This window comes from Pseudoalteromonas sp. MB41 (genome assembly GCF_020966275.1).
In the GTDB taxonomy this organism is placed as follows: Bacteria; Pseudomonadota; Gammaproteobacteria; order Enterobacterales; family Alteromonadaceae; genus Pseudoalteromonas; species Pseudoalteromonas lipolytica.
Genome location: NZ_JAJJZF010000002.1, coordinates 1 through 115,343, shown reverse-complemented (window position 1 = coordinate 115,343; position 115,343 = coordinate 1). Strand labels below are relative to the sequence as shown.

General features: G+C 40.6%; 110 protein-coding genes and 1 tRNA gene. 33 read left to right on the top strand and 78 right to left on the bottom strand.

Features of this window, described 5'->3' with window-relative positions; all coding sequences use genetic code 11:
• Positions 1–147: 147 nt before the first annotated feature.
• Both LPA49_RS04165 and LPA49_RS04160 read right to left on the bottom strand, forming a co-directional pair.
• Positions 148–1,041, bottom strand: a complete 894-nt coding sequence (locus tag LPA49_RS04165; protein ID WP_036968391.1) for a MoxR family ATPase — start codon at positions 1,039–1,041, stop codon at positions 148–150.
• A gap of 22 nt (positions 1,042–1,063) precedes the next feature.
• Entirely contained in the window at positions 1,064–1,444 is a 381-nt protein-coding gene (locus LPA49_RS04160) for a response regulator (RefSeq protein ID WP_036968390.1), read from the bottom strand.
• 534 nt (positions 1,445–1,978) lie between these two features.
• On the opposite strand from LPA49_RS04160, the gene LPA49_RS04155 reads away from it, so the two are divergent.
• On the top strand, positions 1,979–2,155 hold the full coding sequence (locus LPA49_RS04155; protein WP_180311599.1) for a hypothetical protein: 177 nt from the start codon (positions 1,979–1,981) through the stop codon (positions 2,153–2,155).
• An 11-nt stretch (positions 2,156–2,166) separates the two neighbouring features.
• On the opposite strand, the gene LPA49_RS04150 is transcribed toward LPA49_RS04155, so the two are convergent.
• The 4 genes from LPA49_RS04150 to LPA49_RS04135 form a co-directional block, all read right to left on the bottom strand.
• Positions 2,167–3,102 carry a hypothetical protein gene (locus LPA49_RS04150; RefSeq protein ID WP_180311600.1) on the bottom strand — a complete coding sequence of 312 codons (936 nt, stop codon included), beginning with the start codon at positions 3,100–3,102 and terminating at the stop codon, positions 2,167–2,169.
• Between the two features lie 45 nt (positions 3,103–3,147).
• A complete protein-coding gene (locus LPA49_RS04145; RefSeq protein ID WP_180311601.1) occupies positions 3,148–3,303 on the bottom strand; it encodes a hypothetical protein in 156 nt (51 codons plus the stop codon).
• Complete coding sequence (locus tag LPA49_RS04140; protein WP_180310834.1) at positions 3,300–3,461, bottom strand: hypothetical protein; 162 nt, start codon at positions 3,459–3,461, stop codon at positions 3,300–3,302. Before LPA49_RS04140 ends, LPA49_RS04145 begins: the two co-directional genes overlap by 4 nt.
• A gap of 64 nt (positions 3,462–3,525) precedes the next feature.
• Positions 3,526–5,097, bottom strand: a complete 1,572-nt coding sequence (locus tag LPA49_RS04135) for an ABC-F family ATP-binding cassette domain-containing protein (protein ID WP_180311602.1) — start codon at positions 5,095–5,097, stop codon at positions 3,526–3,528.
• A 245-nt stretch (positions 5,098–5,342) separates the two neighbouring features.
• On the opposite strand from LPA49_RS04135, the gene LPA49_RS04130 reads away from it, so the two are divergent.
• The gene (locus tag LPA49_RS04130) at positions 5,343–6,062 is read left to right on the top strand and encodes a metallophosphoesterase (RefSeq protein ID WP_230235618.1); all 720 of its coding nucleotides are present in this window, start codon (positions 5,343–5,345) and stop codon (positions 6,060–6,062) included.
• On the opposite strand, the gene LPA49_RS04125 is transcribed toward LPA49_RS04130, so the two are convergent.
• The 4 genes from LPA49_RS04125 to LPA49_RS04110 form a co-directional block, all read right to left on the bottom strand.
• Positions 6,051–6,422: a hypothetical protein gene (locus LPA49_RS04125; protein ID WP_036968379.1), complete on the bottom strand. Its 372-nt coding sequence runs from the start codon at positions 6,420–6,422 to the stop codon at positions 6,051–6,053. The two genes, LPA49_RS04130 and LPA49_RS04125, sit on opposite strands and share 12 nt — an antisense overlap.
• A 168-nt stretch (positions 6,423–6,590) precedes the next feature.
• Positions 6,591–7,163 carry a tRNA-(ms[2]io[6]A)-hydroxylase gene (locus tag LPA49_RS04120; protein ID WP_074988208.1) on the bottom strand — a complete coding sequence of 191 codons (573 nt, stop codon included), beginning with the start codon at positions 7,161–7,163 and terminating at the stop codon, positions 6,591–6,593.
• 49 nt (positions 7,164–7,212) lie between these two features.
• Positions 7,213–7,851, bottom strand: a complete 639-nt coding sequence (locus tag LPA49_RS04115) for a sulfotransferase (RefSeq protein ID WP_180311603.1) — start codon at positions 7,849–7,851, stop codon at positions 7,213–7,215.
• Between the two features lie 112 nt (positions 7,852–7,963).
• A complete protein-coding gene (locus LPA49_RS04110) occupies positions 7,964–8,338 on the bottom strand; it encodes an MAPEG family protein (protein ID WP_036968374.1) in 375 nt (124 codons plus the stop codon).
• Between the two features lie 131 nt (positions 8,339–8,469).
• Between LPA49_RS04110 and LPA49_RS04105 the strand changes: the two genes are divergently transcribed.
• Complete coding sequence (locus LPA49_RS04105; protein WP_180311604.1) at positions 8,470–9,819, top strand: DUF2254 domain-containing protein; 1,350 nt, start codon at positions 8,470–8,472, stop codon at positions 9,817–9,819.
• A gap of 4 nt (positions 9,820–9,823) precedes the next feature.
• Here LPA49_RS04105 and LPA49_RS04100 read toward each other — a convergent pair whose 3' ends face one another.
• From LPA49_RS04100 to ggt, 5 genes are all read right to left on the bottom strand, one after another.
• Positions 9,824–10,540 carry an SIMPL domain-containing protein gene (locus LPA49_RS04100; protein WP_036968370.1) on the bottom strand — a complete coding sequence of 239 codons (717 nt, stop codon included), beginning with the start codon at positions 10,538–10,540 and terminating at the stop codon, positions 9,824–9,826.
• A 147-nt stretch (positions 10,541–10,687) separates the two neighbouring features.
• Complete coding sequence (locus tag LPA49_RS04095) at positions 10,688–11,182, bottom strand: nuclear transport factor 2 family protein (RefSeq protein ID WP_180311605.1); 495 nt, start codon at positions 11,180–11,182, stop codon at positions 10,688–10,690.
• 149 nt (positions 11,183–11,331) lie between these two features.
• Entirely contained in the window at positions 11,332–11,475 is a 144-nt protein-coding gene (locus LPA49_RS04090; RefSeq protein WP_180311606.1) for a hypothetical protein, read from the bottom strand.
• A gap of 959 nt (positions 11,476–12,434) precedes the next feature.
• Positions 12,435–14,129 carry an NAD-dependent malic enzyme gene (locus LPA49_RS04085; protein WP_036968366.1) on the bottom strand — a complete coding sequence of 565 codons (1,695 nt, stop codon included), beginning with the start codon at positions 14,127–14,129 and terminating at the stop codon, positions 12,435–12,437.
• 175 nt (positions 14,130–14,304) lie between these two features.
• Positions 14,305–16,062 carry a gamma-glutamyltransferase gene (gene ggt / locus LPA49_RS04080; RefSeq protein ID WP_180311607.1) on the bottom strand — a complete coding sequence of 586 codons (1,758 nt, stop codon included), beginning with the start codon at positions 16,060–16,062 and terminating at the stop codon, positions 14,305–14,307.
• Between the two features lie 84 nt (positions 16,063–16,146).
• On the opposite strand from ggt, the gene rrtA reads away from it, so the two are divergent.
• Both rrtA and LPA49_RS04070 read left to right on the top strand, forming a co-directional pair.
• Positions 16,147–16,731: a rhombosortase gene (gene rrtA, locus LPA49_RS04075; RefSeq protein ID WP_036969214.1), complete on the top strand. Its 585-nt coding sequence runs from the start codon at positions 16,147–16,149 to the stop codon at positions 16,729–16,731.
• Between the two features lie 78 nt (positions 16,732–16,809).
• Positions 16,810–17,403 carry a hypothetical protein gene (locus LPA49_RS04070; protein WP_118844321.1) on the top strand — a complete coding sequence of 198 codons (594 nt, stop codon included), beginning with the start codon at positions 16,810–16,812 and terminating at the stop codon, positions 17,401–17,403.
• 72 nt (positions 17,404–17,475) lie between these two features.
• On the opposite strand, the gene LPA49_RS04065 is transcribed toward LPA49_RS04070, so the two are convergent.
• The 7 genes from LPA49_RS04065 to LPA49_RS04035 form a co-directional block, all read right to left on the bottom strand.
• Positions 17,476–19,968 carry a prolyl oligopeptidase family serine peptidase gene (locus LPA49_RS04065; RefSeq protein ID WP_180311608.1) on the bottom strand — a complete coding sequence of 831 codons (2,493 nt, stop codon included), beginning with the start codon at positions 19,966–19,968 and terminating at the stop codon, positions 17,476–17,478.
• 105 nt (positions 19,969–20,073) lie between these two features.
• Positions 20,074–21,237, bottom strand: coding sequence for an endonuclease/exonuclease/phosphatase family protein (locus tag LPA49_RS04060; RefSeq protein WP_180311609.1), 1,164 nt, complete (start codon positions 21,235–21,237; stop codon positions 20,074–20,076).
• The gene (locus tag LPA49_RS04055; RefSeq protein WP_036968358.1) at positions 21,234–22,166 is read right to left on the bottom strand and encodes a YeiH family protein; all 933 of its coding nucleotides are present in this window, start codon (positions 22,164–22,166) and stop codon (positions 21,234–21,236) included. Before LPA49_RS04055 ends, LPA49_RS04060 begins: the two co-directional genes overlap by 4 nt.
• Positions 22,163–22,393, bottom strand: a complete 231-nt coding sequence (locus tag LPA49_RS04050) for a DUF2798 domain-containing protein (protein ID WP_036968356.1) — start codon at positions 22,391–22,393, stop codon at positions 22,163–22,165. The genes LPA49_RS04055 and LPA49_RS04050 overlap by 4 nt, the downstream gene beginning before the upstream one ends.
• 137 nt (positions 22,394–22,530) lie before the next feature.
• Positions 22,531–23,679: a 5-(carboxyamino)imidazole ribonucleotide synthase gene (locus LPA49_RS04045; protein ID WP_036968354.1), complete on the bottom strand. Its 1,149-nt coding sequence runs from the start codon at positions 23,677–23,679 to the stop codon at positions 22,531–22,533.
• A 1-nt stretch (position 23,680) separates the two neighbouring features.
• Complete coding sequence (gene purE / locus LPA49_RS04040; RefSeq protein ID WP_065979940.1) at positions 23,681–24,163, bottom strand: 5-(carboxyamino)imidazole ribonucleotide mutase; 483 nt, start codon at positions 24,161–24,163, stop codon at positions 23,681–23,683.
• Positions 24,164–24,358: 195 nt separating this feature from the next.
• Positions 24,359–25,945: an ABC-F family ATPase gene (locus LPA49_RS04035; RefSeq protein WP_074988205.1), complete on the bottom strand. Its 1,587-nt coding sequence runs from the start codon at positions 25,943–25,945 to the stop codon at positions 24,359–24,361.
• A gap of 205 nt (positions 25,946–26,150) precedes the next feature.
• Here LPA49_RS04035 and LPA49_RS04030 point away from each other — a divergent pair, with 205 nt between their 5' ends.
• Together LPA49_RS04030 and LPA49_RS04025 are read left to right on the top strand one after the other, a co-directional pair.
• Positions 26,151–26,672 carry a TetR/AcrR family transcriptional regulator gene (locus LPA49_RS04030; RefSeq protein WP_075593555.1) on the top strand — a complete coding sequence of 174 codons (522 nt, stop codon included), beginning with the start codon at positions 26,151–26,153 and terminating at the stop codon, positions 26,670–26,672.
• 171 nt (positions 26,673–26,843) lie between these two features.
• Entirely contained in the window at positions 26,844–28,052 is a 1,209-nt protein-coding gene (locus tag LPA49_RS04025) for a porin (RefSeq protein WP_180310835.1), read from the top strand.
• Between the two features lie 545 nt (positions 28,053–28,597).
• Here the strand turns inward: LPA49_RS04025 and LPA49_RS04020 are convergent.
• The 4 genes from LPA49_RS04020 to LPA49_RS04005 form a co-directional block, all read right to left on the bottom strand.
• Positions 28,598–28,909: an antibiotic biosynthesis monooxygenase gene (locus LPA49_RS04020; protein ID WP_065979943.1), complete on the bottom strand. Its 312-nt coding sequence runs from the start codon at positions 28,907–28,909 to the stop codon at positions 28,598–28,600.
• Between the two features lie 5 nt (positions 28,910–28,914).
• Positions 28,915–29,325, bottom strand: coding sequence for a GFA family protein (locus LPA49_RS04015; protein ID WP_180310836.1), 411 nt, complete (start codon positions 29,323–29,325; stop codon positions 28,915–28,917).
• Positions 29,326–29,342: 17 nt separating this feature from the next.
• Positions 29,343–29,774, bottom strand: coding sequence for a DUF3859 domain-containing protein (locus LPA49_RS04010; protein WP_036968338.1), 432 nt, complete (start codon positions 29,772–29,774; stop codon positions 29,343–29,345).
• 84 nt (positions 29,775–29,858) lie between these two features.
• Positions 29,859–30,338: a GNAT family N-acetyltransferase gene (locus LPA49_RS04005; RefSeq protein ID WP_180310837.1), complete on the bottom strand. Its 480-nt coding sequence runs from the start codon at positions 30,336–30,338 to the stop codon at positions 29,859–29,861.
• A gap of 80 nt (positions 30,339–30,418) precedes the next feature.
• Here LPA49_RS04005 and LPA49_RS04000 point away from each other — a divergent pair, with 80 nt between their 5' ends.
• Positions 30,419–30,625, top strand: a complete 207-nt coding sequence (locus tag LPA49_RS04000) for a hypothetical protein (protein WP_036968335.1) — start codon at positions 30,419–30,421, stop codon at positions 30,623–30,625.
• 66 nt (positions 30,626–30,691) lie between these two features.
• Here LPA49_RS04000 and htpX read toward each other — a convergent pair whose 3' ends face one another.
• From htpX to bioB, 5 genes are all read right to left on the bottom strand, one after another.
• Complete coding sequence (htpX, locus tag LPA49_RS03995; protein ID WP_036968332.1) at positions 30,692–31,552, bottom strand: protease HtpX; 861 nt, start codon at positions 31,550–31,552, stop codon at positions 30,692–30,694.
• Positions 31,553–31,727: 175 nt separating this feature from the next.
• The gene (gene bioD, locus LPA49_RS03990) at positions 31,728–32,411 is read right to left on the bottom strand and encodes a dethiobiotin synthase (protein WP_180310838.1); all 684 of its coding nucleotides are present in this window, start codon (positions 32,409–32,411) and stop codon (positions 31,728–31,730) included.
• Positions 32,408–33,202, bottom strand: coding sequence for a methyltransferase domain-containing protein (locus LPA49_RS03985; RefSeq protein ID WP_075593551.1), 795 nt, complete (start codon positions 33,200–33,202; stop codon positions 32,408–32,410). The genes bioD and LPA49_RS03985 overlap by 4 nt, the downstream gene beginning before the upstream one ends.
• The gene (locus LPA49_RS03980) at positions 33,199–34,332 is read right to left on the bottom strand and encodes an 8-amino-7-oxononanoate synthase (RefSeq protein WP_180310839.1); all 1,134 of its coding nucleotides are present in this window, start codon (positions 34,330–34,332) and stop codon (positions 33,199–33,201) included. The genes LPA49_RS03985 and LPA49_RS03980 overlap by 4 nt, the downstream gene beginning before the upstream one ends.
• Before the next feature lie 7 nt (positions 34,333–34,339).
• Positions 34,340–35,380, bottom strand: coding sequence for a biotin synthase BioB (gene bioB / locus LPA49_RS03975; protein ID WP_036968319.1), 1,041 nt, complete (start codon positions 35,378–35,380; stop codon positions 34,340–34,342).
• A 97-nt stretch (positions 35,381–35,477) separates the two neighbouring features.
• On the opposite strand from bioB, the gene bioA reads away from it, so the two are divergent.
• A complete protein-coding gene (bioA, locus tag LPA49_RS03970; protein ID WP_180310840.1) occupies positions 35,478–36,770 on the top strand; it encodes an adenosylmethionine--8-amino-7-oxononanoate transaminase in 1,293 nt (430 codons plus the stop codon).
• Positions 36,771–36,799: 29 nt separating this feature from the next.
• Here bioA and LPA49_RS03965 read toward each other — a convergent pair whose 3' ends face one another.
• Complete coding sequence (locus LPA49_RS03965) at positions 36,800–37,234, bottom strand: ATP-binding protein (RefSeq protein ID WP_036968312.1); 435 nt, start codon at positions 37,232–37,234, stop codon at positions 36,800–36,802.
• 272 nt (positions 37,235–37,506) lie between these two features.
• Between LPA49_RS03965 and asnS the strand changes: the two genes are divergently transcribed.
• Both asnS and LPA49_RS03955 read left to right on the top strand, forming a co-directional pair.
• Entirely contained in the window at positions 37,507–38,904 is a 1,398-nt protein-coding gene (gene asnS, locus LPA49_RS03960) for an asparagine--tRNA ligase (RefSeq protein WP_180310841.1), read from the top strand.
• Positions 38,905–39,063: 159 nt separating this feature from the next.
• Entirely contained in the window at positions 39,064–39,993 is a 930-nt protein-coding gene (locus tag LPA49_RS03955) for a PstS family phosphate ABC transporter substrate-binding protein (RefSeq protein WP_180310842.1), read from the top strand.
• 317 nt (positions 39,994–40,310) lie between these two features.
• Here LPA49_RS03955 and LPA49_RS03950 read toward each other — a convergent pair whose 3' ends face one another.
• Both LPA49_RS03950 and LPA49_RS03945 read right to left on the bottom strand, forming a co-directional pair.
• Complete coding sequence (locus LPA49_RS03950; protein ID WP_180310843.1) at positions 40,311–41,237, bottom strand: electron transfer flavoprotein subunit alpha/FixB family protein; 927 nt, start codon at positions 41,235–41,237, stop codon at positions 40,311–40,313.
• Positions 41,238–41,987: an electron transfer flavoprotein subunit beta/FixA family protein gene (locus LPA49_RS03945; protein WP_036968304.1), complete on the bottom strand. Its 750-nt coding sequence runs from the start codon at positions 41,985–41,987 to the stop codon at positions 41,238–41,240.
• Positions 41,988–42,181: 194 nt separating this feature from the next.
• On the opposite strand from LPA49_RS03945, the gene LPA49_RS03940 reads away from it, so the two are divergent.
• The 6 genes from LPA49_RS03940 (at position 42,182) to LPA49_RS03915 (ending at position 49,059) form a co-directional block, all read left to right on the top strand.
• Positions 42,182–43,828: an electron transfer flavoprotein-ubiquinone oxidoreductase gene (locus tag LPA49_RS03940; RefSeq protein ID WP_180310844.1), complete on the top strand. Its 1,647-nt coding sequence runs from the start codon at positions 42,182–42,184 to the stop codon at positions 43,826–43,828.
• 367 nt (positions 43,829–44,195) lie between these two features.
• The gene (locus LPA49_RS03935) at positions 44,196–44,660 is read left to right on the top strand and encodes an acyl-CoA thioesterase (RefSeq protein WP_036968300.1); all 465 of its coding nucleotides are present in this window, start codon (positions 44,196–44,198) and stop codon (positions 44,658–44,660) included.
• Positions 44,661–44,867: 207 nt separating this feature from the next.
• Positions 44,868–45,440: an outer membrane beta-barrel protein gene (locus LPA49_RS03930; protein ID WP_036968298.1), complete on the top strand. Its 573-nt coding sequence runs from the start codon at positions 44,868–44,870 to the stop codon at positions 45,438–45,440.
• 98 nt (positions 45,441–45,538) lie between these two features.
• Positions 45,539–46,243: a tRNA (N6-threonylcarbamoyladenosine(37)-N6)-methyltransferase TrmO gene (gene tsaA, locus LPA49_RS03925; protein ID WP_036968295.1), complete on the top strand. Its 705-nt coding sequence runs from the start codon at positions 45,539–45,541 to the stop codon at positions 46,241–46,243.
• A 113-nt stretch (positions 46,244–46,356) separates the two neighbouring features.
• The gene (locus tag LPA49_RS03920; RefSeq protein WP_180310845.1) at positions 46,357–48,081 is read left to right on the top strand and encodes a proline--tRNA ligase; all 1,725 of its coding nucleotides are present in this window, start codon (positions 46,357–46,359) and stop codon (positions 48,079–48,081) included.
• 144 nt (positions 48,082–48,225) lie between these two features.
• Positions 48,226–49,059, top strand: a complete 834-nt coding sequence (locus LPA49_RS03915) for a UDP-2,3-diacylglucosamine diphosphatase (RefSeq protein ID WP_180310846.1) — start codon at positions 48,226–48,228, stop codon at positions 49,057–49,059.
• A 5-nt stretch (positions 49,060–49,064) separates the two neighbouring features.
• On the opposite strand, the gene LPA49_RS03910 is transcribed toward LPA49_RS03915, so the two are convergent.
• The 4 genes from LPA49_RS03910 to LPA49_RS03895 all read right to left on the bottom strand — a co-directional run bounded on the left by LPA49_RS03910 (position 49,065) and on the right by LPA49_RS03895 (position 55,074).
• The gene (locus LPA49_RS03910) at positions 49,065–52,103 is read right to left on the bottom strand and encodes an ATP-binding protein (protein ID WP_180310847.1); all 3,039 of its coding nucleotides are present in this window, start codon (positions 52,101–52,103) and stop codon (positions 49,065–49,067) included.
• Between the two features lie 172 nt (positions 52,104–52,275).
• On the bottom strand, positions 52,276–53,484 hold the full coding sequence (locus LPA49_RS03905; protein ID WP_065979954.1) for an ABC transporter permease: 1,209 nt from the start codon (positions 53,482–53,484) through the stop codon (positions 52,276–52,278).
• Positions 53,477–54,265 (bottom strand): ABC transporter ATP-binding protein, encoded by a 789-nt coding sequence (locus LPA49_RS03900; RefSeq protein WP_230235616.1) that lies wholly within the window; start codon positions 54,263–54,265, stop codon positions 53,477–53,479. Before LPA49_RS03900 ends, LPA49_RS03905 begins: the two co-directional genes overlap by 8 nt.
• On the bottom strand, positions 54,262–55,074 hold the full coding sequence (locus LPA49_RS03895; protein ID WP_036968279.1) for a DUF3025 domain-containing protein: 813 nt from the start codon (positions 55,072–55,074) through the stop codon (positions 54,262–54,264). Before LPA49_RS03895 ends, LPA49_RS03900 begins: the two co-directional genes overlap by 4 nt.
• 111 nt (positions 55,075–55,185) lie before the next feature.
• Between LPA49_RS03895 and LPA49_RS03890 the strand changes: the two genes are divergently transcribed.
• Both LPA49_RS03890 and LPA49_RS03885 read left to right on the top strand, forming a co-directional pair.
• Positions 55,186–56,811 (top strand): M28 family metallopeptidase, encoded by a 1,626-nt coding sequence (locus tag LPA49_RS03890; RefSeq protein WP_065979956.1) that lies wholly within the window; start codon positions 55,186–55,188, stop codon positions 56,809–56,811.
• 71 nt (positions 56,812–56,882) lie between these two features.
• On the top strand, positions 56,883–58,055 hold the full coding sequence (locus LPA49_RS03885; protein ID WP_180310849.1) for a putative manganese transporter: 1,173 nt from the start codon (positions 56,883–56,885) through the stop codon (positions 58,053–58,055).
• 54 nt (positions 58,056–58,109) lie between these two features.
• Here the strand turns inward: LPA49_RS03885 and LPA49_RS03880 are convergent, their stop codons facing one another.
• The 7 genes from LPA49_RS03880 to seqA all read right to left on the bottom strand — a co-directional run bounded on the left by LPA49_RS03880 (position 58,110) and on the right by seqA (position 65,971).
• Positions 58,110–58,448 (bottom strand): DUF805 domain-containing protein, encoded by a 339-nt coding sequence (locus LPA49_RS03880; protein ID WP_065979958.1) that lies wholly within the window; start codon positions 58,446–58,448, stop codon positions 58,110–58,112.
• A gap of 94 nt (positions 58,449–58,542) precedes the next feature.
• Positions 58,543–60,114, bottom strand: coding sequence for a dihydrolipoyllysine-residue acetyltransferase (locus LPA49_RS03875; RefSeq protein WP_230235614.1), 1,572 nt, complete (start codon positions 60,112–60,114; stop codon positions 58,543–58,545).
• A gap of 8 nt (positions 60,115–60,122) precedes the next feature.
• A complete protein-coding gene (locus LPA49_RS03870; protein WP_036968262.1) occupies positions 60,123–61,100 on the bottom strand; it encodes an alpha-ketoacid dehydrogenase subunit beta in 978 nt (325 codons plus the stop codon).
• A complete protein-coding gene (locus LPA49_RS03865; protein ID WP_036968259.1) occupies positions 61,100–62,314 on the bottom strand; it encodes a thiamine pyrophosphate-dependent dehydrogenase E1 component subunit alpha in 1,215 nt (404 codons plus the stop codon). Before LPA49_RS03865 ends, LPA49_RS03870 begins: the two co-directional genes overlap by 1 nt.
• 269 nt (positions 62,315–62,583) lie before the next feature.
• A complete protein-coding gene (gene astE, locus LPA49_RS03860; RefSeq protein ID WP_180310851.1) occupies positions 62,584–63,639 on the bottom strand; it encodes a succinylglutamate desuccinylase in 1,056 nt (351 codons plus the stop codon).
• Between the two features lie 81 nt (positions 63,640–63,720).
• Complete coding sequence (gene pgm, locus LPA49_RS03855) at positions 63,721–65,358, bottom strand: phosphoglucomutase (alpha-D-glucose-1,6-bisphosphate-dependent) (protein ID WP_075593545.1); 1,638 nt, start codon at positions 65,356–65,358, stop codon at positions 63,721–63,723.
• A gap of 16 nt (positions 65,359–65,374) precedes the next feature.
• Entirely contained in the window at positions 65,375–65,971 is a 597-nt protein-coding gene (seqA, locus tag LPA49_RS03850; protein ID WP_036968250.1) for a replication initiation negative regulator SeqA, read from the bottom strand.
• Between the two features lie 131 nt (positions 65,972–66,102).
• Between seqA and LPA49_RS03845 the strand changes: the two genes are divergently transcribed.
• The 5 genes from LPA49_RS03845 to fur all read left to right on the top strand — a co-directional run bounded on the left by LPA49_RS03845 (position 66,103) and on the right by fur (position 68,645).
• A complete protein-coding gene (locus LPA49_RS03845; RefSeq protein ID WP_036968246.1) occupies positions 66,103–66,870 on the top strand; it encodes an alpha/beta fold hydrolase in 768 nt (255 codons plus the stop codon).
• Between the two features lie 96 nt (positions 66,871–66,966).
• The gene (locus LPA49_RS03840; protein ID WP_036968243.1) at positions 66,967–67,188 is read left to right on the top strand and encodes a DUF2788 domain-containing protein; all 222 of its coding nucleotides are present in this window, start codon (positions 66,967–66,969) and stop codon (positions 67,186–67,188) included.
• Positions 67,189–67,190: 2 nt separating this feature from the next.
• Positions 67,191–67,469 (top strand): LexA regulated protein, encoded by a 279-nt coding sequence (ybfE, locus tag LPA49_RS03835; RefSeq protein ID WP_004586673.1) that lies wholly within the window; start codon positions 67,191–67,193, stop codon positions 67,467–67,469.
• Positions 67,470–67,483: 14 nt separating this feature from the next.
• On the top strand, positions 67,484–68,011 hold the full coding sequence (fldA, locus tag LPA49_RS03830) for a flavodoxin FldA (RefSeq protein WP_036968238.1): 528 nt from the start codon (positions 67,484–67,486) through the stop codon (positions 68,009–68,011).
• A 190-nt stretch (positions 68,012–68,201) separates the two neighbouring features.
• Positions 68,202–68,645: a ferric iron uptake transcriptional regulator gene (gene fur, locus LPA49_RS03825; protein WP_036968236.1), complete on the top strand. Its 444-nt coding sequence runs from the start codon at positions 68,202–68,204 to the stop codon at positions 68,643–68,645.
• Between the two features lie 62 nt (positions 68,646–68,707).
• Here the strand turns inward: fur and LPA49_RS03820 are convergent, their stop codons facing one another.
• The 7 genes from LPA49_RS03820 to LPA49_RS03790 form a co-directional block, all read right to left on the bottom strand.
• Positions 68,708–69,325, bottom strand: coding sequence for an FKBP-type peptidyl-prolyl cis-trans isomerase (locus LPA49_RS03820; protein WP_180310852.1), 618 nt, complete (start codon positions 69,323–69,325; stop codon positions 68,708–68,710).
• Between the two features lie 71 nt (positions 69,326–69,396).
• The gene (locus LPA49_RS03815) at positions 69,397–69,798 is read right to left on the bottom strand and encodes a hypothetical protein (protein ID WP_051501762.1); all 402 of its coding nucleotides are present in this window, start codon (positions 69,796–69,798) and stop codon (positions 69,397–69,399) included.
• 53 nt (positions 69,799–69,851) lie between these two features.
• Positions 69,852–69,942, bottom strand: a tRNA-Ser gene (locus LPA49_RS03810).
• A gap of 73 nt (positions 69,943–70,015) precedes the next feature.
• On the bottom strand, positions 70,016–70,393 hold the full coding sequence (locus LPA49_RS03805) for a hypothetical protein (protein WP_036968230.1): 378 nt from the start codon (positions 70,391–70,393) through the stop codon (positions 70,016–70,018).
• Between the two features lie 200 nt (positions 70,394–70,593).
• Entirely contained in the window at positions 70,594–71,142 is a 549-nt protein-coding gene (locus tag LPA49_RS03800; RefSeq protein WP_074989591.1) for an NAD(P)H nitroreductase, read from the bottom strand.
• A gap of 61 nt (positions 71,143–71,203) precedes the next feature.
• Entirely contained in the window at positions 71,204–71,905 is a 702-nt protein-coding gene (locus LPA49_RS03795) for a DoxX family protein (protein ID WP_180310853.1), read from the bottom strand.
• 62 nt (positions 71,906–71,967) lie between these two features.
• Entirely contained in the window at positions 71,968–73,929 is a 1,962-nt protein-coding gene (locus tag LPA49_RS03790; RefSeq protein WP_036968222.1) for an FAD-dependent oxidoreductase, read from the bottom strand.
• A gap of 198 nt (positions 73,930–74,127) precedes the next feature.
• Between LPA49_RS03790 and sppA the strand changes: the two genes are divergently transcribed.
• Together sppA and ansA are read left to right on the top strand one after the other, a co-directional pair.
• Positions 74,128–75,993: a signal peptide peptidase SppA gene (gene sppA / locus LPA49_RS03785; RefSeq protein WP_180310854.1), complete on the top strand. Its 1,866-nt coding sequence runs from the start codon at positions 74,128–74,130 to the stop codon at positions 75,991–75,993.
• 58 nt (positions 75,994–76,051) lie between these two features.
• On the top strand, positions 76,052–77,062 hold the full coding sequence (gene ansA, locus LPA49_RS03780; RefSeq protein ID WP_036968216.1) for an asparaginase: 1,011 nt from the start codon (positions 76,052–76,054) through the stop codon (positions 77,060–77,062).
• Between the two features lie 70 nt (positions 77,063–77,132).
• On the opposite strand, the gene gndA is transcribed toward ansA, so the two are convergent.
• Positions 77,133–78,506: an NADP-dependent phosphogluconate dehydrogenase gene (gene gndA, locus LPA49_RS03775; protein WP_065979966.1), complete on the bottom strand. Its 1,374-nt coding sequence runs from the start codon at positions 78,504–78,506 to the stop codon at positions 77,133–77,135.
• 422 nt (positions 78,507–78,928) lie between these two features.
• Between gndA and pyk the strand changes: the two genes are divergently transcribed.
• Complete coding sequence (gene pyk / locus LPA49_RS03770; protein WP_036968210.1) at positions 78,929–80,362, top strand: pyruvate kinase; 1,434 nt, start codon at positions 78,929–78,931, stop codon at positions 80,360–80,362.
• Between the two features lie 63 nt (positions 80,363–80,425).
• On the opposite strand, the gene LPA49_RS03765 is transcribed toward pyk, so the two are convergent.
• From LPA49_RS03765 to thrS, 10 genes are all read right to left on the bottom strand, one after another.
• Positions 80,426–81,250, bottom strand: coding sequence for a LytTR family DNA-binding domain-containing protein (locus LPA49_RS03765; protein ID WP_036968204.1), 825 nt, complete (start codon positions 81,248–81,250; stop codon positions 80,426–80,428).
• Positions 81,247–82,320, bottom strand: a complete 1,074-nt coding sequence (locus tag LPA49_RS03760) for a sensor histidine kinase (RefSeq protein ID WP_036968201.1) — start codon at positions 82,318–82,320, stop codon at positions 81,247–81,249. The genes LPA49_RS03765 and LPA49_RS03760 overlap by 4 nt, the downstream gene beginning before the upstream one ends.
• 155 nt (positions 82,321–82,475) lie before the next feature.
• Positions 82,476–84,032, bottom strand: coding sequence for a SulP family inorganic anion transporter (locus LPA49_RS03755; protein ID WP_180310855.1), 1,557 nt, complete (start codon positions 84,030–84,032; stop codon positions 82,476–82,478).
• A gap of 164 nt (positions 84,033–84,196) precedes the next feature.
• Positions 84,197–84,655, bottom strand: a complete 459-nt coding sequence (locus LPA49_RS03750; protein ID WP_036968198.1) for an Lrp/AsnC family transcriptional regulator — start codon at positions 84,653–84,655, stop codon at positions 84,197–84,199.
• A gap of 97 nt (positions 84,656–84,752) precedes the next feature.
• Complete coding sequence (locus LPA49_RS03745; protein ID WP_036968195.1) at positions 84,753–85,394, bottom strand: MBL fold metallo-hydrolase; 642 nt, start codon at positions 85,392–85,394, stop codon at positions 84,753–84,755.
• A 5-nt stretch (positions 85,395–85,399) separates the two neighbouring features.
• Positions 85,400–87,190, bottom strand: a complete 1,791-nt coding sequence (locus tag LPA49_RS03740) for a M14 family metallopeptidase (protein WP_118844334.1) — start codon at positions 87,188–87,190, stop codon at positions 85,400–85,402.
• A gap of 199 nt (positions 87,191–87,389) precedes the next feature.
• Positions 87,390–87,749 carry a 50S ribosomal protein L20 gene (gene rplT / locus LPA49_RS03735; protein ID WP_036968189.1) on the bottom strand — a complete coding sequence of 120 codons (360 nt, stop codon included), beginning with the start codon at positions 87,747–87,749 and terminating at the stop codon, positions 87,390–87,392.
• A 15-nt stretch (positions 87,750–87,764) separates the two neighbouring features.
• Complete coding sequence (gene rpmI, locus LPA49_RS03730; protein ID WP_004587840.1) at positions 87,765–87,965, bottom strand: 50S ribosomal protein L35; 201 nt, start codon at positions 87,963–87,965, stop codon at positions 87,765–87,767.
• A gap of 206 nt (positions 87,966–88,171) precedes the next feature.
• On the bottom strand, positions 88,172–88,735 hold the full coding sequence (gene infC, locus LPA49_RS03725; protein ID WP_074989585.1) for a translation initiation factor IF-3: 564 nt from the start codon (positions 88,733–88,735) through the stop codon (positions 88,172–88,174).
• Between the two features lie 57 nt (positions 88,736–88,792).
• The gene (gene thrS, locus LPA49_RS03720; RefSeq protein ID WP_036968184.1) at positions 88,793–90,703 is read right to left on the bottom strand and encodes a threonine--tRNA ligase; all 1,911 of its coding nucleotides are present in this window, start codon (positions 90,701–90,703) and stop codon (positions 88,793–88,795) included.
• A gap of 257 nt (positions 90,704–90,960) precedes the next feature.
• Here thrS and LPA49_RS03715 point away from each other — a divergent pair, with 257 nt between their 5' ends.
• The 3 genes from LPA49_RS03715 to LPA49_RS03705 all read left to right on the top strand — a co-directional run bounded on the left by LPA49_RS03715 (position 90,961) and on the right by LPA49_RS03705 (position 94,434).
• Positions 90,961–91,971, top strand: a complete 1,011-nt coding sequence (locus LPA49_RS03715; RefSeq protein WP_118844335.1) for an endonuclease/exonuclease/phosphatase family protein — start codon at positions 90,961–90,963, stop codon at positions 91,969–91,971.
• A 64-nt stretch (positions 91,972–92,035) separates the two neighbouring features.
• Complete coding sequence (locus LPA49_RS03710; RefSeq protein ID WP_036968178.1) at positions 92,036–92,482, top strand: DUF3010 family protein; 447 nt, start codon at positions 92,036–92,038, stop codon at positions 92,480–92,482.
• A gap of 236 nt (positions 92,483–92,718) precedes the next feature.
• On the top strand, positions 92,719–94,434 hold the full coding sequence (locus tag LPA49_RS03705; protein ID WP_118844336.1) for an AMP-binding protein: 1,716 nt from the start codon (positions 92,719–92,721) through the stop codon (positions 94,432–94,434).
• Between the two features lie 97 nt (positions 94,435–94,531).
• Here the strand turns inward: LPA49_RS03705 and LPA49_RS03700 are convergent, their stop codons facing one another.
• From LPA49_RS03700 to LPA49_RS03675, 6 genes are all read right to left on the bottom strand, one after another.
• Positions 94,532–94,885, bottom strand: coding sequence for a DUF1428 domain-containing protein (locus tag LPA49_RS03700; protein ID WP_118844337.1), 354 nt, complete (start codon positions 94,883–94,885; stop codon positions 94,532–94,534).
• Between the two features lie 106 nt (positions 94,886–94,991).
• Positions 94,992–96,344 (bottom strand): NADP-specific glutamate dehydrogenase, encoded by a 1,353-nt coding sequence (gene gdhA, locus LPA49_RS03695; RefSeq protein ID WP_180310856.1) that lies wholly within the window; start codon positions 96,342–96,344, stop codon positions 94,992–94,994.
• Between the two features lie 97 nt (positions 96,345–96,441).
• Positions 96,442–97,836 (bottom strand): M28 family metallopeptidase, encoded by a 1,395-nt coding sequence (locus tag LPA49_RS03690; protein WP_180310857.1) that lies wholly within the window; start codon positions 97,834–97,836, stop codon positions 96,442–96,444.
• Between the two features lie 208 nt (positions 97,837–98,044).
• Positions 98,045–98,956 carry a diguanylate cyclase gene (locus LPA49_RS03685; RefSeq protein WP_180310858.1) on the bottom strand — a complete coding sequence of 304 codons (912 nt, stop codon included), beginning with the start codon at positions 98,954–98,956 and terminating at the stop codon, positions 98,045–98,047.
• A 68-nt stretch (positions 98,957–99,024) separates the two neighbouring features.
• Positions 99,025–99,420: a VanZ family protein gene (locus LPA49_RS03680; protein ID WP_180310859.1), complete on the bottom strand. Its 396-nt coding sequence runs from the start codon at positions 99,418–99,420 to the stop codon at positions 99,025–99,027.
• A 4-nt stretch (positions 99,421–99,424) separates the two neighbouring features.
• The gene (locus LPA49_RS03675; protein WP_180310860.1) at positions 99,425–100,252 is read right to left on the bottom strand and encodes an alpha/beta hydrolase family protein; all 828 of its coding nucleotides are present in this window, start codon (positions 100,250–100,252) and stop codon (positions 99,425–99,427) included.
• Between the two features lie 158 nt (positions 100,253–100,410).
• Here LPA49_RS03675 and LPA49_RS03670 point away from each other — a divergent pair, with 158 nt between their 5' ends.
• Complete coding sequence (locus LPA49_RS03670; protein ID WP_074989601.1) at positions 100,411–102,258, top strand: ABC transporter ATP-binding protein; 1,848 nt, start codon at positions 100,411–100,413, stop codon at positions 102,256–102,258.
• A gap of 116 nt (positions 102,259–102,374) precedes the next feature.
• Here the strand turns inward: LPA49_RS03670 and LPA49_RS03665 are convergent, their stop codons facing one another.
• Positions 102,375–102,791, bottom strand: coding sequence for an MAPEG family protein (locus tag LPA49_RS03665; protein ID WP_036968147.1), 417 nt, complete (start codon positions 102,789–102,791; stop codon positions 102,375–102,377).
• Positions 102,792–103,910: 1,119 nt separating this feature from the next.
• On the opposite strand from LPA49_RS03665, the gene LPA49_RS03660 reads away from it, so the two are divergent.
• Positions 103,911–105,110: an Nramp family divalent metal transporter gene (locus tag LPA49_RS03660; RefSeq protein WP_036968144.1), complete on the top strand. Its 1,200-nt coding sequence runs from the start codon at positions 103,911–103,913 to the stop codon at positions 105,108–105,110.
• A 139-nt stretch (positions 105,111–105,249) separates the two neighbouring features.
• Here the strand turns inward: LPA49_RS03660 and LPA49_RS03655 are convergent, their stop codons facing one another.
• The 7 genes from LPA49_RS03655 to lrp form a co-directional block, all read right to left on the bottom strand.
• Positions 105,250–106,794: an arylsulfatase gene (locus LPA49_RS03655; RefSeq protein WP_230235612.1), complete on the bottom strand. Its 1,545-nt coding sequence runs from the start codon at positions 106,792–106,794 to the stop codon at positions 105,250–105,252.
• A gap of 202 nt (positions 106,795–106,996) precedes the next feature.
• Positions 106,997–108,301, bottom strand: coding sequence for a serine--tRNA ligase (gene serS / locus LPA49_RS03650; RefSeq protein WP_036968138.1), 1,305 nt, complete (start codon positions 108,299–108,301; stop codon positions 106,997–106,999).
• A gap of 8 nt (positions 108,302–108,309) precedes the next feature.
• The gene (crcB, locus tag LPA49_RS03645; RefSeq protein ID WP_074989576.1) at positions 108,310–108,696 is read right to left on the bottom strand and encodes a fluoride efflux transporter CrcB; all 387 of its coding nucleotides are present in this window, start codon (positions 108,694–108,696) and stop codon (positions 108,310–108,312) included.
• Positions 108,689–110,026, bottom strand: coding sequence for a replication-associated recombination protein A (locus LPA49_RS03640; protein WP_036968135.1), 1,338 nt, complete (start codon positions 110,024–110,026; stop codon positions 108,689–108,691). Before LPA49_RS03640 ends, crcB begins: the two co-directional genes overlap by 8 nt.
• 3 nt (positions 110,027–110,029) lie before the next feature.
• Positions 110,030–110,656, bottom strand: coding sequence for an outer membrane lipoprotein chaperone LolA (gene lolA / locus LPA49_RS03635; RefSeq protein ID WP_065979979.1), 627 nt, complete (start codon positions 110,654–110,656; stop codon positions 110,030–110,032).
• Positions 110,656–113,148: a DNA translocase FtsK gene (locus LPA49_RS03630; RefSeq protein WP_036968127.1), complete on the bottom strand. Its 2,493-nt coding sequence runs from the start codon at positions 113,146–113,148 to the stop codon at positions 110,656–110,658. The genes lolA and LPA49_RS03630 overlap by 1 nt, the downstream gene beginning before the upstream one ends.
• A 141-nt stretch (positions 113,149–113,289) precedes the next feature.
• A complete protein-coding gene (gene lrp / locus LPA49_RS03625; RefSeq protein ID WP_036968123.1) occupies positions 113,290–113,769 on the bottom strand; it encodes a leucine-responsive transcriptional regulator Lrp in 480 nt (159 codons plus the stop codon).
• A 142-nt stretch (positions 113,770–113,911) separates the two neighbouring features.
• Here lrp and ald point away from each other — a divergent pair, with 142 nt between their 5' ends.
• A complete protein-coding gene (gene ald / locus LPA49_RS03620; protein ID WP_036968120.1) occupies positions 113,912–115,033 on the top strand; it encodes an alanine dehydrogenase in 1,122 nt (373 codons plus the stop codon).
• Between the two features lie 74 nt (positions 115,034–115,107).
• Here ald and tnpA read toward each other — a convergent pair.
• On the bottom strand, positions 115,108–115,343 hold a 236-nt coding region (gene tnpA / locus LPA49_RS03615), incomplete at its 5' end, for an IS200/IS605 family transposase (RefSeq protein WP_230235610.1).

Here is a 115,343-nt window from a genome sequence, read left to right as displayed (position 1 = left end):
TAAAAATTTAGCTCCTAAGCGCGATGGCAAAACGTAAATTGTATTATGACGTAGTGTAATCTCGTTTTTTTTATGCTTATTTTTTAATAACTTATTTATAAAAAAGTGCGTAAAACGAGTTGCAAAAGTAGGGCGCTTAAGCATCTTTTACAAGCTAACAGGAACATGTTTTAGTGCATAAGCACTGTCATCTTTATTCAACCCAAGACGATGATCGGTCACACTTGCAAACACCGCTTGAACGTCTTCAGGTAAAACAAAATTACGTCCTTCAATGTAGGCCCATGCTTTAGCTGCACGAGAAAGCGCAATAGATGCTCTTGGCGATAAAGGATTAACAAAGTGCTTGTCTTGGCGAGTAAATGCAACTAATTCTAAAATATAATCAACAACGGCATTGCTGAGTGTGACCTGAGTAATTTCTGTTTGAATAATAGAGAGTTGCTCAGTTGTTATACGCACGGGTAAATCGTCGTAGTTACGATTATTTAAACCCAAAATTAAATTTTTCTCAGCCTGTTTATCAGGAAACCCTAAACTAATTCGCATAAAAAAGCGGTCTAACTGTGACTCAGGTAAAGGATATGTACCAGACTGATTTACTGGGTTTTGTGTAGCAATCACAAAAAAAGGCGATGGCAGGGCGTGTTTAACAGAGTCGACCGTGACTTGCTTTTCTTCCATTGCTTCTAACAGAGCGCTTTGTGTTTTAGGACCCGCGCGATTTATTTCATCTGCAAGGACAACTTGGCTAAAAACAGGCCCTTGATGAAATGAAAAAGTGTGTTCTTTGGCATCAAATATATTTGTTCCTAATATATCTGACGGAAGTAAGTCACTGGTAAATTGAATGCGTTGATACGATAAACCTAAAACCGCCGCAAGTGCATGCGATAAAGTGGTTTTACCCATACCTGGTAAGTCTTCAATTAACAAATGACCTTGGCTGAATAAACAGGCTAATGCCAACTTAATTTGTTGTTGTTTACCAAATATTACTGTCGATAGGTCATCTATAACGCGTTCAATAGTCGAATTCATAAACTTCTTAATTTGTTATGTTTTACATCAATTCTAGACGTTTCATAACAGTATCGACTTTTTTTGCGTTAAATGGTTTAGCAATAAAACCTTTCGCGCCAAGTTCCCACGTGTTTTGTACATTTTCGAGACTGTTGTGGCCAGAGCACATAACAACATGTGTGTGTGGGTAGTTGTCGTTTAAGTATTCTAAAATCTCTGTGCCGTCTGTGTTGGGGAGCTCTATATCGAGAAAGATGACGTTAGGCGATTTTTCTTCAATAACTGTTTTAGCTGATTCAAAATCTCGGCTTTCTAAAATATCTTCAAAGCCAAGGCCTGTTAATATCTGATTGAGATAGTCTCTGATATCTTGCATATCATCAATTATCAAAATGGGTTCTAACGGTTTCACAAATTCCATATTGTTTACATCTTATCGTTACATCTTAGTTTGATAGTTTTAATATATGCCATGCAATACCTAAGCTCAAGAAACAGTCGATAATTAAATGGATTATATAGCAAAACACTCACCTAATGTCCGATACCGTCTAGTATTGGACTTAGCATCACTGAAGACAGCGCTCAGATAGATATAAACCATTACTTCCTATAATTTATATTATGTTAAATAGCATAAATATTTATATAATTAAGTTCGTTGCCTTGTAGATTTAACGTGTTTTCACCTGCTTTTGTACAAAGATGCTCTTTTACATTGTGAGTTAAAAGCAATTTGTATTTGTCATTTTTACCACGTTTAATTTAAACGATCTGATTTACACTCACTCTCATTTAAGTGGCAATCTGTCATTACATTGTTCGTCTGTTTAAATACACATTGCTTTACTAGCGTTACGGTTTGCACGGTCTGGTTATTTATTAATTTTTAGAGATGGTTATTTTTAGATACCACGCGGTGAATTTCAGGTAACTTCTAATTTCATCAACAAGATTGAGCTTTTACAACGCTGAGTTCGTTATAACGAACTGCGTTGATGCCCTGCAAGCTCATGACTTAGTTGAAGACATTGAAACACTGAAAATCATTGGTAATGACTTAATCAAAATGAGTGATCAGCTTGCTCTAAAAGATATTGTTTTGAAGTATGGAGATAAAAAAACAGCATAAATATAACCCGCTTAATGCGGGTTATATTCTGGTAATTTATATGTCTTCAATGTTCTTTCAATTGTTCGATATGAAACTTTATCTATATCAGAGATTGGAAATTCATATATGCTGTTGTTGTATTCATCCATACAAATTAATACTTCCTTTGTTTTTATTAATAAGTAACATACTTCTTTTTCGGTTTTAAAATTATTACTGACTTGATGAAGCTCAATTCTTACACCTCCCCCATAACCTGCTTTTCTTAGAATTGAAGCGTATATTTCAGCGTTAAAAAGAGCCCAAAGGCTTGAAATGTAAAATATTGAAGAGAGCAATACAAATAATACCCAAACGTGCTTTTTATTACGTTCAGTTAGTTCCATTGAAATAAATATAAGTAAGTAACATATTAAAAAGAATATATAACCTTCTTTACTAATCTTGCTTTCATCAAACGACGTATAATAAATTATCACACTAGCTATAACGACAAGTATGTTCGAAGTTACTATGTGAAATAAAAATAGCTTTTTTGAAAAGTTTTTTGAACTGTACGTACGGTTTTTCATGCTTCCATATACACGCTGAGCAAAACTTTTTAAATCACTGGTTTCATCTGAGAAATGAGCTATTAATTGATAAAATATAGTTACAGGTATCATTGATACATTGTAAAAAATAACGTACAGGAGTTTTGTTATATATTTTACAAATATAAATATTAACAATACACAAATAGCACCAAAAAGGCTTGCAGTTGTTATTGCTGTTTGGAGGTAAGGAACCCCTTCTAGAGGTGGTCTGAATCCATAATTTATTGCATAACTGTATGTAGCATACTCGCTGAAAAAACCTATAAAACCTGGTCCTGCGATACTCCCCAAAAAAGAACCAATTAAAATTTTCATAGGTAAAGAAAGATCTAGGTATTTATTCCATAAACTTTTAATACTACTGTCCATAAGATTTTTATCTTGATTTTCATTTTTATAACAACTATTAACAGATTACTTCAAAGCAGCTTCCAGTGCACTTACTAATTCATCATCAAGCTTGTTTTCTGACTTACTTGCCAAATGCTTAGCTGTAGCTAAACACACTCGTTTTATAAATGCTTCGGTTAGCAATTTAACGACTAAATATTTACCTAATGTCGCTATCATAATTTATCCTGTAGTTTCGTAATATCTTCACCGTGTTTTTCAATTACACGCTTAATCCATGTAATGTCTGTTTTCACTGCGGCAACGGTGGCGAACGCACCACCTATTTGCACAATCACAATGAAAAGCAAGTTTATTGAGTTTGCATCCACTGTCATGCCCTACCCCTTAGCCGCTATCGTTATGGTTTCAGCGTTTATAATGCAAGGTTATCCATCTGTTTTATAATGCAATTTTCTTATGACAACCAATTCCCTCTATAAAGTACTGGTCATGGCTGACTATGATAAACCCGCCATTAAATGCGTGTAATGCATCGGCTAAAAGCTGTTTTGATTCAAGGTCTAGGTGATTATCGGGCTCGTCGAGTAACAAAAAAACATGCTTTTCAATATGGCTTACGATACACATTGCGAGTTTCATTTTTTCGCCACCACTTAACTGTGCGGCTTGTTTATAAACGTCGTCTTTTCTGAAGTTTAAACTAGCAAGCAGTGTTCGGGCTGTATTGTGGGTTAATTCGCGGCAATAGAACATTAGGTTATCAAGCAGGGTTAAGTCATTATTTATTAATGAAAAATGTTGGTCTAAATAATAGAGTGGTTGATTAACATGTATCTGCCCTGCTCTAACTGGCAATATAGCCATCATCGTTTTTAAAAGTGTTGATTTGCCGGTGCCATTGGCGCCCGATAAATGTATTTTTTCATCATTATAAAGCGATAAATTTAAGGGGGTGTTCGTTCCATACTGCAATACAATGCTCTCGAGTGTTACTGCTTTTTGGCGTTTGAATTCTGTTTGATTTAAAAAGAACTGTTGGGGTTTTATTTGCTCAAGTTGAGATATAAGCACTTGTTTATTTTTAGTGATTTGCGCCTCTCTTTTTGCTGCGTTTTTACTTTGCGATGATTGATTTGCTGAGGCTCTGTCTTTTTTAGCATCTTGAAGCACTTTGGGCTGGCTGCCTGATTTTTGAAGCTTTGTGCCTTTATTCGCGCGTTTTTCTGCTTTTTGTTTATTAACTTGCTGTTGAGCTTCAAGCTTACTTTGTTGTTTTGTCGCTGCATTAAGCTTGTTTTCTAATGCTGTAACATGTAGCTGTTTTTGGCGGGTGTAATCTGTAAAGTTGCCACCATAAACAACTAACCCCAGTGAAGATAGTTCCCATATTTCATCAACAATTTCTAGTAACTCTCGGTCATGGCTGATCAGTAGTATTTGCCCTGGATATGATTCAATTTGATTTTTTAACCATGCTTTACCGTGATTATCTAAGTGATTTGAAGGCTCATCGAGAATCAAAATATCGTGGTTTAAGGTAAACAAAGCCCATAATTTTAATTGACTGAGTTGCCCGCCACTTAAGGTATTCGCACGCGCAGTGGCAGTTATGTTTTTAAGGCCTAATTTATTTAATACAGAATTAAAGCGTTGTTCTAAATCCCAATAACCATCCACAAATGCTAAGTCGTGCTCTGTGAATTGGCCTTCATTAATGGCCCATAGGGCGTTGAAGTAATGATCAAGCCCTATTGATTCAGCAACTGTGAGGGTATTTAACCGTTTAATGTCGTCGACTTGTTTATATATACCCATTACGCCGCTGCTGTTTACTGTTCCTGACGTTGGCGAGCGCTCTTTACAAAGTAACGATGCTAAAATTGATTTACCACTGCCATTGCGACCAACAAGTGCGGTTGTTTTTGCTGTTAATGACAGTGTTATATTGTTAAACAGACGTTTGCCATTGGCATGCTGAAAGCAAAGGTTAAAAGCGTGAAGTTGTGGCATAGTGCCTCCTGTAATACAGGGGCAGAAAGCGTTGGTAACGCAAAGATAATTTACGCGTGTAAAGTGATAGTGAGCAACGCCTACTAACCCTGTTGGTCCAAAGAAAAAATGAAATTGGATAACAGGTTTAGTTGTTCATGTTGGCGCGTGCTCCTAAATAATGAGACTAGATAATATCCAGCCCTTGCCAAAAAGGCAACGAGTTATGTTAGGCTAATACTCATAGAACGTGAAAGGAATGCATTTTGAATTTAGTTAATTGCCAAGCCATTCTCAATAATACTGTGCAAGTAAAACTGACACTTGATGCTAAAAAACGTGTTTTTGTTATTGGTGATTTAGATGCCGACCTACCCAAGTTTGAACGTGCGTTAGCATCGGTAAATTTTAATGCAGCGAACGATGTATTATTTGCGCTTGGCGATGTTATTGATAGAGGTGCACACAGCGTTGCTCTATTACAGAGGTTTAAAGAGCTGGGTGTTTATATGACTCTGGGTAATCATGAACATATGATGCTTGAATCAGTTCTTGCCCAAGATAGTGGTTATCACGCGTTATGGGTTGAAAATGGCGGGCGTTGGCATTACGAATTAAGCGAGGCTGAATGTGTGGATGTTTGCCTGCAACTCCTTAATTGCCCTCTTTCTTACCTTATTGAATATGCAGGCATGACGATTGGTTTGTCGCACACGGTGCCACAAAATTGGCATTGGCAAAATATCCCTCGCAATCATTCTCAAGCCGTTACCGGCTTACTTTGGGATAGAGCTATTACAAAACAAGGTAAGGTTTTGCACAACCAAGGCGTCGACTTTTCTATTCATGGCCATAACTCGACCCCTCGGCCCTATTGGATTGGGAACACCTATCACATCGATACAAATTATTTAGGCGGTGAGCCAACACTTGTCGAGCTGAGCTCTTTAATAAGCGACTTTAAACAAGCCCAGTCAATGGATTGAAGCAAGTTCAGAGGGAATGTTTTCTTCGAGATACTGCTTGTACTTATACCTTGCGTGCCAAAGCTGTTCATCAGATTCTTGCAGGTAAATAAGTGGACCGGTATTTTTCTTTGCTAAACTGGTTAGTTTAGAATATTCACGGGTATCGATTTTGCCATCGCTAAAGTAACTATTTGAAATTGTTAGAAACTCATCGTCTTTATACACTTCACTGTGCCAAATAAGAGAACGATACATACTGGCGGTTATTTCGGTTGGCTTATCGTTGCTTTGAAATATTTTCACTTCAGAGTAAATTGAGTTACCCGTAATTACGATACCAATTAACGATAGCGTTGTGAGAGTCATCATCCATTTCATGCTTTTATCCTCACTATTGATTACTTTAACTATAGGAGGAAAGCGAGATGTTTGATGTTTATTTAATCAATCACAGTTCGAAAAAGTATTTTCAAAATGCTTAATTACTGTTTTGTAAGTACCTATTTTGTGCATAGGACTCACTGAGCCCTATGCGCGTGATACCATTTAGTGAAGTGCGGCTGTAAACGGAATGCTTTTACAGATTTTGGCTTCAGCTATAAGAATTTCTTCTAGTCGTGTATCTACTTCATGCTTGTCGAAATACTCGTAGGCAAGTTCGACAAATAAGTTTTTATGCTTTTCTTCAGATTTTGCGATGGCCACATAAAACTCTTTTTCTTTGCCAGCAGGTAGCGCTTCGGCAACTAATGAAAAGCGTTCATGCCCTCTTGCTTCAATAACACCCGCAACGAGTAGACGATCCATTAAAAACTCGTCGCGGCCATTTCTGAATAAGCCACGAATTTGCTTAATGTAAGGGTCTTTTTGATCGTTACCCAATGAAATATCGCGTTCCATTAATAGCTTGAGAACTTGCTTAAAATGAATCATTTCTTCAAGCGCTAAGTCGGTCATAGCTTTAACAAGTTTACGACGATCTGGGTAATGCGACAGCATTGACATAGCCATACCCGATGCTTTCTTTTCAGCGGCAGCATGGTCTTGCAAAAAGGTGTTGAAGTCCGCTAAGACACCTTCTGTCCATTCAAAGGGAGTGTGATATTTTAATTCAAACATGATAAGGAACAACTTAACTTATAATGGCGGCGATTTTAACGCATTTTGGTTATAAAATCTTGTGATTGTAACCAAGGGATTTATCTATTTTTCCATTGCGGGTTGAGGCTATTTTGTCGGGGTGTTTTATGTCATTCCAAGCCGTTACTTTACCGGCCATATTCAGTTGTTTAAAAACAATTGGTTGCTCGGTTTGTAAAAATGCTTTGAGTGCGTCAGGGCTATGTTCGTCTGCAACATCAAGTGTTAATAGTTGCTGTTTTTTATCACTAAAATAGTTTTGCACTTGCTGTTGATGCCGCTTGTAACATGCAATAAGGTACTCATCTGATTCTATATCTGCCAGTGTGTAGTGGCCAAACACCTCTAAATAACAGCGTTTTAAATGACTATTAAAGCCGCCATCTTCGCGCATTAAATTAGTATGCATGCGCGCAAGCAGTTGTCTTATTGAGGGGATCCATTTTGATAAATCACGCTGCAAATTAATAAAAATACTGTTTGGGTAATGCTTATCAAGTAACGGAAACTCACTAAAGACGGGAGTGTCAGCTATAACCTCTGCACTTTCAATTGCCGCTTGTGTATACGCTGTGTGGGCCGTTTTATAGCCTAATTGTAAAAAGCTATGGCAAATACTGGTAGTGCCTGTGCGCGGCAGACCTATTATAAAAATTTTATTCTTCATCTTAATTCGTATTAATTATGTTGGCATGAGAACTGGGGTTGCTTAATGAGTAGCGTTTTAACCCAGTCATTTTAGTGTCATTGCTAACGTTAGCAATGACACCCGCTTTTACCTACATAACTTGTGTAACTAATAACATGAAAGCACTGATAACCAGTGTTAAAAAGGTAAGTATCATACCAAAAGCACGTAATTTCATTACGTTATCAGCAAGCCCGTAGCTGTGACAGAATCGACCTAGTAGCAACATGCTTCCTAAAATATAACAATAATGACTTGATAGACCTTGGTACTCAACCAAGAACAATAAGATCAAAGTAAATGGCACATACTCTATAAAGTTTCCATGCGCACGAATTGCTGCTTGCAAAGATGCATCACCGCCATCGCCAAGTGAAATTTGCTTGGCTTTACGAATTTTAATAACACGAAAACTTAACTGAATGTATAAAATCGCCAATATGGCGGCAAAGGTTGAAACGATCACTGTATTTCCAATTCTTATTTAAAGTTAGACGCTTAGCACTATTTGTTGCTAGGCTATAAAATAGGTATTTAAGTTAGCACACTATTATGACTCGATAATGATTAATGTCTAACTGTTCTTAAAGGATATGCATGTTTACGCCAAGAAAAATTGCAGACAATTACCGCGAGATGATCAGCAGTATTGGGTTTTACCCATCGATGCTATCCGTTTTATTTCTTTTGTTTGCTTTACTCACAACTGCAATTGAATACGCAGCTATCACAATGGAAGTTAAGCAATTTTTTGCTGTGCTATTAGTCGATAGTGAAGAAAACGCACGAACCATATTGAGTACCCTTGCCGGCAGTATCATTTCGCTAACCGTGTTTAGCTTTTCAATGGTAATGGTGGTACTTAATAGTGCCAGTGCGAGCCTGTCACCGCGAGTTTTACCCGGTTTGATCACTCGTAAATCGCATCAACTTGTTTTGGGTTTTTACTTAGGCAGTATCATTTACACCATCATTATGTTGATAAACATACGCGCGATGGAAAACGGTGAAATGGGGATCCCCTCTTTGGGTATTTTCTTTTCTTTGCTGTTTGGCTTAGTGTCGTTGGGGTTTTTTGTTTACTTTATTCATTCAATCTCAAAGGCTATCCAAGTTGATAATGTACTTAACGATTTATTTAAAAATACCAAAAATGAGCTCACCTGCATTGTCGCAATGCAAAAAGATACCGATGTTAATGAGTTTCCTAATTTTGATGAATGGCACAACATTAAGAGTGAAACAGAAGGTTATTTTAAAGGGGCTCACAGTGATAAATTATGTGCGCTGTGTAAAGAGCACGATATAAAGATTTATATTGCGGTTAAACAAGGTTTTTTCACTGTTAAAGGCTACCCATTCTTAAAGTGTGATAAAGATTTATCAGACATGCCTGAACTTGTTGATGCCCTGCTCAACTGTTTTATTTTTTATATTGAAGAGTACATAAGTGACCATTATCGCTATGGTATGACGCAAATTTCTGAAATTGCCGTAAAAGCAATGAGCCCAGGTATTAATGATCCGGGCACTGCGGTTAAGGCCATTGATATGTTAAGCATTTTACTGATAGAACGCCTTAAAATAAGCGATGTGAATTATTCGCTAAAGCATTCAACGAATAATCAACCTTATTTATACCTGCACGAGACATCGTTTGATGAATTACTGCATGATAACTTCACACCCATTCGGAATTATGCAAAAAGTGACGCTTATGTGATGGTCAATGTACTTGAAGCATTTAAAAATATTTTGTTTAGATCGGCTGATAGCAGTAAAGCGACAGAAAGCTTATTTGTTTATTTAGAGGCCATTGTTGAAGACATTAATAAGCATATAACGAATGAATACGACCGTCAGCAAGTAACCAATATGCTCAAGGCTATTGCGCGTATTTCAGAACACAAAGGAAAGGCGTTGGTGGCAAAGTTTACCACCAACTAACTGTTTAATTTTCGATATAATAAACCGCATAGCTACTTGCGGTGATGGTTATTTCACCCCCATTGTATGCATCGGGTACATAGTTACTCGGTGCTGCATCAGCCATAACCATTTTTTCAGCTCTCATGTAGGGTTGCACTCCCGTGTCTAGTGGGCTGTTTGAAGCCGTATAAAGGCCTTTTAACTCAACACCATAATCATTGGCAAACTCTTTTGCTGCGGCACGGGCATCTTTAATTGCCAGTTTTTGTGCCTGCTTTTGTAGCTCTTCATACCGGCTCGATACAAACTGTGTTTGATTTATTTCATTAATACCTGAGTTTACGAGTTGTTGAAGTAAAACAGGGTACTGTTTTGTATCAGTGAGCGTGAGTGATAAATTACGAGTTACACGGTATCCAACGAAGTTTTGTTTGCCTGTTTCACGGTTATATTCCGTTTCGCGTTGAATAGAAATATTAGACGCATAAATGCCCTTTTCTTCTACCCCTTTTGACTTTGCAAGCTTTATAGCTTTTGCCATTGTATTGTCGGCTTTATTTTTAGCGGCGATTAAGTCTTTATCAATTTCTACAATTGCGACCGTTAGTTTTACGTTGTCGGGGATTGTGGTGATAGACGCATTACCTTGAATATAAATATGCGGAGCGTCTGGCGTTGCCAAGGCAAAAACATTAAAACTCATAAATGCGGCAATAGATGAAAAAACAAATTTATTCATAACCTTGTTCCTTTTGTATAAACGTGAACTATTAAATACCTTATAAGGTTAATTAGCAATGAACAAGCTTAAACTAGAAGCTTAACGCTCGAAACAACACGGCTTTGAACAACATTATTTTATGCGCTTTTTATTTACACATCAGGATTAAAACATTGTATTAATGTTTTTAGATTTCTTTGGAACAGACTGCCCAACCCCCCAATGCTCAACAATTTTACCTTCTTCCATCCGAAATATTTGGATTGCTGCACCGCCAAGTGATTCAGGTGTATGTTTTACATGAAGGTGAAGCCAAACAAGATCACCGTCAGAAGCAGTTCGCTTAATGGACATTGACAGTTTAGGGTACTTTTTATAACGGCTCTCAAATAAACTCAACAGCGCATCACGGCCATCAGGTATGTTTGGTGAATGCTCAATAAAATGTTCGCTGTAACATTCATTACGCAAAATATCTATTCGATGCTTAGGCTCAAGATCTGGTCTATTTTCGAGGATTTCCATGCAATACAGCGCCTTCTTTAAGTTAGATTCCTCTAAAGCAGTTTCTGCGCTATCTTTTGCATTTAATTCACACCCTGCAAGGAGTATGGAAATTGCAAACAACACAACTCTAATCGCTATTTTCCCTGTACTCATATATTTCTCCTATACACGCTGTTGTCAGAATGTTCATGTATTTCTTGCCCTTAATATGGGCAAAAAATGTGGCCAAAATGGAGCTGAGAGAAACAGAGCACTCTGTTAGCCGCAGCGCTTTAAATTCGTGCAAGCTTTAGAGTTTATATTCACGTCGCACTTTGTTGGAAAAAATGCCAGACAAGGTCCCACTTAAGATCTTTGTCTTTCGCCGAAGCCGAAATTGGTTTATCTACTGCACCTGCACTGAATGCTAATATCGCTATCAGTCCAATGACTGCAGTTTGGATCATTTCCTTCTTCATTTTACTCTCGTAAGTTAAAAAATCGGTTAGTTGCTTAATGCATGGCTCTGCGGCAAAAAAGCGCCCAGTGTTTTGGGTTGGCAGCAGCCACTTGATAGGATTCTTGTTAGGTATCATTTAAAAATAAATTACAGTCTGGCTAATTTATAATTCAGTAAATTGACCATAAAATTAAAGACTTAAAAATACTTTATGTATTACTGTTACCCGTAAAATAACTATGTATGTCACCTAATCGTGATGTAGCAAACTAGAAACCATGCACACGTTGTTATTTGGCTACGGATGCATGTTGTAGATAAGTAAGATGAAAGTTCGAATTAAACATGGGGTTACCCAAACGACGTTACTTTAATAAGAACGAGCAATAATTAACCACCTTACATCGATACCTGAAGAAAAGACATTAATTCCAATCAATCTTTTTGTAATAAACAAAACAGGTCAGATCTTTACTCGATAAATTTAAAAAACTAATAATATAGTAAATAGAATATGGGTCATTCTAATAAAAATATTAGGTTTTGTGAGGCCGATTGTTTAGTTGGTACGGCTTACTAACTTATACATTTCACAATGGAAGAATTGTTCTACAAGAGCGCACTTTATCCCTTTGAATCCTTGATTACTCTCTTAACGAAGCTGTTTAGCAGAAAATAAAAGCCAATGAAATTGCGTTACTTAATAGCAATTCATCTAGTATCGACTCATCTTAGCTCGACAATTGTGTTACTGGTATTGGTGTTACTGGTGTGAGTGTTGAGTGCATGTATTTTTATGCAAAAAAAGGGGACCTACTATTTTAGGTCCCCTTTGTCATTTAGCCAAAGCGCGAAGGCTTTGTTTCTATTAATATTTTAAGTTTAAATACTTAAGTTTAAATGCTTTAGTTTAAATGCTTTAGTTTAAATGCTTTAGTTTAAATGCTTTAGTTTAAATGCTTTAGTTTAAATACTACGTCGCTTGTAATTGCGGTATTCAGGTAACCAATAATTCTTTTCGATAGCAGCCCACAGCGCGTCGTCTGTTAGTTCCAGTGCCACACCTTCTTCCATCGCTTTTTTAGCAACGGCAAACGCAATACGTTTACTCAATGCTTGTATTTCAGTTAGTGCTGGCAATAAGCTACCTTGACCTGTGTTTGCACGTGGTGAAGACTCTGCTAACGTTTCACTTGATACAATAAGCATTGCATCTGTGATACGGGTTGCTTTTGCAGCAATTACACCTAAACCAATACCAGGGAAAATGTAACTGTTATTACATTGTGGGATTGGGAATAACTGGCCGTTGTATTCAACCGGTTCAAATGGGCTTCCTGAGGCGACAATGGCTTGTCCGTCGGTCCATTCTATAACATCTGCTGGCAGTGCTTCTACCTGCTTAGACGGGTTGCTAAGTGGGAAAATAATTGGCTGCGCACACGAGGCATGCATTGCACGAATAACTTGCTCAGTGAATAAGCCAGGTTGACCCGATACACCAATAAGGATATCTGGTTGAGCGCAGTGCATTACATCAAGAAGCGAGGCAAATTCGCCACTGTAAGTCCAGTCTTTTAAGTTTTCTTTTGATTGCGATAAAGCATCTTGGAAATCACGAAGACCTTCCATTCCTTCTGTTAGTAGACCAAAGCGATCGACCATGTATATTTGTGAACGCGCTTGCTCGTCAGAAATGCCTTCAGCAACCATCGTACTGATGATTTGCTCTGCAATACCGCACCCTGCTGAACCTGCGCCAACAAACACAACTTTTTGTTCTGATAACTTAGCACCTTTAACACGACACGCCGCAAGTAATGAACCAACTGTAACAGCTGCAGTACCTTGAATGTCGTCGTTAAAACTACAAATTTCGTCACGGTAACGTTTAAGCAGTGGCATTGCATTCGGTTGTGCGAAATCTTCAAATTGAAGTAGCACACTTGGCCAGCGACGTTTTACTGCTTTAATGAATAGCTCAAGGAACTCGTCGTATTCTTCTTGCGAAATACGTTTATGGCGAGCACCCATGTACATAGGATCGTTAAGTAGTTTTTCGTTGTTGGTACCCACATCAAGCATAACAGGTAATGTGTATGCTGGGCTTATACCACCACATGCGGTGTAAAGCGACAGCTTACCAATTGGAATACCCATGCCCCCAATACCTTGGTCACCAAGGCCTAGAATACGCTCACCATCAGTTACAACGATAACCTTTACTTTGCCTTTCGTCGCATTGCGCAAGATATCGTCGATTTGGAAACGATCTTCGTACGAAATGAATAAGCCACGTGCACTGCGATAAATATCAGAGAACTTTTCGCAAGCGTCTCCCACTGTCGGGGTATAAATAATCGGCATCATTTCTTCAAGATGGTCACGCACTAAACGGTAGTAAAGTGTTTCGTTGTTATCTTGAATAGCACGTAAGTAAATATGTTTGTTTAAGTTGTCGCTAAAACTTGAATATTGTTGGTAACAACGCTCAACTTGCTCTTCAATTGTTTCATAACGCGGTGGCAGTAAACCGGCTAGGTTGAAACTTTCCCTTTCTTTTTGTGAAAATGCACTGCCTTTATTTAATAGTGGCGTTTCGATCAGACCTGGGCCTGAATAAGGAATATAAAGATAATTCGGATCGGTATTTGTAGTCATATTTCCAAGCTTTGATGGCGTCATAATTATGATCTGACATTATTACTGTTGAAGGTTAAATTGCAATGACAATCCACCTTGTCAGACCATTGAAGAAAATGAATTTTATGCTCTAAAAGGCATAAGGCTAAGTATACATGAAAACTCAGCAGCTTTAAGGCTGCTGAGCCTATTTTTAGTGGCTTTTATCACTTAAAGCGATGCCCTCACGGCGTGGATCTGCAGCACCATAAAGTTTACCGTCTTTTAGTTCAACAGCATGTAAACCAGAGTTTAAATCTAAGATGCGAACTTGGTGGCCTCGGTTAACAAAATCGGCTTCGTGGTTGGCAAGTTCGGTGCCTTTTTCAAGACTGGTGTAATTATTACGATTTGTGATACGTGGCAAATTAATTGCTTCTTGTGCATCTAAATCCCAATCAAGAACAGCCACAACAACCTGCGCTACATAATCAATAATTCGGCTTCCACCCGGTGAACCCACGACTAATCGTAAGCTACCGTCTTTGTTAAATACCATTACTGGCGACATAGAACTACGCGGACGTTTACCTGCCTCAACACGGTTAGCGAGTGGTTTACCATCTTTCGTTGGCGATAAAGCAAAGTCAGTAAGCTGGTTGTTTAAAATATACCCGTTCACCATAACGGTTGAACCAAAAGCCATTTCAATTGAACTGGTCATTGACACGGCATTGCCTTCGCTGTCTACAATTGATACATGCGACGTTGACGGTAATTCATAAGCGTCATCCTGCGCATAGGCCAATGAGTTAGGAGGCGTTCCAGCCTCTGCGTGGGCATCTTTTTCGGTAATCAACTTAGCACGGCTTGCTAGGTAATTTTTATCTAATAAACCGTCCGTTGGAATAGCCATAAAATCTGGATCGCCCATGTATACATTACGGTCTGCAAACGCTAAACGTGATGCCTGGGTAAAGTAATGCAATGCTTGTACTGAGTTAGGTGCAAGCTTGGCCATGTCTTTGTGTTCTAGCAACGCTAAAATTTGTAATACCGCAACACCCCCACTACTCGGAGGGGCCATTGAGCATACTTCGTATTGACGATAATCAACACACACAGGGGCGCGCTCTTTACTCTGGTAGTTAGCAAGGTCTGCTTCTGTTAACGTGCCTGGTGCAACCACTGAGTTTTGTACTGCATGCACTAATTGTTTGGCATTCTCACCTTTATAAAAGGCATCAATACCCTGCGATGCTATGTCTTTATAAAGAGCCGCTAATTCAGGGTTCTTTTTTACAGACCCGACAGCCAGTGGCTTACCATCAGGGAAAAAGTAATCACGAATGACGGGTAACGTTGTAACGCCAGGGTTTAGCTCTTTTGCCAGCAACTTATGCAAACGAGGGGATACAACAAACCCCTGCTCTGCCAGCTCAATTGCCGGTTGAAACAGCGTGTGCCATGGCAATTTACCATAATGTTTATGCGCGCTTGCAAAGGCATGTAAAATCCCAGGTACACCTACTGAGCGACCACCCACAACTGCTTCAATCCATTTTACTGCTTTACCATGTTTGTCTAAAAAAAGAGTTTCATCAGCATGGCTTGGCGCTGTTTCACGACCATCGAAAGTGGTTAGGCTTTTGTTTTTGTTGTCGAAATACATCAAAAACGACCCACCACCTATGCCCGATGATTGCGGCTCAACCAGTGTAAGTATCAGTTGAGTTGCAATGGCAGCGTCTACCGCTGAGCCGCCCAGTTCTAACATTTTTTGACCGGCTTTTACTGCATACGGATTTGCAGCAGCAACCATGTATTTAGTGCCTTCAACGACCTGCTTATGCGCAAAGCCTGTTGCGGCTTCAGGCTCACGCGTTTCAACCTTAGTTGGAGCTGCAAAAATTGACGTTGTATAAATTAATGACGAAGAGAGCACAATAAGTGCTTTTGTTTTGAATAACATAAATAAACTTAATCCCGGTGTTTAATTGGCATCTTAAAATTAAACGTGCACAATATGCAAAATTTAAGATACAACAAAAATAACATGATCAACCTTCCTCTGAAACCACAATATGTACTGCCGCCACTGTGTTTAATGCTGATTAGTACCCTTTTTGCTGCGTTTAACTTAAATGATTATTTAGAATTTAACCGTAATTTAGTTGCAGATGGTGAATTTTGGCGTATTTTCACGAGTCAATTTGTACATGCAAACTGGCCGCATTTAGCCTTAAATTGCGCCGGAATTTTATTAATATGGGCATTGCATGCAGAACATACCTCCCCTGCTCGGTATGCTTTTAATACCGCTGTTTTGGCTTTATGGTGTGGTTTAGGCGTATGGTTATTTTGCCCTGATATAAAAATATACACTGGACTGAGTGCACTCTTGCACGGTGTTATTATTTGGGGCGCTGTCAAAGATGTGCAAGCAGGTATGCTAAGTGGCTGGTTGTTATTTATAGGCACCTGGGCAAAAGTAGTGTGGGAGCAAGTTGCAGGCCCTAGTGAATCAGTAAGCCAATTGATTGCGTCAAATGTTGCCATTGATGCTCACTTTATCGGTGCAGTTGGCGGCACTGTGCTGGCTTTGCCTGTACTGATTAAAGTTATTAAACATCGCGAGTAACTTCATAACTTTGCTCGCTTTTTTTAGCTGTGTTCTTTTTTAACACGAAAAATTGTTAATACGAAAAAGGAATTTTAAATGATAAAGAATAATGGCTATTTTTATCTTGGTCTCATCGCACTTTGCCTTTACGGCCCTTTACTGCTTAGCTTTCTAAGCTCATTTATTAATTTACAGTTTATATCGCCAAGGTATATGAGGGATGTCTCTCAGGTAAAAAATATTATTGTATTTGCCTCAGCTATTTTGGGCTTCACCTTATTACTCATGAAATACCAGGAAGTAAGTGCGCTTTTTAAAAATAGAATAATCGCAAACATCACACTTATATTGAGTTTTTTGTATGCTTGCTTGATGATTACTGGGGCAGGCTTAGTTATGTTTCTGGATGCGACCTTCGGCTCACATAAAGACTACATTTATCAAGAACACACACTTAATGACCGTACTTTCTATGTCTATACAGCGGACCCCGGTGCTTTTGGCAAAGCGCATCATTATGTGTATTTAAAGTGCCCTGCATCCTTTAATCGCTATGAATTAGAGTTTATAGCCAAGCTATCGTGGATAAAGAACTTTAAGATGAGCTTAGTGAGCGATGATTTAATTTTTAAAGGCGAATCAGAGCAGTATACAAAAGTGCTCAATGTAAGCACATTTCACTGCAAATAGACCCATTGAAATAATCATAATGTAAATAAAAACAGCCACTTAAAGTGGCTGTTTTTAAATTACTTAATAGTATTAAAGCGTTTCTTTAAATAGCTTATAAATACGACGGTATTCATCTAACCAGCTTGATGGCTGTACAAAACCATGGGGTTCAACTGGGAAGATGGCTGTTTCAAAGTTTTCTTTTTCAAGCTCAATTAAACGTTGTACTAAACGCACTGAATCTTGGAAGAATACGTTATCATCAACCATAGGCGCATTAATTAATAAATGACTTTTCAGGCCTTCAGCAAAGTAAATTGGTGAACTCTTTTCGTAGGCGATCGGGTCAACATCTGGATGATTTAAGATGTTAGACGTATAAGGTCCGTTGTAATGAGCCCAATCGGTCACTGGACGAAGTGCAGCACCCGCTTTAAATAAATCAGGTTGGGTAAATAGTGCCATAAACGTCATGAAGCCACCGTAAGAACCGCCATACGTGCCAACAGCTTGTGTATCAACATTCGCGTTTTCAGCCATCCAGCTTACGCCATCGGCTAAATCTTGAATCTCTGGTGTGCCCATTTGACGATAAATTGCAGTACGCCAATCACGGCCATACCCTTTCGACGCACGATAATCCATATCCATGACTACATAGCCTTCAGATGCTAATAGTGAATGGAACATAAACTCGCGGAAGTAACCAGACCACCCCATGTGGGAGTTTTGTAAGTAACCTGCACCGTGGTTGAAGATAACTGCTTTACGATTTTTACCGGTTTCGCCTTCTTTATAGTCAGCGGGGTAATACACTTTTGCGTAAATAGGTTGATCAGTGTGGCTTGAAGGCACAGCAACAATTTTAGGCGCAATTAACTTCTTAGCCAAAAACTCGTCAGACACCGTATGCGTTAACTGAGTTACTTGTGTATTTGCTTTTGCATCAGCAACATATAGCTCTGGTGGCGACATAATTTTTGAGTGAGTTAGCAGTAATTTGCTTTCATCTGGACTTAACTGGTAATCAGTCATACCGTCTAGGTTAGTCACTTGCTCAGACTCACCGTTAGCAGGATTTACACGGTAAATTTCGTATAGACCTGGGTGCTCAACATTTGCTTTGTAGTAAATCGCTGAGTTATCCGCGGTTAATGTTAGGTTTGAAACAACAAACTGACCTTTAGTAAGTTGTGTTGCTTTACCATTTAGCGGCTTTTTATAGATATGGCTGTAACCAGACTCTTCTGATAAGTAGTAAAGCGTATCTGAGTTATTTAACCAACCAAAGTCATTGTATGCATAGTTAACCCACGCATCATCGTGTAAGCGGTGTTGAGAAACAAGTGTGTTATTCTTTGTATCAACAGTTGCTAACCAACGGTCTTTGTTGTCCCATGCTTCAAGCATAAGCGCAACCTTTGAGCCATCGGTGTTCCATTGGATTGCACTTTGATCCCAACCCCAGTCCATCATTAGATTAATTGCACGTGGTGCTTTTTCAGACTTGTAAGTTTTGCCATCACGGGCGTAGTTTTCTTTTTTTACCGCGGCAAGCACATCTTCATCAAAGCCTGGTAATGTGTCGAACGCCAGTGTTGTTTGCTCACCCGATTTAAGGTCAATGTAAATAACATCTGAGCTGATTGGTTTTTCATCTGCAACACGGCGACGTACTTTTTCTGCTTTAACTCGCGCATCATCAGCGATGTAATTAGGCATAATATCGCCTTCATCGCGCCATGGACGGCTTTCGGTGGTTACTGCAACTAATGCTTGGCCATTTGGTGAAAGCTGCACATCGGCTAAACGCTTACCTTTACCTAAATAAAACTGTGAATTTGCAATGCTGTCGTTTTGCTCTTTGATTTGTTCTTCACGCGCTTCACGATCTTTTTTATTTTTGTGCGTAAGTGCAATGTAATCAATTAATTTATGCTGTTCTTTTGCAATATACGTGTCAGGCTCTTGAACACCTTTTGGTGCATCGTCTAAGTGCAGATTTACAAGCTCTACTTGACGACCTGTCGCTAAATCAACTTTATAAAATGCATTACCTTGGCGGTAAGCAAGATTGCCGTCGGTTAAAAACTGCGGTTTTGATTGCTGTGCACTGTCGTGTGTGATCTGCGTTATTTGACCTGAGCTCAAGTTTTTAACAAAAATATTGCCTTCAAATGCATAGGCCTGTTGCTTTTTATCTGTTGAATAAACAGCATTTTTTGCACCAACAGTGTGTAGTTTATTTAACGCAACTTGAGATGCAGACTGGCTATTAACCGCTTGAACATATAAGTCACGTAATTCGTTACCTTGTTGCTTTTGAGCATAAACGATGCTTTTAGAGTCACCATTCCAAAAAGCGCGCTCAGGCTGACGACCAAGCCAATCAGGGTGAGCCATAGCTTGCTCTAATGTAATTTCAGATGAACCAGTGTCTACGGGTGTAGCAACCATTGGAGCAACTTGAGTAGGACTTACTTCTGTTGCAGTTGAGGCGGTTGTTTGACAACCAGCTAGCATGAAGCTAGATGCGACTGCGAGAGCCACTAACGTTTTGTTAGCAGTGGTTTTGAATTTCATAGTGCTTCTTACAGGTAATTATAATTCGCCTTATTTAAGCAGAAGCACTGATGAAATAGCAATTTTAATAGGATAAACAGCCAAACTTTTCCGTTTAATAACAGCTTATTTTAACGAAATATCGAGCCACACCATGCGATGATCAGAAGACGCATTACGATCTTTAATTAAACGGTACAATTCGCTGTCTTTGGTTGGCCAAAATACCCCCCCATTTTTAATTTCAATACCGTAATTTGATGGCAGTACATAATCAGCACGTGCTTGCCAATACGCGGTGTAATTTTTAGCGTAACTGTCTTTATAAGACTCTTTTGCACCTTTACTCGATGGTGTAAACGACGCATTAACATGTGGATTTTTTAATATTTGATCCGTTGTCGTTGGGCGTGCTTTATCCCCTTCTGGTGCAGCATTTAAATCACCAACAATTACAAACCGACTATTCGGTTTTAAGCCACCTTGTTGGCCTTTATCATCATAGAGGTAGTTTTCGTTGTTAATGTAATCAGCAATCAGTCTAACTTCATCATGGTTGCGCTTGCCGTTACGGTCTTCATCACCATCAAATACAGGTGGCGTAGGATGCGAAGCTAATAAATGGAATGTCTTTCCTTTTACTTTTATGGGTAAATCCCAAAACGATTTTGAGCTTAAATGAATAGCTTGCCACGCTTCTTTTGAATACCAATCTTTACCTGTTTTGGGGTCTATAGGCATTTGCGCGTTTGGCATATCTTTGTATTTGAATGTTTGCAGTGTACGGGCTTTTTCTAAATCAATAGGATAACGCGAGAGTACAGCCATCGCATAATGCCCCTCAAAGAAGCCAAAACCGTGCGCATCACCTTTGTAATGCCCCTTTACACCATCTTTATCTAGGTCAAAATTAGTGGGTAAACCTGTATTAACCGGCGCAATGAAAGCATACGGGTAATCTATAGCAACCTGCTTATTTTGTGAGACTTGTAGATAATTTTTACGAAAAACATTAATGCCTTTATCTGCATCGATGTAATCAAATTCATTGAGTAAAATAACATCAGGTCTGACGCGTTGAATAATTTCTGCGATATTACGAATTTGCTGGTGGTTACTTGCAAGCGCTTTACTGAGCGCGTCTTTATCGATTGTTTCGCCTTTGCTTGCATAGTTTGTTGCGTCCATACTGACGTTAAAAGTCGCAACGCGTAAGTCGGCAGCAACAAGGTTAGTTGCAAATAAACCAGTTGCAAGTGCAATTGAAGACGTTAATAAGGCGTTTTTCATGAAATAAATCCATCTACTATTAAAAGTAAAATAATACTACTGACGATGATCCATAAGATCATTGCCATGATAAAAGGTTTAATACCAGCTTGCTTAAGCACTGTAACAGATAAGCCACTGCCAATTAAAAATAGCGTCATAACTAATATTTGTTTCGCGCCAATATTCAATGCATGCCAAAGAGGTTGATACTCTGGTAAGCTTGAATTTATCAGTGCTGCTGCTAAAAATCCAATTATAAACAAAGGGATACTTGCTTTTTCATCGGATTTCCAAAAAACTCCCGCAATACTTGTATAAGGAATAATCCACATTGCTCGGGTTAACTTTATGGTGGTTGCAATCGCTAATGCTGATGCGCCATAAGCAGCTGATGCACCAACAACGCTACTGGTATCGTGTATTGCAAGTGCGGCCCATACACCAAATTGCTGTTCTGTTAGACCAAGATAGTGACCAATCATTGGAAATAGCACCAGACCTAGCGCGTTTAATAAAAAAACAACCGCGAGTGAAATGGCGACTTCATGATCTTTTGCTTTTATTACGGGGGCCATAGCTGCTATCGCACTCCCACCACAAATTGCCGTACCAAACGATATCAATACCCCAGTATTTTTATTCAGTTTAAATAACTGAGATAAAATTTCACCAAGTCCAATTATGGCTGTAATGCTAACAATGGTGAGTACGATAGAGCTGCGCCCTACTTCAATAACTTGATTAAAATCAACAGCAAACCCTAAACCTATGACAGCAATTTTGAGCATTATCTTACTCAATTTTTGAGAGAGAGCTGCAAAGGGGTTACCCAAAATAATAGCAAATAAAGCCCCTACAATGAGCGATGTAGCAGAACCTACAAAAGGAATAGCCGAGATTAAGAATAACGCAATAAAAAGAAGTTGTTTGGGACGTTCAGCAATCACAACGGGGCTCTTATCAGTCTGTTTGTTAATTTATGCACCAAAGGCGCGATTAAAATCACAGTAGGAAATGCAACACAAAAAGCAAAAGCCCATGCTTTTAACCAAAGAATCACAATATTATCGACAAAACCAACGTTAAAAATGCTGATCACCAATGACATAAAACCAGACATAAATAACGCCATAAAAAACGCAAATACGACTGTTTGTAATCGTGGATGGAACATAGCACGCTAATATTAGTATAAAAATAGGAGTCTATCGGAAGAATTTATAGACGCAAGCTCTTTGAGACAAGAGACGTAAATACATGTAATGGCATTAAAAAGCCGAGAAGACCTCGGCTTTTAGCAATTTAAACTGATTAGTTTAAAATCAACTGTGTACTGGTGTTTGCGACACCTGGGTAATCTTCTTCTGGTAGAATTTCGGCAAGGGCCGCTAAACGCTCACCCAGTTGATGAAGATTATCGGCAGAGACATTAATGTGCCCCATTTTGCGACCCGGCTTTGCTGTTTTGCCATACCAGTGACTCGTAACGTCGTGTGTAGCCAGCACTGATTGAGGGATAGATGGTTGGCCTAACACGTTAATCATCGCTGTTGGGCGAAGTAACTCCGTGCTACCCAGAGGTAAACCCGCCACTGCGCGCATATGGTTTTCAAATTGCGAACAGTGAGTGCCCTGCTGCGTCCAGTGACCCGAGTTATGCACACGTGGCGCAATTTCATTAACGAGCAATGTACCTTGCACATCAAAGAATTCAATCGCTAACACACCTACATAATCAAGCTCTTGCGCTAATTTATTAAACGCGCGCTCAGCTTGCTCTTGAATGGCCGCTTTTTCTTTGCCAGCAACAGATAGCGTTAATACACCGTTGGTATGCTGATTTTCGGTTAATGGGTAAATAACCGTGTTCCCTGCTTTGTCGCGTGCACCAATGATTGATACTTCACGGTCAAATGGGATCATCTTTTCAGCAATGATTGAATGTGGCGCAGAGTCAGTACCTGAAGCAATGAAGTCTGCCATTTCAGACCAGATTTGTTCAATTTCGTCATCTGATTTTAAACGCCACTGGCCTTTTCCGTCGTAACCAGCTTGGCAAGTTTTAATTACCAGCGGTTTACCTAAACGTTCAACTGCGGCAATTAAATGTGCTTTTTCGGTGATTAATTGATAAGGCGCACACTCTACGTGTGTTTTATCGAGTAACGCTTTTTCTAATGCACGGTCGCCGCCAGTTTTTATGGCTGCTTTGCCCGGGTAAAACTTATTGCTTTGACAACACAGTGTTAAGACATCATCGGGAATGTGCTCAAACTCTGCGGTAATAGCATCTGCATTATCGATTGCTTGTTGTAATGTGCTGCTGTGAACTTCACCTGTTAAAGGGTGAATAATTTTTTCACTGCCTACATCGTAAGCAACCACGTTTAAATCAAGCGGTGCGCCTGCTAAACTCATCATACGAGCTAGCTGACCTGCACCTAAAATCAAAATATTCATATTACTCTGCAGGATTTGGGTTAGCTAAAATAGTCTCTGTTTGTTCTTTGCGGAATGCTTCTACTTTTGCGAAGATTTCAGGCTGTTGGCAACCTAAAATTTGTGCAGCGAGTAGACCCGCGTTTGCCGCACCAGCTTCACCAATAGCAAGCGTACCGACAGCAACACCTTTAGGCATTTGGCAGATAGATAATAATGAATCAACACCGTTTAGCGTTTTAGATTTAACAGGCACACCTAATACAGGTAGCGAGGTAAACGCCGCAGCCATACCAGGTAAGTGCGCAGCACCACCGGCACCCGCTATAATAATTTTTATACCACGCTCAGCAGCTGAGCTTGCATAATCGGCAAGTAATTGAGGAGTACGGTGTGCAGAAACAACTTTGGTTTCGTATTCAATGCCGAATTTTTCAAGCATTAACGCCGCATGTTCCATCGTTGGCCAATCTGATTTGGAACCCATAATAATGCCAACAGTCATATTTACACCTCAATCAATTTATTTTATAAAAAAGCGATTAATACCAACTGATAATTTAATCATGCAAATTGGTATAAAAGCGGACTTTTGTCCTTATTTTGTGGCGTGTATTATATACCTAAGTCACATAAAGATGCGACTCTAGAAGCACAAAAAAGCCATGACTTGCATGGCTTTTAAGCAGTAACTTAACGATTACGCTTCTTTACTTGCTAGGTACTCAGTATATGTTCCCTTAAAGTCGATAATTTTACCGTCTTTAATCTCCCAAATACGATTTGCAAGTGATGATACAAACTGTCTATCGTGTGAAACGAACAATAATGTACCTTCGTACGCTTCAAGGGCTAAGTTTAGCGCTTCGATAGATTCCATATCCATGTGGTTGGTTGGCTCATCCATTAACAAAATGTTTGGTTTATGCATCATAATCTTACCAAACAACATACGGCCTTGCTCACCACCTGAAATGACTTTTACCGATTTTTTGATGTCGTTTTGTGAAAACAGCATACGACCAAGGAAACTACGAACAACTTGCTCATCATCTCCTGCTTGTTGCCATTGTTCCATCCATTCAAACAAGTTCATGTCTTTTTCGAACTCATCTGCATGGTCTTGTGCATAATAACCAATGTTCGCGTTATCAGACCATTTATACTCACCTTGCTTTGGTGCTAAACGCCCAGCAAGAGTATTTAAAAGTGTTGTTTTACCAACACCGTTTTCACCGATAATCGCAATGCGCTCGCCCACTTCCACTAAGCCCTCAAGGCCGCTGAAAAGCATCTCGTCAAAGCCTTGTGCAAGGTTAGTTAACTCAAGTGCATTACGGAATAATTGCTTTTCTTGTTCAAAGCGAATAAACGGGCTCTGACGTGATGACGCTTTTACTTCTTCAAGCTGAATTTTATCAATTTGTTTAGCGCGTGATGTAGCTTGCTTTGCTTTAGAAGCATTTGCAGAGAAACGCGATACAAATTGTTGAAGTTCAGCAATTTGGCTTTTCTTCTTGGCGTTTTCGCTTAGTAAACGTTCGCGAGCCTGTGTTGCAGCAAACATATATTCATCGTAATTACCTGGGTAAATACGTAATTCACCGTAATCGATATCAGCCATGTGTGTACACACTGAGTTTAAGAAATGACGGTCGTGCGAAATGATAATCATGGTGCAGTCGCGTTGGTTTAACACGTCTTCTAACCATTTAATAGTGTAAATATCCAAGTTATTGGTAGGCTCATCCAGTAACATGATATCTGGGTCAGAGAACAGTACTTGCGCAAGTAACACACGCAGTTTAAAGCCAGGGGCAATTTCAGACATTGGACCGTAATGCTGTTCAGTGCCAATACCTACGCCAATAAGTAACTCACCTGCTTTAGCTTCAGCAGAGTAACCGTCCATTTCAGCAAATTCGGTCTCAAGATCGGCTACTTTCATACCGTCTTCTTCGCTCATTTCGGGTAAGCTATAAATACGATCACGCTCTTTTTTTACTTCCCACAGCTCTTTATGACCCATGATAACCGTGTCGATAACAGAAAACTCTTCGTAAGCAAACTGGTCTTGGTTTAGTTTTGCGATACGTTCGTTTGGATCTGTGCTGACATTTCCTGCTGATGGCTCAAGCTCACCACTGAGGATTTTCATGAACGTTGATTTACCACAGCCATTTGCACCGATTAGACCATAGCGGTTGCCATCGCCAAATTTAGCTGAGATATTTTCGAATAAAGGTTTAGCACCAAATTGCATGGTGATATTAGCTGTACTAATGATAGCGGTACCCTCCAGCGGGTAAAAGTAAAAATAAAACTGCGTGCAATTTTAAACTAAAGCCGCTTTGCACGCCATGAAAGTTTCTTTAAATACGCGCAGTGATTTTACAATTTCAAATGGGCAGTCTACCTTTAATGAGCATGCTCACTTTTATTTATGAGCGCGCTCATTAAAAAATTTAGCAATATAAATCAATGGGCTAAACATGACAAAGCACGATCAAACGCACTCACGGATACTGAACGAAGCGTGGAGTCTCTTTACTGAAAGTGGCTTTAACGACACGTCAACCAGGCAAATATCTACAGCAAGCGGTATTGCTGTAGGCACTTTGTTTAATCATTTTTCTGATAAGGTGGCAATTTTAGAGGCGTGTTTAGACATGCGTTTTAAAGATGTGTTAGAGCGTGCAAAAGAGACCGATATACATCGCCCTCCCCGACTTAAGCTTAATCACTATGCACAATATTTTTATCAATTTTATTGTTTGCACCATTGTTTTTATAAAGTGCTTTTTAGCCAACGATTGTTTTCGCAAACATTTCAACAGCAGCATATGGATCTAATGCATTCATTAGTTTTTGCTGACCAACCACAATTTAACAAAGTAAAAGCCGCAATCTTGCTTGATTGTTATTTTATGACTTTATTGTATGGATTAGGTGCAGACACACCCAATACTAAATTAATGCTAAGAACACTTAGTCAAAAAGTGTCTATTTTTTAGTCTGACTAACACGTTGATTATTCAATGAAGTGAACTGAAAATGAATAAATATTCCACAAAGGCTGTACCTTTCATGATATTTTTTCACTTTTTACCTTATTTTAGCTTTGATAGTCTTCATCTTTTAGTTAATTTATACCTCTTAGGGACAATAATAAAACAAGGTACTCTATGAAAAGAACACTCGCTGCCACACTGATTGCTGGTTTATTTACAAGTTACACTGTAGATGCAATCGAAATTTACAAAGATGAAACGAACAGTGTCACAGTAGGCGGCTTTATCGATGCGCGTATTATTAACACGCAAGGTCAGACAGAAGTTGTTAATGGTGCGTCACGCATTAATTTTGATTTTAAGCGCCAATTAGAAAATGGATGGCATGCATTTGCATTACTAGAATGGGGCGTAAACCCGGTAGGCAGTAGTGACATTATTTATAATAATCGCTTTGAATCAATTCAGGATGAGTTTTTATATAATCGATTAGGTTATGTCGGTATTAAGCACGATGACTATGGTCAAATTACGCTGGGTAAACAATGGGGTGCTTGGTATGACGTTGTTTATAACACTAATTTTAGTTTAGTGTGGGATGGTAACGCAGCTGGCGTGTATACGTATAATAAAGACGATGGTGCAGTAAACGGCACCGGTCGAGGTGATAAAGTACTGCAATACCGTAATACATGGGGTAAGTTTCATGTTGCACTGCAAGCCCAGTTAAAATCTGATGATTTTTATACATGTGATATTGCCGATATATCACGAAGTTCATGTGAAGTGCTTTGGAACCAAGGCAATAACGCTGCGCAAAAAGTAGAGTTTAATTCAACCTATGGTGCTGCCCTCACCTATTTTGCTACTGATAATTTAAAATTAACAGCGGGTGTAAACCGTGGACAATTTGATGTTTTATACGCGGGTGGGCGCAATCAATCGGTCACTGATCTAATTTATGGTGCGGGCATTACCTATGGTGACTTTTATAAACCGGGCTGGTATGCATCGGCCAACATAAACAAAAACGAAAACCACGACACCGATAACATTGGCCGCTTAATAAAAGACGCTGTCGGGTTAGAATCAATTTTAAGTTATCGATTCGACAATAATTTACGTACTTTTGTTGCCTATAACGTGTTTGATGCCGGTGACGATTACGTGATCCAGCCAAACTTTAATGCAGATCCTGAGGATGTGTTCAAACGTCAGTTTGCAGTATTAGGCGCACACTATTTCATGGGCAAAGACACGATTTTGTATATCGAAGCGCGTAAAGACTTTAGTGACTTTTCAAGCAATGATGCAGAGCAAGAAGCTCAAATGTCGCAAACCGAAGATGATGGTATTGCCATCGGCTTCAATTACACATTGTAATTAAGTTTTAATTTAGAGCCCACAATCGTGGGCTTTATTTTTTAGATAAATAACTCTCTTCTCTCTGCCAACGTACCCTGTACGATACTGCAATAACGATAATTACATTCAAATCAATAAAAGCTGATTGAGTATTAAATACATACACATAAAAGATGTTATCGATAATACCATTGTGAAAACTCTTATTTTTTCCTTACTCCTCTATTTTGCGAACTTTTACATACCTAGCGTATTGTCGATGTCATGGGGAGAAATTAAGTCACTGTTTTGATATTACGTATGCAGTTTGCTGGTAACTGGGTGCAAAATGCAACTGGGGTTTATGCACAAAATTAAGACATGTTATTGGTAATAAAGAAGCGACAAAAATGCAAAAGATAAACAAAATTAACTCAGCTCTGCAAAGTTAATTCGACTAAATTAGATGTTACATAGGGCTTGAACCATCGTTCTTGCGATTAACTATTATACTTTCCCACTCAATTGCTGAGAGTGTGATTAATAAACATAGAGTATGATGTGTTCTTATTGTTACTGCTATTCTACAGCGAGTATTCACGTTCTACTTTTGCGATACGTGTTGTAAATGCGTTATACCATTTATCGCGACCAAGTTGTTGAGCGTTGAGGTGCTCAACATGTTGTTTCCACGACTTAATAGCATCTAGGCTTTGCCAGTAAGAAACGGTAATCCCTACACCATCACGCACTGATTCCATGCCTAAAAAACCAGGTTGTTGCTCGGCAAGCTCAACCATACGGTTAGCCATTTCTTCATAGCCTGCGGTGTTCTCAGATAAGGTGTTCGTAAATATAACTGCGTAATACGGGGGTTTGGGCGTCGTGGCTATCATAATGGTTACTTACGTCTGCTTGGTTCAAAACCATCATAGCATGGAATATCACTGTCGAAGGTATCCCAATTGGCTTTCGAACTGACAAAGTTATGACTAATCGGACGCTCTGTAATATCGCTGTCCAATAGACCTAAGCGTATACGCAAACGACTCATATCCTCTTTATTTTCACTGTAAATAGGCGAGCCACAACAGCGACAAAAATAACGTATTCTACCGGCTTTAAATTCAAACGCACTCAGATACTGCTTACCTTGTGTAATTGCAAACCCATCACGGCGAATAAACCCATTCGTCGCATAAGCGGTACCCGAATTTTTACGGCATAGTGAGCAATGGCAATGAATAATTGAATCTATGCCACCAGCAATTGTTACCGTTACTTTGCTACACAAACAGCTTCCTTGGTACATATTCCCTCTTGTGGTTTTTAATAGCCGCGATGCTTCCAAAAATCGTTGGCTGAGCCTTCGCTTGGTTTCAGTAAGTTAAACGATTTATCAGCAATTATATGGCCATTTAGCTCAATAGTCATGCGCCAAATACCCACTTTATTATCAACAGGCGCCCAGATAGTATCGCCTAAGTAAAACTGCCAGTCGTTTGTTTTTACATACTCTTCACCTTCAAATGGCGGCATTATTTCACCGTCATCATCGGGAATATTTGGATGATACACACAGAACTTAATTTTTTGGCCTTTTGCTTTTTTAATATTAACAATAAAGCCAAATTCGATATCTAACTCGGCTGGCACATCCGTGGTAAATTCAGTGATTTGTGGTAGGTCTTTTTCTTTTGCATCCCAATGACTGTAGATGCCATAACTTTCAATAGTCGAAACAGGTTTAGCTTTGGCCATACCGACTTAATGTCCTCTCATTAAACAGGCGCTCATTTTATAGTAGCCATTTTGCCATAACAAGCTTGTACTATAATAACATCTTTAAGTGATGTGTTTTGTCCATAACTCATTGTTAAGTTCAAAACCACATTTTGCAAGCAGCTTTATGCAAGCTGTATTCTCGGGTTGAACGATTGCATGCACTTTATCGACAGGGGTTGTTATAAACGCATTTAGTTTTTGAAAAAACTCTAACAGCACTTTTTGCATTATCCCCTTACCAAAGTAGTGAGATGCGAGTTCAAAGCCTAACACACCCTGCCCATCTATTATGTTAAATAGCCCAATACTGCCAATTACTAAGCCATTGCTTCGTAAAACAATCACTAAACGTATACCTTGCTGGTTATAAAAACCTTCGATATCACCTTGAATAAAATCGTATACGTCACCTTTTGTTAAATCACTTTTATAGTCATTAAATGACTGCACTTGAGGATCTTTTAAAATCTCCCATATTGCTTGGCAATCTTTATGGCGTATGGGCCTTAAATCGTAGGCATAGTTGTCATCACAAGACACGTCTATTTCTTCTTTTTACTTTATGAGCAGGCATTATTGTCTTACTATAAGCGCAATTACAAGCAATTAGGTTTAGTACGATGAGTGAAGAATTTAAAGTAATTCAACCAACCACCACTGTTTATTGCAAAGAACGAGGCGAAGGCTGGACCTTAACAGGCATCACGAGTATTGATGAGCACACATCGGTCATGTTTGACGGTGTGAGATACACACTGCCAGCCAGAGAAATCGTTGAAGTATTACTACCACAGCAACTCGAAAGAGAAAAAAGTCAAAGTGAATAAAAACAAAAAGCCAGTAATAAGCTGGCTTTTTAATGTGTTAATTAGCAACTCACGTTATCAGTTTATTTAACGTAAGGCGTTAATACGCTCATCAAGTGGCGGGTGAGATGAGAATAACTCAGCGACACCTTTACCGCTTGCAATACCAAATGCCATCATTGAACCTTCTAGTTGCGATGGGTGGTTTTGCTTTAAACGCTCAAGTGCGCTGCGCATTTTATCTGCGCCAACAAGTTTTGCAGCGCCTGCATCCGCCGAAAACTCACGTTTACGGCTATAGTAGGCCACAATCACACTCGCTAATACACCAAATAACATTTGGAAAATCATATCAAACAAGAAGTAAGTCCAGCTACTGCCACCTTCTTCTTCATCGCTATTGATAAAGTTATCAACAATACCAGCCAATACTTTTGCCATAAAGATAACAAAGGTATTCACCACGCCTTGAATAAGCGTAAGCGTGACCATGTCACCATTAGCAATATGCGATACTTCATGCGCCAAAACAGCTTCCGCTTGGTCTTGATTCATGTTGTGTAATAAACCTGTACTCACAGCAACTAACGAGTTGTTTTTACTAGGCCCGGTTGCAAATGCGTTCATTTCAGGGCTGTCGTAAATGGCCACTTCAGGCATTGCAATGCCTGCTTTTTTAGCCTGTGCAGCCACAGTTGAAACAAGCCATTGTTCAGTTTCTGAACGAGGCTGTTCAATAACATGAGCGCCCGTTGACTTTTTAGCCATCCATTTCGACATAAATAACGAAATAAATGAGCCACCAAAACCAAATACGGTCGAAATGACTAGAATGCCGCCTAAACTGCGATGACTAATACCCAGTACACTCATCACAATAGACAACACAATACCTAACACTAGCATGACCGCTAAGTTAGTCAGTAGAAACAAGAATACACGCTTCATAAAAACCTCAGAATAAACATACCAATTGTATTAACTAACGGCATGATTAAAAACCGTTAGTTAATAAAATTAACTGAGCTTGTTACTACCTTTAGTTTAGTTTTAAAGCAATTGGTTACAAGGAACTAATTGCAACCAATTGTGACAGAGTATGTCAAAAGTAACAACTCAATTATTATGGGTGAATGGATAAAATTTCAAGTAAGGTTTTATAAATATTTAATTTAGGTTTTTTTTCTGTGTAGGGGGTAATACCTAATAGCGGAAACGGTAAAGTGTTTTTAAGGGTCTGTAAATTAGCCTCTTGTTCTTGCATGGTGGGGTCAACATGATTTGCTATCCACCCTACACAGTTTACGCCCGACGCTTTAAAATGAGCGGCAGTCAATAAAGCATGATTTAAACAACCCAGTTTCATGCCTACAACCAAAATAACATTGAGGTTTTGCTGTTTAACCCAATCAGATAACAAGTCAGTTTCGTTAATGGGTAAGCACCAACCACCGGCCCCTTCTGTCAGAATATAATCAGTATTGAGTGCTTTCACATTCTCATACGCGCTATCTAGTTTCTCAAAGGTGAGCCTATCGCCAACTTTCGCTGCGGCAATGTGCGGAGCAATTGGTGGCTCATAAGTAAACGGATTCACAATTGTGTACTTAGCACCAACAGACGAGCTTTCCATTAAGGTTAGCGCATCTTCATTTACCAATTCACCAAAAGCCATCTCAGCCCCTGCTGCAATGGGTTTGTAACCAACCGCTCGTTGTTTATGTTGTGCTAGCAGCTTTAATAATAAACTGGTGACATGGGTTTTACCGGCATCGGTGTCCGTGCCAGTGATAAAAAATTCTTTCATTGTTTTTCTAATTCTAAAAGTACGACGTGATAACTCACTCTAGCATGCCCATCAACCAGAGGATATGCCTTGCACACGTTATTCAATGCTTGCTTTGTTAAAAGACCCTGACGCTTTTTATTACTGTGTAATGACGTAGCGCCAATGGCCTTAATTGAACGTATTGCCTCAAGCGGGCTTTTATAAGCGTCGGTATAACAGGTATCTACTGCAAAATTCACCTTAAATCCAGCAGCCTTCGCATACTGTGTGACATTGTCGGATGAGTGAAATTGATTAATACGAGATTGGTCATCTAAACAGGCAAAAGCCTGTTTAATTTCGTGTAATGAGCCTGCAATAACACAACTTAAATACACCCGACCATTATCTTTAAGCACGGCAAACAGCTGTTTAAAAAGCAAGGGTAAATCTGCCGACCATTGCACGGCAAAATTACTGAATACGCAATCAACACTGTTTTTTTGCAGTGGCAAATTATCCATATCGGCACACAGCTTTAAATATTCACGGCTTTTATCGGTGTTTAACATGGCGTGGCTTAAGTCCATCGCCACTACCGTTGCAAAATATTGTTGCAATAGGGCTGTATTAACCAGCGGTCCTGCACCTAAATCGAGGCAAACGCCCTGTTGGTTTTTATTCGCAAGCAGTTTGATTAAATGCGCTGCTGCTTGCTTTTGAACGTTAGCATGGCTGTTGTAATGCGCAGCCGCTTTCGAAAACTGACTCGCTGTGGACAGCTTGTGATCTTTAACGCCGTTAGCAGTACTGTGTGCTAATTGGCTCATAAGCACTCCACTAACGTATCTACCAACGTGTTTATATCATCGAGCTGATGGGCACTGCTAAGCGTGACTCTTAATCGCGATGTATTAAAAGGTACGGTTGGTGGACGAATGGCTGTTAACCAAATTCCACGCTGTTTTAGCTTATTCGCCACATCAACCGTTTGTGCGGCATCGCCAAGTACCAAAGGTTGTATTGCTGTATCTGAATCCATAAGCGCTAAGTTTTTCGCTTTTGCTAATGTTTTAAAATACGCAATATTCTTAAAAAGCTGCATACGTTTATTATCAGCAGCCAGTATTTTTTCTAGTTGTACACGCGTACTACTTGCCATAACAGGCGACATGGCTGTTGAATAGATATAATCACGGTTAAATTGCAGCATGTAATCAATAACCGATTTACTCGCCAGCAAGCATGCACCACTGCTAGCGAGGGCTTTACCAAATGTAATGATCAATAAATCGGGTTTGTGCACTTCACAGCTACCAAGCCCGTGCTTACCTAACACACCAAACCCGTGGGCGTCATCAATCAGTAGCCAGGCATTATAGTTATGTGCAAGTTCGCACAGCTGTGCAACAGGTGCTTTATCACCATCCATCGAAAACACGCCTTCACTCACAATGAGTTTATGTTTAGCTTTCGATTTTTGTAAGCGTGACTCTAAGTGCTTTAAATCATTATGATTAAACCGCACCATCGCCGCTTGAGAATGGAGACCGCCATCAATCAAACTAGCATGATTGAGTTTATCTTGAAAAATTGCAGCAGATTGCGCCACAGCTTTATCGTGAAACAAGGCTTTTAACACACTGCTATTTGCACTAAAGCCACTGTTGAAAAGCATGGCACTTTCATAACCCAGTAACTCACATAGGCGCTGCTCAAGAGCCTGTTGCGGTTTATTATAGCCATTTACTAATGCTGAACTGTGACTGCCTAGTGGCAGCTCACTCACTGTAACGAGTTCATCAGCGAAGCCTAAATAATCATTGCTGGCAAAATTTAAGTACTGTTTTCCTGCAATACGAATAAAGCGTCCGTTTGACTCTTCGACCAGTTGGCGCTGCCTAAGTAAAGCATCTTCTTTACGCGCTTGAAGATGCTGTGCAATAAATTCAAAAGGCATAACGTGTTTAAGCTTCGTAAAATAGTTCTGATGTTGCTTTGTCAGCCACTTTTGAAGAAAGTGACGCCGCGACGGCTTCATCTGAATAATCTTCACGTTTTTCAGGGTTCATACCCAGCTTTTTAATCAGCATCATATCGGCATCCGCTTCTGGGTTTTCTGTTGTGAGTAGCTTATCACCATAGAAAATAGAATTAGCGCCCGCAAAGAAACACATCGATTGCATTTGCTCGTTCATCGCAGTACGCCCTGCCGATAAACGTACATAACTTTTTGGCATCATAATACGTGCCACAGCGATGGTGCGAATAAATTCAAAATGATCGAGGTCATCGACATCTTCCAGTGGCGTGCCTTTTACTTTTACCAGCATATTGATAGGCACACTCTCTGGTTGCTGATCTAAGTTTGCAAGTTGCATCAATAAACCATAACGGTCTGCGGCTTGTTCACCCATGCCAACAATACCGCCAGAGCATACTTTCATGCCAGCATCGCGTACGTTGTCTATTGTATTTAAACGGTCTTGATAAGTACGGGTGGTAATAATCTGTTGGTAATATTCTGGTGAGGTGTCTAGGTTATGATTGTAATAATCAAGTCCTGCTTCTTTTAAGGCGTGCGCTTTTTGATTATCGAGCATGCCTAAAGTCATACATGTCTCAAGGCCTAATTCTTTAACTTCTTGCACCATTTTTTCGATGTAAGGCATGTCGCGATCTTTAGGATCTGACCACGCAGCGCCCATACAAAAACGCGTAGCCCCTTTTTCTTTTGCGGCACGCGCTTGCTCAACAACTTTTTCTACTTCCATAAGGCGCTCACGCTCAAGATCTGTTTTATAATGTCCTGATTGTGGGCAGTATTTACAGTCTTCTGGGCATGCACCCGTTTTAATAGAAAGTAGCGTTGAAATTTGAACTTCATTAGGATTGAAATTTTCGCGGTGAACACTGGCCGCTTTAAACAGTAAATCGTTAAATGGCATATCAAATAATGCTTTTACTTGTTGGTGGGTCCAATCGTGACGGACAATTGCGTGCTCCATAATCTTCTCTTTTTAAATTTATTAGGACGGTCTGATTGGCTTAGTCTACGTCTTGACGTAACATTGTCAACGAATCCAAGTAGAGTAAAGTTTACATATGCACAATAAACAAACAATTGATTTAGATTTTGATCGTGAACATATTTGGCACCCTTATACGTCCATGACCACCCCGCTTCCCGTTTACCCTGTAAGCCATGCAAAAGCGAACCGCATTTTTTTAGAAACAGGCGAAGCACTCATTGACGGTATGGCATCGTGGTGGAGTGCGATTCACGGTTATTGTCATCCTGTACTAAACGAAGCCATTACCAAACAGTTAGGTAAAATGAGCCATGTTATGTTTGGTGGTTTAACCCATAAACCTGCGGTTGAACTTGCCAAAAAGCTCGTTGAGATCACACCATCAACATTAGATAAAGTGTTTTTAGCAGACAGCGGCTCTGTAAGTGTCGAAGTAGCTATCAAAATGGCATTGCAGTATTGGTTAAGCCAAGGTATTAAAACCAAACAAAAATTAATGACCCCGCTTAAGGGATATCATGGTGATACCTTCGCAGCAATGAGCGTATGCGATCCGGTTAACTCTATGCACAGTATGTACTCTGGGTTTCTCCCTGAGCATGTGTTTGTACCGGCCCCCGTCTCCCGCTTTAATGAAACCTTTGATATACATGAAGCAGAAACACTCGAGGTTTACTTTAAAGAGCATCATCAAGACGTCGCCGCTTTTATAATTGAACCTATAGTACAAAACGCAGGGGGGATGAACTTTTACCACCCTGAGTATCTTCGCCATATAAGAGCACTTTGCGATAAGTACAATGTACTGCTTATATGTGATGAAATTGCCACTGGGTTTGGCCGTACTGGCAAACTTTTTGCCGTTGAACATGCCGACATTGAGCCCGATATCATGTGTATTGGTAAAGCACTCACCGGAGGGATGATGACGTTATCAGCCACATTAACGACATCAAAGGTGGCCGTTGGCATAAGTGAAGGCGAAGCCGGTGTACTTATGCATGGCCCCACATTCATGGGGAATCCGCTGGCCTGTGAGACAGCCTGTGCAAGTATTGATTTATTACTAGAGCAGCCTTGGCAAGAGCAAATTGTGCATATTAATGAGGTGCTTACTGAGCAGCTAAGCAAATGTAAGCAACATGCCAATGTGGTGGATGTACGGACACTTGGTGCAATTGGTGTGGTAGAGCTAAACCGCCGTGTTGATGTGGCTAAAATACAACAGTTTTTTGTAGAAAAAGGGGTTTGGATCCGCCCATTTGGAAAACTTATTTACTTAATGCCACCGTACATTAGCAGCGAAACTTGCTTAGAAAAATTGTGTGGCGCAATTGATGACGCCATTAGCCAAAATATGTTCTAGACATAAAAAAAGGAAGCGTATGCTTCCTTTTACCATTCAAACATATAAGCCATTTTGCTTATCATTCTTAGCGGCACTTTGTGCTCACAGCGTTTAGCATATAAATGCTGAAGTGACTTGTCTTTGATTTCACCTACAATCACTTCTTTAACCTGATAACCTAACGCCGTAGCAGCTTGTGCATAGGCAATAAATTCCCATTTTTTTATATTGGTGTTATCTACAATCACCAAGGGGATTTCTTCAGCTAAGGCATTAATAAATCGCGCTAAGTTTAAATTATGATATTCAGGGAGCTTAAATTTATCGAATTGATAGACACCTTCGCTGTTATAAAAATAATCATCGGTTGCGCACACAACATAATCACTTTCATTACCAGCCACCAATTCATCGGCAAGGCTTTGCGCATAATATGATTTACCTGAGCCGGGTAAGCCGCGAAGAATAAAAACTTGTTTCATAGCACCTGTAATACAAATAAGTTAAAAACAATAAGAAACGATTTCTTGTTTAGGATTGATAATAATGCCACAAAATAACCAATTAGCGCAGCGAGAATTTAAATAATCGTCATTTTAACGCAAAATATTGATGCTATTTTATCCAATTGAAGAAAAACTGCTAAAGAGTGTGCCGGAATAGTTTTTTTATTTGATTTACGAAGGTAAGATAGTCGATTCAAGTGCAATGCACAGCATTATAATATTAGGCAACTTATATCATTGGAGTGAAGATGAGCCACTTAGCGATTTCAGAGCTATTAAAAGGCAAGGTTGCGGTAGACAGCCAAGTAACAGTAAAAGGCTGGATCCGTACACGCCGCGATTCAAAAGCAGGAATTTCATTTTTAGCCGTTCATGACGGTTCGTGTTTTGATCCTATTCAAGCGGTAGTACCTAATTCACTTAATAATTATGATGAAGTTACACGTTTAACGGCGGGTTGTTCTGTTTCTGTAACAGGTGTGCTTGTGCAATCTGCTGGCCAAGGTCAGTCGTTTGAAATTCAAGCAAACACGGTTGAAGTATTAGGCTGGGTAGAAAACCCAGACACCTACCCTATGTCAGCTAAACGTCATAGTATTGAATACCTTCGCGAGCATGCGCACCTACGCCCACGCACTAACATTATAGGTGCAGTAACACGTGTTCGTAACTGTTTAGCACAAGCTATTCACCGTTTTTATCATGAGCAAGGTTTTTACTGGATCAGTACGCCTATCATTACAGCAAGTGACTGTGAAGGTGCCGGTGAAATGTTCCGTGTATCAACACTTGATATGCAAAATCTACCACGCACAGATAAAGGCGATATCGATTACAGTGAAGACTTCTTTGGTAAAGAAGCATTCTTAACTGTATCTGGTCAGTTGAACGGTGAGACGTATGCGTCTGCTATGTCTAAAATCTATACCTTTGGCCCGACTTTCCGTGCTGAGAACTCAAACACATCGCGTCACTTAGCCGAATTTTGGATGGTAGAACCTGAAGTTGCGTTTGCTGATTTAGAAGACATCGCAAAACTTGCTGAAAATATGCTTAAGTATGTCTTTAATGCCGTATTAACTGAGCGCCGTGACGACATGGAGTTTTTCGCACAACGTGTTGAGAAAACGGCCATTTCACGTTTAGAAGAGTTTGTAACCAAAGACTTTGCACAAGTTGACTACACTGACGCTATCGAAATTTTAAAAGCCTGTGGTAAACAGTTTGAATTCCCTGTTGAATGGGGTGTAGATTTACAATCAGAGCACGAGCGTTACTTAGCAGAAGAACATTTTAATGCGCCTGTTGTTATTAAAAACTACCCACGCGATATTAAAGCCTTCTACATGCGTCAAAACGAAGATGGCAAAACAGTAGCAGCAATGGATGTTGTTGCGCCTGGTATCGGCGAAATCATTGGTGGTTCACAGCGTGAAGAACGTTTAGACGTACTTGACCAACGCTTAGAAGAAATGGGCTTAGATAAAGAAGACTACAGCTGGTATCGTGACCTACGTAAATACGGCACAGTACCACATTCTGGTTTTGGCCTAGGCTTTGAGCGTTTAGTCGCTTATGTAACGGGTATGGGTAACGTACGTGACGTTATTGCATTCCCACGTACTAAAGGCAGCGCGACTTACTAAGCAAGCTTAAATGTTAGTGTTAAAAACCAGCCATTGGCTGGTTTTTTTATACCTGTAAATACGCAGCCTTCTCAATTAAATCACCAGCATTATAATTACAAAAGCCAATCTATACTCTATAGTCAACGTTAGTGATTTATAAAGGAGCTATTATCAGACATGCTCATACACTCTCTTAAGATATTAACCCTCACCGCTATTTTTACCTTATCGCCCCGCTTGGTTGCCCTTGAAGAACCCATTAATGCGAAACCGATTTTAATCGCAGGATCAACGACCGTTACAGAGCTGCTTGTAGAAATTAAGGACGAGTTACACAATGGCTTTGGCAACTCAATACAAATTAGACCCATGGGCAGTGATAAAGGCATAAAAGCCATTGCCGACAATGTGATTGATATTGGCAGCAGTTCACGATACCTGACAAAGATTGAACAAGAGAAGTGGCATTATTTAAAGCAAATTGTGATTGCACAAGATGCGCTTGCTTTTTTCATCAATAGTTCATTGAATATCGACAACCTGACCAGTAATGAGCTTAGAAGCATCTACCAAGGTAAAATAAACACGTGGTCTAGCCTGTCATCAAAAACACCAAAATTAAGTAACAAAAATGATGAGATCCTACTTTTTAGTAAAGGGACTCATCACGGCAGTTTTGATGTGTTTTTAGAGTTTCTCGAACTTGATTACATTAAAGACCCCGATACAAACTACATAAGACTAAAAAATGCAGGCAACAGAGGCTTGTTTTCTAACCAGCGAGTGAGCCTATATGACCATTTCAACCAAGCGCTGGGCATTGTTCAACGGATTCCAAACGCGATTGCCTACGACTCTTACGGTGCGATAAGTAAACTCGAAGACGATAGACGCATTAATAAAGTAACACTGTTATCAATTAATAACGTTAAACCTTCCAAAGAAACGATAGAAAATGGTGATTATGAATTTGTAAGACCGTTAATTCTGATAGTTAATACCCAATCGCCCCGCTCTAAGCTGATTGGCGAAAAACTAGTAATGCTATTAAAGTCTCCACAAGTGCAAGCCAAAATGAGCAACCAAGGGTATTTAGCAGTGAATTAATAGAGGTGTAACCAATAGAAGACCTCTTATGTCTAAAAAACAACTTGAAGGCGCATAAACTTGTAGGCGAATAAAACAGTCTATTGAGCTCAGTAAAAGTTCGTCTAAACCGTACTAAGGAACAGTTAAAGCCGGTAAAGCTAATCAGAGAAAATAAAGCCCCAAAGCAAGTTTATGTAACATGCCGATTTTCGATAAAGAAAAGTCGCGCGTTAGTTTCATGAATAACGCCTTGCTCGTATTCAGATAGAAACGAGTATAAAAAAAGCTGCGCACCTAGAAGGTGAACAGCTTTTAACAACCAGAATCGTTATGTATTACAGTGCGTTTTCAAGCGCGGGTAATACATCAAATAAGTCAGCAACTAAACCATAATCAGCCACTTGGAAAATAGGTGCGTCAGGGTCTTTATTTATTGCAACAATGACTTTTGAGTCTTTCATACCCGCCAAATGCTGAATGGCCCCACTGATACCTACTGCAATGTATAAATCAGGGGCAACAATTTTACCCGTTTGACCTACTTGCATATCATTTGGCACAAAGCCCGCGTCAACTGCAGCACGAGACGCGCCAATTGCCGCACCTAGTTTGTCAGCGATACCGTTTAATAACGCAAAATTTTCACCATTTTGCATACCTCGGCCACCCGAAATAACCACCGGTGCTGCCGTGAGCTCAGGACGCTCTGATTCAGTTTGTTCTTGTGATACAAACTCGCTTAAGCCCGCAGACCCTTTACTATCAATCGCTGAGACAGAAACAGGGGCTTGTTCAGCGGCCACATCAAAGCTGCTTGCACGTACAGTGATTACTTTTTTAGTATCGAGTGATTTAACGGTTGCAATTGCATTACCTGCATAAATTGGACGCTTGAACGTGTCAGCATCAATCACATCAATAATTTCTGAGATTTGCGCAACATCTAATAAGGCCGCAACACGTGGCATAAAGTTTTTGCCCGTTGTCGTAGCACTTGCCACAATGTGTGAATAATTGTCACTAAGAGATAAAACAAGATCAGCCACATTCTCAGCTAATTGGTGAGCGTAAGCGGTATCGTCAGCGACTAGTACATTGCTAACACCGGCGATCGACGCTGCCTTTTCGCTCATAGCCGCTAGATTTTCACCAGCTAATAATAAATCAACGTCAAAACCTAATTTAACAGCAGCGGTCATTGTTTTATGTGTTTCAGGCTTTAGAACACCGTTGTCGTGTTCAGCTATCACTAATGTTTTCATTTAGATCACCTTCGCTTCTGTTTTTAACTTTTCAACCAACGTCGCCACATCTTCAACGATAATACCGGCTGAACGTTTTTCAGGTTCATTAACTTCAACAAGCTGAATGCGCGGAGCAAGGTCAACACCTAAGCTATCTGCAGCAATGACCTCTAACGGTTTGCGCTTTGCTTTCATAATATTTGGCAACGATGCATAACGCGGCTCGTTTAGGCGTAAATCTGTCGTTACAATGGCAGGTAATTTAAGCGCGACAGTTTGTAAACCACCATCTACTTCACGCGTAACATTCACAGTACCTGATTGCACATCAACTTTAGAGGCAAAAGTACCTTGGCCACGTCCTGTTAAAGCAGCGAGCATTTGACCTGTTTGATTATTGTCTGAATCAATCGATTGTTTGCCTAAAATAACCAGCTCGGGTGACTCTTGCTCAACAATCTTACTTAATAGCTTCGCTACGTGTAGCGACTCTAGTTTTTCTTCAGTTTCGATATGAATCGCTTTATCTGCACCCAGTGCTAATGCTGTACGTAATTGCTCTTGAGATGATTTATTACCAATAGTTACAGCCACAACTTCTGTTGCCGTGCCTGCTTCTTTCAAACGAATAGCTTCTTCAATTGCAATTTCACAAAACGGGTTCATCGCCATTTTTACATTAGCTAAATCAACATCCGATTTATCTGCTTTAACGCGTGCTTTGACGTTATAGTCAATTACTCTTTTAATTGGAACGAGGATTTTCATCGTGACTCCATCAATTGTGTGTTCTTAAAGCTGACGTCTACGTCAACTTATTTATTTTATGATTTCAGACTACTTCCTGTTGACGTAAACGTCAACCTAAAATAACCTTAAAGTATTCACAGCCTGTAACGTTTCATTTGCAAGTATGAAATACGGTTCTTTTAATGCAGGTCCGTCACTGATAAGAGGTTTATATGGTCGAACGCGAAACCATGGAATTTGATGTTGTTATCGTAGGCGCAGGCCCAGCGGGTTTATCAACAGCTATTCGATTGGCACAACAAGCACAAGAAAAACAACAAGAATTAATGATCTGTGTGGTAGAGAAAGGCTCTGAGGTGGGCGCGCATATTTTATCGGGTGCAGTATTCGAGACACGCGCACTTGATGAGCTACTCCCAGATTGGCAATCATTAGGAGCGCCTGTTTCAACAAAAGTGACTCAGGATGACATTTATTGGTTTAATAACAGTGAAAAAGCCACCAGCATCCCCCACTTTGCGAGCCCCAAAACGTTCCACAATGATGGCAACTATATTGTTTCGATGGGCAATGTATGTCGATTTTTAGCTGAACAAGCAGAAAATCTAGGGGTAGAAATTTTCCCCGGATTTAGTGCGCACTCTTTAATTATCGAAGACGACACCGTGAAAGGGATTATTACCGGCGATATGGGTCTTGATAAAGACGGTAATGAAAAAGACGGCTATATGCCGGGCATGGAATTAAGAGCAAAATACACAGTATTTGCTGAAGGTTGCCGTGGTCATTTAGGCAAAGAGCTTATTAATCATTTTGCGCTTGATAAAGATGCATCACCCCAGCACTACGGCTTAGGCTTTAAAGAAATTTGGCACGTTGACGAAAGCAAACATAAACAAGGTACTGTGGTTCATGGTACTGGTTGGCCACTAACGGGTGATACAAGCGGTGGTGCGTTTATGTATCACAGCGAGAACAACCAAGTTGTGGTTGGTTTAATTGTCGACCTTAATTACTCAAACCCGCACCTGAGTCCGTTTGATGAATTTCAACGCATGAAACATCACCCAATCTTTAAAGACGTATTAGAAGGCGGTGAACGTATTGCGTATGGCGCTCGTGCGATAGCAAAAGGCGGCCTGCACTCTTTACCAAAAATGCATTTTCCTGGTGGCTTAATTGTCGGGTGTGATGCCGGCACACTGAATTTTGCTAAAATTAAAGGTAATCACACGGCTATGAAATCAGGCATGGTCGCTGCCGATGTGATTGTTGAGGCGCTTGCTCAAGGCAAAGAAAATAGCGATTTAGCTGAATATGCAACCGCATTTGAGCAAAGCTGGGCCTATAAAGAGCTGTATCAATCACGCAACTTTGGCCCTGTTATGCACAAGTTAGGTAAATTTTTGGGTGGCGCATACAACACACTTGACCAAAATATCTTTGCAGGGAAACTTCCCTTCAAGTTTGAAGACAATACACCTGACTATGCAACACTTGATGATGCAAGCAGAGCCGAAAAGATTAGTTATCCCAAACCCGATGGCAAACTGAGCTTTGATAAATTATCGTCGGTGTTTTTATCAAATACGAACCATGAAGAATCTCAGCCTTGTCACTTAAAGCTCAAAGACAACAGCATTCCAATTAACGTAAATTTAGTGAAGTTTGACGAACCAGCACAACGTTATTGTCCTGCAGGGGTTTATGAAGTTCAAGAAATCGAAGGCCAAAAAGAGTTTGTGATCAATTCACAAAACTGCGTGCATTGTAAAACCTGCGATATTAAGGATCCAAGTCAAAACATTTGCTGGGTCACGCCTGAAGGTGCGGGTGGACCAAACTACCCTAATATGTAACGCACGTTACTCATTTAATTACTATTTATCCTAAATTGCAGGGGCTTCGGCCCCTTTTTTAGTCTATGCTTAAGATCTGTTTACCTTTGCAGATTAAGATTTGTTCAAACTTGGGACGCTTAAATCACGGCGCGTGGTTAGTAAGCTAGTGAGCTAAGTAAAAACCGAGCAACAAAGAGTAAAGCGCCCCTAAGCATAACTCAAAGGGGAGCGCCTGTTTGGTTTTGATGCTGCGTTATCGGCTATTCATGGGGATAACCACACGCTATAGCCGCTGCCTTGACTGAATCGCACACAGACTGCTGCAAATTTAACCTTGAAAGGTAAGCAACCCCTTAGTCGTGTTTAAATTTATAGTGAGTGATATATGCCGTCATCAAGTGTAACTTTTCGTTTTTTAGCTGAGCCTACTGATGTGAACTTTGGAGGTAAAGTACACGGAGGTGTTGTAATGAAATGGATAGACCAAGCAGGCTATGCCTGTGCAGCGGGTTGGAGCGGTCACTACTGTGTCACCGTGTCTGTTGCTGGCGTTAAATTCCAGCGCCCAATTCTTGTCGGACAAATTGTTGAAGTTAAAGCCAGTATTGCGCATACCGGTAAAACAAGTATGCAAATTTTTATTCAAGTGCGTTGCGGCGACCCTAAAACACAAAACTTAGTCGAAACAAATCACTGTGTTATTAGTTTCATAGCAATGGATGAAGCGGGTTACCCTATCGCGGTACCGACCTACACAGCTGAAACTGATGAAGAAAAGAAAATCGAAAACTACGCAATTAAAATGAAAGAGATTGCCATTGAAACAGAAACATTACTGCAAAAAGCGTAGTTAAGTAACTTCTACATAGCTGATTGAAATTGTTGCGCATATGAAACTGAACAGCTGATCACTGATTAATCATACTGCGCAAAAAAAGCCTAAAACAGTGTTAAAACCAATACTTTAAGCGTATAAAATATGTTGGCATATTCAGTGCAGTAGTTCCTACGAGCGATATGAATACATCGTTTATTTATTTTTTAAAGGAGCTATTAAATGATTAAAGTAATTTCAATTTCTGCACTTTCTTTAGCACTACTTGGTTTTAATAATGCTGCCCATGCAGATACTTCCGAAATGGATTCTCCTCGTATTTATACTGGTATTGGTTATGGTCAATACTCTTTCCAATTTGAAGACAGTGAAAACGACACCGATTTCGATGATGATTCACAAATGCTTAAAGGCTACATAGGGACACAGTTCAATAAGTACTTAAGCCTAGAGCTTGCCTATCAAAACTTTGATGAAGCAAGTGACATTGATTCAAAAGTAGAGCTTGATGGTATTTCCCTCGCAGCGAGGCTTGCTGCCCCCATTACTGAGAGCTTTTCAGTGTATGCGAAAGGCGGGTGGCTTGAATGGGATGCCGAAGTGGAACAAGATTTAGGTGATCTTGGCAGCATTAGTGCAGATACAGATGGCGGCGATGTATTTTATGGCGCAGGTATTGAGTATGCTTTTACTACCAATATGCAAGTACGTTTTGAGTATGAGCGTTATGAGCTTGAAGATGATATTGACCCTGATATGGATGTCGCATCGGTCTCTTTTCAGTACATGTTTTAATTTAGACCACTTAGTTTAAATGTTTAAAGGCAGCCCAGACTGCCTTTTTTTGTGTTTGCATGTAAAATGATGGCAGTTTTTCCTAATTACAACGCATTATGAGCGAATATCAATTAACGGCTGTCGGGCATATCCATTCTCCTTATAAACAAAAGTTTGCCATACCACGGCAACCACGTTTAGTACCCGAAGCAAAAGCAAAACTCGTTTTTACAGCTGATTTCAATCGTGAAGAATTTGTGCGTGGCCTCGATGAGTTTAGTCATATTTGGCTGCTATTTAGATTTCATGAAACAGCAGACAAAGGCTATTCAGCTATGGTACGCCCTCCTCGCTTAGGGGGTAACGAGCGTAAAGGTGTATTTGCAACGCGTGCCACGTTTAGACCCAACGCAATCGGTATGAGTGCCGTAAAACTTGAAGGCATTGAATACAAAAATGGCCAGTTGAGCTTATTGTTATCGGGTATTGATTTACTTGATGGCACGCCTATTTTAGACATCAAACCCTATTTACCTTACTCAGATGCAATGCATGAGGCCAGTGCTGGCTTTGCCGACACCCGCCCAGAAACAGATATGAGTGTAGAATTTAGCGAAGAATCGCTTGCTTTTATCGCTAAACAAACCGATTATCCCGAATTAAAAGCCTTTATCAGCAATGTGTTAAAGCAAGACCCACGCCCTGCTTACAAAAAGCAACGTGAATCAACACAAAGCTACGGCATGACATTATATGATTTTAATATTCGTTGGTTTGTTACTGGCGACCATAATACTGTAACCAGCATCGAAAAATGCTAGTTTTTAACACTTAGCGCTTTAGTGTCACCGCTTCCGCTGGTAAACTGAGCGCCTTGTTACTACTCAAATGATTTGAGTAAACGATAATAATTTTAACACTACTTGGAATAGAGATGCGTACCAGTCAATATATACTCGCAACACTTAAAGAAACTCCGTCTGATGCTGAGATTGTTTCTCATCAATTAATGCTACGAGCTGGCATGATCCGCCGCGTTGCGTCGGGTTTATACACGTGGTTGCCCTCTGGTTTACGCGTACTGAAAAAAGTAGAAAACATTGTACGTGAAGAAATGGATAAAGCCGGCGCAATCGAAATGCTAATGCCGATTATCCAGCCAGCTGACTTATGGGAAGAATCGGGCCGTTGGGAGCAATTTGGTCCTGAATTACTGCGTATTAATGACCGCCACAATCGCCCATTCGCACTTGGTCCGACGCACGAAGAAGTTATCACTGATTTCGTTCGTAAAGAAGTAAGCTCATATAAACAACTTCCACTGACTCTTTATCAAGTACAAACAAAAGTACGTGATGAAGTGCGTCCTCGTTTTGGTGTGATGCGTGCACGCGAATTCACCATGAAAGATGCGTATTCTTTCCATTTAAGTGACGAGTGTTTAGAAAAAACATACCAAGTAATGCACACAGCATACTGCAATATCTTTGAGCGTCTGGGTCTTGATTACCGTCCAGTTATTGCTGATACCGGCTCTATTGGTGGTAGCGTGTCGCATGAGTTTCATGTACTGGCTGAATCTGGTGAAGATGCCATTGCATTCAGTGATGCAAGTGATTACGCAGCAAATATCGAAAAAGCTGAAGCGCTTGCACCAACAGATGCACGTCCAGCAGCGACAAAAGAGCTTAAGGTATTCCCTACGCCAGATGCAAAAACAATTGCTGAGCTAAAAGAGCATTACGGGGTTAAACCTCATCGTGGCGTTAAAACACTGATTGTGTATGGCGCACCTGATGAAAACGAACAACGTGGTTTAGTGGCTCTTATCGTACGTGGTGATCATGAATTAAATGAACTAAAAGCAGAGAAACACCCGCTTGTTGATTCACCTCTTGAAATGGCTAAAGAAGAAGACATCGTTGCGGCCATTGGCGCGAAACCAGGCTCACTAGGCCCTGTTGGTCTAAACATGCCTATTATTGTAGACCGCACTGCCAATGTAATGGCTGACTTTGTTGCCGGTGCAAACAAAGATGGCGAGCACTTTAGCGGCATTAATTGGGACCGCGATGTTGAAAACTATGAAGTTGCCGATATTCGTAATATTGTTGAAGGCGATCCTAGCCCATGTGGCCAAGGTACGTTACAAATTAAGCGCGGTATTGAGGTTGGTCATATCTTCCAACTGGGTACTAAATACTCTGAAGCAATGAAAGCAGGTGTATTAAGCGAGTCAGGTAAAAATCAGATCATGACAATGGGTTGTTATGGTATTGGTGTATCGCGTATCGTTGCCGCAGCCATTGAACAAAATAATGATGAATACGGTATTAAATGGCCACAACCTATTGCACCGTTTGATTTAGCCATCGTTCCTATGAACATGCATAAATCTCATCGTATTCCTGATATTGCAAACAACTTATATGACGGTCTAAAAGCGCAAGGTATCGATGTGTTATTTGATGACCGTAAAGAGCGTCCAGGTGTTATGTTCAACGACATGGAATTACTCGGTGTGCCTTACACACTGGTCATTGGTGAACGAAACCTAGATGAGAATAAAGTTGAGCTTAAAAACCGTCGTACGGGTGAAAAGCTCATGCTTGATTTAGACACTGCAATCGCTGAAATTGCGGCATTAGTAAAAGGCTAAACCTTTTACGCTATCTCAGTTAAAAAAACCGCTTCGGCGGTTTTTTTGATCATGAGCACTTTGTCATAGATGTTTCGCTAAACCGTCTTTTTAATGTCACCTTCTATCCCTAGCATTTAGCTTATTACACCATGAGTAAATGCCATGAATAACACGACTAGCAGTAATAAAACTCACTATCCTGCCGTTTGGATTTCCGACGTTCACTTAGGTTACAAAGACTGCCAAGCTCAGTATTTATTAAACTTTTTAAATTCTATCGAATGTGATGTACTTTACCTTGTTGGCGATATAGTTGATTTATGGTCAATGAAACGGCAGTTTTTCTGGCACCCAAGTCACTATGATGTACTTGCGCTTATTCAAAAAAAAGCCAAAGACGGTACGCGTGTTATTTACATACCAGGAAACCATGATGAAACTTTTCGTCATTACGCCAACGAGTCATTATTTGGTATAGAAGTTCATAAAAAATATATACACACCACGAAGGCGAATAAACGTTTTTTACTTTTGCACGGTGATGACTTTGATTCAGCAACCCGTTACAACAAGCTAATTAGCATAGCGGGTGATGCTGGATATGATTTTTTACTCTTTTTAAACCGCTGGACAAACCGAATTAGACGTTTATTTGGAGGGAATTACTGGTCACTTGCTTCGTGGGTCAAAGCACGCGTACACAAAGCGCGTGCAGCAATTGAAGCCTTTGAAAATGCAGCAATTCATGAAGCAAAAAAACAAGGCGTTGATGGCATTATATGTGGTCATATTCATCACCCTGCGGTGAAAATTGTCGATCATATTGTGTATTGCAATGACGGAGATTGGATAGAAAACTGCACAGCGCTTGTTGAAAACAGTTGCGGGAAAATCGAGCTACTACATTGGAGCGAAACACAAAAAGTCATTCACTCTGCAGATATCAGCAAACTAAACCCAACCCCCGCCTTCGACAAAAGCCAAGATGCGGCATAAGCTGTTTAACCTTTGAGCCACATCGACAATTTATTGCGTAATGTGGCTTGCTTAATGGGTTTTGTAATGTAATCGTTCATGCCAACACTTAAACACTTTTCTCTGTCGCCAGCCATGGCACTGGCTGTCATAGCAATGATGATCACATCTTGATAAGCATCGCCTGCTTTACCTTGTCTGATTTCCTTTGTGCAGTCATAACCATTTAAGTTGGGCATTTGACAGTCCATTAAAATCAAATCGAATATTGTCTTACTATTTTTCAAAAGTTCTAATGCTTCAAAGCCATCATTGGCTGATTCAATAGTTACATTGCTGTCGCGAAGGATGGCTTTACTCACTTCAATATTAATTAAATTATCATCAACGATAAGAATATGTTTATCGCTCAAATCAATTCTAACTTGCTCTTTATCTGTGCTTTTAACATGCTCAACAAACTGCTGACTATTATTCAATAATAGCGCTAATCGATAGCTTAATTCATCAGGCGTAATGGGTTTTGCAATCACCATTACATTAGCTGGTAAGTCATATTTTTTGGCAAGTGATGACATAACCCCTAAGATGAGTGCATGTTTTTGCAGATGATTTCTCGCCCAATTCAACACTAGCTCGAATAAGGGATGTTTGTGCTCAACAATCACTAAATCAAGTAACTTAAGTTCTGCCTCTGTCACGTTATTTAACCTAAGTAGCTGTTTGGGTGCAGGCTCTGATAGCATAGTAAGTTGTTTTTCAAGGTTGGTTGCCAATTTATCGTACTGCACCGCGATACCCATCCGTTTTTCAGGTAATGCTGCAATAACACTGTGTTGTATGGATATGTCTGAAGGTGCGACACAAACACTTGCGATAAAACAGCTGCCCTTCCCTTTTTCGCTTTCTACTATGATATCACCGCCCATAAGTTGCGATAACTTGCGACTGATTGACAAACCAAGGCCGCTTCCACCGTAATGACGCGTTGTACTCGAGTCTTCTTGGGTAAACACCTCAAAAAGCTTATCTTGATTCTCTTTTGAAATTCCAATCCCAGTATCACACACCGAAAAATTCAACATTAGCTTATTTTTCTCAACAGACAGCTGTGTAACTGTTAGGCTAACATGCCCTTGGTGGGTAAATTTAAAGGCGTTACTTAACAGGTTATTTAAGATTTGTTTTAGTCGATGACTGTCACCCATAACCGTTCTTCGTGTAATGCCACTGCAATCAAAAAGTACTTCAATGCCTTTTTTCTGTCCTTGCACTGCCATCGATGTCACTAAATCACTGCACACAGATACCAGATCAAATTCGTGACAGTCTAAATCGAGTTTGCCTGCCTCGATTTTCGAAAAATCAAGAATATCGTTTATCAGCGTCATTAAAGAATTAGCGCTACTATTCGCGTAATGTAAATATTTTTTTTGCTGTGGGGTAAGCAGTTCTTCTTCAAGCATTTCTAGCATACCGAGTACACCATTCATCGGGGTCCGAATTTCATGGGAAATATTGGCAACAAACTGACTTTTAGCTTTACTTGCCGCTAATGCTTTTTCGGTTGCTTCTTCAAGCTCGGCTGTGCGCATCTTTACTTTTTCTTCCAGTGAACCATTGAGCTTTTCAAGCTGATGTTGAGCACATTTCAGCGAATCAATATTGCGTAATATTGCCGCTATTTGAAATTCTTGATTAGCCGCATCAAAAATAGGAGCCATGGTAATCGAAAAGTAGTGGGTATTTTCATCGGCAATATGTACCGCTTCGAATGAGCACCGTTTTCCTTCTTTAAGTGCCTGAGCAATGCCCTGAAAATCTTCGTCATTGTAGTTAAATAATTCATCAAATTGGGTGTGTTGCTCTTCAATTCCAAAAAACTCTTTCGCTGTTTTATTCGCATTATCGATAACACCGTTTGCTTTTATCATAATAATGGCATCGGATGAGCTTTCGATTATTTTGCTATTCTTCTCCTTAAGAAAGCTTAGCTCGAGTTTACGATTAATATCTCGCTGGTAAATAATGAACAAGATAACGACTGCTACAATGATTAAACAGAGCATGGCTATAAATCTGTAGCGCTTTTGCTTTATTTCATACAGTAAGTTTTCAGTATCAATTGCCACTGCTATCGTTAACGGCTCCATTTGAATACCATTTTGAAACGCTATCTCCTCTTTCAAAAAAAGCCTGTCAGGTAAGTTCACCACGTCAAAGAGATCAACGTGCGCCATATCATGATTACTATTAAATTCTTCGTACCAAAAATGCGCATCGCCTTTTTCAAAACTAAAACGGTATGCTTCATTTGGATGATAGATAAATTGTTGTTTTGCATTTAAAAGAAAAACATTAAATTTTCGCGGGGTTCCTTCTATTAAGCCTTGAATTAAATCGTCTGCATAATAGTTAATGATTAACACCGCGAAAGGGTCACCATTGGCATCTTTAATCAGCTTAGAGACTCGGTACGTGCTTACATAAGGAACTTGAAGTGCACCGTTTTCACGATTGTAATTAATAGGTGACACATAAATATGGCCATTAGTTAATTGACGGGTGATTTGCATGTAATCACGCTGACCTTTGTGCTGTAAATTTTGCTCAGCAATACGGCTGACTTTGCCGTTTATGTTGTCTACACGTACAACCTCTTTGCCGTTATCAGCGACATATATGTAGCGTGCTTGCGCTAAATCTTTGTCGGTTGCCATAAACCCGCTAAATATTTTAGCTAAGCGGTCTTTCCAGGCTGAAATGGGCGTGCCTAACACAGGGTCGATATTATTTTCATTTGTGGCCCGCATAATCGCCATGATCGGCGGGGTTGCATCAAGGAAGTTTAAAGCTGAAATATTCTCTCTTAACGTCGTAGTAAAGGTCGACTTTTTTGCTGAAAGCTCTCGCTGCATTTGCTCATAAGTTCGTTTGTAGACATCTTCACGCGTATCAATTTCATATTTTACGGTTGCTAAGCACGCCATTATGACAAGGACAATAAATGCAAATATAGGTAACTTGTGTAGCACTATTAAACGCGATAATTTTTCAGAATCCATTGAACAAAAAGCCTTATTTACCACCTTGTAAATAGTATAGGAGAATTTCATGATAAAGATGGGGGAAAGATAAAAAATTATAATTAATTATGACTACCTACAGCAGCGTTCGCTAGAAACGAAAAAAGCACCAAAACGGTGCTTTTAATCGTATAAATAACTGACTTATTGACTATCTAAATAGCACATCTTCTTTATTAAACCACTTAACGCAGAAAGCCAATAACGCCCCCGCCACAATAACGGTGGCTAAGAAAATGAGCCCAACGAGGGTGTAATCAACAGTGCCTTTAATAATCTCTTTAATCGCTAAGGCAACATTCGTTACCGGAATAAACGCCGTTTTGCTGGTGAGCTCTACGTTAGGCATTAGCGCAATCATAATCGGGAAAATAACCCCAATACTCAGCGGTGCCATGTAGTTTTGTGCTTCTTTAAAGGTACGTGCGTAAATAGAAATCGCGAGCGCAAGCGATGAAAAAATGGCCGCAATTGGAACGAGTAATATAAAAATCAATCCCAAATCAAACACAGTTAATGAGCTAAATGCTGTTTTAACAACGGCTAAATCAACAAATGCGATAGCAACAGACACCCAAATTCCCATACTGAGTACCGTAATCGTCGTTGTTGCGATAGATGAAGCGAGTAATGTAATAAATTTACCAAGAACCAGCTGCGTACGTGTGATTGGCGTAAGTAAAAGAGTTTCCAGCGTACCGCGCTCTTTTTCTCCCGCACCTAAATCAATCGCTGGGTAGGTTGCGCCCATTAAAACCAGTGGGATCAATAAATAAGGAATAAACCCGCCAATTTTTTCACCCAGATTTTCACGTTTATCAGCCGTATCCACTTTCACGACTTTTATAGGCTCGATAATCGCAGCCTGTTGCTGCTCTGATACACCAAAACTTAACAGCTTGGTAGTACGCAGTTTATCGCCATACTCTTTGGCAAGTTCTTTTACACGGTCAAACAAAAAGTTAATCGCTTTTGCATCGTTATACACGACTTGCCATTCACTCTGTTTGGCATTATCTAACGTTTGTTTGGCATCTGAGGGTAAGTATATCCCCATGTCAATCGTGCCAGCTTTAACTGCATTTGTTAAATCTTCAACTGAATTGAACGTTTCTTCGCCTTTATACTGTGAAAAGCTTTTATGATAAAAAACTTTGTCTGTAAACTCTTGTGCGTATTGACCATTAATAATGGCGTAGGTATGCACTTCTTGCTCAGCCTCTAACGCAGCCTGCGAGCTAATAAAGGCCATAATTGCAAATAACAATGGAAAAATAGCAACAGGTAGCGCAACCACAAATATGAGTGTTTTACGGTCGCGTAATAGCTCTTTTAATTCCTTTTTAAATACTTCAAACATCACGACTCTCCGTTAAAATATTCATAAACGCTTGGTTCAGCACGTGACTTTGTCCTGTTTGTTTAAATTCATCTAACGTGCCATCAAAGCAGCTAAGCCCTTGATTAATAACTGCGACACGGTCACATAACAAGGCGACTTCATCTAAATGATGCGTTGAAAAAATAACCGGTGTGCCCTGCTCTTTCAGGCCTTTAATAAAGTTAATAACGGTTTGTGTGGTCATAATATCAAGGCCAGTGGTTGGCTCGTCAAGTATGACGACGTCTGGCTGGTGGATCACTGCACGCGCTATATTGGCTTTTTGTTTCATACCTGTAGAAAGGTTTTCGGCGCGTTTATCAATAAAACTGTGCATATCAAGTAAAGTAAACAATTCGTCACAACGTGATGCAATCAGTTTCTTATGCATACCATGCAGGCGTGCAAAGTATTCTACATTTTCTTTGACGGTTAATCGCCCATACAACCCAGTGCTGCCTGATAAAAAGCCAATTGATTTTCGTCCAATCAATGGCTTTTTAACAATATCGTGACCAGAGATAGTAATGCTGCCCTCATCTGGTTTCAATGCGGTAGAAATCATTCTAAGTGTCGTTGTTTTACCCGCACCATTTGGACCAAGTAAACCCAATACTTCACCTTTATCGCAGTGAAAACTGACATCTCTTACAGAGTGAAAAAATTGCTTATCTTCACGGGGATCGATTTTATCCGTGTTGTTTTTTTTATGATCTTTCGTCAGCTTAAATTTCTTTTTAAGCCCTGCTACTTCAATCATGTTCGTTTCCTTCGTTTCGGTCTAAAGTAATCTGTATTACTGTAAAATTCTGGATTTTCATTGTCGGTCCACCACCCTGGCACACCTAACAAAGGGAGTGGCGATAAGTTTTTATTATCACGCAAACAATCATCAAACTTAATCATCTCATAAAGGCGTTGATCTAGATATGCATATTGACTGCTTAAATCTTTACAAAATATGTCATCAGGAACAACGATAAACAACGCCTTGCCTGTCAAACCTATATAAGGTTGAGTGAGCATTTCATAATTTGCATGACCAAACATATAAGGACGAATAGTGCGCCCCCATTCTTCGCGCTTATCAACAAATGCATGTTCCCATTGATGATCACGCAATTGTTGTTGCCATTGCGTGTGTGTAATTGCAAGCACAACACCACATTCATCAAACAATGTTAGGGCGTTTCGGTGTTTACTTCGCTCTTTTAGACCATGTAGTTTAATTTCTTCAATATGTTGATGGTTTATCAGTGACTTTGTTTTTGGAAACAAACACCAAATAAACCCACCAAAGAGATCGTGCCAATTCTGTTGCCGCGTCGGCACGTGGCCCGTTTCGAATATAATTTGTTCATAGTAACGGCTTTCATCAGCAAACTGCTCGTCTTCAACAAAGCGAATAGCTTGGCCTTGCGACGTTGTGGCATTTAAAAATTGTGAAAACCATTGGCAACTCGGCCAATCAGTCAATTCATGAATTTTGAATAAATCGGCTAAGTCGGCAAATGCGCCGGTGGTTAAATACTGTGTTGACCACTGCTCTGGCGGTGTAAATCGTTTCATGGGCTATTACATTTAACTTCTTGAAGCTTTACGCTAGTTTACCGTAAAAACTGGTTCTCATTAATAGAACCTCATATACTATTGCCATCTTAAAACAAAAAAAGAGCTATTATGAAACGCTATTTTCCAATGACAGTACTCGCAAGCGCTATTCTTGCAGGCTGTGCTTCAACAAGTATTACTTCTGATGATGTAGAAAAAGCCTATCAAAGCATTAATTCAGCACAATTAGCTGAGCATATTAAAGTGCTTGCTTCAGATGAGTTTGGTGGTCGTGCACCTTCATCAAAAGGTGAAGAATTAACCCTTGCTTACCTAACAGAGCAATTCAAAGCGCTTGGTTACCAACCAGGTAATGGTGATAGCTTCTTACAAGAAGTGCCTCTGGTATCCCTTGAAGCCGACCCTAACATGGTCCTTACTATCGGTGGTAAAGATTATGAGTATAAAAAAGACATGGTCATGGGCAGTAGCCGTATCAGCGCACAACAAAGCATCAAAGATTCTGAACTCGTGTTTGTTGGTTACGGTGTTAACGCCCCTGAATATAACTGGAACGACTACGAAGGCTTAGACGTTGAAGGTAAAACAGTGGTTATGCTGGTCAACGACCCTGGTTTTGCTACAAAAGATCCGGCGCTATTTACCGGCGATGCGATGACCTATTATGGTCGTTGGACGTATAAATATGAAGAAGCGAGCCGCCAAGGTGCCGCAGGTGCAATTATTATTCACGAAACCGCACCGGCCTCTTATCCTTGGTCTGTGGTTGAAAACTCATGGAGTGGCGAACAGTTTGGTTTTCAAAAAGAAAACAACAATATGGACCGTGTTGCGGTTGAAGGTTGGGTAACGACAGATGTCGCTAAAGAGCTTTTCACAAAAGCAGGCTTAGACTTCGATACCATGAAAGCCAACGCAGCAAAAGGTGCATACCATGTTGATATGGGCGATTTAACCGCGAGCGTAACTGTAAATAATACGATTAAAAAGTCAATTTCATATAACTTCATTGCGACTTTGCCTGGTAGCGAAAAACCAGACGAGCATGTTATATACTCAGCTCACTGGGATCACTTAGGCACTGATAAAACCCGTAAAGGTGATCAGATTTATAACGGTGCACACGATAATGCGACAGGCACTGCGGGTTTAATTGAGGTTGCTGAAGCATTTACAAGTTTACCGAAGCACCCTAGCCGCTCAATGACCTTTTTAGCTGTTACCGCTGAAGAGCAAGGCTTACTTGGCTCTAAGTATTACGCTGCTAACCCCGTTATTCCTGCTAAAAATACTGTTGCCAACATTAATATGGATAGCTTGAACTTGCTCGGTAAAGTAAAAGATATCAGTGTTGTTGGTATTGGTAAGTCAGAAATGGACACGTTATTAGAAACGGCAGCTAAGGCACAAGATAGAACTGTTTCGGGCGATCCTAAACCTTCATCAGGTGGCTACTACCGCTCAGATCATTTTGCATTTGCAAACATGGGCGTGCCTGCAATGTATGCAGGCGGTGGAAGTGTTGCTTTTGATGAAGAAACGGCCTCTTACCGCAAGCGCATGAGTTTAGTGCTTCGTGGTTGTTATCATCAACCTTGCGATCGTTACCGTGATGAATGGGATCTTTCGGGCGCAGTTCAAGACCTTCAGTTATTCTATCAAGTTGGTTTTGATATCTCTGAGCGTGAAGAATGGCCTAAATGGAATGAGAGCTCAGAATTCCAACGCAAATAGATGCAAATGATATTGATTTTCATTTAAAGTAATAATACAGTGTAATCTGATTAATTTTTAGGTTGCACTGTATGATTTTATTAACACAATCGAGATTCTTTTCTCAAAAAGCGAGGTGTTATATTACGGACAATAAGCGCTTATTCTTGCCCCTTTTAATTCTTATTGCCCTTGTTGTACCAGCAACTCGCGGGTTTACCTTACAAGCATTAAGCGATGCTTTTTTTCAGGTTTCTGTTTTCGTAGCCGCAACCCTATTAATCTATTACTATTTAATTGATCGCCTTCCCCAACTGCAATTAAGCTATTTACGCGCAAGATCTGGTTTTTTAGAGGTGAGCTTTGCCTCTATATTGGGCGCATTACCCGGTTGTGGCGGAGCAATCATTGTTGTCACTCAATTTACTAAACGACAAGCAAGCTTTGGTTCTGTGGTTGCGGTATTAACAGCCACAATGGGTGATGCTGCATTTTTACTACTCGCAACCCGCCCACTTGATGGCCTTATTATGATGCTTTTAGGCGTGTGTGTGGGCATCATCAGCGGACAAATCGTTAACCTTTTTCATAGTCGGCACCGCTTTCAGCCTTCACAGCCAAGCGACTATATTGAAGAGCCACAATGTCAGCCAAAAGCAATCCAATTTAGCCGACCTATTTGGAAGTTTTCACTGATCCCAAGTGTGATCATCGCTTTTTTAATTGCTATGAATGTTGAGCAAACACTTTTTAGCCAACCTATTATCGATATCATCAGTGTGTTTGGATCGATAATGGCCTTGTTTGTGGTTGTTATCTGGGCGTTGTCGTCAAAAGGTCAAAATTACAAACAAATTACCAGCGAAGAAGCGCCCTGCACCCCACCTTCAAAGTTAACGAAAGTCTTGATGGATACACACTTCGTGACTGCCTGGGTTGTCGCTTCGTTTATGGTATTTGAGATTTTTGTTAATGTGGTGGGTGTTGACCTGACTGGTTGGTTTTCTGACTATGCCTATTTAGCCCCCTTGATAGCTGTTGCCATAGGACTGCTTCCGGGTTGCGGACCACAAATTGTCGTTATGACTCTTTATATTCAAGGCATTATTCCGTTTAGCGCGATGGCTGCAAACGCAATCTCTAATGATGGTGATGCCCTGTTCCCTGCAATAGCGCTGGCTCCACGAGCCGCAGTGGTCGCCACTGTTTATTCGTCAATCCCAGCCTTGATTGTTGGTTACGGTTTATATTTTTACGGTCTTTAGTGTAGAGATTAAACGCACAATGCCCTATGAAAACAGGGCATTGTGTGACGAGTGCTATTTAGGACATGGGCCGTACTGATTGTGTTCTTTTTCTGAGTCTAAAACACAGAACACAATAACGATAAGCACACCAACAACAGGTAATAAATACAAGAGTTGCCACCAACCTGACCGGCCAGTATCATGAAGACGTCTGGTGGTTGCACTTAATGATGGTATAAAAAGCGCTAATGCATAAATACTGCTAATAATCTCTTCGCCTAGTAAGCTATCAATTAAGCCGCAAAGCATCGCAAATAGCAGGTAAAAGAGGATAAACATCCAATATGACTGACGACGTATGCGCCCGGTAAAGTCGGCATATCTATTCAACGCTTCTTTAAAGTGCTCCATTTAATTCCTTGTAAAATATCGTTATTTATACACATTCACTTAAACATCATACATAAAAAAACCAGCCGAAGCTGGTTTTTTAATAACGAATAAATTAGCTCATTGCCATCATCATTTTTGCGGGATCTTCTAAGTAAGATTTCCACAAATTATTGAATCGAGCAATAGTACCGCCATCGATAACACGGTGGTCACCAGACCAGCTCACTTGCATAATAGCTGCCGATACCACATGACCATTTTCATCAAAGCGCGGTAGATGCTGTAATTTACCTAATGCGACAATTGCCACCTCAGGCTTATTGATGATCGGGGTTGCAATTGTGCCTCCAATCGCACCAATATTAGAAATACTGATTGTTCCACCCTTTAAGTCATCAGGTGATACACGACCATCACGAGCGGCTTCTGTTAAACGAGTAACTTCATTTGCAACATCAACAATGCTCTTCGACTGGCATGATTTAATATTAGGCACTAATAAACCAATCTTCGAATCTACTGCCATACCAATATTATGATCATCAAAGTACGTCAACTCCGTACACTCATCGTTTACTTGCGAGTTAAGCACTGGGAACTGCTTAATTGCAAGCGACAACGCTTTGATAAAAAATGGCATCATAGTGAGCTTAACGCCCTGCTGTTTATACTGCTCTTTTAAATCAGTACGCAGTGCAATAAGTTTTGTTAAATCGATTTCGTCACAGAATGTAAAATGAGGAATTGTCGATACTGACGCAACCATTTGCTTAGCCATCGCTGCTTTAATGCCTTTAATTGGCTCAACACGGCTTCCGCCTGTCGCTACCACAGGTGTTGATTGTGATGTTGCTGACGAAACAGTTTCAGTGCGTGCTTGGCTTTGACCCTCATTTAAGAAGTCTTCAATATCCTGCTTATAAATACGGCCATTTTTACCCGAACCTGGCACTTGCGTTAAATCAACATCTAGCTCACGGGCTTTACGACGCACTGCCGGTGATGCAACTGCTTTTTTGTTAAGCTGTTTATTTGCAGCAGGCGTTGCTGGTTTTTCTGAAGGTTTATTGGCCGCGTTAGTTTGTGCTTTAACAACCGCTGAGCTGACATCAGGCTCGGCAGTATGACCTTCGATACTCATTTGGAATAACGGGCTGTGTACCGCAGCAATATCGCCTTTTTGATAGTAAAGCTTTTCGACTTTACCCGTGTATTTAGCCGGAATTTGAACCAAAGCTTTGTCTGTCATCACATCACAAACGGCTTGATCTTCTACTATTTCATCACCTTCGCTGACTAACCACTCAACGATTTCGCATTCAACAATACCTTCACCAATGTCTGGCAAGATAAAGTCTTCTAAATACGAGCCTGAGGTTGCAGTTTGCGGTGTTGGCTGTGCAGCGGTATCGTCTGCTGCTTCAACTGTTTGGCTTGGCGTTTCACCATCAACATCCATTGCAAATAAAGGAGCATGCACTTTTGCAATATCGCCTTTTGCGTAATATAACTTGCTGATCACACCATCGTGCACTGCTGGAATTTGTACAAGTGCTTTGTCGGTCATTACGTCACAAATAGGCTGATCCTCTTTTACCGTATCACCCTCTGCAACTAACCACTCAACGATTTCACACTCTACGATGCCTTCGCCGATATCTGGTAAGATAAAATCTTTAGACATACTGACTCCTAAAACTCAACTGATTGCTTAATCGCAGCAAGCACTTTGTGCGCATCTGGCACATATTCTTTTTCAAGGGCGAGTGGGTACGGCGTATCTAAACCACACACACGCGCAATTGGCGACTCTAAGTGTAAGAAACACTCTTGTTGAATAGTCGCAACAATCTCGGCCCCAAAACCATTGGTAATTGGCGCTTCGTGGCTAACAATTAGGCGTCCTGTTTTAGTAACAGATTTAGCAATTGTTTCAACGTCCCAAGGTAAAATTGTACGTAAGTCAATAACTTCACAACTTATACCCTGTTCAGCTGCTTTTTTCGCTGCGTCTTCAATGATTTCCATCTGCGCACCCCAAGCAAGTAAGGTAACGTCAGTACCTTCTTGAACAACTTCGGCTTTACCAAGCTCAATGCTGTAATCTTCTTCAGGCACTTCACCGGTTGATGCACGGTATAAACGCTTAGGCTCAAAGAAAAGAACCGGGTTGTTGTCCTTGATTGATGCACGTAATAAACCTTTAGCTTGATAAGGGTTACGTGGCACAACCAATTTTAAACCTGGGGTATGTGCAAAATAAGCTTCAGGCGATTGTGAATGATATAAACCACCTGCAATCCCGCCACCATACGGCGTGCGAATTGTTAAATTACCCACGTTAAATTCATTACCACTGCGGTAACGGAATTTAGCTGATTCATTCACAATTTGGTCAAATGCAGGGAAAATATAATCAGCAAATTGAATTTCTGCTAATGCAGGCGCACCGAATGCAGCAAGGCCATTGGCAAAACCTAAAATACCTTGCTCAGTCAAAGGTGTATTGAATACACGATGCTTACCGTATTTCTCTTGTAAGCCTGAGGTTGCACGGAATACACCACCAAAATAGCCAACATCTTCACCAAAAATACAGGCATTTGGGTGCTCTGCCATGGTAATATCAAGGGCAGAATTAATTGCATGAAGCATGTTCATTTTAGCCATTACTTTAATCTCCCTGCAGTCGTTGGATAAGCATCAGGATGCTGCAAAATGTGTTGTTTTAATTCTTCGTATTGTTTTTGCAGTGATGGAATTGGCGTATCGTATACATCAGAGATAAGTTCTTCTAACGCTGGTTTCGCCACTTTTTCTGCACGTTTAAGTGCCGCTAAAATTTCTTCACGAATGGTTTCTTTATCTTTCGCATCTTGGGCTTCATCTAACCACCCCTGCTTAAGTAACCACTTGCGAAAACGCTCAATTGGGCAACCTTGATGTTTGGCTTCTTCGTCTTTACTGCGGTAACCACTTGGATCATCACTCGTAGAGTGTGCACCTAGTCGATAAGCAATCGACTCAATCAGTACCGGCTCACCATGGGTTGTAACGATTTCACGTGCTTTCTTAGTCGCAGCATAGACAGCAAGTGCATCTGCACCGTCAACTCGAATAGTTTTAATGCCATAACCAACACCGCGTGATGCAATACCGTCACCTTTAAATTGCTCATCTGCAGGCGTTGAAATCGCATAGCCATTGTTACGTGCAAAAAAGATAACAGGCGCTTTATGAACCGCAGCCATATTCAAACCAGCATGGAAATCACCTTCTGAGGCAGCACCTTCACCAAAATAACAAATAGTGATGTTATCAATCGTGCTGTTTAAATCACCCGTTTCTGCATCAATGTGACGTACTTTTTGACCGTATGCGTAACCCGTAGCCTGCGGGATTTGTGTCCCTAGCGGCGACGATATAGTCATATAGTTAAGTTCGCGAGAGCCATAGTGTATTGGCATTTGGCGACCTTTACCTAAGTCTTTCTCATTCGAGAACATCTGATTCATAAATTGGTCTAGGCTAAAACCACGATAACGTAATGCCGCTTGTTCGCGGTACTGCGCCATAATCATGTCATTTTGATCAAGCGCTGCAGCCGAGGCAGTCACCGCCGCTTCTTCGCCTAAACATTGCATATAAAAACTAACACGACCTTGACGCTGTGCCGCTTGCATACGCTCATCAAGCGCACGAATAAATCGCATTGTCTCATAAAGACGAATTGCGGTGTCTTTGTCGATATCAGGTGCTGTTGCACCTTCATAGATGTCGCCTTCCTCATTAAGAATGCTTAATGTAGGGATTTTTAATGCGTGACCATCAATAAATGACAGTTCATGATTAATATTCAGCGATACGTTATTTGGATTACTCATAACCTACCTTCTTTCGTTGTCAGATACATACGCTACTGCCCTTATTTGAATTTTTATCAGCAAAAGCTGTAAGGATAAAGTTTGCGTAATTTTCAATCTATTTAAATTAAACTGCCGACACTTTACGTTAACGTAAGTTGTTATTCAACTAATCATAGACGAATAGTCGATAAATCGCTAAACATGCATGGAAAGTTAACTATACAACAATAAATTTTATTTAATATCATATAGTTAACTGTATTTTGGTGGGTGTAAATGCAACTATTTTAAATAAAGTTGCTATCAACTTGCATTGGAATAACCGTCAATAATGCACGCTGACCTAAGGCTACATCAGCATTTGGGAAGATTATAGCTTCACCCTCAACCTCAGCCACATACCTGGTCTGACCATCAGTTGCTAATAATTCACCTTTCGCAAAGCCCGTAAAATTTTCTACGTCATCTGCGAATGGAAAACTAAAGTCTTCGCACGTTCGGTTTATTGTTCTATAAACTGAAAAAAGCTCAAAATCAGATGCATTAAAACAACCATATTCAACACTTTCTTGACTAATTAATGCAATTAAAGTTTCTTTGGTTTTCGCAAAGCGTGACATATCATTCTCACCAAACGCTTTAACTTGACCGAGCTCAACGGTAAATGAGTCAGCGCCATGGACAAATGACGAGTAGTAGCTAAAGGTTGTCGCTGCCGACTTCATCATTAATACGGTGTTTACGCCACAGCTTAATAAAAACTGCAATTGTGATTTTTTCCACGGTTTGCCATGTAAGTACGGATACACAGCAAATTTTTCATTTTTTGAACCACGAATAGCAGTATGCAAATCATAATGACAACGCGCGCTACCTTCGCTGCCACGACTGAAAAAGTCACTGACAACATCTTCTAATTGTTTTGCGCGCACACGCTCAGGGTTTGAAGCAATGCCCTCTTGGGTATGATGACCATTGAATAAACGATTTAAGTTTTCTTCAACAAATCGCTTACCGATATTTATTGATTTTGGGTTACCAAAAATAAACAGCACGCGTTGTTTTAAGGTCATCTCTTCTTTAATTATTGCACTAATTAACTGATCGCAAATTTCAATCGGCGCTGTTTCATTACCGTGTATCGCACTTGATAACACAATATCTTTATTGCTTGCTGTTGCAGGCTGAAACTCGATAATCCCTGTGTCATGGACAGTCACATTTGTCCCATTCGTTAACGTGAATGATGAATAAGGTAATGAAAATTCGTTTTCACGAGTTAAGCTTAGAAAATCACCCGACGCTTTAAGCGCATCCAGGTAAGTAGCTGATGAGTAGCTCATGGTCTGATCCTAATATTACGTGAGAGTAGAATACAAAAACGGCTGATTAAATCAGCCGTTATAATAAAAAAGAAAGATAAATTAGCGGATAACAGAATCAACTAATTTTTTGGCTTCTTTTTCTAGTAATGCGAGGTGTTCTTCACCTTTGAATGATTCAAGGTAAATTTTATAAATATCTTCCGTACCTGAAGGCCGCGCAGCAAACCAACCATTTTCAGTTACGACTTTTAAACCACCTATCGCCGCGTTGTTACCCGGTGCATGGGTCAGCTTTTGAATGATTTCATCACCTGCAAGTGTATTGGCTTTCACATCGTCAGCTGATAACGCTTTTAGGCGCGATTTTTGTTCAGCATTCGCAGGCGCATCGATACGCTTATAAATCGGCGCACCAAACTCTTGTTCAAGCTCTTTGTAAAGCGCTGAAGGTGTTTTGCCTGTTACCGCTAAGATCTCAGCGGCTAGTAAGCCAAGAATGAAACCGTCTTTGTCTGTATTCCACACGGTACCATCAAAGCGCAAGAATGAGGCACCTGCACTTTCTTCGCCACCAAAGGCTAAAGCGCCACTACTTAACCCTTCAACAAACCATTTAAAGCCAACCGGCACTTCTTTTACTTTACGGTTGTTGCGCGCAACGACCTTATCAATCATGCCGCTTGAAACAAGCGTTTTGCCAATTGCCACATCTGCAGACCAATCGCGGTGATTTAATAAATAATCAATCGCAACAGCAAGGAAATGGTTCGGATTCATTAAACCATCCGGTGTCACAATACCGTGACGGTCGTAATCTGGGTCATTACCAATACTGATATCGTAATCGTCTTTCAGGGCAATTAAATTCGCCATGGCGTAAGGTGACGAGCAATCCATACGAATTTTACCGTCTTTATCAAGCGGCATAAATGCAAAACGTGGATCGATTGACTTATTTACGACCGTTAGGTCTAAATTGTATTTTTCGGCAATCACTGGCCAAAAGTTAATACCTGACCCCCCTAGTGGGTCGATACCAATTTTAATTTTAGCGTCACTGATGGCTTTCAAGTTAATGATATTCTCTAAATCATTAACGTACGGCGTGATCAAGTCTTGATATTTAATAAAGCCTGAGCGAGACGCTTTTGCAAAAGGAAATAACTCCACCTCAACAAGGTCTTCTAATAAGAGTTGATTTGCTCTGTCTTCAATCCATTTGGTAACGTCTGTATCTGCTGGGCCACCATTTGGCGGGTTATACTTAAAACCGCCATCTTCGGGTGGATTATGAGAAGGTGTAACAACAATCCCGTCAGCTAACTCATTTTGGTTCACTTTATTATGTGACACTACCGCGTGGCTAATTACCGGCGTTGGTGTGTATTCATCATTCTCTTGCGTAATCACTTGTACTTCATTAGCAACAAGGACTTCGATTGCAGAGTTAAATGCCGCTTCACTTAATGCGTGTGTATCTTTACCTAAGAAAAGTGGTCCAAAAATATCGTTTTCTTTACGAAAATCACAAATAGCCTGGGTGATCGCTAAAATATGCGACTCATTAAACTTTACATCGTACGAGCAACCACGATGGCCAGACGTACCAAAGGCAACGCAATGCTCTGGATTTTGTTCTAGGTCTGGTTCATTTAAATAGTAGGCTGAAACCAGCTTTGGTACATTGACTAAGCTTTCTTGAGGTGCAGTTTTACCTGCATCTGGATGAATCGCCATAATATTTCCTTATTGATTATAAGTAATCACGAATCTTTTCTGCTTCATCAGCCGTGTAACCAAGGCACAAGGCGACTTCATGAAGCATCATTTTTTTACGCGTAGTATTAGAGTTTGTCATCACCCAGTATTCTGTATCAGTGATGTTTTTCGGGTTCATACTGCTGCCACTTTCAAGTAACGCTTCTTTACTTGTGGCAAAATAAACGCGGTCACGTCCTTTAATTTCAAGCACGTTAACAAAATCGTCTTTATGTGTTCTGTACAAAGCAGCCAAAATAAATAAGAAACGGCCGACAACGCCTTTTTGCATCGCTAGCTCTTCTTTATTAAGCACATTGAATACATTACCTTTAGCGTATGTCGTTGCTGTGACAGCTGGTTGGCTTTTTGATTCAGGCGCTGCTGATTCTGTGTGTTGTTCCGTGTCTTCTTCTGATTCAACAACGCTGATTTCTTGTTCAGTGTTTGTCGTCGTTGAATGACTGGTCGTTAAAGTGCCATCAGAAAGGTTTAATAAACGACGCAAAATGGTTGATGCACTTTCACCAATACTTTGCGTATTACTCGCGATGTATTGATATAACTCGTCGTCTATGTCGATTTTTTTCATGTTATTCCTGTCTTTACGGGTCACATTTTAAAAGTTCGCAATGATTATACCTAAGCTCGCAGCAATTCTCTATGTTTTGCAATTTGTTATTTCACTAGGCAAAATAGCGCCACTTAAAATAGGAGCTAAAAATGCTATTAAATTACCAGCAAAGCGGCCAAGGTTCGCATGTTGTTTTGATCCACGGATTATTTGGTTCGCTAGAAAACTTAAATGTCATCGCGAAAGCACTGTCAGAAAATTACACAGTGACCAATATCGATTTACGTAATCATGGTAAATCATTCCACAGTGATAGCATGAACTATACGGTAATGGCTGCCGATGTTTTAGAGTTACTGAACCATTTAAATATCAATAAAGCACATATTGTTGGCCATTCAATGGGCGGTAAAGTGGCTATGCAATTAGCACTTAGCTACCCAGAACGCGTTGAAAAACTAGTGGTTATGGATATTTCGCCAGTGGCTAACAAACCTCGCCATAGCGCTATTTTCAAAGGTTTGAACGATGTTGCTAATTCTGCCGTTACAGATAGAAAAGCAGCCGACGAAATACTTGCCAAACAGATTCCCGAGCTTGGCGTACGCCAATTCTTATTAAAAAGTTTTGCCAAAAATGAACAAGGCCAGTATCAGTGGCGGTTTAACTTAGCTGTTTTAGACCAACAATATGAAAATATTTTAGCACAACTTGATGAAAATGATTCTTGTTTATGTGATACTTTATTCATTAAAGGGAATGATTCAGACTATATTTTAGCTGAACATCGCCCTGTTATTATGGCGTTATTTCCAAATTCAAAGGCAAAAATAATTCATGGTGCGGGTCATTGGCTTCATGCTCAAAAACCGCTTGCTGTAAATAAAGCAATCAGTGATTTTTTAGCCTCGAATTAACGTCGATAAAATTCACTGTTTTTGATCGTACGCACTAAATTAATACGATTTTGTGTGGTATAGTACGCGCCGTTTAATTTGAAGGTTTATACGTTGATGGTCAGTCAGTTAATTAACGAATTTGATACCTTAGGGTTGTATTTTGGCTTAGCCGGCATTTTCTTTTTTATTGGTATGGCAATTCAAGACGTACTAAAGAAAGGTGACGTGCCCCGATTTGGCCGATACATCGTTTGGTTAGTGCTATTTTTAGGCTGCTCTGGTTTTATAGCAAAAGGACTTATTCAAGTCTTCTGGCAAGGCGCAGGTGTAGGCTAGGCATGGCAAAGTCAGAAACAGATAGAACAACACCCGATTTATTTGAATACGAAAAGCGTCCTGGTAGACCAAAAACAAATCCCCTACCACGTGACATGCAGTTGAAAGTCAACAAACGTAATCAAATAAAACGAGACAAAGCACGTGGTTTAAAGCGTGTAGAATTTAAGGTTTCATCACAGTTATATCAAGCACTAAGCGATATGGCCGATGCGCAGAATATTAGCCGTAGCGCGTTGATTGAAACAATTTTACAAGAAAGATTGGCTATTGATAGATAGAAGGTTTTAAATCCATGTCAAGCGTAGGTATTTTTTTCGGAAGCGATACAGGCAATACTGAACACGTAGCAAAAATGATTCAGAAAGAATTAGGTAAAAAGCTCGTTGCTGTTCACGATATTGCAAAAAGTTCTAAAGAAGAGATTGCTGAATTCGATTTATTGTTATTCGGTATCCCCACTTGGTACTATGGCGAAGCGCAATGTGACTGGGATGATTTTTTCCCTGAGTTAGAAGAAGTAGACTTCGATGGTAAACTTGTTGCTATTTTTGGTTGCGGTGACCAAGAAGACTATGCTGAGTATTTCTTAGATGCGATGGGCATGATCAACGATATCGTTACTGAACGTGGTGCTATAGTTGTGGGTCACTGGCCTACTGAAGGTTACGACTTCGAAGCCTCAAAAGCGGTCATTGATGATAATCACTTTGTAGGCCTAGGCATTGATGAAGACCGTCAGCCAGAACTTACTGAAAAGCGTGTTAAAGAGTGGTGTGCTCAAGTTTATGAAGAAATGTGTTTAGCAGAACTTGCTGATTAATAACAAGTACTACTCGCATTTACTAGCTGATGTAAAGATGCACAACCAGTTCATTTTTGTCTAAAAAATCGGCAATTAAACGAATTGTTCTTTGCACTTAGTAACTAGGCACGTTATTCTAATATTTGCTAATGTGTCGTGTGCATCTTTATGATGCCTAGTATAAATAAATAAAATTGAGACAGATTTAATGACTGATCACAACTTGGAATTAAAAAAAGCAGGGTTAAAAGTAACACTGCCGCGTATTAAAATTTTAGAGATTCTACAATCTCCAGACAACCAACACATCAGCGCTGAAGATGTCTATAAAATTCTGTTAGACATTGGCGAAGAGATTGGTCTTGCAACTGTCTATCGTGTTTTAAACCAATTCGACGATGCAGGTATTGTATCTCGTCATCATTTTGAAGGTGGCAAGTCAGTTTTTGAATTATCGGGTAGTACTCACCACGATCACTTAGTGTGTTTAAAATGTGGTAAAGTTGTTGAGTTCGAAGATGATACGATTGAACGTCGCCAAGAAGAAATCGCAAAAGAGAACGGTATTAAACTAACAAACCACTCTCTTTACCTTTATGGTGAATGCGAAGACACTGCTAAGTGCAAAGAGTTCGCTGAATCAAATAGTTAAAATTTGATTTAGACATAAAAAAACCTGCATTAAGCAGGTTTTTTTATGTCTGTAGAAATTAATTAGATAATTTCTAGTAACTCAACATCAAAGATTAATGTTGAGAAAGGTGTGATTGCAGCACCTGCGCCACGCTCACCATAGGCAAGTTCGTGTGGTACGTATAAACGCCATTTTGAACCAGTACCCATCATTTGTACCGCTTCAGTCCAACCTTTGATAACACCGCTTACTGGGAATTCAGCAGGTTGACCACGCTCATAAGAGCTGTCAAAAACAGTACCGTTAATTAATGTACCGTGGTAATGAGCACGAATTGTAGACTCAGCAGTTGGCTTTTCACCCTCACCCGCTGTTAATACTTCGTACTGTAAGCCTGATTCAGTTACCGTAATTTCTGGACGTTTTGCATTTTCTTCTAAGAACGCAACACCTTCAGCAGCAAGTACTTTAGCTTCTTCTTCACGACGAGCTTGGATTTCTGCATTGATTTTTTCGAAAGCAGCTTGAATTGCAGGGATCTCAACTTGGAAATCACTTCCTGCGTATGCGTCTTTCATACCTTCAAAAACTGAGTTTAGGTTTAAACCTTCAAAAGGGTTAGCTTTAAGTTGCTCACCCATTTGTAAACCAATACCGTAGCTTGCTTTTTCAGCGTCTGTTGTAAAAATATCTGACATGTTTAAATTCACGTTTATTAGTTAAAAGATGCATTTATACTAACATAAAAAAACAACGAATAATGCTTAGTTTACTGCGTTTGCTCAGTGTTTAAACTAATTCGCTGCTTTATTTTTTCAATGACAAAGGTTGACGTTGGTAAACTTAAGATCATTGCGACAATAAAATAAACATCCATCAATCCTGCTTTACCGAGTATAACAAGTGGCACAATTAACAAGCCAACTGATGCGATATACAGTGCAGCTATAACAGGCCAATGCTTATCATATTTTCCAATTAAGTGACCAACCAGCACATTAAAACCGATGCCATAAGCAATCGATGTGAGTAAACCATGCTCTGGCTTTGCATCATGTGCCATAGCAACTAGAACATTCACGCCGCTATGATAAAAATAAGAAAAAACACTCCAAAGCAGAATATGTTTTATAAGGTGTTTAAAAGTAGACGAAGACTCGCTTGTTGACATGACTTATCTCCAGATAGCAAAAAACCGCCCTGTAGGCGGTTTTTTAAAAATAATGGTGGAGAGATAGGGATTTGAACCCTAGAGGGGCTACAAACCCCTGCCGGTTTTCAAGACCGGTGCATTCGACCACTCTGCCATCTCTCCGTACGGCGCGAATAATAGTGCTTACAGCTTTCATTGTAAAGACTTAACTGTAAAAAAGCCTAAAAAATTTAAATCAATAATATTGCTTTGGTCTGCGGGCAATCCATGAACAAATTAAACAGACGAATAAACTGATTAGTGCAAAGCCGAGTGTTTGAACAATAATGTCTATTTTATTCATATTGTGATTTGGCACAATCACGAGTAAAAAGGCCGGTAGACTGCTAAACGTTAAAACATAACAACAGACTTTAAACGCACGCCCAAAATCAAAACGTTTTGTACTGTGCATCCACCAGGTAAGTAGAAACAAAACACCGACCGCTGATAAACCTAAAAACTGAGGTGCTTTTGTCGAGAGTGCAACAAACAAAGTGATCACTGCACCAACAATGCCCCAAAGAGACCAAGCGAACCAATTTTCTTTTTCACGTAAAAATAAGTTTCCCATTTTTCTCGTCTTCTTTATCGTTATTTTTCTAAGACTATCCATACGTTAACAAAAAACAACCGATTAAAAAACATACTGAAGAAGAATAATTAAGTTTTTGCATCCAAGCGCTTCTTACAGCAAAGCCACAACTTGAAAAAAAGTAACATAAGCAAGCTTAATCAGGTATGACTCTTGTGATGCTAAAAAGTTCCCTTAACTTACAGTTTCTCAAAAAAAGTGTCTGGTTTATGACGAATGGGCTTTTTAATATCTACCTCAGGTGTGCCTATATACAAGTAGCCGACAATTTCATCCTCTGCTTTGCAACCAAGCGCGTGTTTAACAGCTGGACTTTGCGCAAAGTAGCCTGTGCGCCAAATGCCACCTAATCCCTGAGCGAATGCAGCTTGTTGCATTGCTAACACAGCGCACCCAGCACTTTGCACCTGCTCTATGCGCGGTACTTTTGGGTTTTCTTTTACATCGGCAATTGCGATTATCACCATAGGTGCTCTGAGGGGGAGCTCTTTTGCCCGTTCAATTACGCGGTCATCTTGCTGCTCTTCGATAGCGGCTTGGTGATAGATCTCACCTAATTTATGGCGTGCTTCGCCTTCCACCACGATAAAACGCCACGGCGCAATACAACCATGATCGGGGACTTTAATCGCAGCGCGCTGAATAATTGAAAGCTGTTCTTCTGTTGGACCCGGTGAAATTAAACGTGGATCTGACTGTCGTGTTTGTAAAAGCGTTAAAGCGTCCATTATTATTCCGTAAATTCTTAAATACGATGCCCGTTAATACAGGCAATAAAATGTAAGCTTATCATTTAACTTCATTATCAATAAAGCGATTACAGTACTTTCTGCTAAACCAGTAATCGAGACTGACATAGCGTCCCCCGCCTGTAAAAAATAGGCTTAACAGCATCGCAAAATAAATAACAGAAAACTCCATTCCGTTATTTAAAATCACAGGGCGCCCTGTTTCATATAAATAATCAGTAAAACCGTGGGTTTCTAATAAGTCGCGCATTTTTGTTAAGCGCTCAGCTGCCGCAGAGGAGTTGTCTAAGCTTGCTTGTGCACCTGGTATTTGTAGCCAGCTTAATACTCTTGCAGGACTGGTACTGGCATCTGTAGGCGTGACAGCAAACCAGCCATTATCACCGTGTACGCTAGTCGCAGCCACACACATCGTGATCATTAATGGAATAGCTGTAAGACGTGTAAACAGCCCCAAAAATAGCAGTATACCGCCAAGAAACTCTGCCCATGCGGCCAAAAATGCCAGTAGTGCAGGCATCGGTAAACCTAAGCCCCATTCTTTGTTACCAAACCATGTAACGATGTCATCAGATGCGAGAAAATATTGGTAAAAATGCGAAACATCTCCGCTCAACGCTAACTTGTTAAATCCAGCGATTATCATCACCGGCGCTAAGATTAAGCGAAAAATTAAAGCGGGTATCCCCTCTAAACACTGCAGACGTTTGAAGATTGTTTGGTAGGTATGTGTAATGTGCATAGCGGTCTCATGACTAAAATAGATTAATCAATAAGACCGCTAACAATGTGGTTATCTTTCAGTTAGATTTTGCGTGCGACTTGCAATGCTTCAAAAATAGCGCGTTTTGCATCAATGGCCGCGGCCAGTTTTGCACCACCTATCACATGCACTTTTGCGTTTTCAGCCTCCGCTGCAAATGGTTCACTGTTAGACACCTGACCAATACAGGCAATCACTGTATCAACATCAAGTATCTGTTCTTCACCCTTTACGGTAATCTTTAACCCTTGGTTATCAAAACTGATGTACTGGCAGTCAGCAATTTGTTTAACACCATGCTGTTTTGCTACTTGGCGGTGGATCCAACCCGTCGTTTTACCCAGCTCACTGCCAAAGCGACCTGAGCTTCGTTTTAGCATATAAATTTGGCGATTATCTTTGTGAGGTTGTGGCTCACACTCTATTCCCCATTGAGTTTTAAACTCTTCAATGGTTTGATCTTTATGCTCACTTAAAAAGGCCACCATATCGAAACCGATACCTCCAGCGCCTAATATCGCAATTTTTTCACCCAGTTCAACCTCACCTCTAATCACTTCATCGTAGGCAAAAACACGCTTACCATCAGCACATTCAATTTTAGCTTCACGAGGTCTAACACCGGTCGCAAAGACAACATCATCGTATTGATTTAGCATGTTATCTGAAAACTCAGTGCCCAATTTTAATTCAACATTTAAACGCTTAAGTTCATTAGTGAAATAATTTAGCGTGTGATTAAAATCTTCTTTTCCGGGTATTTGCATGGCTAAATTAAACTGGCCGCCCATTTGCTCTTTACGCTCAATGAGCGTTACTTTGTGCCCTTTTTGCGCTAAATAGCAACTCGCAGCAAGGCCAGCTGGTCCTGCACCTACCACTAACACTAAACGTGATGACGCGGCTTTTTCTAGGCTATATTCAAGCTCAAATGCAGCTTGAGGGTTCACTAAACAGGTCGCACGTTTATTTTTAAATACGTGGTCTAAACAACCCTGATTACAACCAATACAAATATTTATCTGCTCAGTTTTATTATTTACGTATTTATTAAAAAACTCAGGATCAGCTAAAAGTGGTCTTGCCATCGAAATAAGGTCTGACTCTCCTGCCGCTAAAATACTATTAGCAATCTGTGGGGTGTTAATACGGTTTACCGCAACCACAGGAACTGAGACCGTGTCTTTTAAACGTTTTGACGCCTCTTTAAATGCGCCAGGAGGAACCATACTGGCAATCGTTGGAACGCGAGCCTCATGCCAACCTATACCTGTATTAAAGATATCAACGCCGGCTTCTTCAAGCGCCAAAGCTTGTTGCTTTACTTCATCAGGAGTAGAACCGTCAGGAACTAAATCCATCACTGATAAACGAAAAATAATAATAAATTTTTCACTGACTTTTGCGCGTACTGCTTTCACTATTTCAACAGCTAGGCGCATTCGGTTTTCTAAGCTACCACCATAAGCATCATTTCGCTTATTAGTATGATTCGCCATAAACTCATTAATTAAGTAGCCTTCTGAGCCCATGATCTCAACACCATCGTAGCCCGCCTTTTCGGCTAAGCGCGCTGAGCTTGCAAAATCTTTTATGGTTTTTTTAATGGCACCAAGCGACATCGCCTTTGGTTTGTATGGGTTTATTGGCGCTTTAATCGCACTAGGAGCATGATTAAATGGATGGTAGGCATAACGCCCTGCATGCAAAAGCTGTAAACAAATTTTCCCACCATGCTGGTGTACTGCTTCAGTGTAAGCACGGTGTTTAACAACGTCATAATATGAGCTAAACGTTGATGCAAAAGGAGTAAGTTTACCGCGTAAATTCGGACTATACCCGCCGGTAATAATTAAGCCTGTGCCTCCTTTAGCACGTGCTTCATAAAATGCGCGTAACCGTTTACGATTATGCCAGCCCTCTTCAAGACCGGTGTGCATTGAGCCCATAACCAAACGATTACGAAGTTCGGTATGCGGTAATTGTAATTTTTGTTCTAACATTGTCTGCCCCGTTAACTGGTCGAACCTCTATGATGTTTAGATTCTGCGGTAATAACCCAGAATAATCAACTTTTAGCGAGTAATTAACTGTCGCAATTTCTCGTTTTAAACACTCTGTTACTATTTAACAGTTAAATTTCAGATTATTCTAAGCTAAGATGGGATTACTACTAAGCTGTACTGAATTAAGGAATTATTTTGCTAGCAAAGATATTTAAAGGCATATGGACTGGGATAAACTTTTCCCGCCGTTTGGTTCTAAACCTATTATTTTTAATACTAGTAATACTCTTTATTGTCGCTATTACTAGCGAAGAAGACAAAGTTAAAGTCGCGGATGGAACCGTACTGCGCCTAAACTTAAATGGCCCTATCGTTGAAGAGAAAACCTATGTTGACCCTGTAGAAGCAGCCATTAATGATGCGACTATGGGCAAAGAAGCACCTTCTGAGATTTTGCTTGATGATATTATTGAAGTTATCAACCAAGCTGCAAAAGATGACCGTATCTCTGTTATGTTGCTAGATCTTCAAAAAATGCCAAGCGCGCATATCAATAAGCTTAAACAAATAACAAAAGCGATTGATGAGTTCAAAAACGCTGGTAAACAAGTTATTGCTACAGGCTATTACTACACTCAAGCACAGTACTATATTGCAGCGCATGCCAATGAAGTGTCTATGCACCCTTATGGTGGTGTAAGCATTGAAGGTTACGGCATGTTCCCGCTTTACTTTAAAGACGCCCTTGAAAAGCTAAAAGTAACACAGCATATTTTCCGTGTAGGTACGTACAAGTCAGCAGTTGAACCATTTATTCGTAATGATATGTCAGATGCAGCAAAAGAAGCCAACCAAGTATGGTTAACTGCACTTTGGAACGAATATAAGTCAGATGTTGCCGCTTCTCGCCCATTTGATGAAAGTAACTTTGACGAAGATATGGATGTTTACCTTGCAAAAATGCAAGCAGTGGATGGAAATTCAGGTGACTATGCCTTAAACAATCAATGGGTTGATTCACTAAAAACATCTCAACAAATTCGCCAGCAACTTATTGACCTAGTCGGTACAGAAGAAACCGGTAAAACATTTAAGCAAGTGAGCTTCCGTGAATATTTATCGCTGGTTAAACCTCCTATCGAATTTGATAACCCTATTACCGAAAAAGTAGCGGTAGTTGTTGCAAAAGGCACGATTGTTGATGGTGAACGTAAAGCCGGTGAAATTGGCGGTGATTCTACCGCAGCCCTACTTCGCAAAGCGCGCTTAGATGATAAAGTAAAAGCTGTGGTTCTGCGTATTGACTCAGGTGGTGGTAGCATGTTTGCCTCTGAGGTTATTCGTGCTGAAGTTCTGGCACTTAAAGCCGCAGGAAAACCGGTTATTGCGTCAATGAGTTCTGTTGCGGCCTCGGGGGGGTATTGGATTGCCTCTGCTGCAAATGAGATTTGGGCAGCGCCAAGTACGATTACAGGTTCAATCGGTGTTTTTGGTACTTTCATGACATTTGAAAACACCATGGCTGAGTTAGGTATCTATTCAGATGGTGTTGCAACCACTGATTTAGCAGGCTTCTCTATTGCTCGCCCACTGGATGAAAAAATGGCCGACATCATTCAACTCAGTGTAGAAAATGCCTACAAACGCTTCTTAAACGTTGTAGCCGAAGCGCGAAATATGACTCCTGAGCAAGTTGATAAAATTGCCCAAGGGCGTGTGTGGATTGCCACTCAGGCGAAAGAGCTTGGCTTAGTTGATAAACTAGGTGACAAACAAGATGCGATTGAAGCTGCAGCAGAACTTGCAAAATTAAAGCATTACGATGTTAAAACCATCAAACAATCTTTAACACCCCAAGAGCAAATGCTACAGGATATTTTTGGTACCGCTGCTGTACAAGCATTCTTAGCTAAGTCGCAGTCTTCTGACTCTGTGCTTGCAACACAAGCTAACTTACAAAGCCTTGTTAAGCAGTTGAGTAGTGAAATTGATAATTTAAAAGATTACAACGACCCACAAGGTGTCTATGCACGCTGTTTAGTGTGTAATGTAATTCAATAAGTTACTAACTAACGCGATTTTAGGTATACTAAGCCCAGTTAATTTACTGGGCTTTTTTATGAAACGTAAACGTATATATATCGCCTATACAGGCGGCACAATCGGGATGAAAAAATCGAGCCGGGGCTATGTTCCTGCTGAAGGCTTTTTAACCGAAACAGTGGTCAACAATGCTGAGTTTAATCGTGATGAAATGCCTTTATTTGATATTCACGAATACTGCCCTTTGATTGATTCATCCGATATGTCACCGGCACATTGGCAACTTATTGCTGACGATATCAAAAGTAAATACCAAGACTATGATGGCTTTGTCGTATTACATGGCACTGACACAATGGCCTACACGGCATCGGCTTTATCGTTTATGTTTGAAAATTTGACCAAACCCGTGATTGTCACAGGCTCACAAATTCCTTTGTCACAGCTTCGCTCTGATGGTCAAGTTAATTTACTAAACGCTATGTACTTAGCAGCGAATTACCCTATTGCTGAAGTCAGCCTGTTTTTCAATAACCAACTGTTCCGTGGTAATAGAGCAACAAAAGCACACGCAGATGGTTTTGACGCGTTTGCTTCACCTAACCTTGAACCGTTAGCGTTATCAGGTATCAATATACAATTAATCAAGGGGCAATTGAGCCCGTATGTCGATAACGAACTGCAAGTATCTAACATTACTCCACAACCAATTGGCGTGCTGTATTTATATCCGGGGATCAGTCCTGAGGTTGTAAAAAGCTTGGTTAACGATAACATTAAAGCGCTTGTATTATTAAGCTTTGGCGTTGGCAATGCACCACAAGACCCTGCCTTTCTAGACATCCTCAATGAGGCTAGTAAGCGTGGCATGGTGATTGTTAATCTTACCCAGTGTTTAAAAGGACATGTCAACATGGGCGGGTATGCCACCGGTAATGCATTACTCAACTGTGGTGTTATCAGTGGCTATGACATGACTTTAGAAGCCTGTTTAACAAAGTTACATTACTTATTTAGCCAAAAGCTTGAAGTTGAAACAGTGCGCCATCTTATGCAAGACAACCTACGTGGTGAGTTGAGTCGATAAAATTAACGTTTTAGATATTAAAAAGGCACCGTACGGTGCCTTTTTTCATGATGGTGAGTAATTCAACTCATTAACGGACTTTTTCGTCAATATCGACTAAATCAGTTAAATGGCAAACTTCTCCACTGTGTGTTTTGATACCGTGCTCACCGAAGTAATCACGCTGTGCCTGAACCAAATGTCCATTGCTTGGTGTTGTAAGTGTTGCAATATACGTTTGTGTTGCAGTTAACACAGGGAATGCAAGACCAGAAGCAACTGCCGCCCCTGTCACTTTACGAAGTGCAGCTGATTCACGCTGCATAGAATCAATAAACTCTACGCCTTCAGCAACATTATCTAAGTAATCGGCACGAATAATACAACCCGCTCGCCACGTTTGTAACGTTTTAGCAAGATCAACTTTCCATTGGTGCGCACGTGATGCACCTTTGATAAGCGCAAGACCTTGACGGTAAGCCAGTAAACTTGCCAACGTAAACGCGTCTTTTAATTCTTCTAGGTCTAACTCAACAGTGTTAGTTGCTTTGGCTGCATAGGTCATTTCTTTTGCAGCATGCGTATCACATGTATTTGTTAAATGGCGAGCTTGTACCGCAGCAACCAGTGAAGGCACTGCAATGCCTAACTCAAGCGCATTTTGTGCTGTCCATAATCCAGTGCCTTTGGCCCCAACTTTATTGTCAATTAAGTCAACTAAAGGCTCACCTTCAGTTGTTTGAAGGCTAAGAATATGACTAGAGATTGATAGTAGGTAGCTATTTAATGTTCCTTCAGACCAATCATTAAAAATGTCGGCAACTTCTTTTGGCGTGCGATTAGTGCCCAAACGAAGCAGTTGATACATTTCTGCAATAAGCTGCATCAACGCATATTCGATACCGTTGTGCACCATTTTTACAAAGTGACCGCTTGCAGATTGCCCTACACGCGCAAAACACGACTCACCCTTGTAACTTGCTGCAACTTTTTCAAACCACGGCTCAACACGCTCCCAGCCGCCTTCTGATCCACTGGCCATCATTGCAGGACCATGGCGTGCGCCTTCGGCACCCCCTGAGATCCCCATTGTGGCGAATTCAAATTTATTTTGGAACTTAAGTTTACGGCTAATACCGTCTTTATAGTTACTATTGCCGCAATCGACGATGATGTCATCACACTCGACGCCTGCTTCCGCAAGCTCAGTACATACTTTATCAACCAATTCACCAGCAGGAACTAAAAGTAAAATTGAACGAGGCGGCTCTAAACGTCTAACCATATCATTTAAATCAGACACAATATGTAAACGGTCTGCCAATCCGAGTGCTTTCGCACAGCTTAGTAACTCAGCACCCGCATCAGGGTTCTTATCGTACGCTACTAATGTCAGCCCTTTTTCAATCAGGTTGAGGGCAAGATTTTTACCCATAACGCCTAACCCTACTAATGCAACTTGCATTTAGTGTCCTCCTCGGTAACAACTATTGGTTAGTTAATCAAAATAAATACGCGCGCATTATACCCAAGCAGCCCAAAAATGCGAGCATCCAAGCCAACTTGGTAAAAATCAGTGTGTTTAAAAGCGACGTTGTTCAAATTATATCAAAATAACGCAGGCATCGGACCAGATTTTTATAATACCCATTTAAAAGTTAAGTGTATTGACGCTACCTGACACCGGTGTCATAATATCGTCATTCAATTTTTGTATTATGATTCAATAATACATGGATTCAGATACTCATAGTTAAAAAACACATTTTTTACCTATGAGTTCTACACCGTGCCGTTGTATAAGCCCATTAGCAAGGCTTTTAGCACGACTTTTTAATAGTAAACCATCAATTCGCTTAACATCGATTAAGCGCACAGGAGAATTTGATGCTAAGACGCACAAAAATTGTTGCGACACTTGGACCGGCAACCGATCGCGATAACAACCTAGAAAAAATTATTCGTGCAGGTGCAAATGTTGTTCGTTTGAACTTCTCACATGGCGTTGCTCAAGATCACAAAGACCGTGCTCAAGCTGTACGCGATATAGCAAAGCGTTTAGGCAAGCACGTTGCAATACTTGCTGATTTACAAGGTCCTAAGATTCGCGTTTCTACATTTAAAGATGGAAAAGTAAACTTAGAAGTAGGTGCTAAATTTACGCTAGACGCAAAAATGGAAAAAGGCCAAGGCGACGTAAACGCTGTGGGTATTGACTACAAAGAATTACCAAACGATGTAAAATCAGGTGATTTGCTACTGTTAAATGATGGCTTAATTCAACTTACTGTCGACTCTGTTGAAGGTGAATTAGTGCATACCACAGTCACTGTGGGTGGCGTGCTTTCGAACAATAAAGGCATCAACCGTTTAGGCGGTGGTCTAACGGCCCCGGCTTTCACCGAGAAAGACAAAGAAGATTTAATCACAGCAACCGAAATTGGTGTTGACTATATTGCAGTTTCTTTCCCACGCAGTGGTGATGACATGCGCTATGTACGTTCACTAGCCGAAGCGGCAGGTTCGAACGCGCAGTTACTCGCTAAAATTGAGCGTGCAGAAGCGGTTGAAACCGTTGAAGCAATTGATGATATCGTCCTAGCTTCTGATGCTGTAATGGTGGCGCGTGGTGATTTAGGTGTTGAAATTGGTGATGCTGCCCTTGTGGGTAAGCAAAAGCTTATTATTAGACGCGCTCGCTCATTAAACCGTACAGTAGTAACGGCAACGCAAATGATGGAATCAATGATCGATAACCCAATGCCAACACGTGCAGAAGTTATGGACGTTGCCAACGCAGTGCTTGATGGGACTGACGCGGTTATGTTATCAGCAGAAACAGCGGCAGGTGACTACCCAGAAGAGACAGTCGCAACCATGGCGCGTGTATGTTTAGGTGCCGAGTCACAAAAAGAAACGCACGTCTCTAAACACCGTTTAGATAGCCGTTTTTCTTCTAACGCTGAATCTATTGCACTTTCAGCCATGTATGCTGCTAACCACCTTGACTCAGTGAAAGCGATTATCACACTGACTGAATCTGGTAGCACGGCTAAACTTATGTCGCGTATCAGCTCTGGTTTACCTATTTATTCGCTGTCTCGTCATGCAAGTACATTAGGTCAAACAGCACTTTATCGTGGCGTTTACCCTGTATACTTTGACTCAACTAAATGTGAAAAAGACAACATGGTTCGTGATGCGTTAAACACGCTTGTTGAGCAAGGCTCTTTAGCCACAGGTGACACTGTAATATTAACTCACGGTGACGCTATGGAAACCATTGGTGCAACTAACACGATGAAAATTGTGACTGTATAAAAACCAATATAACGAAAAAAGGCGCAAAATTAATTTTGCGCCTTTTTTGTTTAAAATAGCGTATCAGCTTGCCAGTGCTGCTTTTACTTTATCACGATAACTGCGGCTTACTTTTAACTCTTGGCCATTATCGAGCACTAATAAGTACTCACCGCTGACTTGAGTAACAAGTTTGCTGATTTGTTTTGTATTAACAATCGCACTGCGATGTACTCGCACAAATAACTGGGGATCAAGCTCTTGTTCAAGCTCTTTCATTGTTTTGCGTAAGATATGTGTTTGCCCGTCTTGGCAATGTAAACACATGTAATCACCAGCAGCGTCAACCCATTGAATAGTAACAACAGGCACACGGACTATTTCACCCTGCTCTTTTACAGCCAGTGACTCCGGATAACGACGGTCGGCTAAGCTATCACCTGTGGCCAGTTTTTTTAAAATCTCTTCGCAATTATTGCCTGTTATACCCGCGACAAAACTCGCTAGTTTTTTCTTATGGGCGTTATCTTGTTGCGTCTTTAAATAGGTATGCACTTTCTCTACCGCCTGTTTTAGTCTGTTGTCATCGACTGGTTTAAGAATATAATCCAATGCATGAATCTCGAATGCTTTTACAGCAAACTGATCAAACGCCGTTACAAATACAATTGCAGGTAAAGGGTTCACACTTTCGCTTAACGCACGTGCTACTTCAAAACCATTCATATTTGGCATTTGAATATCTAAAAAAACTAATTGGATGTTACCACTAAGGCATTCATCTATTGCCTCTTGACCATTGCTACATAAACGAATGACTTCTATGTCGTCAAACTCAGAGAGTCGAACCGCTAAGCCTTTCCTAGCTAATGGTTCATCATCAACGATCAAAGTTCTAATTTTGCTCATTTCTTAACAGCCTTTTCAAACGGAACACGCAGATTAACTTTTAATCCACTTGGCGAATTGTCAGAGAGTACAAACGAATAGTTGTTCTCATAAAGTGTTTTTAATCGGTCCTTTGTATTTGCTATGCCAACGCCTTGAGAATTAACCAGTTGACCATCTATTAACTCAGTACCAGGACCATTATCGCCTACTTCCAATAATAGTTCATTTGCAAAAACTTGTGCTTTAATATCAATCACTCCCCCCTCATTAAGCTGCGCTATCGCATACTTGATTGAGTTTTCAATAATGGGCTGGAGGATCAAACTCGGTACTAATGCCTCTTTCGCTTGCTCGCTAACATCAACATTGACCTGAAGACGCTCATCAAAACGTACTTTTTCAATCTCTAAATACAGCATGAGTGCGTGTATTTCTTGCTCTAGAGGCACCTTTTTAATGGGATCAGTATTGAGTGTGTAGCGTAAGAAGTCACTTAATTTAGAGACCATTAAATTCGCATCTTTATTCTCTTTCACCAAAATTAAGGTTGATATTGCATTCAGTGTATTAAATAAAAAGTGCGGATTAAGTTGGTAGCGCAGCATTTTTAACTGTGCTTCGTGCGCCATTGTTGTTGCTTTTAGGGCTTTTTGACGCTCACTTTGCAGTAGTTGGTAATACTTTATACCAAAATACAAACCACTCCAGCACAGAATAATATAGACAGAGTCTAATCCTTGCTGAAAATAATAAAACCATTCATTCGGCCGGTAACCGTGTCGATAAATTTCCCATAAGTTGAATTTTTGAACGACCGCCCATAACGTGCCCGTGATATAGGATGCCCCAAACACAACCAGCATAAGAACCCATGGCGATGCATTCCAAACTTTACGATACATATAACGCAGCGGTACTGTCATTAAACACCCAGCATAGGCGTTTAATACAATAACAAATACGTAAATATCACGCATTTCAAATACTTTTGAGCCGATATAATTCACCAACGCGTAGCCTATCCAGCCTGCTATTTGCAAAACCCAGAAGAAGCGTTGTCGATTATCAACTAATGATTGCCAATTCAAAATATCAAGTTACCTTTCGTCGTTATTTTTATTATACCGATAGTCACTCATGCAAAGCACTGCCACCTATCTTAATTTTTAATAGCCTTACCGCATTCTACAGGCATTAAAAAAGCGAAGACTTTGACGGCCTTCGCTTTTTAATCGGCAATTTATTACGCCAATTTATCAGAGGCTACTTTGTATTTAGGATCCTCAATCACGTTAACCTCGACAAGATCGCGTGCTTTATGAAGCAACTGAATACAATCTGGGCTTAAATGACGTAAATGTAATTTTTTACCCGCTTTAGCATACTTATCGGCTAAACTATCAATGGCTTCAATCGCACTGTGATCTGCCACTCGGCTATGTTTAAACTCAATAATGACGTCTTGGGGATCACTTTTTACATCGAATAATTCGGCAAAGTTTTTCACCGAGCCAAAAAACAGTGGGCCATGCAATTCATAGACTTTTGAGCCCTCTTGGTCGATATAGTTGCTTGTATAAATGTGTTTAGCATGCTGCCAAGCAAATACCAGTGCAGACACAATCACACCTACGCACACAGCAATTGCAAGGTCAGTGGCAACAGTCACACCAGACACTAATACAATCACAAATGCATCAGACTTTGGCACGCGCTTCATCATTTTAAAGCTTGCCCATTCAAATGTGCCCAGTACCACCATGAACATTACACCAACCAGTGCCGCCAGTGGGATCATTTCGATTAAGCCTGCTGCAAAAATAATGAATACCAATAGGAGTAAGGCCGCGCTAATACCTGATAAACGTGAGCGACCACCCGAGTTAATGTTAATCATTGATTGGCCAATCATTGCACACCCGCCCATTGCACCAAAGAAACCACAGGTTACATTAGCAGCACCTTGACCAATACACTCTTTATTACTGTGGCCACGCGTTTCTGTAATTTCATCTATAAGCGTGAGTGTTAACAATGATTCAATTAAGCCAATTGCCGCTAGAATTAATGCATACGGAAAAATTATTTTTAACGTTTCAAGGGTAAATGGCACCATTGGAATATGGAATTGCGGCAGACCGCCTGCGATAGTTGCTTGCTCGTTACCCGTCATCCCTTTTAAGAAATCAAGCACAGTGCGTGCTTCAAGGTCAAATCCAATCACAATGCCCGTCACTGTCACAATAGCAACTAATGATGAAGGTACCGCGGTAGTTAGCTTAGGTAAAAAGTGAATAATCGCCATTGTTAACGCGACTAAACCAAGCATTATGTAGAGCGCTTGACCTTCCATCCACTGTTGGCCGCCCATACCATCTGGCACTTTAAATTGACCTAGTTGGGCTAAGAAAATAACGATAGCAAGACCATTCACAAAGCCTAACATGACGGGGTGAGGTACCATGCGAATAAACTTACCAAGCTTAAATATACCTGCGAGGATCTGTAATATCCCCATCAATAAAACCGTCGCAAATAGATATTCAACGCCATGGTCTAATACTAAACTTACCATTACGACGGCTAATGCGCCGGTTGCACCTGATATCATTCCAGGGCGACCACCAAAAATAGCCGTAATCAAACCAACAATAAATGCGGCATATAGGCCTACTAAAGGCTCTACATTAGCAACGAAAGCAAAAGCAACGGCTTCTGGCACCAATGCCAGTGCGACTGTCAGGCCTGATAATATATCGTTTTTAGCAGAGCTTGGCGCTTTGCTGAGTAAGTTAAACATTAAGATCCTCTTTCAAGTGTATGCATTTTGGCAAGGCGCAGAATTCTAGCAAAAACTGCCTACGTTAACAATCAGCAACAACCGTAAACACGCAGACAACAAAACGGTTAGCACGCAAAAGCACTAACCGTTTGTCAATAAAAAGCTAAATGAAGAAGGTATAATTAAAGAGGTAAAGATGTACTTCGCTTCACACAAGTCATCGTCACATTTGAGTGTACTTCTTGCACAAACTCAAGATTTAGAAGGTTATCGCGAACAAACTGCTCATACCCTTCAATTCCTTTAGAAATAATGCGCAGCATAAAGTCCATAGTACCCGCCATGCTATAGCACTCGGTCACTTCGTCGTAGCTCATGATTAAACGTTCAAATTCAGCTAAGTTTGTTCTGCCATGATTTGATAAGCGAACATGTGCATAAACCAACATATCAAAGCCAAGCTTTTTCTCATCAAGTAAAGCAACTTTACCTTTGATATAACCATCTTGTTCAAGTTTAGCGATACGACGCCAACAAGGAGATTGAGATAAACCAACTTTATCGGCAATTTCTGCCGTTGATAAGCTAGCATCCTGCTGTAATAATGCCAAAATTTGGCGATCTACTTGGTTTAGAGACATTTTATTTCTTTTTCTTTAAAAATACTGAGTAAATTATATAACTGATTTGAATGTCAGTCTGCCTATTTTCTATTATTTATGCGAAAAAAATGCAATTTTAGCCAAAGCGTCCACTAATAAATGGATTCGTTTTTCGCTCATGCCCTACGGTAGTGTTTGGACCATGACCAGGTAAAATGGCAACTTCATCTGCAAACGATAAAATTTCTGATTTAATTGATGCAAGCAGCTGCGCACTATCGCCTTTTGGAAAGTCTGTGCGCCCTACTGAACCTTGAAAAATAACATCTCCGACGATGACCTGCTGTGTCTCATCATCATAAAAGACCACGTGCCCTGGCGTATGGCCTGGACAATGGCGCACCGATAACTGGCTATTACCCACGCTAATCACATCGCCATGGTTTAACCACTGTGTTGGATAAAAAGGTGAAATGGGTGCAAATCCGAACATTTGAGCTTGCATTGGTAGTGAATCAAACCAAAACTTATCGTCAATGTGTGGACCAATAATGTCAACATTAAACTTATCGGCAAGCTGTTTAGCCGCACCAACATGATCTAAATGACCATGCGTTAGATAAATTGCAATTAATTCACAACCAAGTGAGGCAAGCTGAGCGCATAATTTTTCAGCATCACCGCCAGGGTCAACTAATGCTGCTTTATTCGTCTGCTGGCAAATAATTATGCGGCAGTTTTGTGCAAACCCCGTCACAGGGACTGTAATGACTTTCATCGTTTTTATCCTTGTTCAGGTGTCTCAAACGTCATTAAAATTGGGTATTTTAAATACGCTTGATCATAAAATGGGGTACGCTCATAAAGCCAATTCAGACGCGCTTCTGGATCATTCGCAAATTGTTTATCTTCACGAATTTTCTGATCAAACTCTAATGCAAGGGCCGGTTTTTCTTTTAGCATCTGACGAGCATATGGCATAAGCGCGTAATTTTCCATGTACTCAGTACGTTGAAAAATGGTGTTAAACTCACCCCATGAAAAAAATGAATCAGGGGCTTCAGGGTGCAGCAAATGTGTTGCCAATTCTGAGTAGGGTTGCGCCGTTGAGACTTTATACCAGCCCTGTACATCTACTTGCACAGGGGCATAGTCAAATTTGGCATCTACACGAAAACGCCCTTCAAAGGGAGCTTTAGCAAATGTATAGTCGACTACGCTTGCCTGTGTCATCACTGCCGTTGGCGTGTTATCAACCTGAGTAACGTCGATACCGTGTAACTTAAGTTTTTTGATTATATTGCTATACGCAGGTGGAATGTAAAACGCACGAGGAACATGAACCGTTTTCTTAACGTCTTTTTGCCAAAAAATCGGCAATGACTCATAGTTTTTAGCTTCACCGAGGTATTTAACTTCAGCTTGCCCTGTAAGCGCGCTTTCACTGCGTGAATAGGCAATGCCTTTAAATGCGATTGTGTCGGGTTGCTTTGCGTAACTACGCTCAACAACGAGTTGTCTCGGTTTAAAATCGAGCTCTTTTTTTACAGCGGCATTTAATGCTTTATCGTTAGCTGCAAGCGCATCAATAGCGCCGTCGATAAACACATAAGTGCCTAACACACGCTGCTTGTAAGGTTTTAAAGAGTGATTTTCAACTAAAATACTAGGCAATGAACGTAAGTCACCCCACCCATTCGAATAACGAGGTGTCGCAACCCATCCTGCTAAGCCTTTTTTGAAATCGCGCTTGTCCATAACAAACACCAATGGCCCAGGTATGTGCCCTGCTTTTTCTAATTTGGCATCAATGACAGGTTTAAACAGGGTGTCTAGCGCTTCTGACACACTTGGTGACTCACTTGAGAACACAGGATTGTACCCATACGTGACATCGTATTGGTAATCAGCGCCATCTGTTACATGTACATCAATATAAAGGTCGGGTTTGAATTGATTTATAACCTGCATAACCCCTTGTATTTCGGGGGTATCAAGCTTGGTATAATCACGATTTAAGTTTAAATTTAGACCGTTAGTTCTAAATCCCATTTCTGCTGGGCCGCGTTGATTTATACGGTTAAATTGGCTGCTACGTTCGTGACCATCTACATTCAGAATTGGAATGAACAGTATGTTTACTTTACTTAAAATATCACGACGCTTTCCGGTCGCAATATCACGTAATAGCATAAACATGGCATCTTTACCGTCAATTTCCCCGCTGTGAATACCCGCTTGAACAAAGATAGTTGGTTTGGTATCTGCAACAAGTTGTGTTGGCTCAAACAACCCTTGCTCATTAGCAACAAGCATTTTTATTGCGCGGCCACTGCTACTTGTGGCAATCGTTTTTACTTTAAATTGAGTAGGATTAGCCGCAACGAGTCGATCTACAAAAGCCATTGTGTCTGCATAATTTGGCGATAAGGTGCCATCACTTAATTCAAAATCAGTCGTTAATGGCCCTTTTTCTTGCATTAATGACACACTGTTACCTTGCCACGGTAACAAAGGAGGTAGGTGGCTGTCTAAAGTCACTACAGTAGATAAAAACACTAAACTGGCAAACATATCACTCTCAAGTGCGGTACTTATTCTATTAACGGGAATTATAACAACTAATTAGAATAGATTGCGTAAACTGCGGTGATTCAACAAAAAAATGGAGCAAATGACAGGACGTGATTATTTAAAGATTCACGGTTCAAGGAGTTCTAAGATCAAAAAAAGGAGCACTAGGCTCCTTTTTAAACTGTATCAAAAGCGAAAATTAAGCCGCTAGGCCTTCTTTAGCTTTTGCAACAAGCGCTGCGAATGCAACTTGGTCGTAAACAGCGATATCTGCAAGGATCTTACGATCGATTTCTACAGATGTCTTTTTAAGACCATTGATAAAACGGCTGTATGAAAGACCGTTTTGACGAGCTGCTGCATTGATACGTGCAATCCAAAGTTGACGGAAAGTACGTTTCTTAGCACGACGGTCACGGTAAGCGTATTGACCCGCTTTAGTAACTGCCTGGAAAGCTACGCGGTAAACACGTGAACGTGCTCCGTAGTAACCTTTAGCTTGTTTTAAAACTTTTTTGTGACGTGCACGTGCGATAACACCGCGTTTAACTCTTGCCATTTCTGAAGACTCCTATTAAGCGAATGGTAACATACGTGAAACTAGACCATGGTCATTCTTATGAACCATCATCTTAGGACGTAAGTGTAATTTACGCTTAGAAGTTTTCTTAGTCAGAATGTGACGAAGATGCGCTTGTTTACGCTTGAAACCGCCAGAAGCAGTTTTCTTGAAACGCTTAGCTGCGCCTCTGTGTGATTTTAGCTTGTAAGCCATTGCAATAACTCCAAATGTATTGCTCAACAATATGGCAAGCAGGCGAGAGATATAAATAGCTCTTCTTTCAAGGCCTAACTTACCGCCATTATCCGGTGAAAGCCCAGTACTAATGCACTGCAACTTTACTTAAACCGGTTATTTCAGGTGAACAGCAAGCTGTTACTTGATGACCTGAGATAAATTCGGTGCGTATTATCGCTTGTTTATTGCTTTTTAGCAATAGGTGCCATCATCATAACCATTTGGCGACCTTCAACACGATTTGGGAAAGATTCAACTTGTGAAACATCTTCCAAATCAGCTTTAACACGATTTAATAATTCAATACCAATTTCTTGGTGAGCCATTTCACGACCACGGAAACGAATAGTAATTTTAGCTTTATCACCCGCTTCTAAGAACTTACGCAAATTGCGAAGCTTAACCTGGTAATCACCTTCATCCGTGCCTGGACGGAATTTGATTTCTTTCACCTGGATTTGCTTTTGCTTTTTCTTTTGTTCTTTTAGTTCTTTGCTTTTCTCAAAGATGAACTTACCGTAGTCCATAACCTTACAAACAGGTGGCTCAGCATTAGGACTGATTTCTACAAGATCTACACCCGCATCATCAGCCATAGCTTGCGCCTCTTTTAATGACACGATGCCAGCTTGCTCGCCGTCAATGTCAATTAAACGAACTTCTTTAGCTGTAATATCTTCGTTGATACGATTTTTTTGAGCTGTTTGTTGCCCTTTCTTGCCGCCTCTAATGGTACGATCCTCCAAGAATATAAAATAAAAAGCGTGTAGTTGGCTGTTTGTTATGCCCTACACGCTCATGATTTATTGTCGATTTTTTATTTCGTCGCTAATTTTTGCAATGAAATCATCAACATTAAATTTGCCTAGGTCTTCACCTGTGCGAGTGCGTACTGCCACTTCTTGTTGTTCAACTTCTTTGTCGCCTACAACAAGTAAGTAAGGAATACGTTTTAACGTATGTTCACGGATTTTAAAGCCAATCTTCTCATTTCTCAAGTCAGCAGCGGCTCTAATTCCAAGTTTATTTAATTTTTGTACAATTTCTTGCACATAGTCAGCTTGTTTATCCGTGATATTCATGATCACCACTTGCTTAGGTGCAAGCCATGTCGGGAACAATCCGGCGTATTCTTCGGTTAAAATACCAATGAAACGCTCAATCGAACCTAATATAGCACGGTGTATCATAACAGGTGTACGACGTTCGTTATTTTCTGCAACGTATGTCGCACCTAAACGACCTGGTAATGCAAAATCTAATTGCACTGTACCACATTGCCATGCACGGTCTAAACAATCATATAATGTAAATTCAATTTTCGGACCGTAAAACGCCCCTTCACCCGGTAAGTAATCAAACTCAATGTCGTTTACTTTTAGAGCTTCTGCTAATGCAAGCTCTGCTTTGTCCCACATTTCGTCTTCACCGATACGTTTTTCTGGGCGAGTAGACAGTTTTACAACGATCTTTTCAAAACCGAACGTTTCATACGTGTCGTAAACCATTTTGATACACGCTGATACTTCATCCATAATTTGGTCTTCAGTACAGAATATATGTGCATCATCTTGTGTAAAACCACGAACACGCATTAAGCCATGTAATGCACCTGATGGCTCATTACGATGACAACAACCAAACTCAGCCATACGCAATGGTAAGTCACGGTATGATTTTAGACCTTGGTTGAAAATTTGCACATGACCAGGACAGTTCATTGGTTTAATAGCATATTCACGCTTTTCAGATTCTGTGGTGAACATGGCATCTGCGTATTTATCCCAGTGCCCTGATTTTTCCCACAAAACTCGGTCCATCATTAATGGGCCTTTCACTTCTTCGTAATCGTACTCACGTAGTTTTTCACGAACGAAGTCTTCAAGCTCACGGTAAATGCTCCAGCCGTCATTATGCCAAAACACCATACCCGGCGCTTCTTCTTGCCAATGCCATAAATCAAGTGCTTTACCAATGCGACGGTGGTCACGTTTTTCAGCTTCTTCTAAACGTTTTAGATACGCTTTAAGTTGCTTTTTATCTGCCCATGCTGTGCCGTAAATACGTTGCAGCATTTTGTTTTCAGAATCACCGCGCCAATAAGCACCCGCCACTTTCATTATTTTAAAATGTTGGCAGAATTTCATATTTGGTACGTGTGGGCCACGACACATGTCAATGTATTCTTCGTGGTGGTATAAACCTGGGCGGTCATCTTTTGCGATATTCTCGTCTAAGATTTCCATTTTGTATGTTTCACCACGTGCTTCGAATGTATCACGCGCTTCTTGCCAGCTTACGGTCTTTTTAACCACATCGTAGTTTGTTTTTGCAAGTTCAAGCATACGCTTTTCGATGGCGTCTAAATCGTCTTGACTTAATGAGTGATCCATATCGATATCGTAGTAAAAACCATTGTCGATCGTTGGACCAATTGCCATTTTCGCGTCAGGGAAAAGTTGCTTAACTGCATGACCAATTAGGTGCGCACAAGAGTGACGGATGATTTCTAAACCGTCGTCATCCTTGGCAGTAATAATTTCTAAGCGCGCATCGTCGGTAATTAAGTCACATGCATCAACACGATTACCATTTACACGACCGGCTATGGTTGCTTTCGCTAAACCTGGGCCAATATCGCTGGCAACATCATATGTACTTACTGGGTTTTCAAAACTACGCTGACTGCCGTCAGGAAGGGTAATAACTGGCATTATAAATCCTTATACAGTGGTGATGCCTACAATGCATCACATGTAATTTTTTAAATAAATTTTGAGTAACTCTGCAACGCTTTTACGAATAAGCATTGCCATTTGGTGCCTAAAAGACGTGTATTTACTGAGTCTTCGCAAATACAAGCGCCCATTGTCGCCGCTAGAGTCCTCAAATACAAGTATTTAGGTGAGTAAATTGACAATTACTTAAGTCATTTCATACTTAACAGGTCAGTACTTTAACGGTGATCACGATGCCACACACGCATACGCTCAAGTTTGCTAGTTTGAATTTACTTAACTACACTGCTCCCCCTTATTCGTTTTACCAACAGCATGAACGCTATAACAACACGCAGTGGCAGCAAAAGCAGCAGTTTGTGCGTGATTTTCTGTTTGATTCGAAAGCCGATGTGGTCGCGTTTCAAGAGGTTTTTAGTGCTCACGCATTAGAAATACAGTGTAAAGAAGCCGGTTATGATTATTTTGAAACCGTTGACTCCCCTTCGCACGATGCGCTGTACCCTCAAGTGCTGTTTAATCCTATTGTTGCTATCGCCAGTAAATACCCTTTCACTTGTGTCGAACCTTTGACTCCCTGCCCAGAATTGCTTGAATACCTCAACAACCAAAGTGATTTTAAGTTTAATCGCACGCCTATAAAGTGTTTCTTGGACTTTCCTGAATTTGGTGAGGTGTGCTGTTATGTTGTGCATTTTAAATCACAACGTGTGCAATCTATGGCGCACATACTCAACATACATAACCTTGAAGATCCCTTATTGCAGTTGCTGCACCAAACAGTTGGCGCAATGCAATCGCAAATATCACGCTCATTAGAGGCGTCTATTGTTTATTACGATGCGTTAAAAACACAGCGTGAAAAACAATGTGCCACCTTGGTGATGGGCGATTTTAACGACGTGCTGACAAGCCCAACATTATCATTTATGACACAAGGCTTTCACCCGACTCGTTGCGAGCCCTGTATAGCAAATAATGAACCCGTCGTCGGCTTAACAGACGCCTACCTATTTTGCGCTGCTAGTGAGAACAACACAAAGCCGTTTAGCCACTATTATCACGGCAAGGGAAACGTGCTCGATTATATTTTGGTCTCTGCGCATTTTAATCCACAATGCGCACTATCAAAGGTCTCAAAGCTGGAATACGAAAGCTATGATGCGCATTTAAACCCCCACCAAGCAGTAGAAGATATTACAGTAAGTGACCATAGTTCGATTGCAATTAAAATTCATTTTTAAAGCAACTGTTTTTCAGGACGTTACTTGCTATAATTGCGCAAATTAAGTTATTTAGAGATTAACTATGAGAACATGCGGTGTAGAAATTACAGGTAGCGATGTACTACTGTGTATTTTAACGAAAGATAACGACGTGTTTGATATCCGTGATGTAAGACAAACTCGCTTTACGTTAGGCGATGGTAATGACACAGAAGTTATGCGCAAATTTCAGTTTGATTTTAGAAAACTGATGCAAGATTACCAAATTGATTCTGTTGCAATTAAAGAGCGTCAACCTAAAGGTAAATTTGCAGGCAGTGCTAAAGGTTTCAAAATGGAAACAGCCATTCAACTTATTGAAGAGTTAGATGTGCAAATTTTCAGCGCAACAACAATTAAAGAGCAGCTTAAACGCAATCCACTGCCTATCGAATTTGAAGACACTGGACTGAAAAAGTTTCAAGAAAACGCGTTTATCAGTGCCTATGTGTACTTAATGCGAAAAACCTATAAACAAGATCAAGCGTAATTTATCTTGTTTAAAAAGAACGTGCTACGGCACGTTTTTTTATGCCTGCCAAAAACCATTCTTTTCTCTTAATTTAGCTGCAATCACTGTACATTAGTCTTATAAGACTTTTATTTGTCGACAATCTATGCTTAGTTAAAACTGTAAGCTGACACTAAATGAACACGCAGTGTATTCATTTTTGTTATTTTCGCATCAAGTCCATGACAACATTTTAATAGGACACGGAGAAAACAATGCAAGCAAAGAACATACATAATAACAGTCTCCCATTAACACAAAGCTATTTTAAAGGTCGCACTGACATTCCTCTCATAGAGCAAACCATTGGTCAGTACCTAGATAACATTGTCGACAATTACCCAGAACACCCCGCGATTGTTGTTAATCATCAAAATATCCGCCTTACGTATAAAGAATACCAGCAACAGATTAACCAACTTGCGATGGGCTTGCTGTCAATTGGCGTTAAACCCGGCGATCGTGTGGGTATTTGGTCACCCAATAACATTGAATGGTGTTTAACACAATTTGCCACGGCGAAAATAGGTGCCATTATGGTGTGTATTAACCCTGCCTACCGCCCAAGCGAGCTAAAATACGCATTAAACAGTGTCGAATGCTCAACACTCATCACCGCTGATGAGTTTAAATCGAGTAATTATATCGACATGCTAAATGAACTTGCACCTGAACTAAAAAATGCAAATGCAGGCAATTTAGATCTTAAAGCACTTCCCCATTTGAAAAATATCATTCGCATTGGCGAACGTCCTACAGCGGGAATGTATTGTTTTAGCGACATAATGCAACGTGCGACTGATGCACATAAACTTGAGCTTGATGCGATTAGTGCAACATTAAAAGCAGATCAAGATATCAATATTCAATTTACCTCGGGTACGACAGGAAACCCTAAAGGCGCAACGTTATCGCATAAAAACATTCTCAATAATGGTTTCTTAATGGCACAAGCCATGAAACTAACCCATCTTGATAAATTATGTATTCCAGTTCCGTTATATCATTGTTTTGGCATGGTACTGGGCAATTTAGTGTGTATTAGTAAAGGGGCTACTGCCGTTTTTCCGGGTGATTCCTTTGATCCGAAAACAACGTTAGATATTGTTGAAAAAGAACGCTGTACAGCACTTCATGGCGTACCCACTATGTTTATTGCCGAACTTGAACTAAAAAACTTTGCTGATTATGACTTATCAAGCCTGCGTACAGGTGTTATGGCTGGCTCCACATGCCCAGAGGAAGTCATGCGCAAAGTACAAACATTAATGCACATGAAAGAGGTGGTTATTGGTTATGGACAAACTGAATGCAGCCCGATTAACAATGTAACCGAAACCGATTCACCACTGGAAAAACAAGTGACAACAGTAGGACGAGCACTTGCCCATACCGAGGTGAAAATTATTGATGAACTTGGCGATATCCAAAAAATTGGTGTGCCCGGTGAAGTATGTAGCCGAGGTGCGGGTATTATGCGTTGTTACTGGAACGATGAAGAAAAAACCAATGCCACTATCGATGAACACGGCTGGTTACATTCTGGCGATTTAGGTGTGATGGACGAACACGGTTTTGTAGCGATTGTTGGTCGTATTAAAGATATGATCATTCGCGGCGGCGAAAACATTTACCCTCGTGAAATAGAGGAAGTACTATACACCTACCCAGGTATTCAGGATGCAGCGATTTTTGGCATCAGTGATGAAAAATATGGTGAAGAAGTATGTGCGTGGATCCAACCAAAAGAAGATGCCGTACTTGACGAAGATACCATTCGTGAGTTTTTAAAAGACAAGCTGGCTTATTTTAAAGTGCCAAAGCACATTCGCTTTGTCGACGAATACCCGATGACAGTTACAGGCAAATTGCAAAAATTCAAAATGCGTGAACAGATGCAAGAACTACTCAACGAAAAGGCATTTTCGTAGTTTAGAAACAGTAAAGCTCAGCAAGGCTGAGCTTTACATAAATAGGCAATCAGACAGAAAAACTCAATGGGCTTAAACACGCCCACATACACGCTTCTTATTTGTCTAATACAATATCGAAACCACCATAAATCATACGTTTACCATCAAATGGCATGGGGTTGTTTTCAGGGCTCATACGTGAATCCTCCATTAGTTTCTGCCAGCCGCTATCGCGAACAGCTTTTGAAGGCCAGATGACCCATGAAAACACCACCGTTTCATTCTCATCCGCTTTTACAGCCATGGGAAATGAAGTGACTTCACCATCGGGTACATCACTCCCCCAGGTTTCGACCACCTTTAACGCACCGTATTCTTTGAATATTTCGGCTGCAAATTCAGCATGTGCAAGGTATTTTTCTTTGTTTACTGTGGGTACAGCAGCTACAAAACCGTCGGCATAAGACATAAGTTAACTCCTTTAATAAGCATGTTAAACATAGTCTAGTAGCAAAAAAGTGGCTAGCTATTTTCATTAGCAGCGCATTCTTAACATTAATTAGCTGTTCTGCGAGTTAAACAACGCCTTGCTTAAGCATCGCCTGAGCAACCCGTTCAAACCCCGCAATGTTTGCACCGAGCGACAGGTCGTCTTCACTTGAATAACGCTTTGCCGTTGCTGATACTCTATCAAAAATGTTTTTCATTACTTGTTGCAGTTTTTCGTCAACCTGCTGTGGCCGCCATGTTTGCAAGCTTGCATTTTGCGCCATTTCAAATTGACTCGTTGCAACCCCACCAGCATTAGCAGCCTTGCTTGGACCTAAATATACATCGTGTTCTTGAAATATAGCGTGTGCCTCAGCGGTCGTTGGCATGTTTGCACCTTCACAGACAATTTTACAGCCATTATCGACAAGCGCTTGGGCATCTTTTTTAGTTATTTCATTTTGTGTGGCGCACGGTAATGCGATATCGCCGTTAAAGTGCCAAACTTGGTGACCATCTTTTGGATACTGACTCACAGGGATATACTCTGCTTGTGGGTGCTCGTTCAAGTAATCACGCAGCGCAGCGCCCTGCTCTTTTTTTAAGTGTTTTATTAATTCAACATCAAGGCCATCTTCACAATATAAGGTGCCTTTTGAGTCACTGCAGGTCAAAATAGTCGCATCGAATTGTGACAGTTTTTCCATTAAATACAGGGCAACATTTCCAGCCCCTGACACCAAGCAACGTTTACCTTTTAGTGAATCATTTTTAGCATCAAGCATGGCACTAAGAAAATAGGCGATACCATAACCCGTTGCTTCGACTCTTAATGAAGAGCCCCCTAACAGAGTGGGCTTACCTGTAAGTACCCCATTATATTGGTTTGTAATCCGCTTGTACTGACCAAATAGATAGCCAATTTCTCGCTCCCCAACACCAATATCACCTGCAGGCACATCGGTTTGTGCGCCAATATGTCGGTACAACTCTGTCATAAAAGAGTGACAAAAACGCATAATTTCATGATCACTCTTTCCTTTTGGATCAAAGTCAGCCCCTCCTTTTGCACCGCCTAAAGGAAGCCCTGTTAACGCATTTTTTAAAACTTGCTCAAAGCCTAAAAATTTGATCACGCTTAAATTAACACTCGGATGAAACCGTAATCCCCCTTTGTAAGGACCAAGAGAAGAGCTAAATTCGATTCTAAATCCCCGATTAACTTGCACATTTCCTTTATCGTCTAACCAAGGCACGCGAAACATTATCTGTCTTTCAGGCTCAACTAAACGCTCAACAATCGCATTATGTTGATACACGTCATTTTCTTTAAGAATTGGGGTTAATGAGGTAAGCACTTCTTCAACGGCTTGATGGAATTCCTGTTCGTGTGGGTTAGAATCCTTTACAGTTTGCAGCATATTTTCTAGATATTGCATGTCAGCTCCTTTTTCAAGCTATTGAAATGTCTCACTAGTTTTAAACTCACTGATGAGACAAATCGATCACTTTATAATAAAGACGTGTTATTAGGTTTTAAGGCTCATTATTCTCCCATTCGAATGCACCCACATCTCCCGGAAAAACAACTGGTGATTCAATACCGTCTTTATTTACTGCTGCAACACCAAAATAGTAGTTATCAATCACCACATTTTTTAACGTCGCTGTTGTCACTTTGCCAACATCACGACTAAATTGCCACTGGGGTTCACTGGTATAACGCCAGTAAATTTTATAGCCTGTAATTGTAGGATCATCACTGTGGTGCCACGATAAGGTGGTGCTTGGTTTAACGGCCCCTGAAATACTGACTCCCGTTGGTGGTGCTGGCGCCCATGCCATTGACGCAAGACTCACTGCATTTAATGACGTTAACTTTGCAGCATATGCAAAATCAACATGATCAATTGTATCACCATATGTAATGCCATCTTCGGTGCGCAAGTCTTGATGTTGTTGATTATAATTTTCGTTGGTTTCCATTATACGAACAGCAGCAAAGCCAACATCGTTGAATGGGCGGTGATGCCCTCCACGCCCAAACCTGTCTAATCGATACACCAACATGGTATCAAGATTTTCTATGTATTTGTCGGCGATTGTATCGATGTAGCGTGCGAGGTTGCGGCTCGCAGAATCGACTTCTCCCCCGGTAAACCGACGCTTATGGGCTTGTTCTTTGGTTTCAATAACCCGTGTGCCTTCAGAGAAAATACGTGCGGTGGTGTTATCTGTTACACCATTAATACCGGTAGAATTACCGATCATATCGTTATTTAAGACAGCATGTACTCGCCAGTTATTATCTTGCGCGTATTTCGCTAATATTTTACCACCAAACAATCCTTGCTCTTCACCTGATAGTGCGGCATAAACAATCGAGCCATTAAATGTGTATTGTGACAACACTCGCGCAGACTCAATCACACCCGCTACACCTGAGGCATTATCGTTCGCACCCAGTGCATCTGAGGTGTAGTCCATCACATCACTGACACGAGAATCGATATCACCCGACATCATAACCATCCGATTAGGGTCAACCTGTCCTCGCTGAATGGCAATTATATTTACCACTTCAACAGGGTTTGGAATACGTTTTTCGCCAGAAATAGTGTCTTTGACCTCAATGATTTCAAGGCACTGGCCACACGCTTTTGAAATTGCTTCAAACTCCGCTTTTATCCAGCGTCTTGCAGCCCCAATACCACGAGTATTTGATTTAGTCTCTGATAAAGTATGTCGCGTGCCAAAATCAACCAAGGTTTGAATATCTTGCTCTATACGGGTCTTTGAAACTGCACTGGCTATTTCATGCAACGCTCGTTGGTTATTAACTTCAGGCGTTGTGGCGTGTGCAGCCGTTGCTAATAGTAATGATGAGCCAAACAAAACACTGCTCGTTGTTATTGTTTTTCGCTTTAACATAGTGTCACTCCTTCAATGAATCATTCAAGGCTAACTAATATTTCGCTTCAAGCAATAGTAATGAGTTAGAAGACAGATTATTAGGTTAAAACTTTTAACACAGCAGATAGGTATTAAGCGCCTCTATTAAATAAAGGCGATTGCTTTTTGTAATATGTGTCTATTTAAAGACCTATTTTGATGGCCTGAGTCGCAGTTGAACTTTTACTTATGGTTTAATACTTTGAGCGCCGGGTAGCTTTATATCATCGTTATAAAACACAACTTGATTCCCCCCCGAATGCTTGGCACGGTACATGGCTTTATCAGCACATTGAATCAAATACTCTGCATCACCATAATATTCAGGAAACATTACGGCCCCCATACTAGGGGAGTAAGCAAGCTCGGCATCGTTAAATTCAAGTGGCTTTGCTATCTCTTTCTTTAACGTGTCGACCAACATAAGAATGTCTTGCTTGTTCTTTATACTGTTTAAAATGACAACGAACTCATCACCCCCTAAGCGACCTACACTGTCATTTTTTTTAAGCACATGACGAATTCGCATCGCGATGGTTTTTAATAATTTATCACCTGCTGCATGACCATGAATATCATTAACTTGCTTAAATCCATCTATATCAATAAACAACACCCCAAGCACCGACGAAAGCGTATTAGCGATTGACAGTGATTCTTCAAGTTGGTTTATTAAAAAGCTTCGGTTTGGTAAGTCAGTGAGTGGGTCATGCCCTGCTAAATAGATAAGCTTTTGTTCGAGGTTTTTTTGCTCTGTTATGTCATACGCAATGGCGACTCTGACTTGCTTATCTTGTGACCAATACACTGACCACAAAACATGCACGATCCGGCCATCTTTTCTTACCCAGCGATTTTCAAACCGTGGATGCTGATTGTTGTTCATTATTTGGTTAATTGCGTGTATGGTTTTTGCTCTGTCTTCGGGGTAAACAAAATCGAGCATTTGTCTATTAATTGCTTCGCCAGGTGAATAACCAAAAATAGTTTCGAAGGCAGGATTTGTAAAAAGTAAGCAACCTTTAACATCTACAACACACACAGCGTCTAGTAAAAGCTCAACAATATCAGGCAAATATTCAGATGTTTTTGTATTCATAAGCGACTTCTAAGCAACCCATATTCTGAGTATAGCCGAAACAAAGCGAGTCACTAAACCACTAAAAATTAATTTTTGATCGGGTATAAGCGCTTAGATAACCAAACAGAAATACCACTAAAAAAAGCAATGCCCATAAAATCAGCGACTAAATCAATAAAATCCAACGTCCGAGTTTCAACAAAGTATTGACTCAACTCCTCTAACACCACGAACGTTACCACGATTGCTGCGGCATAATAGATAGTGTACCCGGCCACAACAAACGTTTTAAATTTAAAGGCAAGATTAATAAACAAAGTAAGTAACCCGAACAGACAAAAATGGCCTACTTTATCACCGTAAGGAATGGCAGCAACGAGATCAAAAAACACCGCTTTCTGACCCGTATTAGCGAGGTAAATTACCCAGCCGATAAAAATAAAAAAAGCAGCAGCTAAAACGACCAGTGCGCGTTGTAACATGTTATTACTCCATATGAGATGTTAAGAATAAAAACTGATAAGGGATCACTCGACGCCAATAATGCCAGTCATGTTTCCCAGCACGCTCAATATAGTCATGGCGTATTCGCATTGCGAGCATAGCGTGGTGTAATGCACGATTCTGTTCAATAAAAAAGTCATCAACTCCTATATCGAGCATAATCGCTAAACTGTCGTCGCCTTTTTTCCAAGCCGTATTCCCGGCAGCTATTTTATGAAGGTTGTTTATAATGGCAATATCATCCCAGCGGGCTTTATTTTGTGCATAACTGCCCAGCACATTTGCTAAGTCAAATTCTGCCGAAAACGGCCTTACATCAACCCCAGCTGAGATACCCGATACCGCAGCAAACCGTTCAGGGTTATTAATTGCAATATGCAATGCACCAAACCCTCCCATCGACAAGCCTGTTATTGCTCTGCCTGATTTACTGGCATTCGTTGCATATGTATTATCAATAAAATTAACGACATCATCTGCAATGTATGTTTCGTATTGAGATGCGTTATCTACTTCAGAATCAACATACCACGAACCATAGTTACCATCCGGATTGACGATAATGACGTTATAGTGATCTGCTAATCTTTCTATCTCTGTCAGGTTTGACCAATCGGTATGGTTTCCGCTAAAGCCGTGCAATACGTACACCACGTTATAACGTACAGACGAATTGTAACCCTGCGGTAGAATGACAGTCAGCGGCTTTTCAATCGCTGTTTTTTGACCTTTAAACGTAACGGTTTCGAGCTGATACGCACTGACAGGCAAACACACTAATAGCGACAATGCACAGAGTAATTTTTTCATGATGGCGTCCTTTTTCCTGCTATGTTTTCATTAATTTAAATACATGTAAATACATGAATAAATGTTGTATTTTAAACGTTATTTTTATCGTAAATGCTCTGCTAAAAAGCCAGCTCAATGATATAGTACCACTACTTAATTTTATAAAAGCGTCGCTTATGTATCGTATATTTGAACGGATGACCAATCCATTTCCTAAAGAAAAGCCTTCTCAGCCGCCCAATAGTTTGTTTGCTTTTTGCCGCCATTATACGCGAGGCATGGAGCTGTCATTATTCTTTATGTCATTAAGTGCAGCTGCATTAGCTATTTTAGAGGTTTCTCTTTTTAGTTACATGGGTCAGTTAGTTGACTGGCTAGGCCAATACACACCAGAGACTTTATTTGTTGAGCAAAAATCTGAGTTGATCAGAATGGCTGTGATACTGCTTGTTGTGTTGCCTATCGTGGTGTTTTTTCACTCTGCGGTTTTACACCAAGCACTCCTAGGTAACTACCCAATGTCTATACGTTGGTTAGCTCACCGCTACTTACTTCGCCAAAGTATCAGTTTTTATCAAAATGAGTTTGCGGGCCGCATTGCGACTAAAGTAATGCAAACCTCTCTTGCAGTTCGCGAGGCCGTGATGAAGCTGCTCGATGTTTTGATGTACATTGTGGTGTATTTTGGCGCGATGGTATTTTTAGTCGCAGAATCTGACTGGCGTTTAATGATCCCACTATTAGTTTGGTTACTATTATATGCAGCCATTCAACTTTACTTTGTTCCTAAGCTAAAGCGTGTTGCCAGCTCGCAAGCTGATGCACGCTCAGAAATGACAGGCCGCGTAGTCGATAGTTACACCAACATTTCAACAATCAAATTGTTCTCTTATACTCAGCGAGAAGAGCAATACGCCAAAGACAGCATGGATGTGTTTTTACAACCTGTTTATAAGCAAATGCGTTTAGTGACGAGCCTTAACTTTTCGATCAATACCTTAAATTATTTACTGGTCTTTAGTATTGCTGCCTTATCTTTATACCTGTGGTCGATTAGCGCTATTTCTGTTGGTGCAATCGCTATTGCTGTCAGTCTTTCATTGCGATTAAACGGGATGGCACAGTGGATCATGTGGGAAATTAGCAGCCTATTTGAAAACATTGGCACGGTTGCCGATGGTATGAAGACTTTATCGACGCCTATCGAGGTTGACGATCAACCCAACGCGTCAACGCTTGCGGTATCGAAAGGTGCAATTAACTTTGAAAACGTGCAGTTTAATTATGGTAAAGCAGCAAATGAAACGCACCGTGGCCCCGTTATTAATGGTTTAAATTTAAACATTAAAGCAGGTGAGAAAATTGGCCTAGTTGGCCGCTCAGGTGCCGGTAAATCAACGTTGGTTAATTTGCTTCTTCGCTTTTACGATGTTGATTCCGGAAATATCACCATTGATAACCAAAATATTGCTACGGTAAGCCAAGAGAGCTTACGTAAACACATCGCAATGGTGACGCAAGACACATCACTACTGCATCGCTCTGTAAAAGATAACATCTTATATGGTAGACCTGATGCAACAGAAGATGAAATGTTAGCCGCAGCAAAACAAGCAAAAGCGCTTGAGTTTATCGAAGATTTAGAAGACAGCAAAGGCAATAAAGGGTTTGCTGCTCAAGTGGGTGAACGAGGTGTCAAACTATCTGGGGGACAGCGCCAGCGAATCGCGATTGCACGCGTACTACTTAAAGATGCACCCATTCTCATTTTAGACGAAGCAACCAGTGCGCTTGACTCCGAGGTCGAAGCCGCTATACAGACCAGCCTTGATGATTTAATGACGGGTAAAACGGTCATCGCAATTGCCCATCGCTTATCAACCATTGCGCAAATGGACAGACTCATCGTGCTGGATGAAGGCGGTGTTGTTGAACAAGGCAGCCATGAACAATTAATAGCGCAAGGCGGTATTTATGCTGCCTTATGGTCTCATCAAACCGGTGGTTTTATAGGTGTTGAGTAGTAAATCGCGTATTTAAACGCTTAATCGCAGAGGCATTGATAATTCATTCAATGCCTCTTTTTTTTCGCTAATGTGGTTTAAAAACAAAGCACATTAGGCTTAAAAAATGATGACCACTACACTAAACGTAACCCTATTAATACCACGAGGGCTATATTGGCAATCGCTGCAATCAAAAAGAAATAGCTGCGCGGGCTTGGGTTCTTTTCTGTTGCAATAGCGTAATACAGCAGCATGTGAATAATCCTTGCTATCACATACACCCAGATACACAGAGCGAATACATTACTATTCACATTTAGAAAAAAACCTAAAAATACCGCACCTAAAAACAACGGGCTATTTTCTAAACTATTCATAAACGTGCGATGCGCACGAAATACAAAGCTTTCATGACCCAAAGATGCGTTAAACTTACCAGGTACAGCACCGGGTTGTTTTGCCTTAACAACCGCAGCCACACCCCATTGAACAATAAGCATGATTAAGTAAACATAGACAGCAAAATAAGCAGACAAGGTTAATTCAGGCATTGTTAATTCCTTTTGTTAAAATAAGACGAATTATTTTAACCTTGCAAAAAGCAAACCAATTTAACCCACTGATTTTTAATGAGATTAATTTTTTAAAATCTTAAAACTGCATAATTAGTACGGACTGTGTATAAATTTTACAATGTGTGTGCCACATGCAATATGCGCTTATTTCCCGCGACCACTTCATTAAGTGCCCAACCTTATGCCCTAAAATATAAAGTACCCTAAAACATAAAGTACCCTAGCATTGCCATAAAAACACTGATAACCCGCTGTTTCATTTATTCAAGGCGCGAACATTCTTATCAAGACTGTTTAAAGAGTATTTTGCTTTCTCGAAGAGCTAAATAAAGTAAAATCAGACATATCATTTGTTGTCGATAAAATGCCCCAGCTCCTGCGATGTACCAGCGCGGGCCGAGCGCGCTTTGCTGCAGTAATGAATGACCAACAGGCTGGCTACTTGCTGCCTAAGTCACCAAGCGATGCGCTGTATACTATTGTACGCTTGTCAGTAGTCACTGAATTGAAAAGTCCGATATTAGTAGTACACCGTAAGCTTTGCTTGTGCTGCAACTCGGGCAATCCCTGTTGCTTTGCCGTCTTTAGAGATTGAACCCAGTTTACAATGCGTTGTTGGTGACATTAAAGTTCTGTTCTTTAGTTGCAAAACCAAATGACTGTGCGTAATTAACATGACCATGGAATGCGCTGAACACGCTTTGATAAAGTTAACTCACTCAACGTTCACTGCCATTTATCTCACTGCGCTAAATAAATGTGTATGACGCAATACCGCAAACAGCGTCGCAAATAAACAAGAATATTTTTTATTGTGCTCATTTTTACTATATTGATTTAAGAACGTTAAAACACTAAAAAGAGTAAATAAATTCATTCAAATAATCATAATTAAGTATGCTAACTATCAATTTACTTGCACTTTTGAAGTAGTTTTCGTTTTGCCCCCTCAAATCTCACCGTTTTTACTTTACCCTCAGAACCACACATTATATCGTGAGCATCTACAGACAGCACTTCTCACACGGTGGCTTTGCTGCCTAGCGATGAGTTGATTAGCTAAAATTCACTATTCTAATAATAAAAAGGTTTTACATGCGTTTAGGACCCGGACTTCTTGTCACTGCTGCCTTTATAGGCCCAGGCACCATTACCACCGCAAGCGTTGCAGGGGCAAACTTTGGTTTTGCTTTAATTTGGACACTCTTATTTTCGGTTATCGCCACTATTTTGCTGCAATCTATGGCTGCTAGACTCGGTGTTACAACGGGACAAGACTTAGCAACTGCACTGAGAACAACCATCAAAACGCCTGTGTTTAAGTTATTAGCCGCGTTTTTGGTGATCAGCGCAATAGGGATTGGCAGTGCAGCCTATGAAGCAGGCAACCTCTCTGGAGCAAGCCTGGGTTTACAAGAAATATTGCCCTCGTTTAATCCTTTGATTTGGACACCTTTGATTGCAATTTTAAGTGTCGTGCTGTTGTATACCGGAAAGCATAAAGTAATTGAAGGTGCATTGATCGTTTTAGTTGTGCTGATGAGCTTGGTCTTTATTTCGACATTAATAATGGCTGCGCCGCCCTTAACTCTCGTTTTAAAAGGCTTTATACCAAGTTTACCTGATAACTCCATTACCACGGTATTAGCCTTAATCGGCACCACCATTGTTCCTTATAATCTGTTTTTACATTCAGGCGTCCTTGCCCAAAAACATGACAAAAATAAAGATATTGAAAAGGTTATTAAAGAAACTAATGTAGATACCAGTATCTCAATAACCCTTGGCGGTATTATTACCTTAGCAATTTTATCAACAGCTTCCGTGGCATTTTATGGCACCGATGCGGGTAAAATTTCTGCAGCCAATATGGCCGTACAACTAGAGCCTTTGTTGGGTGGAATGGCTCACTACTTTTTTGCTATTGGCTTATGTGCTGCGGGCCTCACCAGTGCAATAACGGCTCCTCTAGCGGGTGCATATGCCGTGTGTGGTATGTTGGGTTGGTCAACAAAAATGAGTAATACACGCTTTAAAGGTGTGGCAATTATTATCCTAGCGTTTGGTGCGGTTGTGGCGTCTCTCGGACTTGACCCTGTTGCGGTGATCATCTTTGCGCAAGCAGCCAATGGCTTACTCCTGCCGATTGTGACTTGCTACCTTGTTTGGTTGGTGAATCAAAAATCAATTATGGGAGAATACACTAACTCTGTTTTTGTTAATGTTGTTATTTTCCCTGTCTTGTTACTCATTTTTAGTTTAAGTATTTATAAATTATTCAGTTTGATTTTCTAAAGTGATTGTGCGAAATGGTAAAATCAAAGCCATTTATAACAGATTAGTCGTCCATACCAGCGCAATATTACTTAATCAAAAGCCGCATGGTTTCCCTATGCGGCTTAAATTTTATGCGCTCAAGTCTATGCGCTTTGTCTTATTGCTTACCTGACATTAACTGCTCCATAAGCTGGCTAAAGTCAAAGCTTGCTGCTTTTTGAAGCGGTGGGTATTCAGTAAGCGACTTAATATGCTCACCTAATAAGTGTTGTACAGGTTCGTTAAGCCATTGTTTAGCCTGAACTATATCAGAGCGGTCAGTCAAACCATCAAAGCTTTCAAACGGATCCATGCGAAGGTTGTAGAAAATGGGGAACTTTTGTTTTTCATACTGTGCATAGTAGTTTTCGCTTGTTTCAAAATGCAGCTTCCATTGTTTATAGCGAATCGCTTTAATGCTTGATTCGTAATAATAGAAAAAGTGGTCACGTGCACTGTCATCTGTTTTTCCTAACCAGTAATCTAAGTTATTTACACCATCAAGTGGCTGTTTATGCTCTTTAAGTGCTTTTTTGGCTACATTAGGCTCACCCGCAGCAGCTGCCAAAGTGGTGTAAATATCCATGTGTGTTTGAATACCGTTTAAAATTCTATCTGCGGGTACTTTACCTGGCCAACGAACAATCATTGGTACACGTACACCGCCTTCGTAGGTTGTCATTTTTTCTCCACGGAATGGCGTTGTACCACCATAAAGACGCGCACTGTGTTCTGGACCATTATCTGTCGAGTAAACAACGATCGTATTATCTAGCACACCCATGTCTTGAAGTGCAGCCATCAATTCACCCACTTGTTGATCATGCTCAATTAAGCCACTACCATACAAATCGTGCTCTGTAGTGTGCTTGGCAGCTAAATAACGACTTTCATCACTTAAACGGGTATACATGTGCATACGGCTTGGATTAAACCACACAAAGAACGGCTTATTCTCTTTTTGTGCTCGCTTGATAAAGTCTAAACTTGCATCCATGAATTCTTTATCAACCGTTTTCATTCGCTCGCGAGAAAGCTGGCCTGTGTCTTTAATTTTTTGCTTACCAACTTTACCAAATCGTGGATCAACTGTTTTGTCATCTACATTAGTTGCATAAGTGTGTAAAACCCCGCGTGTACCGTATTTTTTGAAGAATTCAGGATCTTTAGGGTAATCAACTTGCTCAAACTCTTCTTGGGTATTTAAGTGATATAAGTTTCCAAAGAATTCATCAAAACCATGAACGGTTGGTAAGTGCTCGTTGCGATCACCTAAATGGTTTTTACCGAATTGACCCGTAGCGTAACCTTGCTCTTTAAGAACTTCAGCAAGAGTATAGGAGCCCGCTTTTAAACCAAGCTCTGCGCCGGGTCTGCCAACAGTTGTCATGCCACTACGGATTGGGTACTGTCCGGTAATAAGGGCCGCGCGACCAGCAGTACATGACGGTTGAGCATAATGATCAGTGAACATCGTGCCTTCATGGGCGAGTTTATCAATATTTGGGGTTTTATAGCCCATTGTACCCAAACCATAGGCACTTATATTCTGCCACCCTACATCATCAGGGAATATTATAAGAATATTGGGTTTATCTTTAGCGAACGCCACTGAGCTTACTAAATACAAAGCAGCAGATGCGACGGCGAGAAATCTTTTCATAACAGCAATCCTTCGTGTTTTGGAGTATCACAATCCACTTAACTAAATGATTAAGTATTAATGTAGATTGGTATTGAGTACTAAAGGTACCTTTTTAGTCTACTAAATGTTTACACTTCCGCAAATTAATTAGTTAAAAAACAAACAAAAATGCCGCATGGTTTCCCTATGCGGCATTTTTAACTTATTAGGCTAATAAAACTTATTTAATAACCTCTAAGCCTCCCATGTATGGGCGTAATACCTCTGGCACAACAATTGAACCATCAGCTTGTTGATAGTTTTCTAAAATGGCAACCAATGTACGACCTACAGCCAAACCTGAACCATTAAGTGTATGCAATAGTTCTGGTTTTTTCTCACCTTGACGACGGAAACGCGCTTGCATGCGACGTGCTTGGAAATCAACCATGTTTGAACACGATGAAATTTCACGGTAGGTATTTTGTGCAGGTAACCATACTTCTAAATCGTAAGTTTTCGCAGCACCAAAGCCCATATCGCCGGTACAAAGAATCACTTTACGGTAAGGAAGCTCTAATGCTTGTAAGATTTGCTCTGCGTGACCTGTTAGCTCTTCTAGCGCTTGCATTGAGTCTTCTGGTTTTACTAGCTGTACTAATTCAACTTTGTCGAATTGGTGCTGACGAATAAGACCACGTGTATCACGACCATAGCTGCCGGCCTCACTGCGGAAACATGGCGTATGCGCGGTTAAACGAATTGGCAAGTCACTTTCGTCATAAATTTCATCGCGGGCACAGTTCGTAAGGGGTACTTCTGCTGTTGGAATTAAGCTAAAACCAGGTTGTTGTTGACCTTCGTCATCCACTAAACCTAACGTGTGGAATAAATCACCGGCGAACTTAGGCAGTTGGCTTGTACCGTACAAACTTGCGCTATTAACAAGGTAAGGTACGTACATTTCTGTGTAACCGTTTTTATCGGTGTGCGTATCAAGCATGAATTGAGTTAATGCACGGTGCATACGCGCAACTTGGCCACGCATCACAGTAAAACGTGCACCACTGATCTTCACGCCCATTTCAAAATCAAGACCCTTTACGTCTTGACCTACATCAACGTGATCTTTTACTTCAAAGTCAAATGATTTTGGTGTACCCCACGTTGAGATTTCAACGTTTTGCTCTTCATCTTCACCAACAGGAACTGACTCATCTGGTAAGTTTGGAATGGCAAGGGCAATTTGCTTAAGCTCTTCAAGCACTGCGTCTTGCTCTGCTTTTACGCTGTCTAGTTCATCCCCAAGGGTACTGACCGAATCAAGCAAAGCTTGTGCTTTATCGTGCTCGCCTTTGGCTTTAGCTTGGCCGATAGCTTTGGAACTTGCGTTACGTTCGCTTTGAAGTTCTTGCGTTTTTACTTGTAATGTTTTGCGTTTTTCTTCAAGTGCAGTCACTGCATCGATATCAAGTTCAAAGCCGCGTGTTGCTAAACGCGCAGCCGCTTGTTCAATATCTTGACGTAAATATTTAGAATCTAACATGTTAGTTTTTAACCTTTTTGCATTACCAGCTGAAGGCCCAGCCAAGCCATAAATATACACACCACCACGTTTAAGGTGATATTGAGGGCCATTTTAAAAAAGTGACCTTGTTGCAACAGCAACAACGAATCCATTGAGAATGTTGAAAAGGTGGTCAATGCACCTAAAAAGCCAATACCAATTAAGGTCTTAGCAGGGCTAACAGCGATTATTTCTTTTTCAATCAAGCCGTATAAAATGCCCATTAACAATGAACCAAGAATATTAACTGTCAACGTGCCAAAAGGGAATCCCCTACCCAGCAGTTTTAGCATTGTTTCGCTAAGAAAATAGCGTAAGCAAGCACCTGATGCGCCACCCAATGCAATCATCATGTAAAGTTTTAAACTATTCATAACGTTTAATATCGCTTTGCTCATTTCGCTGCGTTAAATAATCCAGCTTTTGTTTTATTTTTTGCTCAAGCCCGCGATCCGTAGGAAAGTAATACTGCCTATCGCTAATAGCTTCAGGAAAATATTTTTCGCCTGCGGCAAATGCGCCTTCTTCGTTATGCGCATAACGATACTCAGCACCATAGCCCAAATCTTTCATTAGGCTGGTAGGTGCATTACGCAGGTGCTCTGGTACAGGGTAACTAGGTTCATTTTGCGCATCGTGCTTGGCCTGATTAAAAGCCATATACACAGCATTGCTCTTAGGCGCACTGGCTAAATAGAGCGTGGCTTGCGCTATGGCACGTTCACCTTCACTTGGCCCCACTCGCTGATAAATATCCCATGCATTGAGTGCAACTTCCATAGCGCGAGGGTCTGCATTGCCGATATCTTCTGTCGCGATGGCTAATAAACGTCTTGCAACATATAGCGGGTCGCCCCCCCCCGCTAAAATACGGCAATACCAATATAAAGCACCATCGGGTGAGCTGCCTCGTACAGACTTATGAAACGCAGAGATTAGATCGTAAAACTCATCGCCCCCTTTGTCATATTTCGCTAAATGCGTTGGCAGCACTTGACTTAAAACATGCTGATCAATTAGGTAATTACCTTGTTTTTCAGTGGTTAAATCAACGGCTTGTTCAAGTAAATTGAGTACTTTACGGGCATCACCGTCGCTGGCTTGGCAAAGTGCCTGCTTTGCGTTATCGGCAATGACGATGTTTTTTTCACTTAGCTCTACATCATCACGTAATGCGCGCTCAATCACATTGTGTAAATCGGTTTGCTCTAACGCTTTAAGTACATAAACACGCGCACGTGAAAGTATGGCGTTATTGAGTGCAAACGAAGGATTTTCTGTGGTGGCGCCAACAAAAATAAACGTGCCGTCTTCTATGTGAGGCAAGAAGGCATCTTGTTGTGATTTATTAAAACGGTGTACTTCGTCGACAAATAATAGCGTACGCTGACCTCGCCCAGCAAGGTTAGCTTTGGCTTCATTGACCGCTTCACGGATGTCTTTTACGCCAGCGGTGACAGCAGACATTTGAATAAGACTTGCATCTGCATGATTAGCAATAATTTGCGCAAGAGTGGTTTTGCCAACCCCCGGCGGGCCCCACAAAATCAGGCTGTGGCAGCGCCCAGCTAAAATTGCTTGGTATAGCGGTTTATCAGGGCTTAAAAGATGTTGCTGACCAATGTAGTCATTCAATGTTTCAGGTCGCATGCGCGCCGCAAGTGGGCGCACATCAGGACCAAAATTAAATCCTAGATTACTCAAGCCCTATTCACCTTGGCTTTGATCATCAACTTCAACACCTTCAGGAATGATAAATTCAAAGGTCGTCGTAGCCAATGGTTGATTAACCTGAGCATCTTTAAAGGTAAATAACGATTGCTGACCCGAGGTATCCATCACGGTCAATGAAGATAAAGCCTGTTTATCATCACTGAATGCAATATCAAGTTGCTCAACTTGGCTTTCTATGCCTTTATTTGGTGTAACACTAAAGCCTGTATCGGTGGCCAATACTTGGTATTTAGCCCACTGCTCAGGGTCTTTTGATGTAAGTAGCACAAACGGGGTTGAATCTATCAGACTATGGGTATTCATTATGGTAACTTGCTCAGCGAAGCTATCAAAATAATAGGTTTTTTCACCGTTAGAAACAAATAACGTTTCATCTGGGCTTTGCTGTTGCCAGCGAATCATCATAGGTTGCTGAAGCGCAATATTGCCCTCACCTTGCATAATGGCTTCGCCCTGTGCATCGGTTACTTTTTGTATAAATTGCGCTTTAAAACTGTTAATTGCGCCAAGTTGCTGTTGCAATGCTTGGCTGTCGTCAGCACGACTTTGACTGCTTAATAAACACCCTACTATTAGGGTTAACACTGTAATTTTTTTCATTAATTTGCTCCACCATTGGGCACTAATACTTCTCGGGCACCATTATGACCTGGCGCACTGACAATGCCTGACGTTTCCATTTGTTCCACTAAACGTGCTGCGCGGTTATAACCAACGCGAAGCTTACGTTGTACACTCGATACCGACACTTTGCCGGTTTCTATCACAAATGATACTGCTTCATCGTAAAGCGGATCTGACTCTTCATCACCGTCTTCACTGGTTTCTCCTGGTAGTAAAATTTCTTCTGTGGCATCACCATTTAAAATTTCATCAATGTAATTTGGCTTGCCCCGTTTCTTCCAATCGTCGACCACGGCATGAACTTCATGATCATCAACAAATGCACCGTGAACACGCACAGGCACGCTGGTGCCAGGCGGTAAGTAAAGCATATCACCCATACCCAGTAAGTTTTCAGCACCTTGTTGGTCTAAAATGGTACGCGAGTCAATCTTACTTGATACTTGGAACGCCATACGCGTTGGAATATTCGCTTTAATTAAACCCGTTATAACATCAACCGACGGGCGCTGTGTTGCAAGCACTAAGTGAATACCTGCTGCACGGGCTTTTTGTGCAATACGTGCAATTAGCTCTTCTACTTTTTTACCGACAATCATCATCATGTCAGCAAATTCATCAATCACCACGACAATACTAGGCAGTTTACCCAGCTCTTCAGGGCCATCAGCCATGCCGTCAGTGTCTTTAAAAAGTGGATCAAGGATCGGTTGACCGGCCTCTTTCGCATCCAATACTTTTTGGTTGTAACCTTTTAAGTTACGCACACCCAGTGCCGACATAAGCTTATAACGACGCTCCATTTCCCCCACACACCAACGCAGTGCATTAGCCGCTTCTTTCATGTCTGTGACCACTTCACACAATAAATGCGGAATACCTTCGTACACAGAAAGTTCAAGCATTTTAGGGTCTATCATAATCATACGTACATCATCAGGCCCTGATTTGTACAGTAAGCTTAATATCATTACATTAACGCCCACTGACTTACCTGAACCAGTGGTACCAGCGACAAGTAAATGAGGCATTTTACCCAAGTCAGCACACACAGGCTCACCGGCAATATCTTTTCCTAATACCATGGTTAATGGTGATGGGTTTGACTCAAACTTAGGGGCATTGATTACTTCGCTTAAACGCACGATTTCGCGGTGTTTATTCGGCAACTCAATACCAACATAGGTTTTACCCGGAATAACCTCAACAACACGCACACTGACAGCAGACAGCGAGCGCGCTAAATCTTTTGCAAGACCGGTGATTTTCGCCACTTTAATACCCGGTGCTAAATCGAGTTCAAAACGCGTAACAACAGGGCCTGGGTATACGCCGACAACCGTGGCTTGAATATTAAAATCAAGCAATTTGGTTTCAACTAAACGTGAAATGCCATCAAGCTCTTCTTGCGATAATGGGTTCTTCGCTTTATCTGGGCGGTCTAACAGCTCCAGCGACGGTAACGGGGTTGCTGGCGGTTGCTCTTCTAATAAGGCCTCAAATTTTTCTTTTGCAGTTGGAGGTGGCTGATACGCAGGCTTTGCCTTTGGCATTGGGCGTGCAGGAGAGACAACCGTTGTCGTTGGCTTTTCAGGTTCAACAACGGGGCTTTGATCAAGCGCATTGAGAGCTGATACAGTGTCAAACGATTCATCATCAAGCGCACTAAAACCGATTTCTTGATCTAAAATATCGTCAAGTTCATCAAAACCATTAAATTCAGACTCTGTTTTTTTAGCTGGTTTTGCAGCCGCTTTTTCTTGAGCAGGTTGGTTTACATCGGGTTCGGTAAAACCAATTGAAGGCTCACTATCAGGCTCGACAAAATTCGCATCGGGTTCTGATGAAAGAACAGCTTTATTTGCGTCTTTTTCGCGTTGAAGCCAGGCCGACAAGTGCTTGCGTGTAAAATAAAAGGCACGCATTACCCAATCACCTAAGAAGTCAACAAATTGCACCCATGACACACCCGTTAAAAGCGTTAAGCCTGCGAAAAAGAAACACAGTAATAAAATAGATGTGCCAGTAAAATTAAAGGTCGGCATCATCGCCGAGGCAATAACGTCCCCTACTACCCCGCCCGATGAAAAATTATAAATATCGTCAAAATTGATGCTGCTAATCGCGGTTGCAGAGGTAATAAATAAAGCAAAACCAATGATTCTTAAAGCCAGCGTGGTGTAATCAAGTTGGAATATGCGATGGGGCTGCTTAAATAATAAGTAACCAAATAACTGAATAGCCGCTGGCACCAAATAGGCAAGCCAGCCAAATGTAAGCAATAAGATATCTGCTATCCACGCACCTGCTGTGCCGGTAATATTCTTTACATTAACAAATTCACCGGTTTGCGACCATGATGGGTCGGCAGGATCAAAACTGATTAATGCACATAAAATAAATACTGCAGCAAAGGTGCTGATAATTAGCCCAGTCTCTAACAGTCTTTGAACACCATTTAGGCGCATAGCTCCCTATTCCTTATTATTCTTTACTCATCGATTAGCAGTGAAATACCTTAGCAGGAAATGCCGTTTGTTGCACTTTATCTTAACCATGATGGACTGATAATGAACAAGTTTTTGTTACTCTTTGTTTATTTTAACAGTTTATGCAATATAAGGACGAATAATCACCCCTTGCTCACCTTTTACTTCTTCCATCACGACGTAGGTACGGCTCTCACTTACATTAGGTAACTTAAGTAAGATATCACCCAGTACGTTACGGTATTCTGACATGTCATTAACGCGGGTCTTCAATAAAAAGTCGAAATTACCCGAAACAAGGTGACACTCAATTATTTCATCGTGCTTTTTTACCGCCGCATTAAATTCTTCAAATACATCAGGTGAGGTTTTCGTAATCGTGACCTCAACGTACACCGACAACCCCTGACCCAATTTTGCAGGATCAACAACTGCTTTGTACCCGAGTATGTAGCCTTCTCTTTCAAGCTTCTTTACACGCTCTAAACACGGGGTCGCACTTAAGCCTACACGCCTTGCTAACTCTACGTTAGAGAGCCTTCCATCAAGCTGTAATTCCATTAAAATTTTTCGGTCTATTCTGTCAAGTAATTGATGCATACGCCAAACCAGAGTTTTACACTGTTAAAATATATTTTTTAGATTATATCACTACAAATGAACTTAAAAAAGGTGAGACACACTGCCATGTCATGAATATAATAGTCGAAAATTTTATCCCGTTCTATTAAGGCGAAAAACTATGATTATTGGTGTACCAAAAGAAATTAAAAACCATGAATACCGTGTAGGTATGGTTCCTGCGAGTGTTCGTGAACTAGTAAACCATGGCCACCAAGTGTTCGTTGAAACTGATGCAGGTATGGGCATTGGCTTCACTAACGAAGATTATATTGCAGCAGGCGCTGAAATTTTACCTACCCCAGCTGACGTTTTTGCTAAAGCTGAAATGATCGTAAAAGTAAAAGAGCCACAAGCGGTTGAGCGTGCAATGTTACGCGAAGACCAAATTCTATTTACTTACCTTCACCTAGCACCTGATCTTCCACAAACTGAAGACCTTGTTAAAAGTGGCGCAATCTGTATCGCTTACGAAACAGTAACAGACGCTCGTGGCGGTTTACCACTTCTAGCACCGATGAGTGAAGTTGCTGGTCGTATGTCAATCCAAGCTGGTGCACAAGCGCTAGAAAAGTCGAACCACGGCCGTGGTATGTTACTTGGTGGTGTACCAGGTGTTGAGCCAGCTAAAGTTGTTGTTATCGGCGGCGGCATGGTTGGTCGTAGTGCAGCACAAATGGCAGTTGGCCTAGGTGCAGATGTGGTTGTTTTAGACCGTAACATCGATGTATTACGTGCACTAGACGCTCAGTTTGGTAACAAAGTGAAAGCGATTTACTCAACCGCTGATGCGCTAGAGAAACACGTACTAGAAGCTGACCTTGTGATCGGTGGCGTACTAATCCCAGGTGCTGCAGCGCCTAAATTAGTGACAGCTGAACACATTAAAGCAATGAAGCCTGGTTCTGCAATCGTTGACGTTGCAATCGACCAAGGTGGTTGTATCGCGACTTCAAAAGCGACGACACACGCTGATCCTACTTACATTGTTGATGACGTTGTTCACTACTGTGTTGCAAACATGCCAGGTGCTGTTCCACGTACTTCTACGTTCGCACTTAATAACGCAACATTACCGTTTATCATCAACCTTGCTAACAAAGGCTATAAGAAAGCGCTTCTTGACGATGCACACTTCTTAAAAGGCTTAAACGTGATTAAAGGCCAAGTTACTTACAAAGAAGTAGCTGAAGCATTCAACATGGAATATGTTGACCCACGTACAGCAGTTGAAAATGCTTAATTAGCATTGTGAAGTAAAAGATCCACCTTCTAAAGAAGGTGGCTTTGCATTAGCCCCCTAGAAGGGGGCGTTGTTTACTGGAGTGTTAACTGCGCCTGCTCTTGCACCTCTTCCTTTTCTTGGTGCCTGACATACCGCCTTATTATTTCTTCATTTATCCCTACAGTATCTACGAAGTACCCTCTCTGCCAAAAATGGTTTCCCCATAACTTGTTTTTCCTTAAGTATGGATATTTGCTAAATAGCTTTAACGCTATTTTTCCCTTTAAAGCACCCATTAATTTCGAGACTGATAACTTCGGCGGTATCT

Bases quoted from the DNA above. Each gene is read 5' to 3' on its own strand.
- LPA49_RS04060 (WP_180311609.1), bottom strand. From the start codon at position 21,237: ATGAAAAACGCCTTATTAACGTCTTCAATTGCACTTGCAACTGGTTTA.
- LPA49_RS03685 (WP_180310858.1), bottom strand. From the start codon at position 98,956: ATGAATACAAAAACATCTGAATATTTGCCTGATATTGTTGAGCTTTTA.
- LPA49_RS03910 (WP_180310847.1), bottom strand. From the start codon at position 52,103: ATGGATTCTGAAAAATTATCGCGTTTAATAGTGCTACACAAGTTACCT.
- LPA49_RS03930 (WP_036968298.1), top strand. From the start codon at position 44,868: ATGATTAAAGTAATTTCAATTTCTGCACTTTCTTTAGCACTACTTGGT.
- asnS (WP_180310841.1), top strand. From the start codon at position 37,507: ATGAGCCACTTAGCGATTTCAGAGCTATTAAAAGGCAAGGTTGCGGTA.
- LPA49_RS03940 (WP_180310844.1), top strand. From the start codon at position 42,182: ATGGTCGAACGCGAAACCATGGAATTTGATGTTGTTATCGTAGGCGCA.
- LPA49_RS03710 (WP_036968178.1), top strand. From the start codon at position 92,036: ATGAGAACATGCGGTGTAGAAATTACAGGTAGCGATGTACTACTGTGT.
- LPA49_RS03750 (WP_036968198.1), bottom strand. From the start codon at position 84,655: ATGTCTCTAAACCAAGTAGATCGCCAAATTTTGGCATTATTACAGCAG.
- LPA49_RS03885 (WP_180310849.1), top strand. From the start codon at position 56,883: ATGATTTTATTAACACAATCGAGATTCTTTTCTCAAAAAGCGAGGTGT.
- LPA49_RS03675 (WP_180310860.1), bottom strand. From the start codon at position 100,252: ATGAAAAAATTACTCTGTGCATTGTCGCTATTAGTGTGTTTGCCTGTC.
- pgm (WP_075593545.1), bottom strand. From the start codon at position 65,358: ATGGCGATTCATCCAGATGCAGGTAAAACTGCACCTCAAGAAAGCTTA.
- LPA49_RS03870 (WP_036968262.1), bottom strand. From the start codon at position 61,100: ATGGCTAAAATGAACATGCTTCATGCAATTAATTCTGCCCTTGATATT.
- LPA49_RS04100 (WP_036968370.1), bottom strand. From the start codon at position 10,540: ATGAATAAATTTGTTTTTTCATCTATTGCCGCATTTATGAGTTTTAAT.
- pyk (WP_036968210.1), top strand. From the start codon at position 78,929: ATGCTAAGACGCACAAAAATTGTTGCGACACTTGGACCGGCAACCGAT.
- LPA49_RS04010 (WP_036968338.1), bottom strand. From the start codon at position 29,774: ATGGCCAAAGCTAAACCTGTTTCGACTATTGAAAGTTATGGCATCTAC.
- lolA (WP_065979979.1), bottom strand. From the start codon at position 110,656: ATGAAAAAAATTACAGTGTTAACCCTAATAGTAGGGTGTTTATTAAGC.
- astE (WP_180310851.1), bottom strand. From the start codon at position 63,639: ATGAGCTACTCATCAGCTACTTACCTGGATGCGCTTAAAGCGTCGGGT.
- purE (WP_065979940.1), bottom strand. From the start codon at position 24,163: ATGACTGTTGGCATTATTATGGGTTCCAAATCAGATTGGCCAACGATG.
- serS (WP_036968138.1), bottom strand. From the start codon at position 108,301: ATGTTAGATTCTAAATATTTACGTCAAGATATTGAACAAGCGGCTGCG.
- LPA49_RS04120 (WP_074988208.1), bottom strand. From the start codon at position 7,163: ATGTTTGAATTAAAATATCACACTCCCTTTGAATGGACAGAAGGTGTC.
- bioB (WP_036968319.1), bottom strand. From the start codon at position 35,380: ATGGAGCACGCAATTGTCCGTCACGATTGGACCCACCAACAAGTAAAA.
- LPA49_RS04065 (WP_180311608.1), bottom strand. From the start codon at position 19,968: ATGAAATTCAAAACCACTGCTAACAAAACGTTAGTGGCTCTCGCAGTC.
- bioA (WP_180310840.1), top strand. From the start codon at position 35,478: ATGCACAATAAACAAACAATTGATTTAGATTTTGATCGTGAACATATT.
- LPA49_RS03965 (WP_036968312.1), bottom strand. From the start codon at position 37,234: ATGAAACAAGTTTTTATTCTTCGCGGCTTACCCGGCTCAGGTAAATCA.
- LPA49_RS03905 (WP_065979954.1), bottom strand. From the start codon at position 53,484: ATGTTTGAAGTATTTAAAAAGGAATTAAAAGAGCTATTACGCGACCGT.
- LPA49_RS03795 (WP_180310853.1), bottom strand. From the start codon at position 71,905: ATGCACATTACACATACCTACCAAACAATCTTCAAACGTCTGCAGTGT.
- LPA49_RS03700 (WP_118844337.1), bottom strand. From the start codon at position 94,885: ATGTCTTATGCCGACGGTTTTGTAGCTGCTGTACCCACAGTAAACAAA.
- LPA49_RS03805 (WP_036968230.1), bottom strand. From the start codon at position 70,393: ATGGGAAACTTATTTTTACGTGAAAAAGAAAATTGGTTCGCTTGGTCT.
- crcB (WP_074989576.1), bottom strand. From the start codon at position 108,696: ATGAATAGTTTAAAACTTTACATGATGATTGCATTGGGTGGCGCATCA.
- LPA49_RS03915 (WP_180310846.1), top strand. From the start codon at position 48,226: ATGAATAACACGACTAGCAGTAATAAAACTCACTATCCTGCCGTTTGG.
- LPA49_RS04015 (WP_180310836.1), bottom strand. From the start codon at position 29,325: ATGTACCAAGGAAGCTGTTTGTGTAGCAAAGTAACGGTAACAATTGCT.
- lrp (WP_036968123.1), bottom strand. From the start codon at position 113,769: ATGCATCAATTACTTGACAGAATAGACCGAAAAATTTTAATGGAATTA.
- LPA49_RS03935 (WP_036968300.1), top strand. From the start codon at position 44,196: ATGCCGTCATCAAGTGTAACTTTTCGTTTTTTAGCTGAGCCTACTGAT.
- LPA49_RS04025 (WP_180310835.1), top strand. From the start codon at position 26,844: ATGAAAAGAACACTCGCTGCCACACTGATTGCTGGTTTATTTACAAGT.
- LPA49_RS03840 (WP_036968243.1), top strand. From the start codon at position 66,967: ATGGTCAGTCAGTTAATTAACGAATTTGATACCTTAGGGTTGTATTTT.
- gdhA (WP_180310856.1), bottom strand. From the start codon at position 96,344: ATGCAATATCTAGAAAATATGCTGCAAACTGTAAAGGATTCTAACCCA.
- LPA49_RS03875 (WP_230235614.1), bottom strand. From the start codon at position 60,114: ATGTCTAAAGATTTTATCTTACCAGATATCGGCGAAGGCATCGTAGAG.
- LPA49_RS03845 (WP_036968246.1), top strand. From the start codon at position 66,103: ATGCTATTAAATTACCAGCAAAGCGGCCAAGGTTCGCATGTTGTTTTG.
- LPA49_RS03955 (WP_180310842.1), top strand. From the start codon at position 39,064: ATGCTCATACACTCTCTTAAGATATTAACCCTCACCGCTATTTTTACC.
- LPA49_RS03790 (WP_036968222.1), bottom strand. From the start codon at position 73,929: ATGTTAGAACAAAAATTACAATTACCGCATACCGAACTTCGTAATCGT.
- LPA49_RS03800 (WP_074989591.1), bottom strand. From the start codon at position 71,142: ATGGACGCTTTAACGCTTTTACAAACACGACAGTCAGATCCACGTTTA.
- rrtA (WP_036969214.1), top strand. From the start codon at position 16,147: ATGATCAACCTTCCTCTGAAACCACAATATGTACTGCCGCCACTGTGT.
- LPA49_RS03755 (WP_180310855.1), bottom strand. From the start codon at position 84,032: ATGTTTAACTTACTCAGCAAAGCGCCAAGCTCTGCTAAAAACGATATA.
- LPA49_RS03670 (WP_074989601.1), top strand. From the start codon at position 100,411: ATGTATCGTATATTTGAACGGATGACCAATCCATTTCCTAAAGAAAAG.
- bioD (WP_180310838.1), bottom strand. From the start codon at position 32,411: ATGAAAGAATTTTTTATCACTGGCACGGACACCGATGCCGGTAAAACC.
- LPA49_RS04125 (WP_036968379.1), bottom strand. From the start codon at position 6,422: ATGAAATGGATGATGACTCTCACAACGCTATCGTTAATTGGTATCGTA.
- LPA49_RS03705 (WP_118844336.1), top strand. From the start codon at position 92,719: ATGCAAGCAAAGAACATACATAATAACAGTCTCCCATTAACACAAAGC.
- LPA49_RS03950 (WP_180310843.1), bottom strand. From the start codon at position 41,237: ATGAAAACATTAGTGATAGCTGAACACGACAACGGTGTTCTAAAGCCT.
- ansA (WP_036968216.1), top strand. From the start codon at position 76,052: ATGAAACGTAAACGTATATATATCGCCTATACAGGCGGCACAATCGGG.
- LPA49_RS03715 (WP_118844335.1), top strand. From the start codon at position 90,961: ATGCCACACACGCATACGCTCAAGTTTGCTAGTTTGAATTTACTTAAC.
- LPA49_RS04165 (WP_036968391.1), bottom strand. From the start codon at position 1,041: ATGAATTCGACTATTGAACGCGTTATAGATGACCTATCGACAGTAATA.
- ggt (WP_180311607.1), bottom strand. From the start codon at position 16,062: ATGTTATTCAAAACAAAAGCACTTATTGTGCTCTCTTCGTCATTAATT.
- LPA49_RS04085 (WP_036968366.1), bottom strand. From the start codon at position 14,129: ATGACTACAAATACCGATCCGAATTATCTTTATATTCCTTATTCAGGC.
- thrS (WP_036968184.1), bottom strand. From the start codon at position 90,703: ATGCCAGTTATTACCCTTCCTGACGGCAGTCAGCGTAGTTTTGAAAAC.
- LPA49_RS03660 (WP_036968144.1), top strand. From the start codon at position 103,911: ATGCGTTTAGGACCCGGACTTCTTGTCACTGCTGCCTTTATAGGCCCA.
- LPA49_RS03985 (WP_075593551.1), bottom strand. From the start codon at position 33,202: ATGAGCCAATTAGCACACAGTACTGCTAACGGCGTTAAAGATCACAAG.
- ald (WP_036968120.1), top strand. From the start codon at position 113,912: ATGATTATTGGTGTACCAAAAGAAATTAAAAACCATGAATACCGTGTA.
- LPA49_RS03895 (WP_036968279.1), bottom strand. From the start codon at position 55,074: ATGAAACGATTTACACCGCCAGAGCAGTGGTCAACACAGTATTTAACC.
- LPA49_RS03630 (WP_036968127.1), bottom strand. From the start codon at position 113,148: ATGCGCCTAAATGGTGTTCAAAGACTGTTAGAGACTGGGCTAATTATC.
- rplT (WP_036968189.1), bottom strand. From the start codon at position 87,749: ATGGCAAGAGTTAAACGCGGTGTTATCGCACGTGCACGTCACAAAAAA.
- LPA49_RS04105 (WP_180311604.1), top strand. From the start codon at position 8,470: ATGTTTACGCCAAGAAAAATTGCAGACAATTACCGCGAGATGATCAGC.
- LPA49_RS03920 (WP_180310845.1), top strand. From the start codon at position 46,357: ATGCGTACCAGTCAATATATACTCGCAACACTTAAAGAAACTCCGTCT.
- gndA (WP_065979966.1), bottom strand. From the start codon at position 78,506: ATGCAAGTTGCATTAGTAGGGTTAGGCGTTATGGGTAAAAATCTTGCC.
- LPA49_RS03745 (WP_036968195.1), bottom strand. From the start codon at position 85,394: ATGAAAGTCATTACAGTCCCTGTGACGGGGTTTGCACAAAACTGCCGC.
- LPA49_RS03865 (WP_036968259.1), bottom strand. From the start codon at position 62,314: ATGAGTAATCCAAATAACGTATCGCTGAATATTAATCATGAACTGTCA.
- LPA49_RS04090 (WP_180311606.1), bottom strand. From the start codon at position 11,475: ATGATCCAAACTGCAGTCATTGGACTGATAGCGATATTAGCATTCAGT.
- LPA49_RS04150 (WP_180311600.1), bottom strand. From the start codon at position 3,102: ATGGACAGTAGTATTAAAAGTTTATGGAATAAATACCTAGATCTTTCT.
- LPA49_RS03820 (WP_180310852.1), bottom strand. From the start codon at position 69,325: ATGTCAGATATTTTTACAACAGACGCTGAAAAAGCAAGCTACGGTATT.
- LPA49_RS03765 (WP_036968204.1), bottom strand. From the start codon at position 81,250: ATGAGCAAAATTAGAACTTTGATCGTTGATGATGAACCATTAGCTAGG.
- LPA49_RS04160 (WP_036968390.1), bottom strand. From the start codon at position 1,444: ATGGAATTTGTGAAACCGTTAGAACCCATTTTGATAATTGATGATATG.
- LPA49_RS03815 (WP_051501762.1), bottom strand. From the start codon at position 69,798: ATGTCAACAAGCGAGTCTTCGTCTACTTTTAAACACCTTATAAAACAT.
- ybfE (WP_004586673.1), top strand. From the start codon at position 67,191: ATGGCAAAGTCAGAAACAGATAGAACAACACCCGATTTATTTGAATAC.
- LPA49_RS04145 (WP_180311601.1), bottom strand. From the start codon at position 3,303: ATGATAGCGACATTAGGTAAATATTTAGTCGTTAAATTGCTAACCGAA.
- LPA49_RS03900 (WP_230235616.1), bottom strand. From the start codon at position 54,265: ATGATTGAAGTAGCAGGGCTTAAAAAGAAATTTAAGCTGACGAAAGAT.
- LPA49_RS04135 (WP_180311602.1), bottom strand. From the start codon at position 5,097: ATGCCACAACTTCACGCTTTTAACCTTTGCTTTCAGCATGCCAATGGC.
- LPA49_RS03680 (WP_180310859.1), bottom strand. From the start codon at position 99,420: ATGTTACAACGCGCACTGGTCGTTTTAGCTGCTGCTTTTTTTATTTTT.
- fur (WP_036968236.1), top strand. From the start codon at position 68,202: ATGACTGATCACAACTTGGAATTAAAAAAAGCAGGGTTAAAAGTAACA.
- LPA49_RS03945 (WP_036968304.1), bottom strand. From the start codon at position 41,987: ATGAAAATCCTCGTTCCAATTAAAAGAGTAATTGACTATAACGTCAAA.
- LPA49_RS03890 (WP_065979956.1), top strand. From the start codon at position 55,186: ATGAAACGCTATTTTCCAATGACAGTACTCGCAAGCGCTATTCTTGCA.
- rpmI (WP_004587840.1), bottom strand. From the start codon at position 87,965: ATGGCTTACAAGCTAAAATCACACAGAGGCGCAGCTAAGCGTTTCAAG.
- LPA49_RS03740 (WP_118844334.1), bottom strand. From the start codon at position 87,190: ATGTTTGCCAGTTTAGTGTTTTTATCTACTGTAGTGACTTTAGACAGC.
- LPA49_RS04140 (WP_180310834.1), bottom strand. From the start codon at position 3,461: ATGACAGTGGATGCAAACTCAATAAACTTGCTTTTCATTGTGATTGTG.
- LPA49_RS04030 (WP_075593555.1), top strand. From the start codon at position 26,151: ATGACAAAGCACGATCAAACGCACTCACGGATACTGAACGAAGCGTGG.
- LPA49_RS03655 (WP_230235612.1), bottom strand. From the start codon at position 106,794: ATGAAAAGATTTCTCGCCGTCGCATCTGCTGCTTTGTATTTAGTAAGC.
- LPA49_RS04045 (WP_036968354.1), bottom strand. From the start codon at position 23,679: ATGAATATTTTGATTTTAGGTGCAGGTCAGCTAGCTCGTATGATGAGT.
- LPA49_RS03980 (WP_180310839.1), bottom strand. From the start codon at position 34,332: ATGCCTTTTGAATTTATTGCACAGCATCTTCAAGCGCGTAAAGAAGAT.
- LPA49_RS04095 (WP_180311605.1), bottom strand. From the start codon at position 11,182: ATGAGTACAGGGAAAATAGCGATTAGAGTTGTGTTGTTTGCAATTTCC.
- LPA49_RS04070 (WP_118844321.1), top strand. From the start codon at position 16,810: ATGATAAAGAATAATGGCTATTTTTATCTTGGTCTCATCGCACTTTGC.
- LPA49_RS03880 (WP_065979958.1), bottom strand. From the start codon at position 58,448: ATGGAGCACTTTAAAGAAGCGTTGAATAGATATGCCGACTTTACCGGG.
- htpX (WP_036968332.1), bottom strand. From the start codon at position 31,552: ATGAAGCGTGTATTCTTGTTTCTACTGACTAACTTAGCGGTCATGCTA.
- fldA (WP_036968238.1), top strand. From the start codon at position 67,484: ATGTCAAGCGTAGGTATTTTTTTCGGAAGCGATACAGGCAATACTGAA.
- LPA49_RS04050 (WP_036968356.1), bottom strand. From the start codon at position 22,393: ATGTTCCATCCACGATTACAAACAGTCGTATTTGCGTTTTTTATGGCG.
- tsaA (WP_036968295.1), top strand. From the start codon at position 45,539: ATGAGCGAATATCAATTAACGGCTGTCGGGCATATCCATTCTCCTTAT.
- LPA49_RS04020 (WP_065979943.1), bottom strand. From the start codon at position 28,909: ATGATAGCCACGACGCCCAAACCCCCGTATTACGCAGTTATATTTACG.
- LPA49_RS03690 (WP_180310857.1), bottom strand. From the start codon at position 97,836: ATGTTAAAGCGAAAAACAATAACAACGAGCAGTGTTTTGTTTGGCTCA.
- LPA49_RS03665 (WP_036968147.1), bottom strand. From the start codon at position 102,791: ATGCCTGAATTAACCTTGTCTGCTTATTTTGCTGTCTATGTTTACTTA.
- LPA49_RS04115 (WP_180311603.1), bottom strand. From the start codon at position 7,851: ATGAAGAATAAAATTTTTATAATAGGTCTGCCGCGCACAGGCACTACC.
- seqA (WP_036968250.1), bottom strand. From the start codon at position 65,971: ATGAAAAAAATCGACATAGACGACGAGTTATATCAATACATCGCGAGT.
- LPA49_RS04000 (WP_036968335.1), top strand. From the start codon at position 30,419: ATGAGTGAAGAATTTAAAGTAATTCAACCAACCACCACTGTTTATTGC.